We start from the raw sequence: 110,824 nt of genomic DNA, 5'->3' as shown, positions 1-110,824 counted from the left end.
CGTGCTTAAGGTCGGGCCGGTGAAAGCCAAGTTCACCGGTGACGTGCAACTTGACACTGCAGGCGCGCCGGATGCATTTTCGCTGACCGGGCAGGGCAATGGCGGCGCTGCCGGGCACGCCAAGGGGGGCGCGGATGTAACGCTGACAGCCGACGGGCCAAACACGACGATCCTGCGGTACCAGGCAAAGGCCGACATTGGTGGCAAACTGGCCCAGCTGGGCAGCAGGCTGATCCAAAGCACCGCAAAGAAACTTGCGGCCAAGTTCTTCAAGTCTTTCGCCGATGTGGTCAACGAAGAAGAAACCGCCTAGCGATCACACCTGCAAAAGGCACGCGGCAGACAGCATTTCAGTAAGGGTCGGGCATGCACATGCATCCCGTCCCTTTGTGTATAAAGAGCGAAACCGCGCCTTTATCCAAAGAGTGCTTTTCCAAGTAAGGAACTGACGCTCACGGTTATGACCAGCGCAATCAAATCCAGCGGTGCACCGGCACGCAGCATGTTTGCCCGTGTTACCGCCGGATTGGCAAAAACAATGGCATTGGGTGGCGTGGCCACGGGAAGCATGAAGCCGACAGAGGCGGCGAGTGCGATCGGGATCAGGAAAGCGATCGGGTCAACGCCGAAATTGGTCGCCACAACTCCGGCGATGGGCAGGAAGATTGCCGCCATCGCAGTGTTGCTTGCAAGCTCTCCCAGATACACAATGAACCCCGCAATTACGAGAAGGACAGCAAACTCGGGCCAGTGAGAGATCGCCTGCACGCTGCCACCGAGCAATTCTGCCAAACCGGAACTTTGAAGGATATCGGCAAGCGCCAGCCCGCCGCCAAACAGAATGAGCACATCCCAGCGCAACAACGCCGCAGTGTCCCAATCAAGCAAGCGTTTGCCTTTCCCGTCAGGAACAATAAACAGCGCAATCGCCGCAATCATTGCAATGCCTGCATCCGTAATTGCGATTTCGGGAAAGAGCCTGATGATCAAGGGACGCGACAGCCACGCGGCAGCTGTCAGGCTGGCAACAACCGCAACCCGGCGCTCTGCCGAATTGGCAGGGGTGTCCTGCGGATGATGGGACAAGACCAGTTCCCGGGCCTCCAATCCCGGGGTGACCCATGCGAGAAACAGCCAGGTCACCACCAACAGGATCAGCGCAACGGGAACCCCGACCATCGCCCATTGGGCAAAGCCGATGTCGACAGCATATGTCGTGCTGACATAGGATGCGAAAATTGCGTTTGGCGGCGTTCCAATCAGTGAGCCCATGCCGCCTATCGTCGCCGAGAATGCAACGCCGAGCATCAAGGCAGTGCCGAAGGACGGTTGATCGTCTTGTGAGGTAACAATAGCGGCAGCGATCGGCGCAACGACCATTGCCGATGCCGTGTTGCTGATCCAAAGGCTGAGAAATGCCGTGCAGAGCATCAGCGCCCCAAGAACACGGTGCGGGCTGGTTCCGGCGTGTCTTAACAGCGACCCTGCCAGTCGCCTGTGCAATCCGGATTTTTCAATCGCCTTTGCGATCAGAAATCCACCCAGAAACAGAACAACCAGCGGATCAGAATAGGATCGAGCCGTATCATCCAGATCGGTGAGGCCCATGATCGGAGCGACCGCCAGTGGCAACAGCGCAGTCGCTGCCAGTGGAAGTGCCTCTGTAAGCCACCAGAGAGCCATGGTTACAGCAAGACCCGATGCGTGCCAGGACAGGTCTGACATGCCCGCCGGTGCGGGAAAGGCAACCGGAGCAAGAAGCACGGCAAGTCCGGCGCCGATAGTTAAAGGTTTCAGTTGCATCGCTTTAGCCTAACAGCAACTCGGTTGGGCACACATGCGGCAAAAGGAATTTTTCTATGTGAGACGCCTCTGGGATCGAAAGCCGCCATGTCTGGCAATTCTGAAACCAGACAAAAGGCAATCAAGGGGCTTGAGTGACGCGCGGATAGCGGCGAAGGTTCCACCAAACATGGCAACCCGGAGGAACACTCATGGAATTTGGAAGCCTTTTCGCGATGCTTTTCATCGGCGCTCTTGCCGGCTGGCTATCAGGAAAAATCATGGAAGGCCGCGGCTTTGGTTTGCTGGGAAACATAATTGTCGGGATCGTCGGCGCGTTTGTCGCGGGCCTGATTTTTCCGGCTCTTGGGTTTTCCGTCGGAGGCGGGATTGTTGCATCAATTCTGCACGCTACGATTGGTGCAGTGATACTGCTGTTTCTGATTGGCCTGGTGAAGCGCGCGTAGTCAATTCGCGTTTTGCGTGTGATCGCTGACGCATTTGATCAGGATCAACGCATTTTCCGGTGATCGTTCTAGCCTTGGATCAACTTTGTTGAAAGCAGGTCAGACGTGAAGCAATTCTTTCTTTTTATCCCGTTTCTTATCTTTGGTTCTTCGCTGGAGGCCGCAGATGCGGGCGAGGTTCTGTATTTGGAAAACTGCGTGTCCTGCCATGGCGTTTCAGGACAAGGCGACGGCCCCAACGCAAGCGAACTGGGCACACCACCTGCAGATCTGACAAAAATTGCCGCGCGTCGCGATGGGGTTTGGCCCATGCTTGAAATCATGGCGATTATTGACGGCTATTCCCGAAACACGCTCCCGCGCGAAGATATGCCGGTTTTCGAGAATTTTCTGGATAACGAGATGGTCGAGTTCGATACCGGAAACGGAGTGACGACCTTGGTGCCGGGCAAGCTGATCGAAATAGTGAACTATCTGGAAACGCTGCAAAATCCCGCACCGACCCGATATGTGCCCTGATCATTTCAGCGGCGTATTGCAGTGTGCCTGCGGCGCGGCGGGTTCGGAAAATCACCCCTCTGCCGGTGGCACGGCGCGCTGATAAAGATGCCATGTGGTGTGGCCAAGGATCGGCAGGGTAAAGATCAGGCCCAGAAACGCTGGAACCAGCGATGCCACCATGGTGACAGAGATAATCGCCGCCCAGATCAGCATGACCACCGGGTTTTCCCTGACGACGCGAATAGACGTTAACATTGCGGAAACAAAATCGGTTTCCCGATCCAGCAGCATGGGCATGGCAATGACGGTCACCGAAAACAGGACAGCCGACAGAAATGCGCCCACACAGGTGCCGATCGCAAGAAAGGTCCAGCCCTCCGGTGTGGTGAACACGATGTTCAGGAACCCGTCAAAATCCGAAAAAGAGGCATCCTGCAGGATGATCGCCAGCCACAGACGGGCCTGATACATCCATACCCAGAAAACGAACAGGGTGACAAAGGCCATCCAGCCCATTTCGCGTTTGCGTTGATTGGCCATCACGGTCAGGATTTCGGACCAGCCGAAACTCTCGCCCTTTTGCAAACGCCGGGACATTTCATAAAGCCCGGCGGCGGCGAAGGGGGCAACCAGCGGAAAGCCCACAACGGCGGGAATGATCATCCAGATCTTGCCCAACCAGATCAGACACCAGACAAGCAGAATTCCGAAAACCGCATAGAACAGACCGAAAAAGCCGCTCATGACAGGGCGCGCCAGAAAGTCGGAAAACCCGGCTTTCAGCGATGCGGTGATATCACCCGCTGTCACCTTGTTGACTTTGGGCATGGCTCGCTGCTGCGGCGTCGGGTTGTGCGGCGGTTCGGACCCTGCGGTTTTGGATGTCATGACACATTCCTCTCAAGGAATGGCGCGCCTGTTTGACAAAAAGCCCAGCGGCGAAACGGACATTCCTCCTGCGCACAGGAGTTTGCATCAGCTGAGGCATAAGGGCAAGGTGGGAGTATGACCGGTAAACCAGCGCCGCGGAGTTCGGACGGATGCCGCGGGGCAGATGCGAAATTGCATGCCGAGTTCGAAAGCAGCCATTCACGAACGCGTCAAAAAGCGCTGCTATAGTTGATAGGGCTTCCAAGCTTGTTGCGTGACCAGATTTGGTGCAAAATTTATGACCAAGAGCTTGAAGATAGAACGAATAATGGACCCAAGAAGGCAAGGAACGGGGTCATGCACAACACGATAGAAAAATTGCTGCTCACGACAGTCATCTCCAGTGTACCTGTCTTAGCAATGGCGCACGACCCTATTGCATTTGAAGCCACCGGTGGCGAGATTGTGCACGGGAACACCTATGGACCGGCGGTTACATACGAAAATATTGTCATCTGCGGAGCACAGGTTTTTCATGGATGCCGTGAGGAATTGGTCTCGGCTGACGTGCTGATTACCGACAAAAAGATCGCGGCGATTGCGCCTGATCTCGGCGCGCCAGAAGGTGCATTCGAGATTAGGGCTGACGGTTATACCATGATCCCGGGCCTGATCGATGCGCATTGGCACGGCGTTTATGCCGAAGCGACCATTCCCCAAATCCTGACAACTGGTGAAGGCTACTGGAACCTCGTCGCGGCACGTGTACAAGAGAACGCGCTGTATCGCGGTTTTACAACTGTGTGCGAGGCAGCCGGGCCAATGTTTGACATCGCCCGCGCAACCGATAAGGGCCTGATCGTCGGCCCGCGGATATTCCCATCCGGCCCGGCGATCTCGCAAACATCCGGGCACATGGATTTCCGGTTTACCTATGACGTGCCCGCAACACCCGACAATCCGCACAGCCTCGAAAGAAACAACGGTTTCTATATTGCTGACGGCGTACCTGAAGTGACCAAACGTGTACGCGAAAATCTGATGCAGGGCGCCACGCAAATCAAATTGATGGCTGGCGGTGGTGTCACATCGTCATATGACCCGATCCATACGATCCAGTTCAGCAAAGCGGAATTGGAAGCGGCTGTGGAAGCGGCGGAAAACTGGGGAAAGTATGTGCTTACCCACGCGATCAATAACGAAGCTGTTATCCACTCTCTCGACGCAGGGGTGAAGAGTATCGAACACGGCCATATGGCCACGCGCGAAACGCTTGAGCGTATGCGGGATGAGGGCGTATGGCTCAGTATGCAGCCGTTTCTGGACGACGAGGATGCGCCAACATTGAACATTGTGCAGAGTGCCAAATACAAGTTCGTGACCGACGGTACAGATTTTGTTTACCGTACGGCCAAGGCACTTGGCGTTAAAATCGCCTTTGGTACCGACACGTTGTTCAGCCCCGACCTTGCAAAGCGGCAAGGCGCTCAATTAGCCAAATTGCAAAAGTGGTTCACGCCTTTTGAGACGCTGAAGATGGCGACCTGCGACAACGCCGAGTTGCTCAAACTGTCGGGTCCGCTGACGCCTTATCCTGATGGACCTTTGGGCGTGATTGAAGAAGGCGCATATGCGGATCTGATCCTCGTGGATGGCAATCCGCTGGAAGATATTGATCTTGTGGGCAACCCCGAAGGCAATTTCGACCTGATCATGAAAGACGGCGTGATCTATAAAAACGTATTACAAAACTAGGTTTCTGTTTTCAGTCCATAGGGTGCTGCTTCGATCATGTCGCATAACTCCGCGAGCAAGGGGTCGTCTAGCGAGACTGCTGCATCGGCGTGTATTCGAAGCCGCCGTGGCTTCTTGAAGTAGATGACAGACAGTCAGGCAAAAACCCTGTCATAGAGTGCTGCCAGCCAAATAATCCCTGCAAGCACAGATGCCATTACAACTGCAAGAGATCCCAAGTCTATTGCAATGCGGGATAATTCGTGGCGCTCCGGACCGATCCTGTCAACGACCGCTTCCACAGCCGTGTTCAGTACTTCAACGATCAAGATCAGAAGAACCACTCCGCATAGAATGGCTGCGTTGAAAACTGTTTCTCCCAACCAATACGCAAATGGCACGCTCGCAATCAACGCCGCAGCCTCGATGCGAAACGCTTCCTCGGTTTTCCAAACATCTCTCAACCCGTTCAGAGAGTTAAACCAGGCGGCTTTGAGATGGGGAAACCCCGTCAATCGCACTTTTTCCATTTCCTTTGGCCATTTCCTGTTTATCTATTTGCACCTGTCGCGCCGTATTCCGTGTTCAACTGGAAACCCGGGGCAGCGCCATCGACGTGTAAAGGCATCCAAAGCCTGTGCACTAAGCGTACGAGCCTCGCTGCCTTGGAACTTCGCGTGTTTGGATGGTCCGGACTGAGTGTTCGGGATTGTTGATCCTGCCGGGACGGTCGCATCGGCGGCCATTTCATCAGCTCCAAAGTTCCGTTGCAGCGTTCGACGACCGCCGTGTGATGTCCGCCTGCTCGCGGGCACCGGTCCAGGAACCGCAATTTGCAAAAACATGCGCACCGCGTGAGGATACCGCAGCCACATGGCTGTGACCGCAGACAATGCCGTCCACGCCGCCCCGCACAGCCTCACGCAACGCGGTATCGGTAAAGCTCCAGATCAGCGACTTGGCGTTGGTTGCAATTGCCTTGCCCAGCGACCACCGCGAGCCATTGCCGTTTCCGTCGAGATCTGATGGTTTCGATCTTGCCCAGGAAATTTTGTCCAACCGAGACCATAAACCGTCAGCGCGCTTGGATGCGCCTCTCAACAGAGGACCATCAAACTGATCTCCATGCATTACAATCAGGCGGCGTCCGTCATTGGTGCGGTGGATCACCCGTTTATCCAGACGGATTCCAAACTGTCTCAACAGGATCGGACGATAATGACAAGCTGCCGGTTGTCGCAGTTTTTCATCGTGGTTTGGCGGCCGGGGATCCGGGAACATATCGAGATCGAACTTGATGCTCTCTTTGCCATGCTAAAGAAAAACGATGCCTACTTTTTGCCAGCGCGTTTCCCGGACACAGGCTTAGAACGCAATCACAAAGCATTCTTCGAAAGAGTGGTCGCCACAAACGGCAAGTGCTTCGAAAATTGAGTGGTTTGCGGAAAGACAGTTCAGCCTTGAGAATAGAATTATCTCTCCTGTGCTAATCAAATAGTCGCACAGGTGTTGGGGGCTAATGCGAAATTACATGCTGAGATCGAAAGCAGCCATGCAAACCAAACTCGGAGAACGGCTGGTTCGAGCCCAGAGAGGCCTTTGGAAATCGCTTGCCCAGATGCACATCGCAATACAGAAATGTGTATCGCAAGCCAATTTCAATAATTTCAAGAAACGGAAGCCCAGAGCGACCCAAAGGTTCGACCTGCGTCACCGAATGAGACGTTTACAAGCAATATGCTTTCATTTCTTCAAGAACCTGTGCAATACTTGGGACAAATTACCCGGAAGGAAAAATAGATATGTCTCGCTTAGGCTTTCTCACTTATTCGACCGCACTCGCATTGTTCGTTAGCGGCGTTGCTGTGTCACAAGAATATCAGGCAAATGAAGATCAACTCGCCGATGTTTTTCCTATAGATACTCCCTACTCACCCTATGTGGATCGTAATTTCCCTGAACGGCCATTGTGGGGTGACAACCATTTACACACTGGTCTTTCAATGGATGCAGGAGGTTTCGGGAACCGTCTGGGGCTGCGTGAAGCGTATCGCGTTGCACGTGGTGAACAGGTTACAGCATCTTCCGGTCAGGATATCAGACTTAGCAGGCCTTTGGATTGGCTTGCCATTACCGATCACTCCGACGGCATGGGAATGATAACAGACATTCTTGCAAAGTCCCCAATTGTCACACAGTACGAACAAGGTGCGCGGTGGGCGGAAGGCTTCGGAGCCGGCGGTCAGGATGCCGTTAATGCGACCCTTGATCTGATTACAACATTTTCTCAGGGTGAAATGGACCCGGAAATGTTTGCGAATTACTCACCGGGCGCGCGTCGGTATGCCACGATTTGGGATGATGTCATAAACGCTGCTGAAGAGTTCAACGACCCGGGCACTTTTACAGCTTTCATCGGTTTCGAATGGACCTCACTTGAAGCGGGTGCCAACTTGCACCGCAATGTCATTTTCCGCGATGGTCCCGATCGTGCAAGGCAGGTTGTACCCTACACAACACTAGCGCCGGTTGGCAGCAATGATCCTCTGGATCTGTACAAATATCTTGAGGACTACGAAGCTAGGACAAATGGCGCAACAATGGCCTTTGCGCACAATGGCAATCTTTCGAATGGGATAATGTTCCCGATGGACGCGCAGTTCACTGGCAAGGCAATAGACCAGTTTTACGTCGAACAGCGGGCCAAATGGGAACGCATGTATGAGGTCACGCAAATCAAAGGTGACGGAGAAACCCATCCGTACCTGTCACCAGATGATGAGTTTGCGGATTACGGGACTTGGGACGTTGGCAACCTTGATCTGAGCGAAGCCAAAACCGACGATATGCTCGCAGGTGAGTATGCCCGCGAAGCTTTGAAGAATGGTATGTTGCTTGAAGAGAAATTCGGTACCAACCCATATAAGTTCGGCATGGCAGGTGCGACGGACTCTCATACATCCTTACCCGCAATTGAGGAGAACAATTTCTTCGGAAAGCACACTGGATATGAGCCTTCTGCTGAACGCTTAACGCATCCATTTATGAGCAACGAAAATGGCGAGCTTTTCAGTTGGCAACAGGTTGCGTCCGGTTTGACGGCCGTCTGGGCACAGGAAAACACTCGTGCATCGCTCTTTGATGCAATGGACCGCAAGGAGGTCTACGGCACAACCGGGCCACGTATGGCAGTGCGGTTCTTTGGCGGCTACGATTTCACTGAAACTGATCTCATCCGCCGTGAGATCTCTGAAGTCGGTTACACCAAAGGTGTTCCGATGGGGTCCGATTTGACTGCCCCGCCGGAAGACGGTGCAGCCCCGACTTTCCTGCTGGCTGCCTTACGCGATCCTATCGGCGCTAATCTTGACCGCATTCAGATCATCAAGGGTTGGATCGATGCGGATGGTAACACGCAGGAAAAAGTGTACGATGTTGTCTGGTCTGGCGATCGCGTCATAGGCGACAACGGTAAGCTGCCAGCCGTCGGCAGCACGGTCGACCCTGCAACGGCAACATGGTCAAATACAATCGGAGCGTCGGAGCTCGTCACTGTTTGGGCCGACCCGGATTTCGATGCGAATGAACGGGCGTTTTACTATGCGCGCGTTCTCGAAATCCCGACGCCACCGTGGTATCTCTATGACGTTGTGAGATACGGGCTTGAGGCTCCAGAAGGGGCACCTTTGGAACAACAGGAACGGGCTTACACATCTCCCATCTGGTACACGCCGAAACCTTGAATGGACCACAAAACAGGAGCTGACAGTAATGTCGGCTCCGTGCGCTAAGCAGCCATCGGGGCAGTCTGCGGCGAATGACCGGTCCGAGCAACTGAGACATTCGTTGTTCCCGCAGCGAACGTCCGGTCCTGTTGAAAGCCGACGTTCGGACTGAAATCTCGAAAGTTTGAGTTTACGATAGCGACTTTGGGCCGGAAGTACCCTTGCACTAGTCCACAGGGACAGCCATTCAATTCGTTCCACTTGACGCCAGTATAGGTATGAAATAGTGGATGAATCCACTGGGCGGGCGTTGTGTAGTGGTAAGACCTTAGCCTTCCAAGCAGGTGTCCTACGTATCACTCTGTTGCTTATTGCCGTTAACCATATCATTTTATTGACTTCTGTATCGCATACTGCATGCTGTTGATACCTATAGTATGATACTGTTTCCGACAAAAAGCCGACAAAATGCCAAAGCTGACAGAAACCTACGCAAAGAAGCTTTCGTTCTCGCCCGAGGGGACGCAGAAGTACTGGGACACCGAGATAAAGGGGCTTGTGCTCTTTGTGGGGAAAAGGTCGAAGACCTGGTATTTTCAGAAAGACGTTGGAGGCCAGACCAAGCGTGTACTGATTGGTCGCCACCCAGTGATCTCCTCGCAGGCGGCCCGCCAGACCGCTATGGAACTTGCACTGGAAATGGGGCGTGGGGCAGGGAAGGCGGCCCAGATTGGCGCACCAACACTACAGACCGCGACGGAAGCCTATTTGGCCCGCCCAAAGCTAAGGTCAGATCAATACAAGCACGGTGTTCGAGCCTACATGGAAAACCAGCTCAAGGACTGGCTGAGACTGCCTCTGGACGAGATAACAAAGTCCATGGTTGTGCGGCGCCACCAGCAACTGGCTGACAACCCATCAACGGCGAACCATGCCCTGCGATATTTCAGGTCGATTTATAACCATGCACGGCGCACGCATGACCTGCCAGAGTGTCCGACTATGGCAATCGAATGGTATGAAGAGCAACCCGACGGTCGGACGATCGAGGATTTGTCAGAGTGGCGGCGCACCATTGATGGATTGCGCAATCCGATCCACACGGTGTTCTATGAGTTGTTGCTGTTCACGGGCCTGCGGAAAGGCGAGGCACTGAACCTTGAATGGAAAAACGTCTATGAGGATCGCATCCATCTTCCAATGACCAAGAATGGCCGCAGTTTCGATTTGCCGATCCTGCAAACACACCATGATATACTGGCACCGCTCAAACCGCTGAGCCGCAAGTGGGTGTTCCCTTCGCCGAAATCTGCGACCGGATACATCACTGGTCCACAGCGCATGAAGTGGAGCGCCCACGCGCATCGGCGGACTTTTGCAACTGTGGCGATGGAGGCGGGCGTGCTTGAAGAAGTGGTGGGACGGCTTCTAAATCACACGCCTTTGTCCATTACAGGTCAACGCTACACTCTGCCTTCACTGGATGCTCTGAGGCCGGCGATGGAGACGGTTTGCGCCGAACTGAAAGAGCGGCAGCAGTCCAGAGTTCAACCAGGCAGTCGCGCGTGAATCTCGATCGGGGCAATTAAGCCTGACTCTATGTTCTGAACCATATGACGAACTTTCAGCGCAGTATCATCGCCCATGATGAGATGCAGCCCCAGCGGCGGAGGACCGTCGGCATTGGCTTGCGCAGCAGCCAGATCAGCAAAGAACTGTTTGGCAAACGCCGTTCTGTCGATGCGCTCTCCGATTTCGAACCCAACGGACTTTAAAGCCGCCTCGTAGGTCTCAGGCGGTGCCAGCGCGCTTTGGTCGTCGGAAGATGCCCAAGGCGCAGGGTAGTCCATTTGCCCGCTGCCCACCTGCATCACATCGTAGATGGCGAAGATGCCGCCGGGTTTGAGAACTCGTGCCGCTTCTCGTGCGATCCCGGCTTTGTCGGCGATATTCATGCCCACATGGATCATATAGGCAGCGTCCATCGTGTCCTCTTCGAGCGGCAATTCGAGCACGCTGCCTTCAACAAGCTCGATCTGGTCTGCCAATCCAGTCCATTCGGTCAACGCACGCCCGGCCTCAACAAATTCGGGCGTCAGGTCGATGCCAGTCACATGAGCACCTGTCGTCGCGGCGACGAAGCGGGCAGGGCCTCCCAATCCGCAGCCAAGGTCCAGTACACAGCTTCCTTGTGAAAGCTGCAGCGACTTCACGAACGGTTCTGTCGCGCGTCGGCCACCAATGTGAAACTCGTCCACTGGCGCCAGGGCGCCATGAGCGATCGGCGGTGTCAGGTCCAGGGCAGTGCAGCCATCGGAGATACGTTTTAGCAGGTGTCCGGAATGGTAGTGCTGAGCCACATCTTGCAAATTGGTCATCGGAAAACCTCCTTTGTTGAATGCAAGCAGGATAGATCAGATGACTCTGCATGTCAGCTTTGCCGAATTTTTAGCATAACTATCGAAGGGGTTCTGATGAGCTGCAGAATTTCTTATGGGACTGACAATTCAAAAGCGGGCGCTCATGCAAAACGCAGCGAATGACTGCCCTGAGCCCGGAGCTGCCATTGGTTGAACCGTTGTATTTTCTGACCCAGTACAACTTTTACCGAAGAGTAGATGGCATGCTGGAGTTTAAGGTGCCGTTGCAATAATCTGCATCTCGGGAGATCAAATGGAAAAGCGCCGTCTCACAGTTATTCTGGCCATTGATGCTGTAGGGTATTCCCGCTTGATGGAGATTGCTGAGACGAGAACGCTTTCAACTCTCAAGTCCCATCGCGCCGAGCTAATCGATCCCAAGGCTTCTCAGTACGGTGGGCAAACCATCAAACTGATGGGCGACGGTGCCTTGATGGAGTTTGCAAGCGCTGTGGATGCAGTTCGGTTTGCGGTCGAGGTGCAGCTTGCGATGGCAAAAAGAAATTCTGCTCTTCCCGATGACGAAAGGATCGATTTCCGTATCGGGATCAATGTCGGTGATATAATTGACGATCGAGGTGACATACACGGAGACGGAGTAAATATCGCGGCAAGGATCGAAGGGCTCGCCAAAGCGGGCGGGATTGCTATGCACCGGAACGTGCATAGCCAGCTGCGCGGAAAATTGGACCTTGATTTCGAAGATCAGCGGGACGTTTCGGTAAAAAATATCCAACAACCGGTTCCAGTGTTCGACGTATCGCTTAATGAAAAGGCCGAAGCGCTGGCTACACCGGTGTTCAAGCACGACGAAAGCCAACGCCGGCAAGTTACGCGATTTACTGCTTTGGCAGTGGGCTTGTGCGCAGTGATTGTCTGCGTGGCGTTGGTTTGGTGGCAATTTAGTAGACCAGATTTCGCCCCGGTTGGGTCAGCGGAAATGGACATTCCACTTCCGACCAAACCATCCATTGCCGTGCTGGCGTTCAACGACTTGAGCCAAGGGGACGACAAGGATTACCTCAGCGATGCCATCAGTGAAGAAATCATCAGCAAGCTGTCGCGGTTTCCCGAGTTTTTCGTCATTGCCCGGAATTCCAGCTTCTACTACCGGGACAAGTCCGCAGACGTACGTGATATCGCCGGCGAGCTAGGCGTGCGATACGTACTGGAAGGCAGTCAGCAAAAGTCAGGTGACCGGATCCGGGTGATTGCCACTCTCATTGACGCAACTGTCGGGTACGCCATTTGGACGGAAACCTATGATCGGGAAATGGACGATATCTTCGCACTACAAGATGACATTGCACGCACCATTGTTGCAACGCTCGAGCAGAACATCGACATCGCTGAATACGATCGCCTGCTGCACCGACCGACAAAAAGCCAGGGTGCGTATGAGCTTGTATATTTGAGCCGGGCTGAACGGTTTAAGTTCACACCTGAGGGCAACGAAAACGCTAAGCAACTTGCGGAAAAAGCGCTCGAACTCGACCCAGATTACGCGATTGCCTATTTCAGCCTCGCTTGGGTACATATTAACTGCGATCGGTGGGGATGGTGCGCCGACCGGAAACAAGAGGAAGCGCTTGGCCTTGCATTGGAAGCTGCCCGAGAAGCTGTTGGGCTTGATCCAGACAGCTCCCTTGCGCATTGGGTTTTGGCACATGCATATATGCAAGCCAACTCGCTAGATCAGTCCGAAAAAGAGTACAATCGGGCTATCGAGCTTAACCCTAATTCGGCAGGAGTGTTAGCGGGCTCGGTAGAAACGCTAGTCTACCTCGGACGGGTCAATGAAGCGGTCGACAGGCTGACAACCGCCATGCGCCTCAATCCACATCACCCCGATTGGTATCTCTGGACCCTGGCCTGGGCCCGATACTTTGCAGGTCAGTATGAAGCTGGGCTCGAAGCTATAGATCAAATGACAAACATGCCCAATCTGGCGCGTCGCACCCAAGCGGCCTTGTACGTGCGAACTGGTCAAACGGAAAAAGCAAGGACATCCATTAGCGAGCTGCTTAAAAACCAACCTGACTACACCATCAAGGATCAGCTCAATAGCCTTGAGGGAAAGTTCAGGGATCACAACATCGCCGAACGCTTCATTGATGACCTGCGCACAGCCGGGCTGCCGGAAGGATAGTCAGAAACGTTCACGGCTTTCTTATGACGCGCACTAATGGGAGAAATGTGTCGCAAAAGTAGCTACCGTTAGCCGCTTCCAGAACTAAGGTCGGGTTGGGGCCGAAATCACCATTTGAACCAATCCGAGCAAAGGGCTGCAAAATCCGCAGTGCGGTCATTAGTAGACGATGTAGCGACCGGCCGCTCTGAGCCCATTCCTACGCGCTTGCTGCATCGCCGCGAAAGGCCGGTTCAGACCCAATGGACGGAACTTGGGCCCCGCACGATCCGCCTCGGTTCTCACTTTGGGAATGAGTTGTTCAACCAGGCGTGTACCAGATGGGTGACGTGTAGGCGCGTTCTTGCGTTTCCGTGGGCGCCTCTTCGGGCAGTTCTGCGCCCATTCGGAAGGCATCATAAACTGTCCAGCGCGGGGTCGGTATCTCTATAACCCGTGCGTAGTAGAAAGCCGACTGGGAAGGATCAAAGTCGGGATCGGTCCATACTGTACCCATCTCAGCCTGCCCGATCGAGTTTGTCCACGTCGCGCGCTCAACATCCACTGTCGAGCCAATTGCAGGTAGCTTGCCGTTGGCGTCGGGCTGTCTGTCACCGGCCCATACCACGTCATAGACTTGCTCTTGGGTTGCCCCATCGGAATCCAACCATCCTTTTACAATCTGAATGCGGTCCAAGTTTGCCCCAAGCGGGTCTTTGAGCGCATATACCATGAAGTTAGGTGCCTCGACGCCCTCGGGGCGCGCTGGGAGATCGCCGCCCATTGGCGCACCCTTGGCGTATCCCGGCGTCGCTGGCGTCCGCGATGTCAGGTCATCAATGGAATAATCCCAGCCGCCGAAGAACCTTACTCCCATACGTGATCCCGTAGTTGCGTAGACCTCCTTGCGTTCCATCGCGTCGAAGATTGCTTCGCGGGTGTTTTCAGTTGCCCAGACCGCCGCAAGACCTGAGGCCACCATCTCCCAACTGATAAGCTGCACATCGTCAAATTGGGCAACAACATGTTTTGGTCGCTGTGGGCTCGGCTCTGCACCAGAATGCTTACCGAAAAAATTGTCCTCCTGAGCGGTGGCGAGGGACGTATGGCTGTCGGTCGAGCCGACCATACCGAACTTGTAAGGATTGGTGCCCAGTGATGTTTCAAGCATCAGCCCAGTTTTTAGCGCCTCGCGGGCATATTCACCGGCCAACATGTCCTCGGTCTTTGCCTCGGACAAATTCAAGTTACCTGTGTCCCAAGTCTCGTAGTCGGCAAACTCATCGTTTGGGCTCAGGAAGGGGTGGGCCTCACCATCACCCTTGATTTGCGTGGCCTCATAGACAGGCTCCCAGAGCGCACGCGTCGCTGCGTAATCTGCATCCAGTTCACGACCATCAAATTGTGCAACCTCAGGGAACATGATGCCGTTGGACAGGTTGCCGTTGTGAGCAATGGCCAGAACGTCTCCGCGTGTGACCTCCTCATAATTCGCCATCCAGTTCCAAAGATCGCGCGGATTGATCGAACCGTTTGGCGCTTCAGTCGTGAACGGGTCCATCATTCCAGCTTTGTCGCCCCCGTCACGATACATCACCACGCGGTGCATGTTGGCGCCCTGTATGAGCGAAGTCCATTCGTATCCTATGAAGCTAGAGAATTGACCCGGTTCGTAAGCTTCTTCCGCTGCTTTGATTTGACGTTGCCAGACCGAGCGGAATAGTTTGGAGCCAGCCTCGACGGCTAGTGCTGGAGAAAGTACTTCGCCGCGCGAATAGGCATCGACCAGTTCTAGCGCCGCAGTGACACCCTCGTCGCCACCATTGGCGACCATGGTCGCAATACGGTTACCTTCGGGATCGGACATGATGCTGGGGTCTTGGTCGAAGATCATGTCGAACAAGCCCATGTTGTCCGAGTGGTCAGCGACAACTAGCCAGTCAAGTGGTCGGGACAGTCGCGCCATGAAACCCGTAGTGGACTGCACTTCCTCCCCCTTGGCGAAGCGGTATGCAGCGCGCGCGTCCAGCCGGTTGCCAAAGGCGCCTGCGTCAAATGATGTCGAGGTATGCAGGTGTGTATCGCCCCACAGCGGGCGGTCTGGAATGCCGCGCTGAGCGTAAGGGGAATAGGATTTTCCAGGATATGCTTTCTTGAGACTTTCAGCCTCCGGCGTTGGTTCGAAAGCAAGTGCCGTCGACCCCATTAAACACACAACTGTGGTTAGTGACAAAAACCGCTTCATACTTTTTTTCCCCATGCTTTTTCCCGATGTTTCAACTTATCTGTGCTCCCAAAAAAAATTGGAGCCAACCATCACGATTCACCCGCCGCTTGTGTGAGTATCATGGATCATCACTTAAGACTGTCATCTGCAGTCATTTGGAGGAAGAATTGGTGAAGAACGACAGTTATGTGGTGCCGATTCAATCGATCGCGAACCTTGAATCTTCGCAGTTGCGGCGAACGGCTGGAAGGTCCGCAACTCGGTCATAGACGAATTTTTGACGAGCGTCTGCTATCTCCGGAACCGGTCATTGACAGCAGAAAGTTCGGTTTTTCGCGACCGAACGACCGCTGAGCAGCGCTTAGCCGTCATCTGAGATAAACAATCGGATGACTGAGTCGAGCCCTTCTCAGACCTTGATCGCGTACGCAGCATTCGAAAAGATGGGTAGAGACACTCGACTGCGTTCGATGGAATAGCAAAATGGTGTTTTAAAGTTGTCAGACCACTTCGCTCAATGGAGAAACAAATGTGTCGATCGATCCTGATGCAGCTAATGGCAATGGGGATATTGGGCGGCCCCGCATCATCCCAACCGCTTTTGGAAGAATCCGAGGCCTTCAATCCCTACAGCGAGACGGCGATGGCAATTACCGGCCCAGTGATTTTGTCCACCAAACGAATGGTTTTCGAGACCGGCAGGTTTCTTGATCTCGAAGTTATTGACCCTCGGGCTGCTGGCAATTGGGGCGCGTCCGGCGATGTGCCTGTTGCTCAGGTATTCCGTGTATCAGGGGATGTCGGACCCTTGCGGCAGGGAAACACGCTTTGTGGAGACCAGCCAATAACCTATATGGCAGCCTGGGACGAGGAAGGCTCCGGTTTTAGCTATCTAGGCATCGCAATGTTCACCGGGATAGACGCGCCCACAAGCATTGCCGACCAGACTATGTGCGCGACCTATTTCTTCTCGATGAATGTTGCGGACTAGTTCAGAAGTTGTTCTAGCATATTCGACTGAGCAGGCCATTCATTGCCTGGCGCAAGCATGTGGTTCAGCGGTAAGGAATGCTGAAGAACGAGAAGCTGTTGGTCTGGGTGATTACAGGCGCTTCCGTTTCCGCCATTAGGCTCGCCATCGCTGCGCTGCCCGTCGGGCAGGCCACAAGATCGGCAGCATCGTCGAGGAAATCGACCGTGAACGCCGTTTCGCCGACAAGCTGGCACTCGTCTGCAACGCTTCGGTATCCGCGGACAAAGTTCAGTTCCGGGTCAGGTTCGCTGATCGCGACTTCGGGAGCAGTTTCGACGCATCCCGATGCGGCCAGCACCAGAGCGCAGATGCCGATTGCAGTCATACACCTTTCGAGGCGTTGTTTCATTGGTTCTACTCCCACTCTGCCCCCGTGCTCCGCCAGATTTTCTCATCCACATCCCAAACACTAGCAACAACGCAGGGTGTTGGATTGATCCCGTCACATTGCGAGCCATGCACATCTGCCAAAAGCACCCGGAATGGACCGATGTTGGCCATGTCCCAACCCTGATTGAGAAGCGAGAACATATGATCCCCGATCAGGAAGTGAGACATGCAATCGCCTGTGCCGCAATAGAGCGACACAGCGGTGGAGCAGGCGAACCCGGACTCGTCCAGAATCCAGTCCCGTTGGATGTCACCATCGAGATCAATACGGTGAACGGCTCCTAATTCGAGGGCGAACTGTCCGTTCTCGAATTCTGAACATGCCTGCCGTGCGACCTCGACTTTTTCCAGCAACTGAAAAGGCAGTTCGGACAAATCTTGCGCGTTTGCCGAAGCAGTACAAAGAGCTGCAAACATCGCATAAAGAGCGACCGTCCATCGTCGAACAGCAATTCCTTTGCCCGTTCCGGCTAGCTGGTGTCCCATCTCTGTCTCTCCAGCCTTCCCATGTGTTTCAATTGCATTGCTCGTAGTTGTAATCGCCGAATTCGATCCAGTTCCGCCCCCCGTCGCTGAAGACAAGGAACTCTGACCGATCTTCGCCCAATAGAGCGAGCTGGAAGCCCGCTGGTGGTTGGGAGTTTCCGAAGAAGCTGTATGAAGTCATCGCGCGTACGGTCTCACCATTGACGGTCACGATGGCATCCCACTGGTCACCTGGTTGACCCACCATCGCGTATTCGATGACCCTCTGAACGGCACCACCTCCACAATAGACAATACCTTCGGGCGCCTCCAAGGTTTGAGAGACAGATGCACCGGAATTGCAGGCCGCTCGTAGCGATTTGATAGCTGCGGATGATCCTTTGAGTGTGAAGATACCGTACGTGATATCCTGCTCGACCATCGAAAGGTTCAGTACTGCGTTTTGCGCGATCTGATCCAAAACGAAATTATAGTCGCTTTGCTCGAAGAAACGGATTTCGACAGGATAGTTGTCGGCGATCGAGATATCCGCATTCGCCGATCCCGTCTGGAATGCGCCAACCTCGGTCGAGCCATCCTTCATGAAGCGGAATGACAGGCCTTGCTTGGCAACAATATCCTTTGCGTCTTCATAACCCGCCGGCGCGAAACGGACCAGGTCGCATTGCAGCTCCAGCGTCATGTTGTCAGTCTGGATGAAGGCGTTGGCATTGGGCGGTCCGCTAAAATTCCACTCAGCCGTAGCGGGGGATGACATCAATATTGAGAGGACCGTGCCGGTGATCAGATGTCTCTTCATAGGTAACCTTCTTAGTAGTTTACTAGTGTTGCGTTAGGGCGCTGAAAAATCCCTGACTACGGCCCACCATCGTCTTACGCCGCAGGTGGGCCGTAGTCATTCGCACCTTCCTGTGACGGTCGGCTTAGCCACCAGATCATCAGTACTGAGAGTATGAGCTGAAGTACCCCAACAACCATCAAGCCGGTTGCGCCTAGAAGGGCTGCTGGGCCTCTCAACGCATCAGGGTCGTCCGCACCTTGTTCGAGAACTGAGAACGCGGCGACGCCGCTGAAAAGCATAAACATGGTTGCGATGCTGAGCGCTGCGGGCAAAAGCAGGTACCAGCCTGGTCTTCCAGTGTCGTGCAAACGACGCCATCCAGCAGCAAGCATAGGTATAACAACTGCAAGTTGGAAAATTGGTGTGATGACTTGGTTACTCTCTCCAGTTTCAGGGTTCATGCCGAATAGAGAGGCGTCGATAATTGCCAAGACAATGCTGACGATGACGACAAACAACACAAACCACCAGTACTCGGACCGCAACGCGCGCCCCGAGAAAACGAAGTATTTTGCAAGGCATGTCTTTATTGCGTCAACGAAACCCATGTTTGCGTTCTCCCTGAATACGTTGCCAGGTACTTTCTGACACGAGGAGACATCTTGCAAGCTTTGGTCAACCTACTCAGATGCTGCACCTGAAACGGGCTGCTTCGTCCAGCATGGCGGACCTAGCTATTTGTTTCAGTTAGGTCCGCTATCCAACCCGAAGCGGTTGTAGTACAATGACAAACGGCTAGCCTGTTCGTATTTCGCGAATGACGCCGCTTCTTTTTTCGGTGGTGTCGCCAGCGAAACGACCCTGCATATGTCGGGTCTTTATTGCTTGCGGGGATTGCCGCAAGCTCCAAAGTGAATGAGGTCGGATTGCACAATTCGCATCAGTAAAGAGGGAGAAACATTTGAAGACACTTTGTTCTGGCTTAGCAACCATTGCCGGTCTCTTCTTCGCTCACGCCGCCGAAGCGCAGACGGTGCTTGCAGTTCAACGCGGGGAGACAATAGTTCAGACGTATTGCTCACAGTGTCATGCCGTTGGAAAGACCGGCTCCAGCCCTTTGTCTGCCGCTCCCCCGTTAAGAGACCTCCATAAGCGTTATCCTGTCGAACATCTTGAAGAAGCGTTCGCTGAAGGCATTTACACCGGACACCCGGAGATGCCGCGGTTCGAATTTGAGCCGGATCAAATCGATGACTTGATCGCATACCTAAAGTCTTTGGAATAGCGTTATCGTCAGGCAAGCTAGGTTTCTAAAATAAGGAGAACTTAGATGGTAACAATTCGAGCAATGATCTTTACACTCGCGGCAGCGGGCGCCGCCTCAGCACAAGAAATAAATGTTGAGGACGGCAAAACCCTTTTCCTTAACTCTTGCTGGCAGTGCCATGGACTGGATGCGAAAGGGTTTGGTCCGATGGCCGAGATGCTCGCGATCGAAACACCTGATCTGACTGAGCTTTCGAAACGAAATGGTGGTGTGTTTCCAACAGAGGCTGTGGCCATGCAAATTGACGGCCGATCTCCTGTGCTGGCCCACGGTGGAGAAATGCCGATCTTCGGACAATCACTCGAGTCCGACAAAAACGTGGCACTGCGCATGAACAGTGGTCAACAAATGATGGCCGGTTTGCCGTTGGCAAATGTGATCGTTTATCTGGAGTCCCTCCAGACAGAATAGTTTGGCAATTGACAGTGCGAAAGACTGAACGTCCTTTGCGGTCGTCAGGTGACAATCCATTTCTTCGCATCTTCGAGGTCTTCAACATCAAACACCATGACTTCTGTTGGCATCAGGCTGCCAAACAGTTTCGTACTTTTTCTTATCCAGTCGATGTCGGTTACCAGTGCCAACTTGGAGAATGTCGTCAGGTGCGAAAACCCGAACCGCACGTCGTCCCACATGGCGCCCGCGGAGTATCCGTCAAAATACTGATCAAGTACGCATAACAGTTTGAGCTTGTCGTGGTTTTTCGCTGCCCCTTCAATCAAGGGCACGAGGCTGTCCGTATAGTCTTTCGATGTAATCAAACCGGAAAAGCGCAGCGCGATGACGTCGCCTGGAAAACCTTCCATCGCGGTGATCGCACCGGGATGATCTTCTTCCATTGCGGCCCAGTTCAGCGCATCGTCCAAAGCGTCGGTTTTGAAACGCCTTATCTTTGCACCGGTGAACACGTCAGCCAAAGGATGCGCAAGGGAAAGCAGGACACTTTCCGTGACAAAGGCGACCTTTGGTACGATTTTCTGACGCTCATGAATAAACGAAATATGGGACTTCAGCGCATCGAAGCTTTCCCACATCGGGGCGCTTTCAGTCACAACAACGAGGCTCGGCACGCGATCACGCTCGTTGATATAGCTGTTCATCTTTCCAACGAGACCCTCGATGTCATCCTTGGATATTTTGCCTTCCGGTGAAATGACGAAAAGGTTTTCTTTTTCTTTGATCTCGATTTTCATCTGGGCCAACTCCTTTTTAAAAATACTCCCAATGGTCGTGGGCTAACTTGATTTGCGGCCTGTAACGACAAACTGCGGTGACACGACCAGGTAGCGTTCATTTGTCAGTGCCTCTTCGACCTTGGTAACAACTTCATCAATTGCAGTCTGTTCAAGGGTTCCGCTCTTCGCTGCGTATTTTGCCATATTGCGCACCATTCCAAGAAGCCGGCCGCTGGTATCAACGTTGGCAATCACAGATACCCGCAAGTCTTGGAAACCCGCATCCGAAAAATTAGCGAAAAGCTTTCTGCCCATGTCAGCGTTGCGACAGGCGTGCGCAGCAGCTTTGACGAAACTGCGCCACAGGTCATGCTCCACGGGTTCCGCAACCATCATGTACCAATCCCCGTCGATGGCATGCGCAAGACCGCCGGAATGCAGCACCCGATGAAATTCTCGCAATGTCGCAACCGGGTCATCGACATACATAATTGCGTTGCGCGCAGTGACCCGGTCCAGCGCGTTATCGGAAAAGGGCAGTGCCACACCATCGTTTTGATGGGTGGTCAATCGATCCGAGACACCTGCCTGCACCGCATTTTCGTTGGCGATCTCCAAGAAGCCCGCGTTGATGTCGATGGCATGGACATGCCCTGATGGGCCAATGCGCTTGGCGAGTTCCACTGCGACTTTGCCCGGGCCGCATCCGAAATCTGCAACTATCTGTCCTTCATACACGTCGGCTGCAGCATACAGGGCTTCAGCCGCGTCATCCCAGCTGAACCCGCCCTTGTAGGCCGCCATGCGATCGGGTTCGATGTCGCGCCAGTGTGCTTTGTAGAATGGCTCATCAGTCATGCTGCGACTCTGCGTCGTCGTGTTTAAACACAACTATCACAAATGGCGGACCGGGTCTGCGATGTCTTGAGCGGCTTTGCATCTTCCTAAGGGCAAATGTCACTGCTCATTTTTTTGAGCTGCATGATTGTGTTACACTGAAAGCCTGCAAATAAAGCTTGAGGGAGGAGGCCCATGAAGATCGCAACAGTAGCAACGGGCGGAATTGGCGGGTTCCTGGCTGTCAAACTGGGGCTGCGGGGGCATCAGGTCGCCACGATTGCGCGCGGAGCGCATCTCGAGGCTATTGCTCAAAATGGTCTAATCCTTGATGCGCCAAGTGGCAAATTCACTGTGCATCCCTGGATCGCGACGGATGATCCGAAAAATGTCGGCGAAGTCGATGCGGTCATTTTCGGGGTGAAGGGAGATGACCTAGAAGCAGCGGCTCAGGCGTGCTTGCCGCTTCTCGGAACAGAAACGGTTGTCGTGCCTTTTCTCAACGGGGTCGAGGCGGCCGATCGCCTAAGCAAGATCATCCCGCACCAAAATGTTGCCAATGGTATGGCCCAGGTCTCAACAACAATCTCTTCACCCGGTGTGATCACTCAAACGGGTGAGTTCAACCAATTCGTTTTTGCAGAACGGGACAGTCAACCGTCGGAGCGGATCGCGGCACTTCAGGAAGCGTTGACAGACGCAGGTGTGTCTGCTCCAGCGACCGACGATATTGAACACGATCTCTGGTCCAAATTTGCACTGTTTTCTGCGGTCTCCGGCGTAACGGCCGCAGGGCGCTGCACAATCGCCGATATTACGAGCACGCCTGAACTGGGCGCACTGTTTCGAAACGTGATGGGCGAAACGGCTGCTTTGGGTCGAGCCCGTGGCGTTGCGCTCGGTGACGACATAGAGACCAAGACCTGGGAGCGGGCGCAGACGCTTCCGCCTAACATGCGTGCCTCAACGGCAATCGATTTGGAAAATGGCAGACCGCTGGAGATCGAATGGGTGTCTGGTGCCGTGGCTCGACTGTCGGAGAAAGCAGGTTTGGACGTACCCATAAACAAAGTTATTTATGCGCTTTTGTTGCCCCACAAAGCGGGCAGTAAGAGACACTGACTTTCCCAGTTCACAAACCCAAAATGACATGCGCGTATTTGTGGCTATAGACCTTCCGGATGAAATCCGCGGTGAACTTGAAAGACTTCAGGAGTATCTGCCAGTCGGTCGGGCGGTGCCGTCGGACAATCTGCACCTGACATTGAGCTTTCTGGGTGATCAATCCGAAGTGGCATGCGAAGACGCGCATGAGGCTTTGTCTGATGTGCACGCAAAGCCGTTCGACTTGCGGCTCTCCGGGCTGGGCACCTTTGGGAAAAAAGCCCCGCAGGTGATTTATGCAGACGTTGAGCGATGCGAAGAATTGATCGAACTGGAGCGTAAAATCACGCGGAAACTGCGGAGTGCAGGTGTGCAGTTCCAAAAGCGCCGGTTTCGGCCACACGTCACAATCGCGCGTTTGTCCAAGATGTTTTCGACCGATGGCTTGGCTCAAGTTCAGAGTTTTCTCGCGACGCAAGCCGAGTTTCGAGGGTCACAGTTTCAGGTTCGAGAGTTTCACTTCTACTGCTCTACTTTGACGCCGGATCAGGCGCGCCACGAAGTTCTAGCAACCTACGACCTATCAAAACCTGAGATCGATCTGTTCTAGCGGCGTTTTTGTCATGCCATGCAAGGGCCAGGTGACTGTTGCTGCGAAGGTTTCCTTATGTAAAAACGATAAAACAGTATTGGGGATAACGCCCGCTGCTGGTGAACGCAGTCATTCAGAGCCTAGGGAGTTTTGTGGCAAGTGAACTTAAGTGCTTCGCCGGTATCCGGACGGTTTATAGATACCCGAAGTGCGTCGTTTTTTTTGATCGAGCCTCTCAGGAGGCCGGCCTTTACAGCCCATTCCTCCGCGCTACGAAATCAGCAAGATGGGGTACATAGTCCTCGGGTCCGTTGCCACCCGCGGCGAGCGCCATAGAAAAACTATTCTTTGCCGCATTGCCCGTTGGATTGGCGACTCCAGCGGCATCGGCCATACTCTCCAAGTAAGTGAGGTCCTTTAGCGCGTTGGTCAACGTGAACTTATGTGCTTCACGATTGCCCTCCAACGCATATCCCATAAAGGTTTGATAAAAGCCGCAATCCATTCGGCTACCGCGGATCACGCTGTCGAAGGTCTCGACAGAAATTCCAACTTTTTGTCCTAGTGCAAGCGCCTCGGAATAAAGTGCTGCATAGCCGAGTGACAGGAAGTTATTTAGAAGCTTCATACGATGACCATCACCTGGTTTGCCGATATGAACCAGAGTGCTGGCCCAAGCTTCGATCACTGGCATTACGCGCTCGAACGCCGCATCATCTGCCCCAACCATAGCCGACAATGTGCCTTCTTCAGCCTGAACCGGCGTGCCGCCCAAGGGAGCATCCACCAGATGTATGCCGCGCTCAGACAGATTTTGGGATAGCCGCGCAGTCGAAACCGGATCAGATGTCGAACAATCGACAATAATGGCGCCATCGGTCAATCCCACCGACAGTTTCTCAACCACCGCTTCGACCTGAGGCGAGCCGGGCAGGCAAAGAAAGACGATGTTGGAGGCTTCGGCAAGCGCTTGTACCGTTTCTACTTCGCTTGCGCCGCGCGATACCAGATCTTCGATCGGCTCGCGATTGCGATGCGCAAGCACTGTCAGGGAATAATCCTTAGCCAGGATATTTTTGGCCATGCCGTGACCCATATACCCTAAGCCGATGAAACCAATCGTTTCTCGCATTTCACTCTCCCCTATCTGTTGACCAGAAACCCAAACTGCCGTTACCGACAGAATGCACAGTATTATCAGACTTAATAAAATGTATAAATCGGGAACAATAGACATGCCCACTAACTTCGCAACTTATCCAAGCCTTGTAGAAAAAAACAGTATTCGTCAGCGGCGGCGCCTCAGGGATAGGGGCGGAGATCGTGACTGCATTTGCTGCACAGGGTTGCCGGGTCGGTTTTCTCGATCTCGATGGTGAAAAAAGCGCAACGCTCGCCACTAAAACACCAGGGGAAATTGCCTACGAGATTTGCGATTTGAGAGACGTTGACGCTTTGCGTGCCGCTTTCGAACTCTTGGCTTCACGACTTGGGCCAGCCTCGGTACTGGTCAACAACGCGGCGCGCGACGACCGGCACAACTGGACTGATGTGACCGCCGAATACTGGGACGAACGGATGCATACCAATCTGCGTCACATGTTCTTTGCAATCCAGTCCGTGGCGCCAGGTATGATCGAAGCAGGCGGTGGTTCGATCATCAACATGGGGTCGAATTCCTGGTGGGAGGCAGGCGGCGGGTTCTCCTCCTACGCCACTGCTAAGGCGGCGGTACATGGGTTGACCCGCACCATGGCCCGCGATCTGGGAGAACATCGCATACGGGTTAATACGGTAGTGCCCGGATGGATCATGACGGAAAGGCAAAAAGAACTGTGGGCGACGCCGGCGGCTTTGGAAAAACATCGTGCGCGGCAATGCCTGCCCGACCTGATTGATCCGGTTTATGTGGCACGCATGGTCGTGTTTCTGGCCTCTGACGACGCCGCCATGTGCACAGCGAACAATTATATGGTCGAGGCTGGATCAATCTGAGGCCGTTACAGGAACATGGCGCTCGAGCTTCGCTTGCGAAGGTCCGGTCGTGTTTGCCCCCGCGCCGAATGTGAATTTCGGATGCGGTGGTCTACAGGTTCTCGTTTAGCGGGACGGTACAGGCGCCTCTTGGTCAATCAGGCCTTTTGATTTTAACGTCGCCCAAAACTCCGTTGGAATTGGTGCTTTGAACCAGTCAATGATTTGCTCCAGTTCGCCCTTATCGCGTGGACCCGGTATCACACAACTGACGATATCATTCATCAGTGGGAACTGCAGCGCCGCGGCCGCCAGAGGAACAGAAAACGCGTCGGCGACGGCACCGAGCGCACGCGCCTTTTCTATGATTTCAGCGGGTGCCTTTGCGTAGTTCCACATGTCCCGACCCGCCAAAATGCCCGAATTGAAAGGGCCTCCGCAGATGATTGATGTCCCTACGGTACGACAGGCTGGGAAAAGCGTGTCGAGTGGCGTCTGCTCGAGCAATGTGTAACGTCCGGCCAATAGAAAAACGTCCCAGTTCCCTATATTTAAGGCATCCATGCAGGCTTCGTTCTCGTTCACACCCAGTCCAATTGCCTTGACGTCGCCTGCATTGCGCAACTCATCCATTGCGCGATAACCGCCTTGTTCCAAGTCTCGAAAGTGGCGCGCGTTTTCCTCTCCATGCTGAAAAGCGCCGATGTCGTGAGCAAAAAGGATATCAATCCTGTCGAGCCCGAGGCGCTGAAGATTGTCTTCGTAGGCGCGCATGATGCCATCATATCCGTAGTCATAAACAACATGGAACGGCAACGGATCAATCATGCCATAATCCATCGGGTTTGCGACCGCGCCAGGGTGGAGAAGTCTTCCGACTTTGTCAGAAAGTACATATTCCATGCCGCGCAGCATATCTCCCATGACACGCTCGGATCTTCCAAACCCATACCAAGGAGCGGTATCAAAATAGCCGATTCCAGCGTCTTTTGCAGCCTGTATCAAATCCGCGGCCTGCGCGTAATCAAGATCAACAAAATTACCTCCGAGTGGCGCGCCACCTAGTCCAAGCGTATCAATCGTAAGCCCTGTCTGACCTACCTGTCGTTTTTCCATTCTTGGCAACTCCCTGTTTAGTACCATTTGAAGCAGATATTTGACTATGCCACCAGTCGCCGCTTCGTTCTTCAGAGAAGTGGCTCACTCAAAGCGCTACGAACGGCGCTCAGCGAGAGCATTCCTCAAAGCGCGAAGGAAATAGATCAGAGGTCTAGGCTTGGAAATAGCCGCACTTGATCAGGATCAACGCGTTTGTTTCGCCATGGCTCTACCCTTGGTTAGGTTGTTGAAAGTAGGTCAAACGTGAAGCAACTAATGTTTCTTGTCCCATTTATTGCTCTGGGCTCTTCGCTGCACGCCGCCAGCACGGGGGAATCCCTATTTCAGGAAAACTGCATCTCCTGTCACGGCATCGCAGGGCAAGGTGATGGTCCAATTGCGAAGCAACTGAATACAGCTCCGACAGACCTGACCAAGATTTCTGCACGTCGTGACGGCGTGTGGCCGATGCTTGAGATGATGTCGATTATCGATGGCTATTCCCGAAACACAGTTCCGCGTGAAGAGATGCCGGTCTTCGAGAATTTTCTGGATAACGAGATGGTTGAATTCGACACAGGAAATGGTGAAGTCGTCCTTGCCCCAAGCAAGCTGATCGAAATTGTGGAATATCTAGAAACTCTACAGAATCCCGCGCCGACGCGCTATGTGCCCTGAGCGTCATATTTAACGTGTGCAACACGAACTTGCTTGCTCTCGAAACGACTTCAATGAAAGTCGTGACAAACAAAAGAGCTATTTTGTCCACGGCCCGCGCAATTGAAAATAGCGTCTACTGTTAAAAAGGTTAAATCCCTTCTTAGGCCTCTTGGTGCCGCTCTTCTAACGCTTGGCGGATGATCTGAAAGGATGACGACAGAAACAGACTTGCCATAATCGCCGCGACAATGAGATCTGGCCAACCCGAAGCAGTGGCCCAGACGCCCAAGGCCGCGATCATAACGGCAACATTACCAATCGCGTCATTTCGCGAACAAAGCCAGACCGAGCGCACGTTGGCGTCACCGTCCTTGTAGCTGACGAGAAGAAACACACTCGCCAGATTGGTAGCCAAGGCCAGCGCAGCGACGACGCCCATGATCTCAGCTTCTGGAACGCCTACGAAGAAGACTCGATAAACGGTTGATCCAAACACCCATGCTCCCATCAAAAAGAGGCTGATGCCCTTGGCCAAGGCTGCAGCCGTGCGAGCCCGGATCGACGCGCCGATGACAGCCAATGAAATGCCGTATGTCAGCGCGTCTCCGAAGAAATCCAGTGCGTCGGCTTGAAGCGCTTGCGACTTAGCCAGATGACCGGCCGTCATCTCGACCACAAACATCGATGCGTTCAACGCGATGACAATCCACAGCCGCCGTTTGTATTCGTCTGAAACGCCATCAAATTTATCATTATCTCCGCAACAGCCGGACATTGAATTTCCTCTTAGAAAGGGCGCCAGTTGAGCAACGGTAGTATGTCCTTGCGCCTAGGATTGCTCGCCGTCAAATTGTTCCCATGCATCAAGTGCTTGAGCCGCATACATCAAAGAAGGTCCACCTCCCATGTAGATTGTGACCGCCAGCATTTCTTCGAATTCCTGGCGTGAAGCACCCAGCTTTATCAAAGTTTTTGTATGAAATCCGATACAGCCGTCACATCTCAAGGCGATCGCAATGCCCATGGCAATGAGTTCTTTGGTTTTCTCTTCAAGGGCGCCAGCGGAACACGCGCCTTGCGCCATTTGTGAGAAACCTGTCATTGTTTCAGGGACTTCCTTGCGCAAAACAGCGATTTGTTTGGATATCCCGTTTGTCAGATCTGGATACGATGTAAGGCTCATTGTGCGTCCTCCAATTGTTTACCTAATGCTGGATGGCCTGACAGATTTGGCGTGTTTGTCCATGATTTCGGTCAAAGCACGAACTTTTCCCCGCGAATTTAGTGCGGTTGATCAGGTACGATGGGATTTGTGAGGTTCAAAATTGGCGGTATGAATTGGTTAGCTCAACCAGATGGGGGTATATATGGCATTTAAGTTGGCGTGTCTGGCATGCGGACAGGGTAATCGGGTTGCGGATGACAAGCTGGGCGCGGGCCCAAAGTGCGGCACTTGTGGTGCGAAACTTGTCAAAGGTGAACCCACAGAGATTTCTCTAGACACCTTGAAAAAAGCCCAGGCGCTCGACGAATTGCCGCTTGTCGTTGATCTTTGGGCAGCATGGTGCGGGCCGTGCCGGATGATGGCGCCGGAATTCGCAAAAGCGGCGAAAACTCTGGAGGGCAAAGCCCGGTTTGCCAAACTGGATACAGAAGCTTACCCACAAGCCAGCCAACGCTACGGGGTTCGTGGCATTCCGCTGTTGATCGCCTTCAGCGAAGGTCGCGAAACAAAACGACATTCTGGCGCGATTTCAGCCCCGCAAATCGTATCTTGGCTGTCCAATGCCGCAGGTGCTTAGACTTGTCCGAAAAAGGCAAAAACGATTATGAGGTTAAGCTGTTTGGTCATCCAATCGTGCCTCGGGGGCGTTTTTTTGCACTGATGCAATACCGTTATCGCGCGCCGCTTTACTGCTGTAGACTTCTGAGGTGCCGATGACCTGGCCATTGGATGCTTTGAGATTGAACATCGGCTTTCCGGATGTGGTGTCTTTTCGCTCAAAGCGGTCATCGATGGTCGCGTTTTTACGGACAGAGTCGACCCCATTCAGTGCGCTCGCTTTTTGCTTGTAGCCTTCGCTCGCCAAGATGATCTCGCCATTGCCAGCCTTCAGGCGAAAGCGATACTCTCCTGCCTTATCTTCGAAAAGTTCAAATTTACCAGCCATTTTTGTCTCCAGATATCCAACTTCATTAAGCGTTAATGTGTGTTGAAATTGCGTGTCATGGCAAGTCGCGGATGACAACCTTGGAAAACCTGCTCATTTACGGGCAGAAAGGGTAAGTTGACTTGAATGCCAGCTTATAAACAAAGGAGTAGCGTACATGAGTATCCTTTTTGAACACCTCGCGCTTGGTAAGTTGCAACTGAAAAACCGGATCGTCATCGCGCCGATGTGCGAGTACTCCGCGATCGATGGCAATGCACAAGATTGGCACATGATCCACCTCGGGAGCTTGGCTCTGTCCGGTGCTGGTCTTTTGATCCTTGAAGCAACAGCGGTATCACCCGAAGGGCGTATTTCGCCGGGTGATCTTGGCCTGTATTGCGACAACAATGAGCAGGCTCTTGGACGGGTTCTGGAGGCGATCCGCAAATACTCAAACATTCCTTTGGCGATTCAGCTCGGTCATGCAGGGCGTAAAGGATCGAGCCATGTCCCTTGGGATGGCGGTGCGCAGATTATGCCCGACGCACCGGGAGGTTGGAAAACATTAGCGCCCTCAGCAATGCCGCACGCAGAGGGAGAGGACGTTCCGAGGCAACTTGATGAAGGCGAACTGCTAAAGATCAAAAATGATTTTGTGCTGGCGGCGCAGCGTGCGGAGCGATTGGGCCTTGAGGGCATAGAGATTCACATGGCGCATGGTTATTTGCTGCACCAATTCCTGTCACCGCTCTCCAATATCCGCACTGACGCATTTGGTGGAAACCTTGAAAACCGCATGCGTTTCCCGATCGAGATCTTTGATGCGGTCAAATCCGCAGTTTCAGAAGACATGCCTGTCTGGGTGCGTGTATCTGCCACGGACTGGGTGCCGGGTGGATGGGATGTGGAGAGTACTGTGGCGCTCTCCAGGATATTGAAGGGACGTGGTTGTGCAGCGATCCATGTGAGCTCCGGAGGAGTTTCCCCAAAACAGGAAATCAAACTTGCACCGGGTTATCAGGTCTCCTTTGCGCAACGCCTCAAAACTGAAATTGGCCTCCCGACAATTGCCGTAGGCCTGATAACTGAAGCCGCTCAAGCTGAAGAGATACTGCAAAAGGGTCAGGCGGATGCTATCGCTCTGGCGCGAGGCATGCTCTACAATCCGCGATGGCCTTGGCATGCAGCGGCTGAACTTGGTGCGCAAGTCAACGTGCCTGAGCAATATTGGCGATGCCAGCCAAATGAATTCCGAAATCTGTTCAGGGGCATGAAAATTGGACATCGATGACTGGCCTGAAGAGTTGAAGTTGCCGCCAATTTCCACTCGGGATTTACCCTCGTACAATTGGCAAGCGCCATTTGTACGAAAGCATTGCGCAGGAGGGCGCCGATGAACGAAGTGTTATCTCCCCCCTTAACGTCGCATACCAATTGTTTGTCTTAGACACCTACACTTGCGAAGCAAAATATGTGAGCACTCTCGTTGTTGAATTGCTTTGCGATCATTTCAAATCCAAGCCCCTTGCCGGGAAACAGGTTGCGCGTTGACCCTTCGCCTCCTGCCATCGCCCGACCGACCGTCTGGTTTTATATCCGGGCAATCCGTCCACGCCGCCTACATCGTGGCCTTCAGCCACCAAGGTCTTTTGCATCGCCGCGATGTCAGAGCGGTACACGCTCTTCGCTCACACGACGCGCAGCCACACACCGGAAAGCCCCCGCTACCGTATCCACATCCTTCTGTCGTCAGCCTGCCACCGGGACCAGTACAATGCCCTGTCGCGGATCGTGGCCGAGAAGCTGGACCCTGATCTCAAGTGGACAGATAGGTTACCCGAAATTGTCGTTGCGACCATGTTTGAAACCAGATTGGCATTTTCAAAGCCTTCTGCTGCTTAGCGGAACAACATGAGGACATCCCGATCTCGATCCTGCGGTGGATTGGTGATCGCAGGTGACGGTGCTATCAACATTCACAGCTTGGATAGGACTGCCATGTCAATTCTTCAGATCGCATCACTCCTTATCGTGCTGGCAGGAGCCTTCGGAGCAATAAACTATCTGTTCCTGAAGCTGCCATCAGCGATCGGAATCCTTGTTGTGGCGCTGGTCGCTTCTTTCGCAGTCATTGCCACGGATGCGCTCTTTCCAATTCTGACAGTTGAGGAGCAAATCCGCGCTCAGGTGCTCGAACTCGAGTTCTCAGAGGCGCTGTTGGAAGGCATGCTGGGCCTCCTGCTGTTTGCTGGTGCTTTGCACGTCAAACTGTCCGATTTGCGCAAGGCTTGGCTGGTCATTTTTCTGATGGCGACGATCGGCGTGGGGGTTTCAACGGCTATTGTTGGTTTTGGCTTTAGCTGGATCACAGGGATGCCTTTAATGGTCGCACTGGTCTTTGGTGCACTGATCTCGCCGACCGATCCGGTTGCGGTGCTTGGTGTGCTTAGGGAAGCCGATCTGCCGAAGTCGCTTGAAACCAAAATTGCCGGGGAAAGCCTCTTTAACGATGGGGTCGGCTATGTCGTCTTCCTCGTGCTTGTTGGATTTGCCTTTCCGACTGGGGGCGGCCATGGGTCCAGCCTTACCGATGCCGGGGTATTGTTTCTTCAAGAAGCGTTGGGCGGGGCGATCCTTGGATTGGTCCTCGGCTGGCTGACCTTTAGGGTCATGCGACGGATCGATGATTATTCGTTGGAAGTGCTGATCACCCTCGGCCTTGCCTTTGGAGGCTATGAGTTGGCTGTGTGGCTTCATGTCTCTGCACCGATCATGGCAGTCTGCGCGGGGCTTCTCATTGGCGACATTGGGTCCAAACATGGCATGTCTGAAGAAACCCGACAGTACGTTGAAGCCTTCTGGAAGTTGGTAGATGAAATCCTGAACGCTGTATTGTTCCTTATGATTGGATTTGAGGTCTTCGCGATTGCGTTTGAAATGGACCTCCTCATCGCGGGATTCATGGCCATTGGGCTTGCACTCGTCGCGCGGCTTGCCGCAGTTGCCGTCCCGGTGCTGATCCTGAAGCCCTTTCGTACCTTCAGTAGGGGCGTTATCCCGATTATGACGTGGGGTGGGCTTAAGGGCGGCATTTCCGTCGCACTGGCGTTGTCTTTGCCGGACAGCGAGTGGAAGCCACTCATCCTGACCGTCACTTACATCGTGGTGATCTTCTCAATCATTGTGCAGGGACTTACCGTAACACGCCTTGCAGAACGGGTCGGGCGGGCGCCAGAGTTGCCCGGAAACTGACGAATGTTTATGAAATGTGGTTTTCGCGGTGCTCGTTGGTTGTGTTACCAACCAGGAGCGAAAAATAACTTGGTTTGCAACGTTCAGATATTTGAGGAATTGAAGCGATGATTCATACAGGCGGCGACTTCATTTTTCTTTCAGACGAAGTGCTGGAGAAACTGAACATCTCTCCGACAGAAGTCGCCGACGCAATTGAGGCGGCTCTGGTAGCAAAGGCAGAGGGTCGCCTTCATACCTCGCCTAAAACCGCTATCCTGCCAGGCCGTGCACGCTACATGATGTCGACGCTGGCGGTTGGAGATGATGGTTTCATCGTCGTCAAGCAGGTCAGTCTTTGCCCTGAAAATCCGGAACGCAACCTTCCGGCCATTAATGGTGCGATCATGGTGCTGGACGCTGAAACGGGTCTGCTGCGGGCCGTTGTTGGCGCGAACTGGATTACCGCGGTACGTACAGCGGCCTTATCGGCTGTAGCAGCCCGTCGTCTCGCAGATCCAGCTTCAGGGACACTGGCGTTCGTTGGGGCTGGCGTGCAGGCTCATTCGCACCTTGCCGCTTTTGCCGAGTTGTTCCCTTTAAAGCGTATTTGTGTCTCGGGGCGCGGGCAGGCGAATATCGAAAAGCTTTGTCAGAAAGCCAGGGGTATGGGACTGCATGCCGAGGCCAGCGCCAGCCCGCAGGCCGCTTTGCGCGATGCAGATGTTGTCGTGACATCGATCAATCTGGACTTTTCCATCAAGCCATTTCTGGATGCGCGATGGCTGAAGAAGAACGCTTTTGCCGCAATAACCGACGCCTGCATTCCTTGGATCCCGGAAGGGATGGAAGCTTTCACCACTGTGGTTGTCGATGATCTCACGCAGGAATCCGAAAGCGAGAATCCGATGCTGCCTTACGAGCAAATAACCGATGATTTGACAGGATTGGTTGCTGGCAAGGTTTCTGAACAAAGCTTCGGAACGCCGTCAGCATTTGCCTTTCGAGGGATAGCCCTAGGAGACTACGCGGCCGCGGTTTTAGCGGTACAACGGGCAGAATCCGCAGGGGTCGGACAACGCATCACGCCGTGAAGTGAGAGATTTTGGAGAAAAAATGAGCAAGAATGACGATAAAATAGAAGGCCGCTTGCATGGGGAGCAGTTCGAGCCTGAGCAGCCTGACAATATGCTCTTACGGCTTGTTTACATGCTGATTATTGCCGTCATGATCTCGCTTGCGCAAACGGTGCTTGGCGTTGCAACGATCATTCAATTTGTAATTATGCTGGTGAACAACCAGCAGCCAAACGAACGCCTGACGGACTTTGGTACGGATCTAGGAATTTGGGTGGCAAAGGCGGCAAGGTACCAAACAGCTGCAAGCAATGTGAAGCCTTGGCCGTGGACCGAACTGGACTGATTTATTCACTAGTCTGGTAAGAGAATGAGACGCCATGTTTGCTTTCTACGATTTTGAAACCACCGGAACCTCGCCTGCGTTTGACCAGCCGATCCAGTTTGCAGCAATTCTGACTGATGATGATTTCGATCAGATTGAACGGGTGAACATCCGATGCAGGTTGTCGCCGCACATTCTACCAGCGCCCTGGGCGATGGCAGTGACCGGTGTGACACCAGAGGAATTGGAAGACCCCGGCTTGCCTTCCTGGTTTGACTTCTCACACCAGATTAGCGCGCTGATTAAACGGTGGGCGCCAGCGACCTGGACCGGGTACAACAGCATCGCCTTTGATGAAGAGTTCCTCCGGCAGTCATTTTACCAAAACCTGCACCCAAACATTTACCAGACCCAGTTCAATCACAATGACCGGCTGGACCTGATGAAGGTGATCTATGCCGTCTGGGATAGGGCCCAAAGTGCGCTCGAATGGCCGCTAGATGACAATGGACGGATTAGCTTCAAGCTGGATCGCCTTGCCCCGGCGAACGGGTTTACGGCGCACAACGCGCATGACGCACTTGGTGATGTCGAAGCCACCATCTACGTGACGACCCTCATTCGCGATCGTGCTCCCGCGGTCTGGGCCAGGTGTCTCCGGAACAGGGACAAGCATGCAGTCGCTGACACTCTGCAAAGCGGGCACCCAGTGCAGCTGGTCGAGCGGTTTGGGGCAGCGCCGCCGCGGCCTTTTGTTGGCGTTTACGCAGGGACAAACACGCAAAATAAAAACGCGATGGGATTCCTGGATCTGGATGCCACCAATGTGTCTGAGATCGTTGACGCGGATGATGACGCATTGAGGAACGCCGTTTCTAGCACTCCGAAGCTGATACGTTCTGTTTCCATCAACAAGGCGCCTAATGTCTTTCCAATTACAAACCCGGAGGTTGAGCATATCGCAGCCGCCAAATTGGTTGCCGCGCGCCCGGATTTTCTTGAACGCGTGGGTCAGGCGCTCGCGGACCGATTTGCCGATCGGGAAGAACCGGTGGATGTCGAAAAACAGATTTACGGCGGCTTCTACAGCGCGGCTGACAAACACATTCTCCTAGAGTTTGAACATGTCGGCTGGCGTCACCGTAGTGAACTGTTCGCGAAACTTGAAGATCACCGGCTCCGCCAGCTTGGTCAGCGATTGATATATTGGAATGCGCCTGCGCTCGTGTCTGAGCACTACGCCGCGGCAGCACAGGAGGCGATCCGGGACCGCTGGCTCAGCAATGATCCTGATGTGTTTTGGATGACTAAAGCAGAGGTGGAAAAGCAGCTTAGCGAAATTTCCGCTTCAAAAATCATGACCCAGGTAGAGTTGGATAGGCTCAACCAGTATTATTCTGACAAGATTTCTTCATTGGGTTGAGACGCAATAATGTGGACCATTAGGCAACACTTCCCCGCATTTTAAACGGAAATTGTTAAATTACATCACGTTAGCTTTGAAATCTCGCGCAGGTTGTGAGTTACTATCCTTTGGGGGCGGCACAACGGGACAGAAACGTGGAAGACGGCGGACGCCCAGAAGCTTCAAGCGCGGAGGCACTCATCAAAAGATGCGTGTCTGTTGATCTTGAGGTGGATCCGAAGACGAATAGGATCCAAAGCTTTGCGGGCGTGCGCAGCGGCTTTGATCGTGCATTTGTGTACACTCGTGGCGACCTTAGTCAGGCTCTGGACTCGTTGGACGCGTTTGCCGAGACCGCTGAGTTTGTTCTTGCACACAACCTGATCGCCTTCGACGCCAAGCAGCTCGAGGCCGCAAAGCCTGATCTCCAGCTTCTCAAAAAGCCGATGATCGACACGCTTTGGCTCAACCCTCTTGCCTTCCCTCGGAACCCATATGCGGGTCGCGACCGCAGCATTCGGTGGGTAGGATGAGGGTCCGCAAAGGGCCGTCAACGGCCCAAATCTCAAATCGGCGGGGCTGCGCGCTCGGTGATCAGAGCCTTCGCGGTGACCCTTTCACGGTGTATCATGTAGAGGCCCGCGCCAATGATAATAACAATCCCAATCAAGCTGAGGACGTTGGGGAAATCGCCAAAGACCAAATACCCAAAGAAGGTTGCGACCGGTAATTCAAAATACTGAAGTGGGGCCAAGGTAGCAGATGGTGCAAGCGACAAAGCGTAAGTCATCATCATGTGGCTTAAGGTTGCGAAAAAGCCGACACCCAATAGCCATAGCCAGACGATACCGGACGGCCAAACCGGATCAAGCAAGGGAGAACCACCACCTTGCGCGAGCACCATAACCGGCAGGCAAAACAGACTTGCTATCAAGCCAGTATAGAATTGCAATGTCACGGGATGAGCCTTGCGAGATAACCCACGGGTCACGAGGATATAGAATGCGAAGGCAACCGCGGTGCCAACCGGAAACAAGGCCACAGCACCAAATGCTGCAAAGCTGGGTTGGATCACGAATAGGACGCCTACAAACCCTACCAAGGCCGCTGCAACACGACGCGGACCGACGTCTTCACCCAGATAGAATTTACCCGCCAGCAGCACGATAAATGGCGCAACGAAAACAATGGCGAGTGCATCGGCAAGTGGCATGATGCGGATAGCGGCAATGAAACAGAAAGTCGCGACGAGCAGGAACGCCGCACGGGAAAACACCGCGAGCCACAGCCCGCGTGGCAAACGCAAGGAGAGGTTTAGCATCCAAATGAAGGGTGCCATCAGTATGCACTGAACGACGAACCGCACTGTTGTGATTTGCCCGACAGGAATGCTGGCTGAAGCAAGTTTGGCGGCCACATCGAGCAAGGGCGCAGTCAAGCAAAACCCAAGCATCAGCGCCACGCCCGGAAGGACGCGGTCTGTTGCAGATCGGGAAGGTGCGAGTGTGCTCATCGCGATACATAAGTACATGAATGAACTCCCGTCTATACTCCGTGCGCCGCCGAATGTCGGATTTCATGGCTGAACAGCCTTTGGTCCAAAACCAGATTTTATATTCCAATTGGAATGAGGACTGCGAAATTCCGCGTTGTGTGGATCTCATCGGGTCAAGATTGTGCTGTCGTAGCGAATGTTTGCTGTTCGGGCGGTACCGCAGTCAATCGCAGTTGGCCGGCTTTTCGCCGAGAGACGCATTTATCTAGGACACTTGATGCACTCTTCGAGTTGTTGCACTTGACGCTTACACAGCTATGAAATACTACCTAAATCCGTTGAGCGGGCGTTGTGTAGTGGTAAGACCTTAGCCTTCCAAGCTAATGACGCGGGTTCGATTCCCGCCGCCCGCTCCAGAAATCCATTTCCTACAAAATACCTGCAAAGTTTTGTGATCGTTTCCGACAAGCTACCTACAAAATTATATTTTTTCTGATTTGAACGTTTGTCTTCCAAGCTAATGACGCGGGTTCGATTCCCGCCGCCCGCTCCAGGCTTTCTCAAGGCATACTTTACCGAGAACCAGACACGGGGATCAACTGCTTTTCAGTGCGAAAACGTGGTTGCGAATTGCATCTTTCGGGTGCCGGTTTTGGCCGTGATGCCGGAACAGCGGCTTTGATCGATCTTCGATTGTGGCAACTGGCCGCTTGACCCGACCTGTGTTGCCCGCCAATAGGAATGCGCAAAAGCATGAGGATGCAAATGGCAACCCAACAGGCCCCAATACGCGCCACCCGTTCGGCCAAGGAAGACCGGGAGAAATCCAAGAAAGTCGGGGCGCTGGCTGCGTTGTGGCCCTTTGTTGCGCCTTATCGGGTTCTGATGGTCATGGCCGGTCTTGCCCTGATGCTGACGGCGATGGTGTCTTTGACACTGCCTTTGGCGGTGCGTCGGGTGGTGGACAATTTCAATACAAAAGACGGCGCATTGCTGGATCTGTATTTTGTCGCGGCCATCGTGATTGCCGGGCTTTTGGCAGTTGGCACCGGCTTGCGCTATGCGTTGGTCACGCGTCTGGGGGAACGCGTGGTCGTGGATATCCGCAAGGCCGTGTTTGATCGCGTCATCGGCATGAGCCCCGCGTTTTACGAAAAGATCATGACCGGAGAAGTGCTGAGCCGTATCACCACCGATACGACATTGATCCAGTCTGTCATCGGGTCTTCCATTTCGATTGCGCTGCGCAACGTCCTGATCTTTCTGGGTGGTCTGGCGCTAATGTTGCTGACCTCCGCCAAGCTGACCATGCTGGTGTTGTTGATCGTGCCGGCAGTGGTGGTGCCGATCCTTGTTCTGGGGCGCCGTCTTCGGGTGCTCAGCCGCGAAAACCAGGACTGGATTGCCGCATCAAGCGGCAACGCGTCCGAAGCGCTGACAGCGGTTCAGACGGTGCAGGCCTTTACCCACGAAGACGTCAGCCGCCGCGAATTTTCGGACGTGACCGAAAAAAGCTTTGATGCGGCCCGACGCCGTATCTGGGTGCGGGCGGTGATGACCGTTATCGTGATCTTTCTGGTGTTCACGGGCGTTGTCGGGGTTCTGTGGATCGGCGCGATAGACGTGCGCAACGATGCGATGAGTGCGGGTGCGCTGGTGCAATTCGTGATCTATTCGGTGATGGTGGCTGGCGCGGTCGCGGCCCTGTCCGAAATCTGGGGCGAATTGCAGCGCGCTGCGGGCGCGACCGAGCGGTTGATTGAACTGCTTCAGACGGTTGATGCGGTTCAGGACCCGGAAACACCTGCCACGCTGGCCCGGCCGGTGCGCGGTGAAATCGTTTTTGATAATGTAACCTTCCGCTATCCCGCGCGGCCCGCGATTGCGGCGCTGGATGATGTCAGCCTGACAATTGCGCCCGGTGAAACCGTGGCCTTTGTCGGGCCGTCCGGCGCGGGCAAAACCACCATTATCCAGATGATCCTGCGCTTTTACGATCCCGACTCGGGTGAGGTGCGTCTTGACGGTGTGCCGCTTCACACCATGGCGCGCGATGTCTTTCGCCAGTCGATCGCCACGGTGCCGCAGGATCCCGTGATTTTTGCCGCCTCGGCGCGGGATAACATTCGGTTCGGGCGTCCGGGGGCCAGTGACGCGGATGTCGAACGCGCGGCCAGGGCCGCCGCCGCGCACGAATTCATCAGCGCCCTTCCGGATGGCTATGACAGCTATGTCGGAGAGCGTGGCGTGATGCTGTCGGGCGGGCAGAAGCAACGGGTTGCGATTGCACGGGCGATTTTGCGCGACGCGCCTGTGCTGCTGCTGGACGAGGCCACCAGCGCGCTGGACGCCGAAAGCGAACGCGCAGTGCAGCACGCTGTTGATGCACTCAGCCAGGGGCGTACCACGCTGATTGTGGCACACCGGCTGGCCACGGTGAAAAAAGCCGACCGGATCGTGGTGCTGGAAGAAGGCCGTATTGTCGCGATGGGCGCGCATGATGAACTGGTCGCGGATGGCGGGCTTTATGCGCGACTGGCGCGGTTGCAGTTCACCGATGGGGTCGCTGCCGAATAACTCCGCCCGCGACAATGTCAGGGCGATGATGATCAGCCAGTTATCCGGCGCGCGCGGTTGTGCCGCTCAACCCCTGTGCTAGCCTGCGGCAAAGAACAAAGGAAACAGGGTATGCGAAGAAAAGCTGTAGTTACAGGCGCCGCCGGTGGATTGGGGCAGGCCATTTCCGCGCGGCTGGTCGCGGACGGGTTTCATGTGACGGGGTTGGACAAGGATGCCGCCGGTCTTGCGCAGGTCGCGGCGGATCTGGGGGCCAGTTTCCAGCCGCTCACGCTTGATCTGACCGACGCTGCGGCCATTGCCGACGCTTTTGCAGAAATCGGCGGGATCGATGCGCTGGTGAACAATGCCGGCACCTGCTTCATGTCGGATTTCCCCGACATTCCAGCGGCTGAGTTTGATGCGCAGATGGCAATCAATTTTTCATCCGCGTTCCACTGTTGCCAGCAGGCAATTAAGGCGATGCAGGGGCGCACAGGCGTGCGCAAGATCGTCAATATTTCGTCCAACGGGGCGTATAATTTCGATGTGTTCGATCCGCCCCATTACCGCGCCAGCAAGGCGGCGATGGACACGCTGACCAAGGACCTGGCGCGCCGTTACGCCAGTGACAGGATCGCGGTCAATTCCATCGCGCCCGCAATGACGCAAACGCCGCTGTTCGGCGTCCTGTCGCAAGAGGTTCTGGACAAGGCGATTGCAGCGATGCCGCATGGCCGCGCAATGCAGCCCAGCGAAATCGCCGACTGGGTCGGATTTCTGATTTCACCGATGGGCGACATCTGCTCGGGGAATGTGATTATTCTTAATCAGGGACGCGATGTGCGTTAGGTATAGGCCTCGGGCGCTTTTTTCAGACTTGGCCATTGTTCGGGGGAATGTCCGAAAATGATCATGGCGCCGCGATCCACAGCCAGGTCCATCAAACGTGCGCCGTGGTGTCTGGCCAGACTTTCGTTCCACGACCCGGCAAATTTTTCGTCGATTTCTTCGGCGCGTGATATGGCATCCGATGTCAGCAGCACAGCACCTGTATCTGGCAGATTGATCAGCATGGCCAGTTGCCCCGGTGCATGGCCCGGCACGTGCAGAACCTGAAACCCGGGGCCTATCCTGCTGTCATCCGTGATCAGGTGATAGGTGCGGTCCGGCCAGTCGATCGGGCGCACATCCCCCCAGTAAAGCGGCTTTTCAAGGTCGCGCTCGGCCTCAGACATCAGAATGGGGACATCGGGAAAATCATGCAGCCCGCCGACATGATCGATATGGGTGTGGGTTTGGATCATCAGGCTGATCTGATCCGGGCTGACACCGGCGCGCGCCAGTTGCGCTCTGGGCAGATTGTCCGGGCCACATTCCAGAACCTCGCCGAAACTGCCCAAACCGTCTTCAGCGGTCGCGGCGGCCGCATCCTGCGCGTATTTGGCCGGAAAACCGGTGTCGATCAGCACGTATTCATCTTCGCTGGTGCGGATCAGAAAGCCGCAGATGCCGATCACGCGGCCATTGGCATGTACCTTGAACAACCCGTAATCAAGAACATGCAATGAAACCGGGTGTCCCCGCAGTAAATTGGCGTTAGTCATGGACACATCCTTTTGCGGCATTCCAAGGTGCAGTAACAATGAAAGTCAAGATACACACACTGTTCCAGTACCTGCTGGAAACCACAACCGGTGATCCCGAAGCCATTGTGGGGCTGTCGCTTTCGCGTTCGCCACGTCTGGGCGATTTTCTGGATGATCTGGATCCCGACCTGTCGCTGGACTGGAACCAGAAATCGTTTCGCGGCCTGCCGGCTTTGCGCGAACGGGTGTTGGGGCAGGCGGGTCTTGCCGCTGATCTAACCCCCGATGATGTCCTGATCACCGCAGGCACGGCCGAGGCGAATTATCTTGCATTCATGCAATTGGTGCAGCCCGGCGACGAGGTGGTCGTGGAACAACCCGGATGGCCACAGGCCGAGGTGTTGGCCAAGGCGGTTGGTGCGCGGATCGTGCCGGTTGTGCGGCGCGAAGAAGACGGCTGGCAATTGCCGCTGGACAGGCTGGAACAGGCGGTGAGTGCGAAAACCCGGCTGATTTTCCTGACCAACCCCAACAACCCGACGGGCCAGTTGATGGACGCCCCGACGCTGGACCAGATTGTGCGCATCGCCGACCGTGTCGGCGCGTGGCTGCTGGTGGACGAAGTCTATGCCGGTCTGGAATGGCAGGGCGCGCGGGCGCCGTCTGTTGCGGGGCTTTATCCGCGTGGCATCACCACAGGCAGCGTATCCAAGGCGCTGGGCCTTCAGGGGTTGCGCACAGGGTGGCTGATCTGTCCTGATCCTGATCTGGTGATGGACGCGATTATCCTGCGCGAAAACAGCAGCGAGATCATGAACGTTCTGGGCGAACATATCGCGGAGATTGCGTTGCGCCCAGATCGTTACGATGCCGCGATTGCCACCGCGCGCCGCGAGGGGTGTGAAAATCTGGCGCGGGTAAATGTATTCGTCGCGCAACAACCGCGGCTCAGCTGGCACCCGCCCGAAGCGGGGTTGATCGGGCTGGCCCGTTTTACCGATGGAACGGATTGTGATGCCTTTGCCAAATCGTTGCTGGACGCGCCCTACCGCACCTTTCTGTTGCCCGGCAGCAGCTATGGTTTGCCCCATCATATCCGCCTGGGCGTCGGCGGCGGTGCCGAGGTGAACCTTGATCTGGGTCTGGAACGTTTGGCCCAACTGCTTGCGGCAGAATTGTAACGTGGCGTCCAAGCCTCGTGTAACGCTTGCTTTGGGGGGCAAACGCAATCATTTTAACGCGAAGTGAACAAAACAGCCTGAAATCGGGCATCTGGGAGGATTACATATGGCATTTGCAGGGTTTGCAGATCGCGACGCGCTTGAAAACGAAATGCCATGGGAAAAGCGGGACGTCGCAGTCACGCTTTACGGCATGCTAAGCGGGACAGCACAGAAGTTTCCTGACAACAATGCTGTCAGTTATCAAATTCTGTCCGGCCCCACGGACAAGGCCGAAACCCTGACATGGCGCGACCTGCACACCAAGGTGACGCAGGCGGCCAACATGTTCCGCGCGATGGGTATCGGGCCGAACGACGTGATCGCCTATATCCTGCCCAATTGCCACGAAACCACGATCACGCTGCTGGGCGGTGCGACAGCCGGCATCGTCAACCCGATCAACCCGTTGCTGGAACCCGAACAGATTTCGGCGATCCTGCGTGAAACCAAGGCCAAGGTCGTGGTCACGCTGAAACCGTTTCCCAAAACCGATGTGGCGCAGAAAACCCGCGAGGCGGTCGAACACGCGCCCAATGTCAAAACGGTACTGGAAGTCGATCTGAACCGGTACCTGACCCCGCCCAAAAGCTGGATCGTGCCGCTGATCCGGCCCAAGCATCAGGGGAACACCCACGCAGATTACAAGAACTTTCTGGCGGAACTCTCCAAACACAACACGACGCTGGATTTCGAAGATGTGCAACAGGACAGGGTGGCCTGCTATTTTCACACCGGTGGCACCACCGGCATGCCCAAAGTGGCGCAGCACAAGTATTCCGGCCTGATCTATAACGGCTGGCTTGGCCATACGCTGCTGTTTTCCGAACAGGATAACATCATGTGCCCGCTGCCGTTGTTCCACGTTTTTGCCTGCCACGTCATCCTGATGGCAGCGGTGTCCAGCGGTGCGCACGTGGTATTCCCGACACCCCAGGGCTATCGCGGCGAAGGCGTGTTCGATAACTTCTGGAAACTTGTCGAACGCTGGAAAATCACTTTTATCATCACGGTGCCCACCGCGATTTCCGCCAAAATGCAGCGCCCGGTGAATGCGGATGTCAGCACGGTTAAAACCGCGTTTTCCGGATCGGCGCCTTTGCCGCTGGAACTGTTCCGCCGCTTCGAAGAAGCGACCGGCGTCACCATCGTCGAAGGCTATGGCCTGACCGAAGCAACCTGTCTTGTGTCTTGCAATCCGACCGATGGATTGAAGAAAGTCGGATCGATCGGGATCCCGCTGCCCTACACGGACGTGAAGATCATCAAAGGCACGCCCAACGGGCTGCTTGAGGCCGATGTCGATGAAATCGGCGAGATCTGCATTTCCAACCCCGGAGTTTTTGCAGGACATACATATACCGAGGCGGAAAAGAACATTGATCTGTTTTACGGTGACAAATATCTGCGCACAGGCGATCTGGGGCGGGTGGACGAAGACGGTTATCTTTGGATAACCGGGCGCGCCAAGGATCTGATCATTCGCGGCGGCCACAACATTGATCCGGCCGAGATCGAAGAGGCCCTGTTGGGCCATTCTGCGGTCGCCTTTGCCGGTGCCATCGGACAACCAGATGCCCATTCCGGCGAATTGCCTTGTGCCTTTGTCGAACTGGTTGGCGGCGCCAGCGTGACCCCGGAAGAGTTGATGCAGCATTGCAAAGTGCATGTTCACGAACGCGCGGCACAGCCAAAACACATCACCATTCTGGATGAATTGCCCAAAACCGCCGTTGGCAAGGTGTTCAAGCCGGACCTGCGCAAGAACGCGATCACCCGTATCTACAACGAAGCGTTGGAAAAGGCCGGTGTTTCGGCGCGTGTCGTGTCAGTCATTGACGACAAGAAACGCGGACTGGTTGCACAGATCGACAAATCCGCCAGCGCGGAAGAAGCCGAGATTAACACCGTTCTGGGGGCATTTACGCGACCCTGGGAATGGGCAGCCTGATCCACGCAAAGGGCGGGCGGTTATGCGCCCGCCACCGATTGTGTTATTTCAGAAACGGTTTGGCCTTCATGGTGTCGGGCACAGGTGCGCCCAGCCGCCGAAGAATCGTGGGGGCCAGCTGCAACTGATCGATAACAGTACTTTTGTTTGGCCCTTCGGCATCGCCAAAATAGTAAAGAGCCGATTCCTGCTGTAGCGCGGATCGCCCGCCATGGTGGCCACGTTCGTCCTGACCATGATCGGCGGTCACGATCACTTCATATCCTGCATCACGCCATTTCGGAATGAACGGCGCCAGCATTTCATCCATCATAAAACACGCATGATCCATTTCATCGCATTCGTGATGAAACCGGTGCCCCATGGAATCCAGCGTGCAGGTGTGCAGCATGCCATAGGTCAGATCAAACCGCTGGCACAGATTGGTCAGGCTGGCAAAAAGGTCCAGATCGCAGGGGGTCATCTGGTTGTCATGGCCATAGCCCGTCATGGTGTGGAACCGCCCGTGATTGATGGTTGCACTGTCCGGTTCGTCATATTCCACGTCGCGCACGTGATCGAACGGGTGGCGGTTGAAGAACTCGGACCAGAACGAATGTGCGACAGCGCCGGTTGTGCCGCCAGCGGCGCGCACCTGACTGAAAATATCGGGCTGTTTCAGGCGGAACACGTTGCCATTGCCTGTACACCCATGCACTTGCGGGGATACGCCGGTGTGGATCGACGCATAGCAACTGGCCGATGTGGATGGTAAAACGGCGCGATGCGTCCACACGCGGGCATCGCCGCTGTCGACCCAGCCTTCCAGATTGCCAAACAGACGCCGCCAGTTGCGATAGGGCACTCCGTCGATGATGATCAGCAATAGTTTTGTGGTCATGGCGCTCTCCGGTCTGGTGTTGCGCCGGACCCTGCCGCATCTTTACAAGCTTGCCAATGTAAAAAGGCGGGCGGGATCGCCCGCCCTGTAACCCCTAGTTTCCCGCGCTTTCCATCTTGCGATGTTCGATCACTTCTTCCAGCCAGCCCAGTTTCATTTCGGGGACCGATGTGAGCAAAAGATCAGTGTAATCGTCAAACGGCGGTGACAGCACCTTGGATTTGGTTCCGTAGCGCTGCACATGCCCTTGATACATCACGGCAATCGAATCCGCGATGGCGCGGACAGTGGCCAGATCATGGGTGATGAACAGATAGGCCACATCTTCGATCTTTTGCAGGTTCAGCAGCAATTTCAGAATGCCGTCCGCCACCAGCGGATCCAGCGCCGATGTCACCTCGTCACAGATGATCAGTTTGGGTTTGGCCGCCAGCGCGCGCGCGATGCACACCCGTTGCTTTTGCCCGCCGGACAATTCTGCGGGATAGCGATCCTGAAATCCTTGCCCCAGTTCAATTTCGTCCAGCAATTCCTGTATGCGCTTCTGCTTTTCCGCGCCTTTCAGCCCAAAGTAGAACTCCAGCGGACGCCCGATGATCGTTCCGACCGTCTGGCGCGGGTTCATCGCCGTGTCCGCCATCTGATAGATCATCTGCAATTCGCGCAGGTCTTCCTTGGTGCGACTGCGCAGATCAGGGCTTAGCGTTCGGCCGGAAAACTCAATGGTGCCTTCGCGGGGCGGCAGCAGGCCGGTGATCACACGGGCAAGGGTGGATTTGCCCGATCCGCTTTCGCCGACAACGGCCAGGGTCTGGCCGGGATCAAGATCAACCGTGACGTTGTGCAGAACATCAAAGGGCGTTCCGCGATAGCGCGCGGTGATCCCGGTCACGCTCAACACCGGATCGCCACTGGGTTTCTTTTCCTCGTGTTCGATCGAACGCACCGATACCAGCGCTTTGGTATAGTCTTCTTTCGGCGCGTTGATGATCTGGTCGGTGGTGCCGTATTCCACCATATCGCCCATTTGCAGCACCATGATATGGTCGCTGACCTGCGCCACGACGGCCAGATCGTGGGTGATGTACAGCGCGGCAACGCCGGTGTCCTTGATCGCCTCTTTGATGGCTTTCAGAACGTCGATCTGGGTGGTCACATCCAGCGCGGTGGTGGGTTCGTCAAACACCACCAGATCGGGTTCGGGGCACAGCGCCAGCGCTGTCATGCAGCGCTGCAACTGCCCGCCGGAAACCTGATGCGGATAGCGGTTGCCGATGTGTTCGGGATCCGGCAGACCCAGCTTGCGAAACAGTTCGACAGCGCGTTCCTCGGCTTCTTTCTTGCCGAACTTGCCCTGACTGATCGCGGCCTCTGTGACCTGTTCCATGATCTGCTTGGCCGGATTGAACGACGCGGCGGCAGATTGCGAAACATAGGTCACTTCCGACCCGCGCAGTTTGCGCACATCGCGAATGCCGGATTTCAGGATATCGCGCCCGTTCACGAACACTTCGCCACCGGTGATTTCCACACCACCCCGCCCATAGGCCATCGTGGCCAGACCGATGGTGGATTTGCCGGCACCGGATTCGCCGATTAGCCCCAGAACCTTGCCCGCTTCCAGATCGAAATCGACGCCATGCACGATTTCGATGTCACGCGGTTTTTCCCCTGGGGGAAAGATCGTGGCGCCGATTTTCAGGCCTCGGACTTTTACGAGTGGCTCGGTCATCCGCGGCCCCCTTTCAGGCTGGTGGTCCGGTTCAGAATCCAGTCGGCCACAAGGTTGACCGAGATGGCCAGCGTGGCAATCGCAACCGCAGGATAAAGCGCCGCGCCAATGCCAAAGTTGATCCCTTCCTTGTTCTCTTTCACGATACCGCCCCAATCGGCCGCAGGGGGTTGCACCCCGATGCCCAAGAACGACAGTGTCGAGATGAACAGTACCATAAAGATGAACCGCAGCCCCATTTCCGCCACCAGCGGTGACAGGGCATTGGGCAGGATTTCACGAAAGATGATCCACATCAGTTTTTCGCCACGCAGGCGCGCGGCCTCGACATAATCCATAACGGTGATATCCACGGCGACAGCGCGCGCCAGCCGGAACACCCGAGTGGAATCCAGAAGCCCCATGATCAGGATCAGTACCAGCAAGGTGGTGTCGATGACCGACAGCACCACAAGGGCAAAGATCAGCGACGGAATGGACATGATCAGATCGACAAAGCGCGACAGCACCTGATCGATCCAGCCGCCGTTCACCGCCGCGATAAAGCCCAGTACCGATCCTGTGACAAAGCTAAGGATAGTGGCCATCGTGGCGATCCAGATGGTTGTGCGCCCGCCATAGATCATACGGCTTAGCAGATCGCGGCCGATCTGGTCGGTGCCCAGCAAATGTTCGGCCGAAGACGGCTCCCAGACATCGCCGACAACTTCGGCAAGGCCATAGGGCGCGATCAGCGGCGCGAAAATCGCCATGAGGAAGTAAAGACCGGTGAAAAACAGACCGATGATAGCGGCAAGAGGTATATTCTTCATTTCGGATGCCTCAGACGTGGATTGGCAAGGATCGAAACGATATCGGCAATCATGTTCAGCCCGATATAGACCGCGGCAAAGATCAACCCGCCGGCCTGCACAACAGGCACGTCGCGTTTGGAAACGTGATCCACCAGATACTGCCCCATGCCTGGATAGGCGAACACCACCTCGACCACGACAACGCCGACAACCAGATAGGCAAGGTTGATCATCACCACGTTGACAATGGGGGCGACAGCATTGGGAAACGCATGGCGGCGGATCACTTCAAAGGCCGACAGACCTTTGAGTTCGGCGGTTTCGATATAGGCCGACTGCATCACGTTCAGGATGGCGGCGCGGGTCATGCGCATCATGTGTGCCAGCACCACCAGCGTCAGCGTGGCAATGGGCAGGGAAATGGCATGAAGTTTTTCAAGCAGGCCCATACTGTCCGATATCAGCGCGACAGACGGCGCCCAGCCCAGTTTCACGCCGATAAAAAAGGCTAGGATATAGCCGATCATGAATTCGGGTATGGAAATGGATGTCAGCGTAATGCTGGAAATCAACTTGTCTGGCCAGCGGTCCTTGTAGCGGACCGCGATCAGGCCCAGCAAAATCGCCAGTGGCACCGCGATAATGGCGGCCCAGAATGCCAGAAACAATGTCTTGCTCAGCCGTTCACCCATGGCGGTGGCGATATCAAGACCATTGGTCAGGGCCGTTCCCAGATCGCCCTGCAACACCCCGCCCAGCCAAGCAAAATAACGGGTCAATGGCGGGTCGTTCAGGCCCAGTTCTTCGCGCAGGTTGGCAAGGCTCTCAGGGGTTGCCGACTGACCAAGGATTTGTTGCGCCACATCGCCGGGTAGAATGGTTGTTCCGGCAAATATCAGAACCGATGCGGCAAGTAATAGGAGGACGCTCAGCGCAAGGCGCTGAGCTACCAGTTTCAAGATGGGATGCATCTATCGAAGCCCTTATGCTTTCCAGGTCTTCTTGCACCCGTACCAGTTCATCATCGGGCCGTTGGGATCGGGTTCCCAGCCCTGAACGTCGTTGGACACCGCGTCGATGAAGTCGTTGAACATCGGCAGGATCAAACCGCCTTCTTCGTTCATCATGCGGCCCATTTTGGAATAGATTTCCTTGCGCTTGGCCTTGTCCAACTCGGCGCGTGCGGAAAGCAGCATCTCGTCGAACTCGGGCCGTTTCCAGCGCGTGTCATTCCAGTCTGCGGTCGACAGATAGGCCGTCGTGTACATCTGGTCCTGTACAGGGCGTCCGCCCCAGTAAGACGCACAGAACGGTTGCACGTTCCACACTTCGGACCAGTACCCATCATTGGGTTCGCGCTTGATTTCCAGCGGAATTCCTGCGGCTTGTGCAGATTGCTGGAACAACGCCGCGGCATCCACAGCGCCCGGAAACGCGCCATCTGCGGTGCGCAGGATGATCGGCGATCCGTCATGGCCCGATTTCTTGTAGTGCTCGGCCGCTTTCGCCAGATCGAATGCACGCTGCGGAATGGTTTCATCAAACAGCGGATAGGCTGCGTTGATCGGCATATCGTTCCCGATGCCGCCATAGCCCTGCAGGATCTTGTCGACCAGTTCCTGACGGTTGATCGCGTGTTTCAATGCAAGGCGCAGTTCGTTTTCATCAAACGGGGCCGTGTCGACATGCATGATGAACACATAGTGGCCGCGGCCGGAAACGTTGCGCACCGCCAGATTGGGCGCGCGATCCAGCAGTTTGGCAATCTTTGGTTCTACACGGTTGATCGCATCCACCTGACCCGATTGCAGCGCCGCGGTGCGGGCCGTTGCATCGTTCAGAACGATCACTTCGGCGGCTTCATAGTGCGCAACCGCATCGCCACCCCAATAATTCGGATTGCGCGAGAATGTCATGCGCACGCCGGGCTCGTCGGTTTCCAGATTGTAGGGGCCAGTACCAATTGCCGCTGTCGGATCGTCAAATCCGCCATCGGGCTGGATTTTCAGGTGATAGTCGGCCATCAGGTATGGCATGTCGGCGTTGCCGACACCCAGTGTCAGTTCGAACACATCGCCGTCAACGCGCATGGATTCGATGCCCTGTACGATACCCAGCGCACCGGATTTGGAATCTTCGTTTGTATGGCGCTCCATCGTGCGCATGACGTCTTCGGCGGTAACGGATTTCCCGTTCGAGAATTCGATGCCCTGACGCACCTTGAAGCGCCACGTTTTAGCGTCCGCGGATCCTTCAAAGCTTTCGGCGACCAGATTTTCGATTTCGCCATCCGGTCCAACCTCGACCAGAGTCTCGCCCCAGTGGTTGCCGCCGGCGATTGGCACATCGGATGCCCAAAGTGCCGGATCCTGGCTGTTGGTGGATTCGCCGCCCTGCACACCGATGCGGAATGTTCCGCCTTTGACAGGTCCGGCCGCTTTGACGGCATTTGCAAACATGGTGCTTGCTGCAACGGCGCTTACACCCATTGCGGCTGCTTTGCCCATAAATTCACGGCGTGACATGAGGCACTTTACGGTGCGCGTGGATAGATACTTTAGTTCGTCGTTCATGGAGTACTCCCGGTTGATAGGTCCGCCGTTTTTGGCGGTTTTTATTGAGTGATGAATCAAGTTTGCCGATTTTGTCGCATCCCGCAAGGTTTATTGGCAGGTTTCGATACAGCCTAAACTACATTTGATCGCGTGGAATCTGGTCTTCGATATCGCGTTCATAGATTTTTTCGTTGCCCTCAAAGGCAATCAGACGCGCGGTAAGGTAAAAATTCGATTCATCAGACCACATTTCAGAATAGGTTTCGGTGCGCAATTTTATGTCGCCGCGCTCCATTTCATCGCTCCAGTGCAGGCTGGCGCGGGCCGAAAGCGGATCACCGGGGTGAATCGTCCAGCGTTCGCGCGCGATCGATCCGGCGATCATGCCATGCTCGGCATCTTCGACCTTGCCAAAGTCATCTTCTACCACAAGATGCACTTCTCCGGTCTGGTGATCGATTTCGCTGCGCCGGATGTGGCTTTCATCGCGCAGGGTCCGGTATTGCCACGGGGCATCCGCATCTGCAGGGGGAAACCCCCATTCATCCTTGTCACCGGACGGGCGCAACGGCAGATCGATGTGCCCCTTGGACAGCGTTAAGGTGGCGGTTTGCGGCGATGGCCAGATCAGCGGCCAATAGGCCGACGACACCGCCACGCGGATGCGATGCCCGGCCGGCACGCGATAGGCGATATGATCCAGATCGAGTGCGATGGTGTAGGGCGTGCCCGGTTTCAACGCGGTCGGTTGTGCATGGCTTTCGCGATGGCTCAGGTTCAGCACACCATAGGTGATGCGGGTGCTGGCCCCGTCAGGATGGATGTGGTTCAGGCGGACCGCGATCTGTGCCTGCGGCCTGTCCGCATTTAACGTCAGGTGAACGCGCGGCGCACCGACAATGTCCTGATCCGCGCCAAGCGGGGCGGAGGTGAAACACGCCGACAGCGCATCGTCCGCGCGTTGATCCCCAGGCAGTTCGGGCCCCAGCCAGATCGCACAGTATTCCCCCGCCGATCCGCCGCAATGATGCGGTGAGGCCACAACGGCATTCAATGGGCCTTCGCTTTGGGACAGCCCGGTATCCGTCAGGTGATAGGCAGCCGTATTCAGATGCGATGTTGCACCCTTGTCTTCTGCAATCCAGTGTCCGGGGCGATGATCATACCATGTTTTCGGGCGCACCCCGTCCATCAGATAGGCGCGGTAATCAGGATCGTTCTGCACGTCGGTGTCGATGCCCTTAAGCCATTTATCCCACCAGCGCAGCGCCTCTTGCAGGAAGCCGATGCGCGGTTCGGGAACGGCGAAATGCGGATATTTGTGTACCCACGGCCCGACAATGCCCTTGATCGGCGCAGTCATGTTTTCGACCAGCAACGGCACCGTGTTCTTGTAACTGTCGCCCCAGCCGCCAATGGCCAGCGTCGCCGCCTTGATCGCGCTGAAATCCTCGCACACGGACCCGTGCTGCCAATAGGCATCGCGCCGTTGGTGGCGCAGCCAGACCGATGGCAGAAACGGTTCGTTTTCCAGCCGCTCCAGCCACATCTCGCGCCAGGCATCACCCACCAGCGCCGGATCGGGCGCGCGGCTGGAATAGGACCACATCGTTGCCCCCCAGCCCAGATTTTCATTCAACAGACAGCCGCCCTTGTAATGGATGTCGTCCGCGTAACGATCTGCCGTGGAACATAGCGTGATGATCGCCTTCAGCGGATCGGGGGCCAGCGCGCCGATCTGCAATCCGTTAAAGCCGCCCCAGCTGATCCCCATGATCCCGACGCTGCCGCTGCACCAGTCCTGCGCAGCCAGCCAGTTGATTACTTCGACACCATCGGCCAGTTCCTGCGGGGAATATTCATCTTCCATCAGGCCCTGGCTGTCACCGTTGCCGCGAATATCCACGCGGATGCAGGCATAACCGCGCCGCGCGAAATAGGGATGCGTCAGGGCATCCCGCGCGCAGGTACCATCGCGCTTGCGATAGGGCAGGTATTCCAGAATGGCAGGCACCGGATGGTCACCGGCATCCACAGGCCGCCAGACGCGGGCGGACAGGCGCGTGCCGTCAGACAGGGTAATACCAAGATCTGGCAGCTCTTCGATGTCGCGCAGCGCGTTCGGGGCGGGGGCAGGGGGTGTTCTGGTCATCCGCAGACGGTTGTGTGCCGTACAGATTCTGTCAAGCCCGCAACGCGACCAGCAGGTCCATCACGTTGGTGCCTGTCGGGCCGGTGCGCACCAGTGCGCCGCGCCGGTCCAGCCAGGTTCCGCTGTCGGCGCGTTCCAGCGCCTCATCCGCGCCCGGCCCCCATGTCGCGCCGTCGATAACTGCGCCGGCTGCATCGGTCGGGCCATCAGTTCCGTCAGTTCCGCCCACTAGGATCGTCAGCCCCTCGATCCCCTGAATCTCGCGTGCCAGCAACAGGGCCAGCGCCTGATTGCGCCCGCCTTGCCCTGCGGGGTCGGGCAGCACAACCGTCGGTTCGCCGCCGAAAACGGATATCCCTTTGGCAGATGCGATCAGGCGCGGGGCCAGCGCTGCTGCGATATCGTTGACATCGCCATATAGTATTTCGCTGTTTTCCACGCTCGGCAGGCCCAGTGCCGCAGCCTTATGCATCGCGGCATCGCGCGCAACACGGTTGCTGGCCACAACGGTCATGTCTGCGGCAAAGGGCGCGCCTTGCGGAACTGCCCCGATACCGGACCCGATCACCCCAATATCATCGCCCTGCACATCCGAAATGGCCAGAACCGTCACGGACCGTCCCGAAAACCCGGCCAACAATTGCCCGCCCTTGATCTGCGACAGCGTCTTGCGCCGCTGGTTCATCGCATGAATATCAAGGCCGGCGGCCAGCATTTCGCGGTTCGCGCGTGCCAGATCGTCAAGGTCCAATCCGTCGCGCGGCAATTCGGCCAGGGCTGATGCACCACCCGACACCAGAACCATAAGATGGCTGTCCGGGGCCATGGCGCCGACCGTATCTTTCAGCGCCTGGCCGCCCAGTATCGAATTCCGGTCCGGCACCGGATGTCCCGCTTCGATCAGGGTGACGTGATCCGGCAGGTCCGCTGCGTGTCCGTATTTCGTGACCACCAACGTTGGACAGCCGGTTTGGAAATGATCAATGGCCGCGCGCGCCATGGCACCTGCGGCCTTGCCCACGGCGATGATCTGGTCGGGCGCAGGCGCCGGGCAGGTGCGCAAAGCTGCCGCCACCGCCTGTTCGCCCCCCACCGCATCGACGCCGGCCTGCCAGACAGCCCGGACAGTGGCGCGCGCGCCATGGGGTTTCATAGGTGTTTCAGGCCCGTCATTTGCGCCGCTTCCCGAATGTGCCACCTAAACCTCCAACCACAACGTGACCGGCCCGTCATTGGTTAACGTGACGGCCATGTCCGCACCGAACGCGCCAGTGGCGACAGGTATGCCCAACTCCGCCATCTGATCACTGAATTTTTCATAGAGCGCCTGTCCCGTTTCAGGCGGTGCCGCGGACGAAAATCCGGGCCGGTTGCCGCGGGAAGTGTCCGCGGCCAGTGTGAACTGGCTGACGATCAATGCCGACCCGCCCACGTCCGACAGGGATTTGTTCATCTTTCCGGCATCATCGCGAAAAATCCGCAACTTGCTGATTTTCAAGGCAAGCCTGGCGCCGCTTTCTTCGGTATCGCCCTGCATGGCACAGACCAGCACCAGAAGCCCGTGTTTGATCTGGCCGATGATGGTGCCATCAACCTCTAAGCGGGCTTGGCTGACCCTTTGTATCAATGCTCGCACAAAACATCCTTTCGGGTTGCGGTTCGGGCGGATGGCACGGGCTTGATCATCCGTGCCAGCGCACGATGTCGGTGACATCCGCGCGCTCCGTGCGGAATGTGTTGGCGGGATGCCCGCTGTCCGGATAGCCGAACGAAATCGCGCACAGCACAAGCCGGTCATCGGCAATATCAAAATAATCATGCAGAAACCCGCCAAACGCAGCAACGGCGGCCTGCGGAATTGTGGCGATGCCCAGCGATTGCGCCGCCAGTGTGAACGCAGTGACAAAGCCGCCGCAATCCATGGCGCCATAAGCACCCAGTTCGGACGGGCTGTGCAGGATCGCCACATGTGGCGCATCGAACAGGGCGTAATTCTGCATCATTTGCCGCGCCGTTCCCGCCCTGTCCGATTTTTCGACCCCGACCGCATCATAAAGCTGATAGCCGCAGGCACGCCGGCGATCCTTGTACCGGCCCGAATATTGCGTTGGCCAATCCAGATCCGGTGCGGGCGGGTTATGCTCTGCGTGCGCGTAAAGTGCGGCGCGGAACCTGTCGGTTTCTGCGCCGCGGGTGATTTCCAGTTGCCAGGGTTGCGCATTGCACCATGACGGAACATGGCGCGCAGCCTCAACAATGCGGGAAATGTCCGCGCCGTCCACGGGATCGGGCAAAAACGCCCGGCAGGACCAGCGGGCCTGCAAGACCGACAGCAGCGTTTCATAAGGATCGGGCATTTCACGTTTCCTGGCAATAAAGTCGTGCCACTCTGTCCTGCCACACGCGGGCTTGCAAGCCGGTCCCGAACGCCGATTTGCGCCTGATCAAAATCAACACATGCGACTCGCGATATGCTTGGCCCGCAATCAGGAAAAGGAGAACAGTTCATGGTTGAGAAAACGGAACATGCCGGTTTGTGGCCCTCGCTTTACGATCCCTTCCGCGCGCTGGGATCGCGGGTGGCAGACTGGCTTAGCCCGGCCGCCGAAGCATCGGCAGGGGATGCCGCCTATACCATCAATATGGAATTGCCCGGCGTTGATGAAAAAGACGTGGACCTGAGCGTTGAAGACGGAGTTGTCACCGTGCGCGGCGAAAAAAAGACCAGCACGGAAAAAAGTGGCGACACATGGTTTTTCAGTGAACGCCAATACGGTGCCTTCCGGCGCTCGTTCCGGCTTCCGGCGGATGCCGATGAAAAGGCGGTGACGGCAGAAATGAAAGACGGTGTTCTGACGATCACGGCAAAAAAATCGGTGGCCGGCGATGCACCAAAGGCCAAACGCATTGAAATTTCGCGCGGGTAAAACCCAAATCGGGCGGCGGGCGGTGATCCGTCTGCCGCCATTTCTTACTGGTTTTGCGCCATCAGATAACCGATCGCACCCGCCACAACTGCGCCGACAACCACCGCAAATGCGATCTTGATCGCCGAATAGGGCCGTTCGCCCTGCACCCGTCCGGTGCGCCCGTTCACGACAAACCTGTAGGTCTTGCCACGGTACTTGTAAGCGGCAAGCCAGACCGGCAGCAGAATATGCTTGAACGTGACATCGCGCACTGCGGTTTCGATGGCGTGGATGCGCTGTCGATCGCCGCCGATATCGAATTTGACATCGCGCGCGATGATCGCGTCCATATAGGTGCGCGCCTGCTCAAAGCCGTCGGCCAGTTCAACGGAATAGGCCTCGGCGCGAAACCCGGCCAGAAATTCAGGGCGATAAGGTTCCAGCGCGCTGAGATCCCAGGGTTCCAGCGCGTCGGTAAAGGTTTTCGGCAGGCTGGTTGAGGCCAGCACTAGAACGTCGTCGAAAAACCGCGCAACCCGGCCCGATTTGGGCCGCCAGCGCACTTTGGCCACCTGTTGTTGCACGCGGCGGCCATCGCGCACGACCGTACGCGTCACATAATAGACGGTCCCCTGTTCCCCGCGATAAGAGGATCGGGTATCGGCATCAAACGTCCAGTAGGGCACGTAAATACCCTGCATCCGCCGCCCCTTGCGCGCGTATTGCTGCAATCCGCCCGGCGCGAACCACAGCCGCCCCAGCCAGTCTGTCATGGATTTGCGCGCGATGGTTTCGTCAAACCCGAACGGCAGCACACCGCGCGGTTTGATATGCCGGTTCAGCCCGGTGCCGCTGACCACCGGCGTGGCGCAGAACGGGCATTCCGTTGCGTGTTCATCTTCGCGGAATTCGACCTGTGCGGCGCAGTTCGGGCATTGGCTGACGCGGGTTTCCTCGATCTCGACATCGGGCAGGTTCTGATCAAGTGCGGCGCGAAAATCCAGTTCGCGAATGGCCGGTGCAATTGCGCCGGATTGCGCGATGGTACGCGTATCACCGCAGAAATCACAGATCAGCGTGTCTGTGCCCGGCGCATACCGGTAATCCGCGCCGCAGTTTTCGCAAGGAAACCTGTGGGACGCTTCGCTGGGTTGGGCGCTGCTGTCGCGGGGGTCAGGCATGATGCAGACGTTCGGATTTCCGTATTTTCAGCAAAAAGAACCGGTCAGATCTGTGGTGGCGGCGGCGGCAGGATAGTGAACAACTGGGCCAGTTCGCGCACGTCTTCCGCCCGCATCCAGCCGTCCTGCCCCGCGGTCCACACAAGGCTGTCGCGGGTCAGCGTGCCGTCCGTTGCCATGCGCCCCATCGACGCCTTGGAAAAGGGGCCTTTTGTCTGGCCGTTCTCGGCAATGTGCCAGACATGTTCCGCGGGCGGCGGGGGCGGGGCCGCAACCGGGCCCCAGGGGCCGGTTTGCTGCGCCATCTGCGCGCCCATCGCCATGCCCATTCCCGCGCCCAGCCCGGCAGAAAGACCATCCCCGCCGCCCGGTGTCTTGGCGGCATTGGTCATGGCTTCGGCGGCCGAATACTGGGTGAAACGGCCCAGATCACTCGCCAGCCCCATCGAGGTCCGCTTGTCCAGCGCGTCTTCGACAGCTGGCGGCAACGAGATGTTTTCAATGTAAAGCTCCGGGATCGACAGGCCGTATGCGGCGACGGGTGGCGCAATTTCGGCCGCGACCAGTTTGCCCAGATCGGCGGTGTTGGCGGCCATATCAAGCACCGGAATGCCCGAGGACGCGATCACCCGCGAAAACTCCTGAACGATGATGTTGCGGATCTGAAAGCTGATTTCATCCATAGTGAATTCGCCGTCGGTGCCGACGATTTCAACCAGAAAACGGGCCGGATCGGTGACCCGCACAGAATAGGTGCCAAAGGCGCGCAGGCGCACGGGGCCGAATTCGGGATCGCGGCACATGATCGGATTCTTGGTGCCCCATTTCAGATTGTTGAACCGTGTCGTGCTCACGAAATAGATTTCGGATTTGAACGGGGATTTGAAGCCGTGATCCCAGTGGTTCAGCGTGGTCAGGATCGGCATGTTGTTGGTTTCAAGCATATAAAGCCCGGGCGTGAACACATCCGCCAGCTGGCCTTCGTGCACGAACACGGCCGCCTGACCTTCGCGCACCGTCAGCTTGGCCCCGTATTTGATTTCGTGGCCTTCGCGTTCGAAACGCCACACCATCGTATCGCGGGTGTCGTCGACCCAGTGGATAACGTCGATGAATTCTCCGGTCAGAAAGTCGAAAATGCCCATGGCGTGCGGTCCTCTTTATGTGTCTGTGTTCGTCGCGGTTTCGTGTCAGTTATCACCCAGCAATTCGCCCGCGATCACGCGGACAACAGGCGCGGCCTCCTTTGCGCTCATGCCCTGGCTCAGGCGGGGATCATATAGCATTTTCAGCAGCAATTCGTCCTGGCTTGTCAGCAGGGCGAATTCGTCGTCATCATTGAAGATCGATGGCCGTGCCTGCGGGCTGTCATTGGCCAGCCCCAGCCCCTGGGCCAGTTCCTCGTGGATGCACGAGCGGCGCAGCAGATCGGGGTGTTCATCGCGCACCAGCGCGATGGCCGTGGTATAATTCTGGTCATTGCCGCTTTCGGAAAAGGCGGCGACCAGACAATGGATCGAACGCGGGATGTCGCGGAAGATGTCCACCGACTCCTCGGATATTCCGGGCACGATATCTCGGATCTGGTCCAGCGCATCGGGCCTGTCGTCTTCGTTCAGAAAGAACACGAAAAAATTGGCGTTGTTTGACGAATAGAAAATCGGATGGCCGGTGATCCGTGCCAGCCGCGCGGCATAGTTCTGCACTTCGGCCACATCGCGGTCCTGGCGGTCTTTTGAAACGGATTTGCCAAAAACGGCCTGCATAAGCACCGGCCCGCCCCAACGGCGCAGCGCACTTTGCGCGCCGCCCCCGCGGCTAAGGCCGGCCCCGCGCACATATTCGTCATAAAACGCGATACGCTCGAAATTCCGGGCCAGATCGTCCGCGCTGAACGGCGTGTCCGGCCCTCCGCCATCCTGGCGCAACAATCCGCGCACCAGCATGTCGTTCTGCACACGGGCATAATACCGCGTCAACGCAAGGCTTTCGTCCGACGGACCGCGCGCCACGCCGGTATCGGTGGGGGCCGACGGGCGCGGCGGGGGCGCCGTTGGTGCCGGCAATTGTGCAAGATCACAAGACGACATCGCCACCAGCGCCACCATGATGGCGCCGGTTCGCAAAACCCGCGAAAATCCGGGAATTCTTGCGCTCACATCCACTGGCCGTTTAACCCGGTACCGCAGTTCCGGCGGTATCACCCAAACCGTCGCGCCGCGCCTTGGCCGAGGCCAGAGTGTCGCGCAACTCGGCTTCCATTTTTTGCAGTTCGATTTCGGCGGCCGCGCGTCTGGCCTTGCCTTCGTCGGCAATCGCAAGGCTTTCATTGATCGTGCCCACCAGATCCGCATTGGCCTTTTTCACAGCCTCGATATCGAAAACGCCGCGTTCCATTTCCTGCCGGATGATCTTGTTGCTGTCGCGCAGGTTCTTGGCATTGGCGGTCAGCAATTCATTGGTCAGATCATTTGCGTCGCGTACGGCTGTGGCCGCTTCGGCGCTGCGCTGGATTGTAACGGCCTGCGCCAGTTGCGTTTCCCAAAGCGGCACAGTGTTGACCAGAGTGGAGTTGATTTTCGTGACCAGCGACTTGTCGTTTTCCTGAACAAGCCGGATTGATGGCAGCGATTGCATCGTCACCTGCCGGGTCAGTTTCAGATCATGAACGCGCCGTTCCAGATCGTCGCGCGCCGATCGCAGATCGCGCAATTCCTGCGCGGCCATCACCTGATCGGCCTCGGGTGTCTTTTCCACCTCGGATGCCTTGAGCGGGATCAGCGTGCCATCCAGTTCTTCCAGTTTTTCGGTTCCGGCGGCAATGTACAGCGCCAGTTCGTCGTAAAACTGAAGGGTCTTATCATAAAGGATATCCAGCGATTTGATATCCTTCAGCAGCTTGTGTTCGTGCCCCAGAAGATCGTCGGTGACCCTGTCGATCTGGCCCTGTACCTCTTCGAATTTCGCGGTGAACTTTGCAAAAGGGGCAGCGCGGCCCAGCAGTTTTTCCCACCAGGACCGGTCGCGGCGCACATCCAGTTCGCTGACCGAAAAGCCCCGGATCGTCGTGACGATATCGCGCAGGCTGTCGCCAGCAGGGCCGACATCCTTGTTGCGTACGTCCGCCAGCATGGATTGGCTGATTTCCTGCAATTCTGCCTGTGCGCCTGATCCGAAGGACACGATCGAATTGGTGTCTTCCATATCGATTTCGTCCATCCGTTTGCGGATTTCGGCGCTGACCGGTGCATCGGCTTTGGCCAGCGGAACGATTTCCTGACTGGGCTCGGGCAGGACAACGGCGGTCACTTCCTCGACAAGCTCGGCGGCGCTTTGGGCCTTTTGACGGACGGTATCGGACATGGGACACTTCCTTTGGTAAAACGGCGGGCGCTATTTCACGCGCACGCCTTCGCGTTTCAGACGATCCCGAAGGACCTCGATTTCAACAGTCATGTCGCTGCGGTCGTCCAGCAGCGATTTTCGGGTGCGGGCGGCAAAATTCTGATCCAGATCATCCAGCAGGGCAACATAATCCGCGCGCGCCTTGGGATCGCGGGTGCGACTGTAGACATCGGCAAACTTGATGGTCGCATCGCGCGCACCCTGAAGATACACCACCAAGTATTTGCGCGCTGCGGTCAGATCACGGGGGTCTTCCTCGACCGTGCGGATCAGATCGCGTGCGGTTTTCTGAAACGTTTCGACGCGCGCCTCGATCTTGCGGTCGCCTGCGCGCACAATCGCATCGGACATGGCGCGCAGATGTTTTTCGGCTTCGTCGACAACGCGTGCGACGCGGTCCTGCTGAAAGGTGTCGACCCCTTCCATGCCCTTGTTCTTAAGGGGATCGAACCCGAAACTGACGGAATGAAGAACCAGTGCGGCGATGCCATAAAGAAACGGTGCAATCAGACTGGGATCGGGCAGGCTGTGTTCGCCCTTGTAAGCGGCCAGCGTGACGCCGATCCCGGTAAGGACGCTTGCCGCCATCTTGCGCGGAAATGCAGGGCGGCGTGCCACTTTGCGGGCGTCATAGGCCGCCTGCGCGCGCAGGCCTTCGCGCAACAGCCACGCGGCCAGCGTCAGCACCGCAGCCGCGATCAGAGCGATTGATAATCCGATTGCGCCGTCATTCAGTGACAGAAAAACCAGCAACACGCCCGGTAGAAACAACAGGTTCGAGCGCGCGCCCGCCGGATCGACCCTTGCGCCATCAAACTGGCTGCGTGGCAACGGCTGGTCTGGTTCTGCAGCGTCGGGGCTGTACTTGCCACCAAACCGTTTAGCCATGGATCACAACCCCCCGAGCCAGCCGGTGGAAACGCCAAAAAGCAGCACAAGCAGTGCTGCATATGTGATTTTGCGGATGCCAGCCCCTGACATGTTGCGCCTCATCTGATCTGCAAAGATAGAAGTAAGCCAAGCGGCCCGCGCTTTCTAGGGGGAAGTACCGGTATAGATTGGCAAAAGCGGGATAACGCGCGCAATGGTGTTGGATTATGCCATTCAAACGGGCGTTTTGTGGCCCGGCTGGTCTTATCGCGTCTTGCGCGGTCTGTTTTTTTGCGGTGCACCGGTTCGGGTGCTTGCCCCTTCCGTTTCGGGTTTACCGGTGGCGCGCCTAGTGGAACTGTGACGCACGGCCTTCGGTTTTTTCTGCGCATTGCCGCTGTCATCCGCGTGATCCAGCCCCAACTGGTCGCGCACCACACGGCGGCGCAGTTCTTCCACGGCACCGGGTTTCAGTTGGCCCAACTGGAACGGACCATAAGATATGCGGATCAACCGGTTCACGCTTAATCCGACATCTTCCATAGCGCGCCGGATTTCGCGGTTCTTGCCTTCGCGCAGTCCGACAGTCAGCCATGCGTTCGCGCCTTGCTGGCGGTCGATCGTGACAGTCATCGGCAGAAACCTGTCCCCGTCCACATTCAAACCCTTGCGCAGCGGTTCCAGCGTGTCATCGGTTGGCCGCCCGTTGACCCGCACGCGATATTTGCGCAGCCAGCCGGTGCTGGGCAGTTCCAGTTGCCGTTTGACCGCGCCGTCATTGGTCAGCAACAGCAACCCTTCTGAATTGAGATCAAGCCGCCCGACGCTCATCACGCGGGGCAGGTCTTCGGGCAGATCATCATAAATCGTGGGGCGGCCCTGTTCGTCACGCGTGGTTGTGACCAGACCTGCAGGTTTGTGATAAAGCCAAAGGCGCGCCGGTTCAGGGGCATTCAGTGGTTTGCCATCAACGGTGATTTTGTCCGATTCCGTTACGTTCAGGGCGGCACGGTCAATTTTGGTGCCATTCACGCTGACACGACCTGCTTCGATCATACGCTCTGCTTCGCGACGCGAAGCAACGCCGGCGCGGGCCAGTACCTTGGCAATCCGGTCGCCCGGCGGGGAAGAGGAAGATTGTGTCATGAAACGGGCTTATCCGATCTGCCCCACTTGCGAAAGCGCCCATTGCGGGCCAGACAGGGGAATGGTGTTCAAATCACATATGGCGCTGGCCCTGAAGGAAGCACGTGCGGCCGCAGCGCGGGGCGAAGTGCCGGTGGGCGCGGTGATTGTCGATCCGCACGGGCAGGTTGTTGCCAGCGCAGGCAACCGAACACGCGAACTGAACGATCCGACGGCGCATGCCGAAATTCTGGTGCTGCGTGCGGCGTGCAAGGCGGCGGCCTCTGAACGGCTGGTCGGGCATGATCTGTATGTCACGCTGGAACCCTGCGCCATGTGCGCGGCCGCCATCAGCGTCGCCCGCATCGCGCGTCTGTATTACGGCGCCGCTGATCCAAAATCTGGGGGTTTGGCGCATGGTGCGCGGGTGTTTTCGCATGTGCAATGCCACCACGTGCCCGATGTTTACGACGGCATCGCTGCACCGGAATCGGAACAATTGCTGAAAGAGTTTTTCGCAAGGAAGCGGAACGGGTGATTAGCGGGCACCAGCCCTAGATCAGGAATTCCACGCTTTTGGAACACGCGATCACAACGATCGAAAACGCCGCAGTAGCGATCAGCACAGCCGGAACATCAATGAAAGGTGTTGGGCGATAGGGCACCGACAGGTCAATGTCGGCGTACGTCGCAAATGACGCTGGCTTGGACAAGGCTTTGCGACAAATGGCGAAGTACGCGGCTAACAAAGTCATACTCGAAGGCTTTCAAAACAAGAACGGGTTACAGACACAAACAACACGCGGGGAACTGGTAAACAAAATATCCAACGAGCATGGGTTATTTATAAAGGGTGGGTGAAAAGTGTCAATTAGTAGACTTAAAGGTGTACGTTTTTACACTAAGGTTGGACAATTTTGCTATAAATATTTGATATTAAATGATTAAAAAGAACTTTACCAAGATGTACCTGCCCTTCGAAAAAACCCAGAAACAGTCTTATTCCGACCAAGAACCTATTCAATACTGGGGATGTTAGTAACGAGTGAGTTGGATTTTCAAATGAATGAACTGCATCGAGACGGAGAGTATGATCCCTTTGCAATCCGCAAGAAGCATACCATGACCACGCGAGAGCGTTTTGGCGAAATTGCCGAAGCAACTGTAATTGCACTGGTCGTCTGCGCACTGGTGTATCACCTTTTCCTGGGGTGATACACCGCGCCGTCCGTTTGTGGGCCGGCGCACCTGAAACCAGATACCTGTGCCGGTTGGATCCGTTTGCTTTTTCTTACAGCGCGATGGGTTGCATCACCTGCGGCTTGATCACGTCGACGTCAGGCAAGCCGTCGATCAGGACCTGCGCGGACTGTTCCAGCAAGGGAAAGGTCCGATAGTGGCAGGGGATGACGGTTTTAAAGTTGAAATACCGTTTGGCCGCATAGGCGGCCCGTTTCATATCCATCGTAAAATGCCCTCCGGCACACAAGATGCCGATATCGGGGGCGTGAATGTCAGCCATCCATTCCATATCCGCCATGATATCCGTATCGCCGGTGACATAGATCGTGTGGCCCTCTGCCGAAATCATATAGCCCGCTTCGGATCCGGCATAGACCGGCCCTGCATCACTGCCGACTGACGAAGAATGAACCGCGTTGACCATCGTTACGGCCACATCGCCCAGTTGCACGGTGCCGCCTTTGTTGAAGCCAACGGTCTCAACCCCCTCTGACGCTTCCCAATGGCTCATCAGATCGTAAATCCCGGCAATCGGAATGCCCTTTTCGCGCGCGATGACCAGACAATCACCGGTGTGATCGCCGTGGCCATGCGTCAGCAAGATATGGGTGGCATCTTGGGTTGCGGCACCGGCGTCATGGCCTTCAAACATCGGGTTTCCGGTCATCCACGGATCAATCAGCAGAATCTGGTTGCCGATTTCCATTCGAAAGCTGCTGTGTCCAAGCCATGTGATTTTCATCGTTTCCTCCTGCGGGGTTGGTGCGAACCTGACAGAACAATGAAAAATGGAATACCATCGGGATGCAAGCCGCTTGTTCGCCCATTGGGGCGCGTGGACAGGCCGGATTGGCTTGCAGCGCGCCGGACAGGGCGGTAAACGGCGCTGAACCGACACAACACAGGGGCGTTCCATGTCCATCGACGAAAACACCGCCGCGCGCGTGGCGAAACTGGCCCGGATCAAAGTCGAGCCCGAGGCGTTGCCGGCACTGGCTTCGGAATTCAACACCATCCTCGGCTTTATCGAGCAACTGAACGAGGTTGATGTCGACGGGATAGAACCGATGGTGTCGGTCACGCCCATGCACGCCCCCCTGCGCGAGGACAAGGTGACAGACGGCAACCAGCAATCCGCGGTTCTGTCCAATGCGCCGGATGCGCGCGAAGGCTTTTTTGCTGTTCCCAAGGTGGTTGAATGATGTCTGATCTGAACAAAATGGGTCTGGCGGCCGCGCGCGATGCGCTGCGCGCCAAAGAGGTCACGTCGGTCGAACTGACGCAAAGCTGTCTTGATGCAATCGATGCCGCTGACGCGCTGAACGCCTTTGTCCACAAAACGCCCGATCTGGCGCTTGAACGTGCCCGCGCCGCCGATGCGCGACTGGCCGCAGGCGATGCACCGGACATGTGTGGTCTGCCCGTTGGGATCAAGGATCTGTTCTGCACCAAGGGCGTACCGTCGCAGGCGGGCAGCCGGATCTTGCAGGGCTTTTTGCCGGAATACGAATCCACTGTCAGCCAGAACCTTGCCGATGCGGGCGCGGTGATGCTGGGCAAGCTGAACATGGACGAATTCGCCATGGGATCGTCGAACGAAACCAGCACCTATGGCAACGCGGTCAGCCCGTGGCGGCGCGGCAATGATGACGCGGCGCTGACACCGGGCGGATCATCGGGCGGGTCTGCGGCGGCTGTCGCGGCCGATCTGTGCCTGGCGGCCACCGGCACCGACACCGGCGGTTCCATCCGCCAGCCGGCAGCCTTTACCGGAACGGTCGGTATCAAGCCGACCTACGGGCGCTGTTCGCGCTGGGGGATTGTGGCCTTTGCATCCTCGCTGGATCAGGCGGGCCCGATGACCAAATCGGTGCGCGATGCGGCCATCATGCTGGGCACCATGTGCGGCCACGACCCCAAAGACAGCACATCTGCCAACCTGCCGGTCCCGGATTTCGAAGCCGCGCTGACGGGCGATATCAGGGGCAAGAAAATCGGTATTCCGAAAGAATACCGGATGGATGGAATGCCCGAAGAAATTGAAACTCTCTGGGCCGAAGGCATCGCAATGATGCGCGATGCAGGGGCCGAGATCGTCGATATCACGCTGCCGCACACCAAATACGCCTTGCCCGCCTATTACGTGATCGCGCCCGCCGAAGCGTCCAGCAATCTGGCGCGCTATGACGGGGTGCGCTATGGCCACCGCGCGACGCTGGCACAGGGCGACGGCATCACCGAAATGTATGAAAAAACCCGCGCCGAAGGCTTTGGCCCCGAGGTGCAGCGCCGCGTCATGATCGGCACCTATGTGCTGTCGGCGGGGTTTTACGATGCCTATTACAACCGCGCCCGCCGCGTCCGCGCCTTGATCAAGCGCGATTTTGAAAACGTGTTTGCCGACGGGATCGACAGCATCCTGACACCGGCCACCCCGTCTGCGGCGTTTGGTCTGGGGGAAATGGTGGATGCCGATCCGGTCCAGATGTATCTGAACGACGTGTTTACCGTGACGGTCAACCTTGCCGGATTGCCGGGCATTGCGGTGCCAACGGGGCTGAACGCCCAAGGGTTGCCGCTGGGCCTGCAACTGATCGGGCGCCCCTGGGAAGAGGCTGATCTGCTCAATTCCGCGTATGCGCTGGAACAGGCGGCAGGCTTTGTGGCCAAACCTTCGAAATGGTGGTAAATCGGGCGTCAATCAGGTGAAAACGGGTATCAGCGGGGCAGTCGGAATGCGTTCAATTCTTGCGGTGATCGTCGCAGCCACAGTGGCTGCGTGCTCTCCTCCTGTGCCCGATAGCGGCCCGGCCTCGCGCGAGGAACAGCGCGCCCGTGATGCGGCGCTGGCCAACCCCGGCCTGCCATCGCCTTATGCAATTTCCGAAGAATCCATCGCGCCGACCCCACTTGCCAGCGCGCAAACCTCGCCCAATGCGGATATTGCCGCGGAAACCACCGCCGCCCTTGCCGCGACATCGGCCAATTCCGGTGTGCCTCCGCTTGAGGCAAGCCCGTCCAATCCGCCCCCCGCGATCCTGAGCAATCCGGGCATTTCCAGCGAAAACGATTTTGCAGCCGTCAGCGCCGAGCAGACGATTGAAAGCGATGCCGAGCGTCTGGCGCAGAACCGCGCGCAATACGAGGTGATCCAGCCGACCGAACTGCCATCGCGCAGCGCCAGCACCCAGCCCAATGTGGTGGCCTATGCGCTGCAAACCTCGAACCCCAAAGGCACGCGCGTCTATAACCGTGCCGGAGCGTCGCAATCCAAATTCCAGCGCAACTGCGCCAAATACGCCTCGCCCGATCTGGCGCAGGTCGATTTCCTGAATGCGGGCGGCCCGCAGCGCGACCGCAAGGGGCTGGACCCGGATGGCGATGGCTATGCCTGTGGATGGGATCCAGCGCCGTTTCGTGCAGCGGTTGGCAACTGATCCGCGCGCCCGGCACGATATGGCGCCCGTCGCCCAATTTCGGGCCGCGCCGCGACGGTTTGCAGCCTGACCTGATCGTTCTGCATTATACGGCGATGAACAGCGCGCAGGCCGCGCTGGACCGGCTGTGTAACCCCGATTGCGAAGTCTCGGCGCATTATCTGATCGGCGCGGATGGCAGCATCACCCAGATGGTCGAAGAATCCATGCGCGCCTGGCATGCCGGGGCCGGAGAATGGCAGGGGCGGGGGGACGTCAATTCGCGCTCCTTCGGGATCGAACTGGACAATGACGGGGCAACGCCCTTTGCCGCTGCGCAGATGGACGCGCTTGAACACTTGCTGCCCGTGCTTATGAAACGCTGGGCCATTCCGGCAGCCGGCGTTATCGGTCATTCGGATATGGCCCCGGGCCGCAAGGCAGACCCCGGCCCGAAATTCGACTGGCAGCGTCTGGCCCGTCAGGGGCTGGCCGCACAAGCGGGCATGCAGACCAGCGCGCCGGATGCAGAACAGTTTCGCAAGGCAGCGCAGCGGATCGGCTATACGTCCGATATCGCCGATGATCTGTTGCTTGAAACCGTCCGCTTGCGCTTTCGTCCGGGCGCGTCGGGGCCGCTGTGTTCAGACGACATGCGTGTTGTGTCAGTTGGAAACGCTTGACACGCGGTTGATTTATCGCCGCGCCGCACCAGTTTTCCGGTCAGTCAGAAACTCACAAGCCGGACGTATGAGATGAAAACTATAACAGGAGCAGTCATAGGCGCGCTGTTGGCCACACCGGTGGTTGCGGACGTGATCGTGCGCTTTGACGAAGGCGCGCCGACCGACAGATTCACATTTATGTCGACAGATCACTGCCTGAACGGCCCCATTGGGCTGACGGTCGATTTGTCCGGTTCGCTTGCGGGGTTGATTTTTGATGTCACCCCGGCAGGGGCCGGAGTCGACGTGTTCCAGCCTTTCGTTCTGGTCGCCGGACAAGACCTTGTGTCGTCCCTGCCCGAGGTGCGCGATGGCGACACCGTCCTGAACATCGGGTTAAAGAACATGATCGCGAACCAGCCCGTGGCGTTCACCATAGACGTGGACGACACAACCGGCGGACGCGAAATTACGGTCAGTGATGCGGAAATCAGCGGTGCCACTGTGACGCTGACACGCGATGGTATGGATTTTGCGGCGGTTTTTTCGGATCAGGCGACGGCCCTGATCGAAACACCGGCCTGCACTTCGTGATCGCCATGCACAGACCGGGGATTGACCGGACGCCCGCCACTGCCTAAGTGCGGTTCTGCGCGGAGGGCTGGATGGCCGCGGGCGGGGCAACCCGTCCGAGGAAAGTCCGGACTCCCTAAAGCAACGGTGCCGGGTAACACCCGGGCGGGGCAACCCGACGGACAGCGCCGCAGAAATGAAACCGCCTTTCCCCGGAAAGGTAAGGATGAAACGGTGGGGTAAGAGCCCACCGCACCGCTGGCAACAGGGGTGGCACGGCAAGCCCCACCGGGAGCAATGCCAAATAGGACCCTTGCGCGGGCTGGTCGGGCAACCGATACCGCCGCAGGCCGCTTTAGCCGGAAGGGTCGGGTTGGCAGCTAGAGGTGCCGTGGCAACACGGCATCAAGAGGAATGGTCATCCATCCGCGTTCGCGCGGGGGACAGAATCCGGCTTACAGGCTCTCCGCGCGTTTTTTTAAGGGGTTTGTGCGGTTATGCGCGCAGCCCATCACGTTTCAGGGTTGACTCGGACCCGCGCCTGCGTAAAACGCGGGCTTCATACGAATTTACCCGGTGGCAATGCCCCGGCGCAGGAGTGTTATCATGGCGAAGCCAACCACAATCAAAATCCGCCTGAATTCGACTGCGGGCACAGGCCATTTTTATGTGACCAAGAAAAACGCACGCACCATGACTGAAAAGATGGTTGTGCGCAAATATGACCCCGTGGTCCGCAAGCATGTCGAATACAAAGAAGGCAAAATCAAATAAGCCTTTCCGAAACCGGACAGTGTAGACAAGGCCATGCAGACATCCTGCGTGGCCTTTTTGTTTGTGCCTTGCGATTGTTTGGTGCGGTTTTGGCAGCCCCGACAGCCCCGTCAGCAGGGCCGCACCCTTATTGCGCGTTGATGATCGACGTTCTGTCCCAGGATTGCGCCGCATCTGAATAAATCGATTTATCCGGAGTGTATCTTGCCGGATCATCCAGCGAAGAGGCATGGACATAAATCCGGCCGCTTGCGCGTTCACTACGCCGGGTAAGCTGGGATCCGCACCTGGGGCAGAACCCGGTATAAGTCGACTGACCGGAACCACCACGCATTTCATAGGTTCTGTACTCTTCACTGACTGAAAACGAACCCAGATCAAGCTGCATCATCTCGGCATGTCCCGAACCTGTCAGCTGCTGGCAATCACGACAATGGCAGCGGAACATGGGCGCATCCGCTTGAACGCCCTCGTAGCGGACCAAACCGCATTTGCATCCACCGGTTACGCGTTCCGTCATTCCGCAATCTCCGTTTTCCGGAACCTAACACGGAACATCCGAAATGTCAGCTTGGCCTGCCGCGCAGCCGTGGCGGTATCACACGGCAAATGGCAGGCCATGGGCTGATTGCAGATTTTTTGCCTGTGATGTGCTACACTGGTTTATGAGGCAGTCATTCGGCAAGAGCCCAAGGAAAAGGGGCTTTGGCATGATCATGCGCATTTTTCAGGTTGTAACGAAACCTGGTAAAGAAAAAGAGTTCAGCTCTTTCTTTCACAACACGGCCATTCCTTTGATGCGCCAAACAGACGGGATTGTGCAGGTGCTGCCAGGTGCTCCGCATTCTGCCACACCAAGGGAATTCAGCTTCGTGATGGTGTGGAAAGATCTCGCGTCACTCAAAGCTTTCGTCGGCGAAGATTACCAAAATGCCCATGTAGATCCTGCGGAAGCTGAACTGGTCGAATCCAGATCAATCAAACATTACAATCTCGTGGAGTGAATCGAATGATACATAAAGAGCATTCGGGAAGCTGTGGTTGTGGGAAAGTGGCCTACAAAATGACAAGCAATCCGATGATTGTGCATTGCTGTCACTGTAAGGAATGCCAAAAGCAAACCGGGGCAGCATATGTATTGAACGCGATCATCGAAGCTGACCGCGTGATCTGCGAGGGCGCTACGACCGAACACACCCTCCCCACGCCAAGTGGCAAAGGGCAGGTCATTACCAGATGTGCAAGCTGCGGAACCGCTGTCTTCAGCAGCTATTTGGTCAGACTGGGCAAGTTGACGTATGTCCGTGTCGGCACTTTGGACGACCCGTCTAGGTGTCCACCGGATGTTCAAATCTTCACGTCGAGCAAACAGCCTTGGGTTCCATTGCACCCGGACATTCCCAGCTTTGATGAATTTTACAAGTTTGAGGACGTTTGGTCTGGATCGTCTCTCAAGCGGTGGAACAAAATCTTCGGTGGTTGAATTCGAAACCGGTCTTTGCTTCGCCCAGCACCCCCGTCCTCTGCGCAAATGGCAGCTTATGACGGGTCAGAGTCCACTGTACCGGATGCCGCAAGCCGCACCAAAGTCAGCAATGTCCGGTATCAATCGTCGCGTCCGGGTTCATCGGGATTATCGCAGAACAGTGCGATCTTGTTTCCATGCGGGTCGCGAAGATAGCCAACGTAAAAGTGCGGGCCGTACGAAGCACGGAAATCAGGCTGGCCTTCGTCAACTCCACCAGCGGCAAGTGCTGCGGCGTGAAGCTCACGCACTTTGACTTGGCCGGGTACTTCAAATGCCACCATAGACCCATTCCCGGATGAAGCAGGGGCACCGTTGAAGGGGGCTTTTACATAGAAATCGGGTGAAGTCGGCTTTTGACCCGGTTGTGCCGGTGGAATGTAACTCAAATCTCCTTGGTATTCTTCAAGGCTATAGCCGAGGGCGGGCAGGAAGGCAGAATAAAAGCGTTCCGCACTTGCCAAGTCATCTGCGCCAACGGTGACATAGGCAATCATAAAGCACATTCCTTCATTCAAGAGTTGGGCCAGTGCTCGGGAAATAGGTTAAGATTGCGCCTTTGTCATCCGTTCGCAAAACTGCCCTCTGCGAATATGACAGCCGGTGACCGGTCAGGAATCGGGACCCTTGTCAGGGGGGCGCTGATCAAAGTTGATTTTGGGGGCAATGGCCCCTTTCAGAAGGGCGACAATTGCGCCGGTCAAAGCGCCGATCTTCAATCCGGATTGCGCCGAAATCCCCAGAAAATAGCTTGCAATCAAACCCAAGACAGCACCGATGCAGACGCCGATTGCAAGCGACTTCAAGTCATTGATGAACTTTTCAAGGAAGCCTCGCTTGAGTATTGGCAATGCCTCCTCTGACTTGTCGTTTCGATCTTTCAATTGGCAATCTCCCGGTGAATGGCCGTTGGGTTCAAGAAACCTTGAAATAATGGCGTTTCCGAGGCGAAAAACGTTTCTGACACTGGTCCCCAAGGTCAGGGACTTCGACCGAAACCCGGAAGCCGCAAATGCCCGGCGCAGGATGTGTGGTGTTACAGAACGAAAAAGGGCCAGCGTTTCGGCTGGCCCTTGTCGTGTCGGATATCAGGTGACGTTATTCGCGGTTGCCGAACAACTGCAGCAGCATCATGAACATGTTGATAAAGTTCAGATACAGGCTCAGCGCGCCCATGATGGCGGCCTTGCCCAGCCATTCAGAATCGCCATGTGCGGCGTGGGCCACATATTCGGTTTTGATACGCTGCGTGTCATAGGCCGTAAGACCGGCAAAGATCAGAACACCGATGGCGGAAATCGCATACATCATCGGGCCCGACTGCAGGAACAGGTTCACGATCGACGCGATGATCAGACCGATCACGCCCATGATCAGGAATGTACCCCAACCGGAAAGGTCTTTCTTTGTGGTGTAGCCATACAGCGACAGGCCGGCAAAGGCGATCGACGTGATCAGAAAAATCTGCGCGATCGAATATCCGGTGAATACCAGAAAGATCGAGCTGATCGAAACGCCCATAACGGCAGCAAACGCGTAGAACGTGGTTTGCGCAGTCGCTGCGGACATTTTGTTGATCATTGCGCTAAGCCCAAAAACAAAGGCCAGCGGAGCGAACATCACAACCCATTTGAGCGGCGACAGGTACAGGGCGGCGCCCAGCGATGTCAGGTATTTGTCAGGGCCGATCTGTGCGGCGGCGGCGCTTGGGTCGGCGGTGACGGCCAGACCGGAAATCGCCCATGCCGCAGCGAAGGTGATCAGCATGCCTACGGACATCGTGCCGTAGACCTTGTTCATATGCGCGCGTAGACCCGCATCAATATCAGCGGCGACGGAACCGGCCGCTGTCCGGATTGTGTTCAGTTCAGCCATTTGGAACCTCCAAGTAAGACACATCAGCGGTGCCGGACACACTCCGACCGCATTGCTTGTCAGATATTGGGGGTCTGCACCGGCTTTTCAAGCGTTTTCGGGGCCAAACCTGCGCAAAATTGTCAGAAAAGACCCACAACCGTTGCGAGAATGGTGCATGACGGGGGATTTCCCCCGTCATGGGCCGAAATGGCAGATGATTCAGGCGCACCAGTTTTGTGGCGCGTCCCAGATCGGACGACGGGCTTCGGCCTGCGCCTGCTTGCGGCTGATGCCGATGTCGTTCAGGGCATCGATGTCCAGATCGCGCAGAACCTGACGCTGCCGCCATGTGTCGTACATACGGCGCAGGAAAGTCGCGCCAGACGCGCTGGAAGAGCGGGCAAATCCGGTGGGGCGGTGCAGAGCGTGTGAAAAGGTCATTTCCACTGTCCTTTCATTCATTCGGAATATTTCATCGGGGTTTCATCAAATTACTTGATCTATATGGCAAGCCGTGCTTCATTTTAAAAACGAATGTTTGTGACGACATTGATCAAGGATTGTGATGATGCGAAATCTGGATGTAACGACTCTGCGGTCTTTCGTGGCTGTGGCAGATACTGGCGGTGTTACGCGGGCTGCGGGGTTCCTGCATCTGACGCAATCTGCCGTGTCGATGCAGCTCAAGCGATTGGAAGACATGCTGGGGCTGGACCTGCTGGACAGATCGGGGCGCACCGTGGCGCTGACCGCATCGGGGGAACAGTTGCTGACCTATGCACGCCGCATGGTTTCCCTGAATGACGAGGTGATCACCCGCCTTACCGATCAGGCGTTCGAAGGCGCAATTACAATCGGCGTGCCGCAGGATATCGTCTATCCGGCCATTCCCCGCGTGCTGCAACAGTTCAATGTCGCGTTTCCGCGTGTGCGCGTGCAACTGGTCACCACGTTTACCCGCAGCCTGAAAGAAGAATTCGCCAAGGGTGAGCTTGACCTGATCCTGACCACCGAAAACGATGCAGTGGCCGAGGCAGAAACCATTGCCGAACGCCCCTTGCGCTGGATCGGCGCGCCGGGCGGGTCTGCATGGCGCCAGCGCCCGTTGCGCATCGCGTTCTGCCGGTACTGCACATTCCGCCCGCGGGTGATCGAGGCACTGGACGGGGCGGGTATCAACTGGGAAATGGCGGTCGATACGGAATCCGATCGCACCATCGAAGCAACAGTGACGGCCGATCTTGCCGTGCATTCCGTGATCGAAGGCACCGAACCCGGCCACCTCACGCAGATCGACCATGGCGGCGTGCTGCCGGACCTGCCTGTGCAAAAGATCAACCTTTACGGCGCGGATGAACGCAAGGGCGAAGTCATCAATGCGATGGCCGGCCTGTTGCGCCGCGCCTTTGCAAACAGCGAACCAAACGCAAAGCTGCGCGCAGTCTAGTCAGGTGCCGGTACAGGATCAGATGGTGATCACGACCTTGCCGGTCGATTTTCGCTTGCGAAAAAGCTCCATCCCGTCGGCCACCTGCGTCAGCGGCAGGGTGTGGCTGATATGCGGTTTGATCCTGCCCTGGCTGTGCCACGCCAGCAACTCGTTCAGAGACTCGATAATAACCTGCGGTTTGAACGACATGTAGCCGCCCCAGTAGAATCCCAGAACCGATATGTTTTTGACCAGCAGGTGATTGGCCGGAATTTTGGGAACGCCGCCGCTGGCGAACCCGATGGTCAGAATGCGCGCTTCCGGTTTGCACGCGCGGAATGCGGCATCAAACAGATCGCCGCCCACAGGATCATAGACCACATCCGCACCGCCAAGGGCCTTCACCTCGGCGCGCAGATCGGCGCTGCTGGTATCAATCAGGTGATCCGCCCCGGCTGCCTGCGCAATGGCAAGCTTGTCCGCGCCCCGCGCGCAGGCAATCACGGTGGCTCCCATCTGCTTGCCGATTTCAACCGCAGTCAGACCAACGCCGCCGGCCGCGCCCAGCACCAGAAGGGTTTCGCCCGGTTGCAGACGGGCGCGATACCCGAGGGCAACATGACTGGTGCCATAGGCGATCTGAAACGCCGCCGCTGTCTCAAAATCCATCGTGTCGGGCAGGGGCAACAGGCGCGATACATCGTAACACCCGTGTTCGGCCAACCCGCCCTGACCGCCAAAAACCGCCACCCGGTCGCCGATATGTGCGCCTTTGGTGTCTGGCCCCAACGCCGAAACAACGCCGGAAACCTCCATGCCCAAAGTGAACGGGGCAGGGGGCGTGTCCTGATACGTACCGCTTTGCATCAGCAGATCGGCAAAGTTCAGCCCACAGGCTTTTATGTCGATACGCACCTGTCCCGCCGCCGGTTCAGGGACCGCAATATCGGTCAGTTGCGGGCGATCTCCAATGGCGTTGATCGTGTAGGCGCGCATGGTTGAGTCCTTGATTTTTAGTGGTTTTCGGTGAATTTGGCGACGGATTGCCCTGTTTGAACAGGTCGTTTCTGCAAAAAGTTGCAGTGGTTAACAATGGCTAAACCAGTTGATTCGCACCATTATTCAGCCTCAGATTGAGTGTTTGCGCCATGCGTTCTCCTATATCGTGTGTCAAACATCTTGATATGAATTTTAAACAACGTAGAATAGAACCATGATGTGCGTAGGTGGGACGCCGTTTGTATTAAGTGTTCGTGGTTGGGACGACGAAACTCACACGCGTGAGGCCATCGCTTGTCAAGAAGTAGTGAGTAAATGAAAAGGGAGTAAATCAATGACACATCCAGTAGACGTTCACGTCGGAAAACGGGTGCGCCATCGCCGGTGGTTGGTGGGAATGACACAGCAACAACTTGCTGAACAGGTTGGGATCAAATTTCAGCAAATCCAGAAATACGAAACCGGGGCCAATCGCGTCAGCGCGTCGCGGCTTTGGGATATTGCCGATGCACTGGACGTACCGGTCAGTTTCTTTTTTGAAGGGCTGGATGCGGAACATACGGCCGCTGTCGAGGGACTGGGTTCTATGCCCGCAGACCTGATGGGTGACAAGGAAGCCCTGGATCTGGTGCGGTCGTATTACGCGATCCCCGAGAACCAGCGCCGCCGCCTGTTTGAACTGGCACGTGTTCTGAGTGACGTGGCCTGAGCACGCCGCCTTTCGGTACAATCAATCAAAATGATCCGCCCTTGCAATAATGCAGGGGCGGTGTCAGATCGTGCGCATGACGCATTGTGATAGCGAATTGCTGGACGTGGCTCTGGAACTGGCCGATGCCGCGCGCGCCGCGATCCTTCCGCATTTCCGGCGTCATGACCTGCAATCGGACAACAAAGACAGTGCAGGGTTCGATCCTGTCACCATTGCCGATCGCGAAAGCGAACAGGCGATGTGCGCCGTTCTGGCCCGCCTGCGACCGCAAGATGCCATTCTGGGCGAAGAATTCGGCGCGACGGCGGGCACCTCTGGTCTGACCTGGGTGCTTGATCCGATTGACGGCACACGTGGTTTCATCAGCGGTACGCCGACATGGGGCGTTCTGATCGCCGTGTCTGATGACAACGGCCCGCGTTTGGGTGTGATCGACCAGCCCTATATCCGCGAACGGTTTGTCGGTGGCGCGGGGCAGGCCTTTGTCGATGGTCCGGGCGGCCGTCACCCGATTTCCACACGCCCTTTTCGCCCTTTGAACAAGGCGACACTGTTCACCACCTTTCCCGAAGTCGGTTCCCGCCCCGAGCGCGACGGGTTCGAAGCTGTGGCGAGACAGGCCAATCTGGTGCGCTATGGCATGGATTGTTATGCCTACGCCCTGTTGGCCGCCGGCCAGATCGATCTGGTGATCGAGGCGGGTTTGAACGCCTATGATGTACAGGGGCCGATCGGTGTTATTCTTGCCGCCGGTGGCACGGTCACAGACTGGCAGGGCAAACCGGCGCATCATGGCGGGCGCATTCTGGCTGCGGCAAATCCGGAAATTCACCGGCAGGCACTGGATATTCTGTCGGCGTTCTAGACCGGGTTGAGCGTTCGGGAACGATCGGCTAGCATTTGCCCGCATCAAGTCCTTACGCCCGTCTTCTGTTGATGCAGCTTCACACTTCAAACCGAAGCGGGCCATACGAAGTGTGAAGGATTTTTTTTATGACCGACATCACCATCATCAATGCACAGTCCATTGTGACAATGGACGACACGCGCCGCGAATTGGCCGGATGCGATATCCGGATCAGCAACGGGGTGATCACCGAAATTGGACCAAACTTGCCGCGCAGTGGCACGGTTGTGAACGCCGAATACTGTGTCGTGACCCCTGGCTTGGTCAACACGCACCACCATTTGTACCAGACCCTGACGCGTGCAGTTCCCGGTGGTCAGGATGCGCTGTTGTTCGGCTGGCTGCAAACGCTCTATCCGATCTGGGCGCGGTTCGGGCCCGATGAAATGCGCGTGTCGGCGCAGGTCGGGCTGGCTGAACTGGCGCTCAGCGGCTGCACGCTCAGCTCCGATCACCTGTATCTTTATCCCAACGGCGCCCGCCTTGAGGATACGATAGACGCCGCGCGCAGCGTCGGGCTGCGGTTTCACCCGACCCGCGGCGCGATGAGCATCGGGGTCAGCGCGGGTGGTCTGCCCCCCGATGATCTGGTCGAGGCCGAAGCTGCTATTCTGAACGATTGCATCCGCGTGATCGATGCCTTTCACGACCCCGCCGAAGGGTCGATGTGCCGCGTCGGCATTGCCCCCTGTTCCCCGTTTTCCGTCAGCCGTGAATTGATGCGTGATGCCGCGCTGCTGGCGCGGGACAAGGGCGTGATGCTGCACACACATCTGGCCGAAAATGACGAAGATATTGCCTACAGCCTTGAGAAATTCGGCTGCCGCCCGGGCCAGTACGCACAGGATCTGGGCTGGACAGGGGATGACGTCTGGCACGCGCATTGCGTCAAGCTGGACATATCCGAGATTGATCTGTTCGCGCGCACCCGTACCGGCGTGGCCCATTGCCCCTGTTCCAACTGCCGCCTTGGGTCGGGTATCGCGCCGGTGCGCGCCATGCGTGATGCCGGTGTAACGGTGGGTCTGGGGGTAGACGGATCGGCCAGTAACGATGCCGGTAATCTGGTGTCTGAGGCGCGCCTTTCGATGTTGTTGCAGCGGGTCGCCAATGGGGCCGACGCGATGAGCGCGCGTGAGGCGCTGGAGATTGCAACACGCGGCGGTGCCGACGTGCTGGGCCGACCCGACTGCGGGCGCATCGCCGTAGGCAAGCGTGCGGATATTGCCATCTGGGATGTGTCGGGCATTGAAAGCGCGGGAAGTTGGGATCCGGCAGCGCTTTTGCTGGCGGGGCCGACACGCGTCAAACATTTGCTGGTGGACGGGCGCGCGGTTGTGACGGACGGGCAGATTGCGACGCTTGATCTGCCAGCACTGATCGCCGAACAAAACATGCTGTCAATGCAATTGATGGAGTGATGGATGAAGCTTGCGATTATCGCGGTGATGACCGTGCTATGGGCCGTGTCGGGGGCTGCGAACCCACAGGCACTGGACGCACTGAATACGTATCGCACCGATAACGGGCGCGCGCCGGTGGTCTCTTCGCAGGAATTGGAACGCGTGGCACGCGCGCACGGCATGGATATGGAAAGCAAAGGCTTCTTTTCCCACACCGGCAGCAACGGGTCCGGTCTGGGAGATCGTCTGCGCGCGGGCGGGTACAGCTATTGTTTTGCTGCCGAAAACATCGCCAAGGGGCAGACATCACTGGGCGCGGTAATGAACAGTTGGGCCAAATCCAAGGGGCATCGCAAAAACATGCTGCACCGCAAGGCAACCGAATTCGGCCTGTTTCGCGCGCAAGACAACATCTGGGTGATGGTTCTGGCCACGCCGGGGTGTTGACGGGGTCAGGCGATCTGTGCGCGTTTGCCACCGATCCAGACATCGGCAATTGATCTGTCATCGCCCATCATGATGGTCGGGAAAAGCGCCTCCCACAGGTCGTCGGCGCGGGCTGCGCGCTGGGCGATGGCGGGTGTGGCGTGCAGATCAAGTACGATGATATCCGCCTCGTTCCCGGCGACAAGGTTGCCGATCTGATGATCCATATGCAGCGCCGCAGCTGATCCGGCGGTGGCCAGCCAGATCAGTTGGCCTGCATGCAGCGGTGTGCCGCGCAACTGGCCGATTTCATAGGCGGCCGCCATGGTGCGCAACATCGAAAACGATGATCCGCCGCCGGTGTCCGTGGCCAGCCCGACACGCTGGCCGCCCGCCTTCAGCCCTGCCATATCGAACAGGCCCGATCCGATGAACGTGTTCGACGTCGGACAATGCACCAGCGCGCCACCTACCTCGCGCAGGCGGTCCTTTTCGCGCTGTTCCAGATGGATCGCATGCCCGTAGAGTCCCTTGCCCCCCAGCAAGCCATGGGCTTCATAGGTGTCCAGATAATCACGGGCCTGCGGATAAAGCTCTTTCACCCAGGCGATTTCATCCACCTGTTCGCTCAGGTGGGTTTGCATCAGGCAATCGGGATGTTCGGCCCACAGCGCGCCAACCGCATCCATCTGTTCGGGCGTGGATGTCGGCGAAAACCGCGGCGTGATCGCATAGGATAAACGCCCCATCCCATGCCATTTTTCCAGCAATGCCTTGCTGTCGTCATAAGCTGATTGTGGCGTATCGCGCAGCCCGTCCGGCGCGTTGCGATCCATACAGGTCTTGCCCGTAATCACCCGCTGTCCGCGCCGCAAAGCCTCTTCAAAAAACGCATCCACGCTGGTGGGATGGATCGTGCCGAAACTGCACATTGTCGTGGTGCCGTACGATGTGGTGATATCCAGATAGCGTGCCGCAATCTCGGCGGCATAATCCGCATCCGCAAACCGCATTTCTTCGGGAAAGGTATAGCTGTTCAGCCAGTCGATCAGGCGTTTGCCCCAACTGGCGATCATGGCCGTCTGGGGATAGTGCACATGCGCATCCACAAATCCTGCCAAAATCAGTTTGTCACCGTAATCGGTAACCGGCACTTGCGGGTTTTGTGCGCGCAGGGTTTCGCCATCGCCGACCTGCTCGATTTGCCCGTCGCGCAGCAAAACGCCGCCATCGGTGTTGATGCGCGCGGCTTGCGCAACCGGAACCGCAAAGGGATCGGCATCAAAGCTCAGGGTTTGCCCCAGCAAAAGTGCGGTTGTGGTCATCTGCGTCTGCCTTTCTGTGCCACGCCAGCCTTCAAGGGAATTTGCGCAACGTGACAAGGGTGCCATTGTAAGTCCAGCACGCCTTATCCTATTGTGCGGCTACACCGTCAAACAAAGAATTGCGGGGCGCGCGAATGTCGGACGAGATCCAAAACCCGGAAGCCGAGCGCGACGAAGCCGCGTATTCGTTGGGGCGCAAGGATGTTGCTGCGATTCTCTATGCCGTGGACATAGACGACCGCGAAACGCTGACCCGGTTGATGGAGCCGCTGCACGCCGCCGACATCGCCGACCTTCTGGAACAGATCAACTCTTATGACCGGGCGCGCCTGATCCGGCTTTATGACCGCGAATTCGACGGCGAAATTCTGACCGAGCTTGATGAAAGCATCCGCGAGGAAGTGATTGCGGTTCTTAACCCGCAGATTCTGGCGGACGCGGTGCGCGAGCTGGAAAGCGACGATGTTGTCGATCTGGTCGAAGATCTGGACGAGCCTCAGCAAGAAGCGATTCTGGGCGCGCTGGACGATGCCGACAGGGTCGCGGTGCAGCAGGCCCTGTCTTATCCGGAATATTCTGCCGGTCGTTTGATGCAGCGCGAAGTTGTCATGGCGCCCGAACATTGGACTGTTGGCGAAGCTATTGATTACATTCGCAGTTCTGAACATCTGCCGGAACAATTCTACCACATTGTATTGGTTGATCCACGCATGCATCCGGTAGGCAATGTCACGCTGGGCCGTCTGATGGGATCGGCCCGCAAAGTCAAATTGCGTGACATCATGGAAGACGTTTTCCAGATCATTCCGGTGGATCAGGACGAGGGCGATGTGGCCTATGCGTTCAACCAGTACCACCTGATTTCTGCCCCCGTGATTGATGAAAACGGCCGCCTTGTCGGGGTGATCACCATTGATGACGCGATGGCCGTGCTGGATGAGGAACACGAAGAAGACATTCTGCGTCTGGCCGGTGTCGGCGAAAGTTCGTTGTCTGACAGTATTTTCGAAACCACCCGCCAGCGTCTGCCGTGGCTTGTTGTCAATCTGGGCACCGCCATTCTGGCATCGATCGTGATTGCGCAGTTCGAAGGCACGTTGCAAAGCCTTGTGGCGCTGGCGATCCTGATGCCGATCGTGGCGTCGATGGGGGGCAATGCGGGCACGCAATCGCTGACGGTTGCGGTGCGCGCCATTGCCACCCGCGATTTGACCGGCTCCAACATCTGGCGCGTGATCCGGCGCGAAGCGGCGGTGGGCCTGATCAACGGATTGGTGTTTGCGGTGATGATGGGGGTTGTCAGCCTGATCTGGTTCGGTTCGCCTGCTTTGGGGATGGTGATTGCGCTGGCCATGATCATCAATCTTCTGGTGGCGGGGCTGGCCGGTATTGCGATACCGGTTGTCATGGAACGTGTCGGCATCGATCCGGCACTTGCCTCGGGGACCTTTGTCACAACGGTGACGGATGTGGTCGGCTTTGTGGCCTTTCTGGGTATGGCTTCGATGGTGCTGTTATGACCGATCTTTCCGTGATCAAGGCGGCGGCGCGCAAAGCCGCTTTTGCCCGCCGTCAAGTGGCGTTTGACGCCGCATATCCCGGTGCCGCAGGGCATTTAAGCCAGGTTCTGGCAGGTTATCGCGGGGTGCCGCTGGCCGGATACATGGCCATGCGCACCGAAATCGATCCAACCCCCGCCATGGAAGAGGCTGCAGCCCACGGGCCGGTGTGCGTACCGGTGATCATGGGGGCCGGTAAGCGCCTGAAATTCAGCCGCTGGACACCCGATATCGCCCTGCGCGACGGCCCCTTTGGCGCCAATGTGCCCGCCGTTGATGATTTTATCGAACCCGAAATTCTGATCGTGCCGCTGGTTGCCTTTGACCGCAAAGGCGGGCGGTTGGGCTATGGCGGCGGGTTTTACGATCGCACCTTGCAAGCCTTGCGCGCCAGTCGCCCGACGCTGGCCATCGGATTTGCCTTTGCCGCACAAGAGGCTGACGCATTACCGCTGGAACCCACCGATCAACCGCTGGACCTGATCGTAACGGAACGCGGCGTGATCACGCCCTGAACCGCAGTTATAGGCGACCGGTTTCCAACTTCCGGATGATTCAGATTGCAGCGCGCCCGGCCCATATCGGGGCCGTGGCGCAAATGCGTTGCACCATGTTTGAACCCATCCCGAAAGGAAACCCAATGACCTCCCGGATTTTCAAGACCATTGCACTGTCTGCCGCTCTTGCCCTTGGTGCGGGCGCAGTTTCTGCCTCGGGCCAAGGTGTTGTTCTGACACCCGAAACCGAAGCGAAAATTCGCGCAAATCTGACCGAACAAGGCTACGAAGTGGCCAAGATCAAGATCGAAGATGGCATGTACGAAGCCTATGCTCGCAAGGACGGCAAGAAATACGAGGTATTCCTGAATGCCGAGTTGGACATCGTCAAAACCGAAATGGACGATTGATCACGCCCGAAAAAAGCGCGCCGAAGCACGTTCGGCGCGCCAAACCTCTTTTGAACAAGGAACAGTCCATGACCCGTATTCGCGTCTGGGATCCGCTGGTGCGCGTGTTTCACTGGTCGCTGGCGGCCCTGTTTATAGCCAACGCTCTGTTTGTCGATGATGACGGAAAGCTGCATATCTGGATCGGATATGCGATTGTTGCATGGGTGGCGATCCGGCTGGTTTGGGGCTTTGTCGGTACACGATACGCCAGGTTTTCAAGTTTCCCGCCCAGTTCAGGCGCTGCCGTCGCGCAGCTGACCGATATCGCAACGGGTCGCAAACGCCAGCATCTGGGCCACACGCCGCTTGGGGCATTGATGATATACAACCTGTTGCTGGCTTTGCTGGTGATCGGCCTGTCGGGTCATCTGATGACCACCGATATGTTCTGGGGTCTGGAATGGCCCGAAGAATTGCACGAAGCTTCGGTTGCATGGGCTGAGGTTTCGGTTGTCCTGCACATCGCCGCGGTGATATTCGAAAGCCGCAGATTGGGCATCAACCTTCCCCGTTCGATGGTGACGGGGTACAAGGAATTGCCAACGGAATAGGCAGGTCTGGTTTTGACGCTGAATGCGCCTTTGAAAATTCCCTACGCGCTGCTGGCTCTGGTCGCGGTCCAAATTCTGTGCGCGGCCTTTTTTACCATCGATATCATCGAGGATTACCGCACCTATGCGCATCAGGGCGCATCGATGACGCATCTTTACATCGAAGCTGTCGCAACGGCTTCGCTGGTCGCTGCGATCGTGTTCGAAATGCGGTTTGTTCTGCATCTGTTGCGCCGAAAAGCCCATCTTGAGCGCAGCGTATCTGCCGCATCAATGGCCATGTACGATGTGGTCGAGGCGCATTTTGATCTCTGGGGGCTGACCCCTTCAGAGCGCGATGTGGCCACCTTTCTGGTCAAGGGCTTCGGCATATCGGAAATTGCGCAGTTGCGCGGAAGTGCCGAAGGCACGATCAAGTCGCACCTGAACGCGATTTACCGCAAGTCGGGCGCAGGCAACCGGGGCGAATTGCTGAGCCAGATCATCGACTCGGTCATGGGCGATGCAAAGGCCCCCGCCTGAACCGCTGTTAGAGGATGCAGCTTTCTATTGCTCTTGTCAGTCCCCCGCCCTAGGACGGGCGACATGAGATGTTTGTTTCTGGGTGACGTTATGGGCCGCGCCGGGCGCGCGGCAGTGTCGGAGCATTTGCCCCGCATACGGGATGAATGGCGGCTGGATTTCGTCGTGGTGAACGGTGAAAATGCCAGCAACGGCATGGGGCTAAGTGCCGATCATGCGCGGGTGCTGTTGGCGGCGGGGGCCGATTGCATCACTTTGGGCGATCATGCGTTCGATCAAAAGGACATGCTGCAGTTCATCGAAACCGAACCGCGCATCCTGCGCCCGCTGAATTTTGCCAAATCCGCACCGGGCAAGGGGTTCCGCCTGTTCACCGCGCGGGGCGGGCGCAAGGTTCTGGTGCTGCAGGTGCTGGGGCAGGTGTTCATGAAACGCCCGTTTGACGATCCGTTTTCCGCTGTCGAGCCGGTGCTGAAATCGCACCCGCTGGGCGGTATGGCCAGCGCCGTGATCGTCGATATGCATTGCGAGGCGACATCTGAAAAGATGGCGATGGGGCATTACTGCGATGGACGCGCAAGCCTGGTGGTCGGCACCCATACCCATGTGCCCACGGCCGATGCCCAGATTCTGAACGGCGGAACAGCCTATCAGACCGATGCCGGCATGTGCGGCGATTACAATTCGGTGATCGGCATGGACAAGGGCGAACCGATGCGCCGTTTTATCACCGGTATGCCCAAGGCACGGTTTACCCCCGCCGCGGGCGAGGCAACGCTTTCGGGGGTTTTTGTCGACAGCGACGATAAAACCGGCCTTGCGCGCGAGGTGCAGATGGTCCGGATTGGCGGACGGTTGCAACAGGCCGCCCCATGACAACGCACATGCGGCTGTTTTTCATCGCCATTCTGGTTCTTCTTGGGGTGGGATGGGGCGCAACCATCCCGATGATGAAACTGGCGGTCAGCACGGGCCACCAGCATTTCGGCCTTATTTTCTGGCAATTGGTGATCGGGGCGACCCTGATGGCGGGCCTGTCACGTTTGCGCGGGCGCGGATTGCCATTGGGGCGGGCGCAGATCAAAACCTATCTGGTGATTGCGCTGATCGGGACGGTCATTCCGAATTCAGCCAGCTATCAGGCCATCGCGCATCTGCCCGCCGGTGTCATGTCGATCCTGTTGTCCCTGATCCCGATGCTGGCCTTTCCCATGGCCCTTGCCCTTGGACAGGACCAGTTCAACACCCGCCGTTTTTGCGGGCTGCTGTTCGGGCTTGCCGGTGTGATGGTGCTGATCCTGCCCGAAGCGTCGCTGCCGGACCGCAGCGCGATCTGGTGGGTTATGATCGCTGTGGCAAGCAGCATCTGCTACGCGTTCGAAGGCAATTACGTCGCCCGGTGGGGCACCGCAGGGCTGGACCCGATCGAAGTGCTGTTTGGTGCATCCGTTGTGGGCGCGCTGATCGCGCTTCCTCTGGCATTGGGCAGCGGGCAGTGGATCAATCCGTTTATCCCCTACGGTGTCGCAGAATGGGCGCTGATCGGATCATCGCTGATCCATGTGCTTGTCTATGCCGGCTATGTCTGGCTGGTGGGCAAGGCCGGTCCCGTTTTTGCGGTGCAGGTCAGTTATCTGGTGACGGGTTTTGGTGTGATCTGGTCTTTGATCGTGCTGAACGAAAGCTATTCACCCTATATCTGGATGGCGCTTGCGCTGATGTTTGCGGGCCTTTTTCTGGTTCAGCCACGGCCCAAAGCAATCCTTGCTCCGGCCAAGCCGATGGGCGACAATGCGCTGTAAAGTGATGACGGACTTTTGAAAAAAGACGTTCCGGAGCAACGGGTTATCGATGCAGATTTTTGAACTTTCGCAAACCGCGAGTGCCATTGTTGCGCTATGTGTCGTCGGCATCATGTTTTTGTTGTTCCTGCGCGAGGCCCTGCCAACCGAGGTGGTGGCAATCGCCGGTGTCGCGCTGATGCTTGCATTGGGTGTTTTGCCCTATGATGCGGCCCTGACCGTTCTGTCAAACCCCGCGCCATGGACGATCGCGGCGATGTTCATCATCATGGGCGCGCTTGTTCGGACCGGCGCGCTGGACGCCTTTACATCGGTCGCCGACCGGACTGCCAAATCAAATCCGACGATGGCGATTGTGATGCTGATGGCATTTGTCGTTCTGTCTTCGGCCGTGGTGTCGAACACGCCTGTGGTCGTGGTGATGATACCGGTCTTCATCCAGTTGGCACGTACCCTGGGCATCAATGCATCAAAACTGCTGATCCCGTTAAGCTATGCGGCCATTCTGGGCGGCACGCTGACGCTGATCGGAACCTCGACAAACCTGCTGGTGGACGGGGTTGCACGCGCGCAGGGGTTAAAGCCTTTCACCATTTTCGAAGTGACACCCCTGGGATTTGCACTGGTGATCTGGGGCATGATCTATTTGCGGTTCATTGCGCCCATGCTGCTGCCCGACCGGGACAGTATCGGCAACCTGCTGTCTGATAAATCACAGATGAAGTTCTTTACCGAAGCGGTCATTCCGCCCGACAGCAACCTGATCGGGCGCGAGGTGCTGGGCGTGCAATTGTTCAAACGCGAAGGCGTGCGCCTGATCGACGTGATCCGGGGCGACGTTTCGCTGCGCCGCAATCTAAAGGACGTCACGCTGGAGGTGGGTGACCGTGTCGTCTTGCGCACGCAGATGACCGAATTGTTAAGCCTACAACGAGACAAATCCCTGAAGCGGGTCGATCAGGTTTCGGCGGTCGAAACCGCCACGGTCGAGGTGTTGCTGACGCCGGCCTGCAAGATGGCAGGGCGCAGTCTGGGATCCATGCGGTTGCGGCGGCGCTATGGTGTCTATCCACTGGCCGTGCACGGACGCAACCAGCGCTTTGGCCGCCAGCTGGATGATATCGTGGTCAAGGTCGGCGATACGCTTTTACTGGAAGGCGCGCCCGAAGATATCGCCCGCCTTGCTGCCGATATGGAACTGGCGGATGTCTCGCACCCCTCTGCGCGCGCATTCCGGCGCAGTCATGCGCCGATTGTCATCGCGTCGCTGTTCGGCATCGTCATTCTGGCGGCGTTCGGTGTGGCGCCGATTTTCTTCCTGTCCATTCTGGCGGTTGCGGTGGTGCTTGTCACCGGCTGTATCGACGCGGAAGAAGCGTTTTCTTTTGTTGAAGGGCGGCTTTTGGCGCTGATTTTTGCGATGCTTGCCATCGGGGCGTCGCTGGATGCATCCGGTGCCGTCGCCCTGATCGTCGACGTGATTGCGCCGGGGCTTGGCCTGTTGCCGCCCTTCCTGATTGTCTGGGCGATCTACCTGCTGACATCGGTGCTGACCGAATTGGTGTCCAACAACGCGGTCGCGGTGGTTGTTACCCCCATCGCCATCGGGTTGGCCAGCGCCATGGGTATTGATCCGCGCCCGCTGGTCGTAGCTGTCATGATCGCGGCCAGCGCGTCTTTTGCCACGCCGATCGGCTATCAGACCAACACGCTGGTCTATGGCCCGGGCGGCTACCGCTTTACGGATTTCATGAAGGTCGGTATCCCGCTGAACCTGAGCATCGGAATATTGGCATCCGTGCTTATTCCGTTCATCTGGCCGTTCTGACACAGCACAGGCCGGGCAAAAGTATTTTTGAAAAGATGAAGCGGGAACGTGGGGACCATGCGCGCCCCGGCCACCTGTCAGAGCGGCCAGAACACCAGTATCGCGGGGATGGATACGGTTACGACGATTACCTCGAGCGGCAGGCCGATCCGCCAGTAATCGCCGAAATGATAACCGCCGGGACCAAGGATCAGCGTGTTGTTCTTGTGGCCGATGGGGGTCAGGAAGGCGGAGGAGGCGGCAATGGCAACAGCCATCAGGAACGGATCGGGGGAAACGTTCAGGGAATGGGCCATCTGGATACCGACCGGCGCGGCAACGATCGTGGTGGCCGTATTGTTCAGCACATCCGACAATGTCATCGTGACCACCATCAGCACTGTCAGGATCATCCAGGCGGGCATGCCCAGGGTCAGATCGACAATCGCGCCGGCGATCAGTTCGGTACCGCCGGCGTTTTCCAGTGCAGCGCCCAGCGGGATCATTGACCCCAGCAGCACCACAACCGGCCATTCGATATGGGTATATAGTTCGGACAGCGGGACAATTCTGGCCAGCACATAGGCGATGACCACCAGCCCAAGCGCAATCGGCAGATAGATCAGGCCAAAGCTGGCGGCGGCGACGGCGGCGGCGAAGATGCCGATGGCCAGCCACACCTTGCTGTTTTCGGTGACGGCCAGACCACGATCTGCCAGCGGCAGGCATCCCAGCCAGTCGGTCACATCGCTTGCCGTGTCGCGCGGGGTCAGCAACAACAGGATATCGCCCGGCTTGATCACTGTTTTGCGCATTTCATTGGTGATGCGCGTGCCTTCACGCGAAATGCCCATAAGCACGGTGCGCTGGCGCCAGGACAATCCGATGGACTGCGCGGTCTTGCCCGCGATGCGCGCGCTTTCGGTCACGACGACCTCGACAATATCAAGCCCTTCGGCATCTGCGTTCAGCTGTTCCGAGCGTTTGGCATCGGCAAAGGCGAGGTTGAGCGCGGTGCGGAATTCATCCAGCGCATCCGGCGTTGCCTCGAGCACAAGGGAATCGCCGGCCTTGAGCACGGTATTGCGCGCCGTGCCGTAGCGCCGTTTACCATCACGGATCAGCCCGAGAATCGCCACATCGCTGCTATGGGCGACGTCTTCCAGTTCAGCCAGGCGCTGGCCAATGATCTTTGCCTCGTCCGGCACCACCAGTTCGGCGATATATTGTGCCAGATCGGCGGTTGATGCGCCGGCGTCTTCGCGGGCGGGGATCAGGCGCCAGCCGATCAGGGCAACAAAGATCAGCCCGGCGATGGCGGCAATCCCGCCCACGGGCGCAAAATCGAACATTTTGAACGGCGCGCCCAGCGCATCCTGACGAATGGCGGCAATGATGATGTTGGGCGGTGTGCCGATCAGAGTGACCATACCCCCCAGAATGGTCGCGAAACTAAGCGGCATCAGGGACAATCCGGGGCTGCGCCCCGCCTTGCGCGCGGTTTGAACATCGACCGGCATCAACAGCGCAAGGGCCGCCACATTGTTCATGAACGCCGACAACACGCCGCCGATACCGCCCATGATCGCGATATGGCTGCCCAGCGCGCGGCTGCTGTCAACCATGGTCCGGGTGATCAGAAACACCGCGCCCGAGCGCACAAGCCCCGCGGACACCACCAGGACAAGCGCCACAATGATGGTTGCGGGATGGCCAAAGCCCGAAAACGCATCGTTTACCGGCACAACCCCCAGAACCACACCCAGCATCAGCGCGGAAAACGCCACCAGATCATAGCGGAAGCGGCCCCATAGCAGCATGGCGAAAACGGCGATGAAGAGGGAAAACAGGATTATCTGATCAAGGGTCATGGGATTCAATTACCGCAAACGCGCCGTCCATGTAACCAGCAATAACAGAGAGCTATGCGGTTTTGTGCTGCCCGTGACGCGTGCAGGGGGATTGCCTCTCAGGCAGGCTCTGATTATGACACCGACACCCGCGCTGACACAGCAGAACACATCGGAGAGTACCATGGCCGGCCATTCCAAATGGGCAAACATCCAACACCGCAAGAACCGTCAGGATTCAGTTCGTTCCAAACTGTTTTCCAAGCTGAGCAAGGAAATCACCGTTGCGGCCAAAATGGGCGATCCCGATCCCGACAACAATCCGCGTTTGCGCATGGCGATCAAGGAGGGCAAAAGCCAGTCTTTGCCCAAGGACGTGATCGATCGCGCAATCAAGAAATCGCAGGCCGGTGAAGGCGATGATTATGAAGAAATCCGCTATGAAGGCTATGGCCCCAATGGCGTGGCGGTGATTGTCGAGGCGATGACAGACAACCGCAACCGCACCGCCAGCACCGTGCGCTCGACCTTTACCAAATGCGGCGGCAATCTGGGGGAAACCGGCAGCGTCGGGTTCATGTTCGACCGCAAGGGCGAAATCACCTATCCGGCCAGTGTGGGCGATGCCGATACCGTTCTGATGGCCGCGATCGAGGCCGGGGCCGAAGATGTGGAAAGCACCGAAGAGGGGCATGTGATCTGGTGCGAGGACACATCGCTGAACGAAGTGTCGACCGCGCTTGAGGCGGCACTGGGGGAAAGTGACTCGACCAAGCTGGTCTGGCGCCCCACAACCACCACCGAAATGGATCTGGACGGGATGCAAAAGCTGATGCGTCTGATCGATGCGCTGGAAGATGATGATGACGTCCAGCGCGTGACCACGAATTTCGAAGCCTCTGACGAGGTGATGGAACAGCTGTGATGCCGGTGCTGTTTTAATCCAGCACGGTCAGTATTTCGTCCAGCGGTTTCTTTATCTTGGCCACGCCGGGCACGGTTGCATCGGCTGCGGGATGGCCGACCGCGATGATCATCGTCGGTTTTTCAGAAGCAGGCCGCCCCAGCGCGCCGTTCAGGAACTTCATCGGGTTGGGTGTGTGCGTCAGACTGCACAATCCGGCATGGTGCAGCGCGGCCAGCAGAAACCCTGTCGCGATGTTCACACTTTCGGGCACATAGTAGTTTTTGTAGCGGGTGCCATCGTCAAATTCGCCCCAGCGCTGGGCAAAGACGATAATCAGCCACGGTGCGATGGTCAGATGCGGTTTGTCGGCTGTCGTGCCGATCGGCTCCAGTGCCTTGATCCATTCATCGCCCCCACCGCCTTCGTAAAAGCGGCGTTCTTCGTCTTCGGCTTCGGCGCGGATACGTTGCTTCATTGCCGGATTTGAAACGGCGACGAAGTGCCAGGGCTGGTGGTTGGCGCCGGACGGGGCCGAACCGGCGGTTCGGATACAGCTTTCGATCACGTCGCGCGCGACCGGGCGGTCGGAATAGTCGCGCACCGAATGGCGTTGGCGCATTTTGTCATAAAACGCCTGTGCCGCCGCGCGCATTTGCGCATCTGTCATCTCTGCACGGTCGGGCAGGGGGTGGGGCGCATAGGTCAGGGTGTCCTTGGCGAACATGTCGATGTCTCCTGTCGGTCGGGCACAGTGTGGCGGGGTGGCGAAGAAGGTGCAAGACGGCTTAGGGCTGGATCAGGGCAACCCGCGCCGCCTGCTTGATCGCAGCGCTGAGCGGGGCCAGTGCCGGGGCCATGATCCGGCTGACCTGCCAGTAAAGCGGCGTATCAAGCGGCAGATCGGGGGCCAGCGCAACCAGCGCGCCGCTTGCAATGTGGTGGCGTACCAGTGGTTCGGGGTTCATACCCCAGCCCAGACCCGCCAAAGCCCCGTCGACAAACGCGTGGGTAGACGGCAGCACATGTTTGGGCGGGTTGATCTTGCGCCCGGTCAGGGTTTTGATCCAGCGATGCTGCAACTGGTCCTTCTGGTCAAAGGTCATCATCGGGGCGCACGAAAACGCATCGGCTGTCAGGCCCTTGGTGAACCGCTGCGCTGCAAAGGTCGGGTTGGCCGTTGCAATATAGCGCAATGATCCCAAGGGGATACTGTCATGTCCGGTGACGGGGGCGGCGCGCGATGTGATCGCGGCATTCACGTCGCCCCGCCTTAACCAGTCCGCACTGTGATCCTGATCATCGATCACCAGATCGAACCCCAGATCGGGAACGGCGGCGAGCGCGGGGATCACCCATGTGCCCAGTGAATCTGCGGGCAGGGCAAAGCGCACGGTTGTCAGCCTGTCATTATGTTGCGGCGACAGATCACGCGCCAGCTGCGCTTCCAGCAGAGAAACATCTTCGGCATGTTTGGCCAGACGGCGGCCCAGCGGCGTCGCCTGTGCGGGCGGCCCGCGTTGCACCAGCGTGGCCCCCATCCGGTCTTCCAGCGCTTTCAGCCGTTGCGATACCGCAGAGGGCGTGACGCGCAGGTCGGCCGCCGCCTGATCAAAGCTGCCTGATCGCAGAATGGCACAAAGCGCGGCCAAATGGTTGGGATCGAACTGCATTAGAAACTCTAATCATACGTAAATGTCTTTAATTTGATTAATGGGGAAGCAGAACATAGTCAAACCCGGACCCCAAGAGGACCCGTTTCAAAATGTATGATACTTTTCTGCCCGGCTTTGCGCTGAGCCTGTCGTTGATTTTGGCCATTGGCGCGCAAAACGCCTTTGTGCTGCGTCAGGGGCTGCATCGCGCGCATGTGTTCTGGGTGTGCCTGACCTGCGCGGTGTCGGATGCGTTGTTGATCACGGCGGGCGTGGCGGGATTTGGCCTGCTGGCCCAAAAACTGCCGTGGTTCGAACCGTTGATGCGCTATGGCGGGGCAGCGTTTCTGATCTGGTACGGGGCGATGAATTTCCGGGCGGCCTGGCGGGGTGGGGTAGTTCTGGACAGCAAAGGCCGCGACGGACAATCCCTGCGCAAAGCCCTGCTGACGCTTCTTGCGCTGACATGGCTGAACCCGCATGTCTATCTGGACACTGTTGTCCTGCTTGGCTCGATCTCGGCACAATATGACAACCGACTGGCGTTTGGGGCCGGGGCAGTGACTGCCAGTTTCACGTTTTTCTTTGCACTTGGCTACGGCGCGCGCCTGTTGGCGCCGCTTTTTGCCAGACCGCGCACGTGGCAGGCGCTGGACGTGATCATCGGCCTGACCATGTGGGCCATTGCGGCCAAATTAATCTTGATGTGACATCTTGCAGTCGGTCCGTGAATGGGTGTTCATGCAGCCATGACACCACCCGCGCTTTCCCGGCCTGCACTGGGCGTATTCTGGATGCTCGTGACCGGCCTGTGTTTTGTGGCGGTCACGGCCCTGGTCAAGGTTCTGGGGCCACGTATACCCGCCCCCGAAGCGGCGTTTTTACGTTATCTGCTGGGGCTTGTGTTTCTTGTTCCGATGATCCGGCCGCTGTTGCGGGCGCGGGTCAGCCGCCGCCAGTGGACATTGTTCGGCGCGCGGGGCGCAGTGCATTCCATCGGCGTGATGCTGTGGTTCTTCGGCATGACCCAGATCCCGCTGGCCGAGGTGACGGCGATGAACTACCTATCGCCGGTTTACGTGACCATCGGCGCGGCCCTGTTTCTGGGCGAAAAACTGGCTTTGCGGCGCATTCTGGCGGTCGCGGCGGCGCTGTTGGGCGCGCTGATCATCCTGCGCCCCGGTTTCCGAGAAGTGAACATGGGCCACCTGGCGATGCTGTTTGCCGCCGTTGTGTTTGCGGCGTCCTACCTGCTGGCCAAAATCCTGACCGATGAATTGTCGCCCGTGGTTGTGGTTGCGATGCTGTCGGTCTGGGTGACAATCGGGCTGGCGCCATTCGCGGCGGCCGTTTGGGTCACACCGACACTGGGTGAGATCGCGCTGTTGTTTGCTGTCGCCTGTTTTGCCACGGCGGGGCACTACACGATGACACTGGCATTTCAGGCCGCGCCGATGACGGTGACACAGCCTGTTACGTTCCTGCAACTGGTCTGGGCGGTGACGCTGGGCGCGGTCGTGTTTGGTGAGCCCGCAGATGGATGGGTGGTGCTGGGCGGGTGCATCATCATGGGATCGATCAGCTTCCTGACATGGCGCGAAGCCATGCTTAAACGCCGCGTCGTCGCGCCGCCCGCACCTGCAACCAAGGTGTGAACCAAACCGACCGCGCGGCGTTTATCCGCGCGGATCCAGCAGTTTGGCCAGAATACCGTCCTTGGTGATCTGACCCAGTGTGCGGCCGGTTTCATCCTTTACCGCAATCGGCGCGGCGACCGAATTGATCTGTGCCATCACATCGCGAATATCGGCATCCGGCGCCACGGTTTGCTTGGCGGCGTCGGTCGCCGGTTCCATCACGTCGCGCGCGCACAGCACACCCAGAGGGTTCATGTGGGCCACGAAATCGGCCACATATTCGGTGGCCGGAGCTGAAAAAATCTCTTGCGGGGTGCCGCATTGCACGATGCGCCCGCCTTCCATGATGGCGATGCGGTTGCCAATCTTGAACGCTTCGTCCAGATCGTGGCTGACAAAAATGATCGTGCGCTTTAGTGCGCGCTGCAAATCCAGCAATTCGTCCTGCAACCGGGTCCGTATCAGCGGGTCCAGCGCGGAAAACGGTTCGTCCATCAGCAGGATTGGTGCATCGGTGACAAAGGCGCGCGCGAGGCCGACGCGCTGTTGCATCCCGCCCGACAATTCCCCGACCTTGCGATCGGCCCAGTCCGAAAGCCCGACCAGTTCAAGCTGCTGATCGGTTTTCTGGCGGCGTTCGGATTTGTCCATCCCGCCCAGTTCCAGACCCAGGCCGACATTTTCGCGCACCGTGCGCCATGGCAGCAACCCGAATTGCTGAAACACCATCGCCACGGAATTCAGCCGGATTTTGCGCAAAGTGTCCGCGTCTGCGTTGGTCACATCGACCAGCCCGTTTTCGCCGCGCACCTGCACCTGCCCGCGCACCACCGGGTTCAACCCGTTCACAGCGCGCAACAGCGTGGATTTGCCCGATCCCGAAAGGCCCATCAGCACCAGAATCTCGCCTTCTTCCACGGTCAGCGAACAATTGTGCACCCCCAGAACCTGACCTGTCTCGCTTTGAATCTCGCCACGTTCCTGCCCGGCATCCATCAGCGGCAGGGCGGTTTGCGGTTTGTCACCAAAGACGATGCAAACCTCCTGAAAATCGACGGCAACGGTCATTATTTCTGCTCCATGCGCAGCATCCGGTCCAGCATGATGGCCACAACCACAATGATGAACCCGCTTTCAAATCCAAGGGCCGTATTGACCTGATTGAGGGCGCGCACAACGGGCACGCCCAGCCCGTCCGCCCCGACCAGCGCGGCGATCACCACCATCGACAGGGACAGCATGATGGTTTGTGTCAGGCCGGTCATGATCTGTGGCAACGCATAAGGCAGTTCGACCTTCCACAAGGTCTGGCGCGGGGTGGCCCCGAACGCCTGCGCCGCCTCAAGCAGAGGCTGGGGTGTCGATGTCACCCCCAGATGGGTCAGCCGGATCGGTGCGGGCAGCACAAAGATCACCGTTGCGATCAGGCCCGGCACCATGCCGATGCCGAAAAACACAATCGCGGGGATCAGGTAAACAAAGGTTGGCAACGTCTGCATCAGGTCAAGGATCGGGCGCATCACCTGATACAGTTTGGGCCGGTGGGCGGCAGCAATGCCGATGGGCACACCCACACCCATACACACGACACAGGCCGACAAGACCAGCGTCAGGCTTTCGGTGGTTTCTTCGAAATAGCCCTGATTCAGGATGAACAGGAACCCCAGCGCGATCAGTACGGTCGGCTTCCAGCTGCGCTGCAACAGATAGGTCAGCGCGGCAAAGGCTGCGACGACAATCAGCGGATGCGGCGTTTGCAACACCCACAAAATGCCGTCAATCAACGCTTCCATCGCTTCGGACAGGCCGTCAAAGAACCATGCGCCGTGGGTTTGCAGCCAGTCGAACAGGCCAGCTGCCCACTTGCCAATCGGTATTTTCTGGTCAGTCAGCCATTCCATAGCGGGCCTTCATCGGTTTGGGGTGGGTGCGCGGGGCGCGCAGGTGGCAAAAACGAAGCGGCCCGCAGAATGTGCGGGCCGCCTGGAGGTTCTAGGATTTGCCCAGAACTGGTTTCACAGCGGCAAGACCGTCGCTGCCATCCTTGTGGGTTACGCCGGCCAGCCAGCCGTCCAGCACGCCCATGTTGTTTTCGATCCATGTGGCGGCGGCTTCTTCAGGGTTCATGCCGTCATCCAAGATCATCGCCATGATCTCGTTTTCCATCGCCAGCGTGAATTCCAGGTTGGTCAGCAATTTACCAACATTCGGGCAGGCATCGACATAGCCTGCAGTAGTGTTCGTATAAACGGTGGCGCCGCCCAGATTGGGGCCAAAGAAATCATCGCCGCCGGTCAGATAGGACATTTCGAAATTGGCGTTCATCGGGTGCGGTTCCCAGCCCAGAAACACAACCGGTTCATCCTTGCGGTCGGCCCGCGCGACCTGCGCCAGCATCCCCTGTTCTGAACTTTCGACAACTTCGAAACCGGACAGTCCAAAGGCATCGCCATCAATCATCGACTGGATCAGGCGGTTGCCGTCATTGCCCGCCTCGATGCCGTAGATCTTGCCTTCCAGCGCGTCCGACTGGCTGGCAATATCGGAAAAATCCGCGATGCCCAGATCGGCGGCAGCCTTGTTCACGGCCAGCGTGTATTTCGCGCCTTCCAGATTGGCGCGGACGGTATCAACGGTGCCGGCCTCGCGGTAGGGCGCGATATCGGCTTCCATCGTCGGCATCCAGTTGCCCAGAAACACATCAATGTCGCCTGCGGCCAAAGACGTGTATGTCACCGGCACGCTCAGCACTTTGATGTCAGTTTCATAACCCAGCGCATCCAGTACAACGCTGGTCGCGGCTGTGGTGGCGGTGATGTCGGTCCATCCGACATCGGCAAAGGTGACAGTGTCGCAATCGGCAAGTGCCGGCGTGGCAGCCAGAAGGGCCAGCACGGATAAGGTGGATTTGATGGTCATGGTGTTCTCCCGTTTGGTATTTATTTCATGCAGTGTAGTTTTTTATTGATTGACGCGTCAATTATATTTCCGTTAGCGTTCACCAGTCTTTTCGCACAGAACGGAGTCGTGAATGCCCAAGCTTGGGATGGAGCCTATCAGGCGTGACGCGCTGGTCAAAGCGACGATTGCAGAAATTGGCACGCTTGGAACACTGGATGTGACGGTGAACCAGATCGCCAAACGCGCCGGTATGTCCAGCGGGCTGGCCCATCATTATTTCGGCAGCAAGGACCAGATGCTGCTGGCCGCCATGCGCCATATCCTGAACCTTTACGGGGCCGAAGTGCGTGGCGCGATGAGCATGGCAAACAGCCCTTCGGAACGTATCGAGGCGATTGTGCGCGCCTCGTTCTCATCCAGCAATTTTCGCCCCGATATTGTCGCCGCATGGCTGAATTTCTATGTCCACGCCCACAAATCAAAAGAGGTGCGCCGCCTGCTGGGCATTTACCAGCGCCGGTTGCATTCCAACCTGATGGCCAGTTTGCGCAAGATGGTCGATGATCCCGAACCTGTCGCCGAAACCATCGGGGCGATGATCGATGGCGTTTATATCCGTCAGGCATTGCGCCAGCGCCCGATGCGCGCCGAAGACGCAATCAACCTGATCCTCGAAACTGTCCGCCAATGCTTGAAAGAACAGAAATGAGCGCGCCCAACATCCTGATTTTTATGGTTGACCAGTTGAACGGCACGCTGTTTCCCGACGGACCTGCCGATTGGCTTCATGCGCCGAACCTGAAAAAGCTGGCCGCCCGGTCCACAAGGTTTGCAAACACATATACCGCATCGCCACTTTGCGCACCGGGGCGGGCATCTTTCATGTCGGGGCAATTGCCATCCGCCACGCGCGTCTACGACAACGCCGCCGAATTCGCATCCAGTATCCCGACCTACGCGCACCATCTGCGCCGTGCGGGATATCAGACCTGCCTGTCAGGCAAGATGCATTTTGTCGGCCCTGACCAATTGCACGGCTTTGAAGAACGCCTGACCACCGATATCTACCCCGCCGATTTCGGCTGGACGCCTGATTACCGCAAACCGGGTGAACGTATAGAATGGTGGTATCACAACATGGGCTCTGTCACGGGTGCGGGCGTGGCCGAAATATCAAACCAGATGGAATATGACGACGAGGTCGCCTACAACGCCACGCGCAAGGTGTACGATCTGGCGCGCGGACACGATGATCGGCCATGGTGCCTGACGGTCAGCTTTACCCATCCGCATGACCCTTATGTCGCGCGCCGGAAGTACTGGGACATGTACGCCGATTGCGATCATCTGCTGCCCGAAATTGGCACGATGCCCTATGAAAAACAGGACAGCCATTCAAAACGCATTTTCGATGCCAATGACTGGCGCAGCTTTGACATTACGGCAGATGATATCCAGCGCGCGCGGCGCGCCTATTTCGCGAATATCAGCTATCTGGACGACAAGATCGGCGAGGTGATGGAAGCGCTGGAAACGACCGGACAAGAGGCGATCATCCTGTTTGTGTCAGATCACGGCGATATGCTGGGCGAGCGCGGATTGTGGTTCAAAATGTCGTTCTTCGAAGGGTCGTCGCGTGTTCCGCTGATGATCTGCGCGCCTGGTGTGATGAAACACGAACTGGTGGAAACGCCTGTCTCGACAATCGACGTGTGCCCGACCCTGTGTGATCTGGCAGGGGTCAGCATGGACGAGGTGATGCCATGGACAACCGGCGAAAGCCTTGTTCATCTGGGGCAGGGCGGGCAGCGCACCAGCCCTGTGGCGATGGAATACGCCGCCGAAGGATCCTACGCGCCGCTGGTGTCCCTGCGCTATGGAAAGTGGAAATACAACCGCTGTACGCTGGATCCCGACCAGCTGTTCGATCTGGATGCTGATCCGCATGAACTGACCAATCTGGCAGATCACCCCGACCATCAGGGCACAGTGCAAAGCCTGCGCGCCAAGGCCGACGCCAGATGGGATCTGGACCGGTTCGACAGCGAAGTCCGCGAAAGCCAGGCCCGCCGCTGGGTTGTATACGAAGCGTTGCGCCAGGGCGGGTATTATCCATGGGATTACCAACCGCTGCAAAAAGCATCGGAACGCTACATGCGCAACCACATGGATCTGAACGTGGTCGAGGAAAACCAGCGTTTTCCGCGCGGCGACTGATCGGATAGCAGCAGCGCCATGTTCCAGATATTCCTCAAACAACGATCCCGCATTGCGCACCGGAACGCGCGCCTGCGGGGCAGGGCAAACCAATGACACAGACCCCGGAACTGACCGTCTATGGGCGCGCCAATTCATCAAATGTGCAAGCCGTGATGTGGGGCCTGACCGAACTGGGCCTGTCCGCACAACGGCTGGATTACGGCCATGTGCACGGCGGCACCGGTACGCCCGAATTTCGCGCCATGTCGCCGCACGGGCGTGTGCCTGTCCTGCGCGACGGGGGTGTCGTGATCTGGGAAAGCTGTGCGATCCTGCGTTATCTGGCGTCGCGCTATGGCGATGGCGGTGCGTTCTGGCCTGCTGATCCGGCGGCGCGCGCGCAGGTCGATATGTGGGCCGAATGGTCCAAACTGTCCCTTGCATTGGGCTTTACCACGCCGATTTTCTGGCCCCGCGTCCGGTTTTCTGCCAACGACCGGGACGAGGCCGCACTGTCACAGGCCATTGTCGCGTTCGAAACTGAACTGGACAAGCTGGAGGATGTGTTTGTGACGCGCGATTTCGTTGCGGGGGATCAGTTCAGCCTTGCCGATGTGATCGCAGGCCATCTGATGCATCGCTATTATGACATTGATATTCCACGCAAACCCCTTGCGCGTGTCGCGGATTGGTATGCACGTTTGTCCGCGCGTCCGGCCTATCGCGAACATGTCATGATCAGCTACAGCGCGCTGGCCCATCCGGAGGCCGGATGATGGAGGCCGATTTTGTCATCGTCGGCGCCGGCAGCGCGGGATGTGCCATAGCCTATCGGCTGACCAAGGCAGGGGCTTCGGTTCTGGTGATCGAACACGGCGGTACCGATGCCGGTCCGTTCATCCAGATGCCTGCCGCCCTGTCCTATCCGATGAACATGAAGCGCTATGACTGGGGCTACAAATCCGAACCCGAGCCGCATCTGGGCGGGCGCCGCCTGGCCTGTCCGCGTGGCAAGGTGATCGGGGGGTCATCTTCGATCAACGGGATGGTCTATGTGCGCGGCCATGCAATGGATTTCGATCACTGGGCCGAAGCGGGCGCCGATGGCTGGGCCTATGCCGATGTGCTGCCCTATTACAAGCGGATGGAACACTGGCACGATGGCGGCCATGGCGGGGATACCGAATGGCGCGGCAAGGATGGCCCGCTGCACGTCACCCGCGGCCCGCGACAGAACCCGCTATACGAGGCCTTTGTCAAAAGTGGCCAGCAAGCGGGATACGAGGTGACCGGTGATTACAACGGGGAAAAGCAGGAAGGCTTTGGCCCGATGGAGCAGACTGTCTGGAACGGCCGGCGCTGGTCAGCGGCCAATGCCTATCTGCGTCCGGCGTTGAAGCATCCCAATTGCGATCTTGTGCGCGCCCTCGCGCGGCGTGTCGTGATCACTGACGGCAAGGCCACCGGTGTTGAAATCGAACGAGGCGGGCGCGTTGAAGTGATCCATGCCCGCCGTGAGGTGATTTTGGCCGCATCCTCGATCAATTCGCCCAAACTTCTGATGTTGTCGGGGATCGGGGCGGGCGCACATCTGGCCGAACACGGCATCGACGTTGTCGCCGACCGCCCCGGTGTCGGCGCCAACCTTCAGGACCATCTGGAACTTTATCTGCAAATGGCGGCCAGCCAGCCGATTACGCTCTATAAGCACTGGAACCTGATCAGCAAGGGTGTGATCGGCGCGCAATGGCTGTTCACCAAAACCGGTCTTGGTGCATCCAACCAGTTTGAAAGCGCGGCGTTCATCCGCAGCCGTGCGGGCGTGCCCTATCCGGACATTCAGTATCACTTCCTGCCGATGGCGGTGCGCTATGACGGGCAGGCGGCAGCAGAGGGGCACGGATTTCAGGCCCATACCGGCCCGATGCGGTCCGCGTCACGCGGGGCTGTCACGTTGCGCTCTGCCGATCCAAAAGACGATCCGCGCATTCTGTTCAACTACATGTCCGATCCGCAGGACTGGGAAGATTTTCGCACCTGTATCCGCCTGACCCGTGAAATTTTCGCCCAAGAGGCATTCAAACCCTTCGTCAAACACGAAATCCAGCCCGGCGCGGCGTTGCAATCAGATGATGAACTGAACGGGTTCATCCGTGAACACGTCGAAAGCGCCTATCACCCCTGTGGCACCTGCCGGATGGGGCGTGCCTCTGACAAAAACGCGGTGGTCAACCCGCAGGGCCAGGTAATCGGGGTGGACGGGTTGCGTGTGGCCGATAGCAGCATTTTCCCGCGCATCACCAATGGCAACCTGAATGCGCCGTCGATCATGGTGGGGGAAAAGATATCGGATCACATACTGGGGCTTGATCCGTTGCCGCGCGCCAATGACCGGCCTTGGATTCATCCCGATTGGAAAACATCGCAACGATAGGGCGTATCTGGCCTGCTTTTGGCTAAAAAAAAACGAGGCGGAAAATTATGGAGTTTCCCGCCTCGCCTTGAATCTGGTCCTATCAATCGGCTGTCAGTGCAGATCGACCTTGAAGCCCATGTTTTCGGCGTTGCTGTAGGAACAGCCTTTGCAAATGTCGAACTGTTTCAGATAGCCCTTTTTGCGCGCGGCTGCCGCTTCGTCTGAACGGTAGGCCGCGACAAAGCCGCCTTCGCCGACATTGGGCAATTCGATGACGCGGTCGTAATCGATACAGCACAGGCCCAGATCGCCGTTCCAGAACACCACCGACTGATAAAGCGGTACGGTGCAAAGCGAGCGGGCAACTTCGGTCGGGTGACGCAGCAATTCCTTGCTCTTGGGCAGAAAGTGGCTGAATTCGCGCTTCTGTTCTTCGCTTGTGTAGGATCCGATGCTGAAGGTCTTGAACCGGATGCGGTCAAATCCTGCCTCGCGCGCCCAGACTTCGATGTCTTTCATCTGGGTTTCGGAATAGCCGGTCAGCAACGTCTGCAATACGCATTTGGGGTGCTTGGTGCCCAACCGTTTGCGCGTGTTCAGGAACATTTCGATGTTGGCTTTGACCTCGTCGAAATCGGAATTGACGCGATAGGCTTCCTGCGCCTCTTTCGAAAATCCGTCCATGCACAGGTTTACCCGGTCCAGCCCGGCTAGGATCAGACGTTCCGACATTTCTTCGGTCAGTTTGGTGCAGTTCGTGCTGAGATAGGTTTCGTGTCCGTTTTCGTGGGCATAGGCCACAAATTCCGGCAGATCCTTGTTCATTGTCGGTTCGCCGGAAAAGCTGAAATACATGGCGGGCTTTTTGGCTTCGTTCTTAAAATCGTCCACAATGCCCTTGAACACGTCCAGCTTCATCATGCCGCGTTTGCGGGTCATGGCGAATGTAACGGGGCAGACAGGGCAGCGCAGATTGCAGCTGTTGGTGGCGTCGATGATGATGATTGTCGGCAGCCGTTTGAAATAGGACAGCGGCAGCATTTGCGCAAAGAACTGGGTGGCCCGCGTTTTCATTGACGGTTTGGAACCGTCAAAGATCGGCGGATTTACACCCGGTGCATCGACCCGCGCGACAGGTTTCGTGATTGTTTTCAGAAAAGACATGGTGGGCCTCGCTAAAGCGACATTTCATTTGTGTATTACCTGCCAGACCCCGCCCTGAATGGCAAGGCGATGGCGCCGCTGCAGGGCTGGAAATTCGCCGGCTACAGGCGAAATGGCAATTTGCAACAGAGTTTCGCCTGACCGTGACTTCGGCTTGTGGCGGCTCCGGGGCTGGCCCATATTAACACAATGTTAAGAATTTGTTTTGCCTTCGTTCTTGCGCTTTCAAGCATATCACTGGCCCCTGCGCTGGCTGATGTCACCGGAAGAGTGCACGTCATTGATGGTGACACATTCGATGTTGGCAAGACGCGGGTGCGCCTTTTCGGGATCGACGCGCCCGAAACGGATCAGGATTGTGCCGATGCGCAGAATGCCAACTGGCCCTGCGGCGAATGGGTCAGCGCCCAGGTGCGCGCGCTTTATCAGGGCAAAAAGGCGGCCTGCCAGCAGATTGATCGCGATCGCTATGGGCGCGTTGTCGCACGCTGTAGCGTGGACGGGGCCGATGTAGGGCGCACATTGGTGTCTGCCGGTCTTGCCTTTGCCTATCGCCGCTATTCGATGGATTATGATCTGGACGAAAAAGGCGCTGCCGTGAATGCGCGTGGCCTGCATGCCAGCCGCGTTCAGTCGCCCGAACAGTTTCGCGCCGCGCGCACAACCGGACGTGTCGCGCCGAATGACGACTGTGTCATCAAAGGCAATATATCGTCCAAAGGCACCCGCATCTATCACGTTCCGGGGCAGGTGGATTACGAAAAAACCGGCATAAACACCGCCAAGGGCGAACGCTGGTTCTGCACCGAGGCTGACGCGCGTAAGGCCGGGTGGCGGGCGGCAAAACGGTGATGCGCGCCACAAATGTCGGGCCGGACTTGATGCGTATCAAAGAACACGGGCATTCCAAAATGCTAGGGTGATGCGCAACACAATAAAACGGAGTATGTTGATGTCTCACACCCCCCACGAATTGCACGAAGAATTCCCTGACAAGGCGGAAGCCATCAGCACCCTGAAACAAACGGATGCACATTTTGCCAAACTCGCGGATGAATACCACGAAGTGAACCGCGCCGTGCACCGGGCCGAGACCAATGTCGAACCAATGGACAATCTGGCCGAGGTCGCATTGCGCAAGCAGCGCGCGGCCTTGAAAGACGAAATTTGGGGTTATCTTTCCAAATCCTGAGTGAAGCAGCGCGGCGTGTTGTTTTTAATTTACCTCGTAAGGCAACACGCCGCGCTCGTTCGGTTTGATCGTTAAACGCCGTTCAAGCGGCGGAACGGACCGTTGATGGCAGGTCTTGCGTTCGCAGATGCGACAGGAAATGCCGATGGGTTCGAATGCGCTGTCCTGTCCCAGATCAAGACTGTCCGCATAAACCAGCGATCGCGCGTGTTTCACCTCGCAGCCCAGGGCAATCGCATAGCGGCGCACGGGCGCTCCGAAAGATCCCCCCGATTTGGACACATCCCGCGCCAGCGAAATATAACGCACGCCATCCGGCGTTTCCGCCAGCTGGCGCAGAAACCGCCCCGGTGTTTCAAAGGCGCGGTGCACATTCCACAACGGACACGCCCCGCCAAATCGGGCAAATTGCAGCCGCGTTGCCGAATGGCGTTTGGTGATCGTGCCGGCTTGATCAACACGCACAAAGAAGAAGGGAATGCCCTTGGCCCCAGGTCGTTGCAGCGTGGACAGGCGGTGCGCCACCTGTTCAACAGACGCCCCGAACCGCGCCGCCAGAACCTCAAGATCGTGGCGGCATTCCTGGGCCGCGGCCAGAAAAAGCCCGTAGGGCATCAGCGATGCGCCCGCATAATAGTTGGCCAGCCCGATCTTTGCGATTGCGCGTGCTTCGTCCGACTGAAAGCGTGCGAAATCCAGCGTTGCTTCCAGCAGTTTGTCCTGGGTCAGCAGCGCCACCTGCAACAGCGCCTGAAACGTCTGGGTTTCCGGCGCGGCACGGGCCGACAGGCGCAAGATACCGACGTCCGGATCGTAGCTGCGCAAAGCCGCCTGTTGCACGAACTCGACCTTCACACCGCCCGCTTTCAGCTGCGCCAATGCAAGGACGCGGATGTCTTGGAATGGTTCCTGTCCGGTGGCAAACCGTTCCGCGGCGCGGTCCACCGCGTCAATGTAATTGTCGCAGTAATGAAAGAAATCGCGCACCTCGTCCCACGGGCTGGCCTGCATCCGCGCATCTTCGCGTCCCAATGCCTCGTCCAGCGATGCAAGCCGTTCGTGGGTTTGCCGGTAGGCGCGGTGCAATTCGATAAAGGCGCGTGCCAGCGCCGGCGCGTTCGAGGCGGTCAGGCGCAGATCGGCCAGCGGCGGCGCGGCTTCGGCAAAGACCGGATCGGCCAGCGCCTCGCGCATGTCGCTGACCAGCCGTTCACTGTCACCGGTGCTGAGTTCGGTCACATCCAGCCCGAATTCCTGCGCCAGCGCCAGAACCACCGTCGTGCTGACAGGGCGGTTGTTGTTTTCCATCTGGTTCAGATAGGGCAGCGACACGCCCAGCTTGGCGGCGAAATCCTTTTGCGTCAGCCCCATACGGGTGCGCATATCGCGCAGTTTCGCGCCTGCATAAAGTTTCTGGGTGGCCATGTCGCACCTTTGCAAATTTGCATCTGCCTGATGCTAACTTTGCAAAGACCTGGCTGCAATCGCTATTGCCGGGGCGCTAAAGGCCCAGTTGTTTTTCGCGGAACACGACATACCGGATGCAGACCACGGACAATGCCGACGTGATGAACATGATCCAGAGCAACGGCAGCGCGCCCGTTTCCGGTGCCAGCATCGCGCCCGCCAATGCGCTAAGCGCGGCACCGCCCCCGATCATGATCGCCCCGCCTAATCCGGATGCCGTACCGGCCAGATGCGGGCGGACCGACAACATTCCGGCGGTGGCGTTGGGGATGCACAAACCGTTGCCCAGCCCCACAAAGGTCATCAACCCGAAAAACACTAATGCGCTTCCCTGTCCGGCAAGGAAAATCAACAGCGACAGGCCAAGGCCAAAGCTGCACAGGCCGCAGCCCCACTGGATCATTGCGTTGATACCGAACCGCGTGGCGAACCGGCCGGTCAGGAAATTGCCGACGAAATATCCGATGGCGGGTGCGCCAAAGTAGATGCCAAGCGTGCTGGGCGACATGCCGAACACTTCGGAACCGACAAAGGGCGCGCCGCCCAGATAGGCAAAGAACGCCCCCGACGACAGGCCCGAGGACAGCGAATAGCCCCAGAACCGCGGAGCGCGCAGAAGTTCGGGATATTCGCGGTATTGCTGGCCCAGCGTACGCCCGCTTTTGGCGGCGGTTTCGCCCAGATCGGCATAGGTCAGCACCAGCGTCAGTGCGCCCATGCCGAACAGCGCCCAGAAACTGGCGCGCCATCCGAACGCTTCGTCCAGCACGCCGCCGATTGCCGGGCTGATCATCGGCACGATGGCCATGCCCATCGTGACATAGCCGATCATCGAAGCGGCGCGATCCTGCGGGTACATATCGCGCACCACGGCACGGCTAAGGACCATGGCAATGGCAACCACGGCCTGACACATGCGGAAGAACAAGAACACCTCGGCGCTGGGCGCATAGAGACAGCCCAGTGTGGCCAGCAGGAACAGGCCCAAGCCCCACAACAGGACAGGGCGCCGCCCGAACTTGTCCGAGATTGGCCCGACGATGATCTGCATCACCGCGTTGACCCCAAGATACACCGCCACCGAAAGCTGCATCAGCCGGTAATCGGTCTGGAAATAGTCGGTCATGTTGGGCAGGCTGGGCAGAAAGATGTTCATCGCCATCGCCGAGATACTGGCAAGCAGGATCAGCGTGGCAATATGCGGAGCGGTGGTGCGGTCCAGAAATCGAACAGCCGGCGCTTGCGCAGTCTGGGGTGACGCATCGGGCATGGCCCAGACCTATGCCCGAGCCGCGGGCTTGTCCAGACGAAATGAACTGATCAGTTCAAAGTGAGCGTATTTGCAAATTTGCATTATGCAGTAACGCTTTGGAAAATGATTTGCAAATTTGCCAAATTGGCCTTTGGCCGCAGCGCAGAAATGTTTAAGGTCACGCAACATTGCAAAAGGGTCCTGCCATGAAAGATATCCTGTCCCAACTTGAAGATCGCCGTGCCACCGCCAGACTGGGCGGCGGGCAAAAGCGGATCGACGCGCAACACGGACGCGGCAAGCTGACCGCGCGGGAACGGATAGATCTGCTGCTGGACGAGGGCAGTTTCGAAGAATTCGATATGTTTGTCACCCACCGCTGTACCGATTTTGGTATGGAAAAACAAAAGCCTGCGGGCGATGGCGTGGTGACGGGCTGGGGTACGGTCAATGGCCGTCTGGTCTATGTGTTCAGCCAGGATTTTACCGTTCTGGGCGGGTCCGTATCGGAAACCCATGCGCGCAAGATCTGCAAGATCATGGATATGGCCGTTGAAAATGGCGCGCCGGTCATCGGCATCAACGACAGCGGCGGCGCGCGCATTCAGGAAGGCGTGGATTCGCTTGCTGGCTACGGCGAGGTGTTTCAACGCAACATCATGGCCAGCGGCGTGGTGCCCCAGATCAGCATGATCATGGGGCCGTGCGCGGGCGGGGCGGTCTATTCGCCCGCGATGACCGATTTCATTCTGATGGTCAAAGACAGCTCTTACATGTTCGTCACCGGCCCCGACGTGGTGAAAACCGTGACCAACGAACAGGTCACTGCCGAAGAACTGGGCGGGGCCAGTACCCACACCAAAAAATCATCCGTCGCCGATGCTGCATTTGAAAACGATGTCGAGGCGCTGGCCGAAGCCCGCCGCCTGATCGACTTCCTGCCCGCCAGCAACCGTGAAAAACCACCCGTGCGGCCGTTTTTCGATGATCCAGACCGGATCGAACCTTCACTGGATACGCTGGTGCCGGAAAATCCCAACAGCCCCTATGACATGAAGGAACTGATCGTCAAACTGGCGGATGAGGGCGATTTTTACGAAATTCAGGAAGAATTCGCGCGCAACATCATTGTTGGCTTCATCCGGCTGGAAGGGCAGACAGTGGGCGTTGTCGCCAACCAGCCAATGGTGCTGGCGGGTTGTCTGGACATTGACAGCAGCCGCAAGGCCGCGCGGTTCGTGCGGTTCTGCGATGCCTTCGAAATCCCGATCCTGACGCTGGTCGACGTGCCCGGTTTCATGCCCGGCACCAGCCAGGAATATGGCGGCGTGATCAAACACGGCGCGAAACTGCTGTTCGCCTATGGCGAGGCGACAGTGCCCAAGGTCACGGTGATCACCCGCAAGGCCTATGGTGGCGCCTATGTGGTGATGTCATCCAAGCATCTGCAGGGCGATTTCAACTATGCATGGCCCACATCCGAAGTTGCGGTGATGGGGGCCAAGGGTGCAACCGAAATCATCCACCGCGCCGATCTGGGCGATCCTGAAAAGCTGGCCAAACACACCGCCGATTACGAGGCGCGGTTTGCCAACCCGTTTGTCGCCGCCGAACGCGGTTTCATCGACGAGGTGATCCAGCCGCGCAGCACCCGCAAACGTGTTGCCCGCGCCTTCGCGTCCTTGCGCAAGAAGCGCAAACAGATGCCGTGGAAGAAGCACGACAATATTCCGTTGTAAGCCTTTGTTGCGCCGCACCTGAAAGAAACTGAAATGACCCAACTCTTCAAAAATCAGGCCTTCACCATCGCCCATGCCGATGATGGCAAGTTTCAGGGCGCGGGGCTGCGGCCGTTCTTTGAATACCGTGATCTGGGCATCAGGGATGCGACCAAGGGCGCTTATGGCGCCCATGTGATCCGCGCCGTCCCGGGCATGGAAAGCCCTGCGGCGTGGCATTCTCATGATCTGGACTTTCAGATGGTCTATGTCACCCAAGGCTGGGTGGTGTTCGAATACGAGGGGCAGGGCGAACATATGCTGCGCGCGGGATCCTGCGTGTTGCAGCCCCCCGGTATCAAACACCGCGAGGTGCGCCATTCAGATGATATGGAGTTGATCGAGATCATATCGCCCGCCGATTTTCACACTCAGGATGAAGCCGCGCCGTGATCGCATCTGCGGCATATGAACAGACGCGCGGCACTGCCCTGCGTCACGCCCCCCCAGCGGGAGGAGCCCGGAAACGGGGTTGGGGGGGCGGTGTTGCCGCGTCCGTTCTTTGGGCGGCCTCGGCCGCACGGGCGCAGCAGGTTCCGTCAGGTCAGGCGGTGGAATTGCAAGAGGTGTTGCTGGACGAAACCGTCGGCGCGCCGGTGTTACGGTTCCGGTTTCTGGCCCCCGCGATCGCGCGCGATGGTGGCACGATCCGCTTTACCGACGCCGAGGCCGATATGGCCCATCTGTGTGAAACCGTGGCTCTGCCTTACATAGCCGAACAGGGGGTACATGTTGGCAGGGTTGTCATCTCGCTTGCCGACCGTGCGGTTGAATTCGGCACGCCCGATCCCGACGCCACCCAGTTTTTCGAGGCATTCACGCTGGAAAACGGCACCTGCATCTGGGAGGGTTTATGATGCAACCACAATATGTTGCGCCGCCTTTTGCAGGTCTGGCCGCTTCTGCGTCTTTGGAGTCACAGGGCGACAGCTTGCTGCGCGCCAGATATCTTTTGACCCGCGCTTACGCTAGATTGACCGGCGGTGCTGCCGTCATGGCAGGCACTGATATGTCGGGTGTTGTGCGGCAAGTTCACGCCGCATCCCCCCGACCCGAACGCAGGAGACGCAGATGTCAAACTACATCAAGCTACTTGCAGCATTCAGCTTTGTTGCTGTTGTTGCAGCCTGTGCGCAAGAGCCGGTCGAGGAACAATACGTTGTCGTCGAACCTGAGCCGATCAGCCAGGAACCGGCCTATACAGGCAAGTACAAGTAAGTATCGGGCAGGGCGGGCGGCAACGCTTGCCCTGATCCAACCCGCACTGGCCCCGACAGGGGCGACAGGGGGTGTTTCATGCTGAAACACCGCGGATTTCCCGGTCGTCTGCCGGGATCGGATTTCCAGTTCACCATCCGGCGGCCCAACCCCAAAGGCGTCACGCCGCTGACCCGGCGCGAACGCTATGCCGACCGCCGCCCGCCTGACCGGCGCGCCGATGCGGCATTCATGGCCGCGCTGTGGGAACATTTCGGCGACCAGCCATTCGAACGCGGCAATCTGGATGCCGGACGCCTGAGCTGGCTGTTCGGACGCGAGGTGGTGCCAGCTGAAGACCCGTTTGATCCTGCTGATTACGAGTCGCTTCTGAAGATCAACGAAGCGGCGGCGCGCGCGGCGTTTCCCGAAGTATTTGACGGAATTTGAGCACTATGTTGCTGAACGTTCATCATAATCGGCAGAATGCAGCCCAAAATTCACAGGTGGGTCCAATCCCATTGGCGTGCAGCGCATTGATTGCCAGTGTCGCAGGTGCAGCGCCTGTTTCCATCCGAACAGCGCGTAAGTTGCATCACTACCGTACCCCTTCCCTTGACGGTCGGCGGCCAGATTTTTCTGTTTCGCCGGCCGCCATTGGGCTGCGCGGGGCCGATTTTGCGCGACACTTGGCGCATTTGCCGCCCTTGGCGCAAAACTCCTTGCCTCTGGGCCAGGTTATGTCATCTGTGGAAAACGAGCAGTCAGGCAAAAAAGGAAAAATCCGATGCCAATCCTCAAATGGACATCCGCAATCGTTGTGTGCGCCGGGCTCGCAGCCTGTGGCGATACGACCGGTGAACAGGCGCTTGTCGGCGCCGGTGCCGGTGTCGGCGCAGCGCTGTTGCTGGACACCAACCCGTTTGCCACAGCGGCAGTCGGTGCCGCCGGTAGCGTCATCTATTGCGATCAAAACCCCGGCAAATGCTAATCCTCTGACCGTTGCGGGCCTCTGCCCGCCGCGTTCGGATCATCCTTGTCACGATCTGACTGCCGCGCACCTTCGGGCACGCGGCCGTTTGGCGTGCGACCACTCCATCACCAAAAGGGACAAAATATGTTCAGTAAGATCCTGATCGCAAATCGGGGCGAAATCGCCTGCCGTGTTATCAAGTCCGCCCGCAAGATGGGCATATCGACCGTTGCGATCTATTCGGACGCTGACAAACAGGCGTTGCACGTTCAGATGGCAGACGAAGCCGTGCACATCGGCCCGCCCCCCGCCAACCAGTCTTATATCGTGATCGACAAGGTGATGGAGGCGATCCGCGCCAGCGGCGCGCAGGCGGTGCATCCGGGATACGGGTTCCTGTCGGAAAACTCCAAATTCGCCGAAGCACTGGCCGCTGAAGGTGTTGCCTTTATCGGCCCGCCTGTCGGCGCCATCGAAAAGATGGGCGACAAGATCACGTCAAAGAAAATCGCCCAAGAGGCCGGGGTCAGCACCGTGCCCGGTTATATGGGGCTGATTTCGGATGCCGACGAGGCAGTGAACATCAGCAACGAAATCGGCTATCCGGTCATGCTCAAGGCGTCTGCCGGTGGCGGCGGCAAGGGCATGCGTATCGCGTGGAATGACTACGAAGCGCGCGAAGGCTTTCAAAGTTCCAAGAACGAGGCGGCAAGTTCGTTCGGGGATGACCGGATTTTTATCGAGAAATTCGTGACCCAGCCGCGCCACATCGAAATTCAGGTGCTGTGTGACAGTCACGGCAACGGCATCTATCTGGGAGAACGCGAATGCAGTATCCAGCGCCGCAACCAAAAAGTTGTCGAAGAAGCCCCCAGCCCGTTTCTGGACGAGGCAACGCGCCGCGCCATGGGCGAACAGGCCGTCGCTTTGGCGCAGGCGGTGGATTACACCAGCGCGGGCACGGTTGAATTCATCGTCGACGGAGACAAGAATTTCTATTTCCTGGAAATGAACACGCGCCTTCAGGTTGAACACCCGGTGACAGAACTGATCACCGGTGTTGATCTGGTAGAACAGATGATCCGTGTCGCCAACGGCGAAAAGCTGAGCATCACACAGGATGATGTCAAACTGAACGGATGGGCGATCGAAAACCGTCTGTATGCCGAAGACCCGTATCGCGGGTTCCTGCCATCCATTGGCCGCCTGTCGCGCTATCGCCCGCCCGCCGAGGTGGCCGAGGCCAGCCATGTCGTGCGCAACGATACCGGTGTCTACGAGGGCGGCGAGATCAGCATGTATTACGACCCCATGATCGCCAAGCTGTGCACATGGGCCCCGACCCGGGAAGATGCGATTGAACGGATGCGGGTGGCACTGGACAGCTTCGAAGTGGAAGGCATCGGCCACAACCTGCCGTTTCTGGCAGCGGTGATGGATCACCCGATCTTTGTGGCAGGTGACATGACCACCGCCTTTATCGAAGAACAGTTCCCCGACGGATTTCAAGGCGTCGAACTGGCCGAGGCCGATTTGCGCAAGATCGCAGCGTCCTGCGCCGCGATGCACCGGGTTGCCGAAATTCGCCGTGCGCGAGTCTCGGGCCGTATGGACAATCACGAGCGCAAGGTCGGACGCGACTGGAACGTCGCCGTGCAGGGCCAAAGCTATGACGTGACCATTGATGCGGACAAGGCTGGCGCAACCGTGGCTTTTGAAGATGGGACATCGCACCGCGTGACCAGCGATTGGACGCCGGGCGATCAGCTTGCGATGCTGACGGTGGATGACGCGCCGCTGGTGCTGAAAGTGGGCAAGGTCAGCGGCGGGTTCCGTATCCGCAGCCGGGGTGCCGATCTGAAAGTGCACGTGCGTACCCCG

Annotated in this window: 118 protein-coding genes, 1 tRNA gene, 1 other RNA gene and 1 pseudogene (2 of these 121 running past the window's edge); 68 read left to right on the top strand and 53 right to left on the bottom strand. The window is 57.2% G+C overall.

All coding sequences use genetic code 11. The features are described from left to right. On the top strand, window positions 1-313 hold the 3' portion of the coding sequence (locus tag OLX72_RS01490) for a CoxG family protein (RefSeq protein ID WP_114869208.1). 143 nt of this gene lie to the left of the window's left edge; the window shows 313 of its 456 coding nt (coding positions 144-456); the start codon falls outside the window, past its left edge; its stop codon occupies window positions 311-313. A gap of 101 nt (window positions 314-414) precedes the next feature. On the opposite strand, the gene OLX72_RS01485 is transcribed toward OLX72_RS01490, so the two are convergent. Further along, window positions 415-1,803, bottom strand: coding sequence for an SLC13 family permease (locus tag OLX72_RS01485; RefSeq protein WP_114869209.1), 1,389 nt, complete (start codon window positions 1,801-1,803; stop codon window positions 415-417). 191 nt (window positions 1,804-1,994) lie between these two features. On the opposite strand from OLX72_RS01485, the gene OLX72_RS01480 reads away from it, so the two are divergent. After that, window positions 1,995-2,249 (top strand): GlsB/YeaQ/YmgE family stress response membrane protein, encoded by a 255-nt coding sequence (locus OLX72_RS01480; protein WP_114869210.1) that lies wholly within the window; start codon window positions 1,995-1,997, stop codon window positions 2,247-2,249. 105 nt (window positions 2,250-2,354) lie between these two features. Beyond that, complete coding sequence (locus OLX72_RS01475; RefSeq protein ID WP_162797915.1) at window positions 2,355-2,768, top strand: c-type cytochrome; 414 nt, start codon at window positions 2,355-2,357, stop codon at window positions 2,766-2,768. A 51-nt stretch (window positions 2,769-2,819) separates the two neighbouring features. On the opposite strand, the gene OLX72_RS01470 is transcribed toward OLX72_RS01475, so the two are convergent. Beyond that, complete coding sequence (locus OLX72_RS01470; protein ID WP_114869212.1) at window positions 2,820-3,638, bottom strand: DUF2189 domain-containing protein; 819 nt, start codon at window positions 3,636-3,638, stop codon at window positions 2,820-2,822. Window positions 3,639-3,977: 339 nt separating this feature from the next. Here OLX72_RS01470 and OLX72_RS01465 point away from each other — a divergent pair, with 339 nt between their 5' ends. Continuing rightward, window positions 3,978-5,375 carry a metal-dependent hydrolase family protein gene (locus OLX72_RS01465; RefSeq protein WP_114869213.1) on the top strand — a complete coding sequence of 466 codons (1,398 nt, stop codon included), beginning with the start codon at window positions 3,978-3,980 and terminating at the stop codon, window positions 5,373-5,375. 134 nt (window positions 5,376-5,509) lie between these two features. Here the strand turns inward: OLX72_RS01465 and OLX72_RS01460 are convergent, their stop codons facing one another. Continuing rightward, the gene (locus tag OLX72_RS01460; RefSeq protein ID WP_114869214.1) at window positions 5,510-5,884 is read right to left on the bottom strand and encodes a diacylglycerol kinase; all 375 of its coding nucleotides are present in this window, start codon (window positions 5,882-5,884) and stop codon (window positions 5,510-5,512) included. A 220-nt stretch (window positions 5,885-6,104) separates the two neighbouring features. Next, window positions 6,105-6,413, bottom strand: coding sequence for a hypothetical protein (locus tag OLX72_RS01455; protein ID WP_114869215.1), 309 nt, complete (start codon window positions 6,411-6,413; stop codon window positions 6,105-6,107). Window positions 6,414-6,479: 66 nt separating this feature from the next. Here OLX72_RS01455 and OLX72_RS01450 point away from each other — a divergent pair, with 66 nt between their 5' ends. The 3 genes from OLX72_RS01450 (at window position 6,480) to OLX72_RS01440 (ending at window position 10,648) form a co-directional block, all read left to right on the top strand. Next, window positions 6,480-6,788, top strand: coding sequence for a hypothetical protein (locus tag OLX72_RS01450; protein WP_114869216.1), 309 nt, complete (start codon window positions 6,480-6,482; stop codon window positions 6,786-6,788). A gap of 368 nt (window positions 6,789-7,156) precedes the next feature. Beyond that, window positions 7,157-9,097, top strand: a complete 1,941-nt coding sequence (locus OLX72_RS01445) for a DUF3604 domain-containing protein (protein WP_114869217.1) — start codon at window positions 7,157-7,159, stop codon at window positions 9,095-9,097. 450 nt (window positions 9,098-9,547) lie between these two features. Continuing rightward, complete coding sequence (locus tag OLX72_RS01440; RefSeq protein ID WP_114869218.1) at window positions 9,548-10,648, top strand: tyrosine-type recombinase/integrase; 1,101 nt, start codon at window positions 9,548-9,550, stop codon at window positions 10,646-10,648. On the opposite strand, the gene OLX72_RS01435 is transcribed toward OLX72_RS01440, so the two are convergent. After that, a complete protein-coding gene (locus OLX72_RS01435; protein WP_114869219.1) occupies window positions 10,627-11,457 on the bottom strand; it encodes a class I SAM-dependent methyltransferase in 831 nt (276 codons plus the stop codon). The genes OLX72_RS01440 and OLX72_RS01435 overlap by 22 nt on opposite strands. A gap of 295 nt (window positions 11,458-11,752) precedes the next feature. On the opposite strand from OLX72_RS01435, the gene OLX72_RS01430 reads away from it, so the two are divergent. Next, window positions 11,753-13,648: an adenylate/guanylate cyclase domain-containing protein gene (locus OLX72_RS01430; protein ID WP_433989624.1), complete on the top strand. Its 1,896-nt coding sequence runs from the start codon at window positions 11,753-11,755 to the stop codon at window positions 13,646-13,648. 301 nt (window positions 13,649-13,949) lie between these two features. On the opposite strand, the gene OLX72_RS01425 is transcribed toward OLX72_RS01430, so the two are convergent. Further along, window positions 13,950-15,872: a DUF3604 domain-containing protein gene (locus tag OLX72_RS01425; protein WP_114872107.1), complete on the bottom strand. Its 1,923-nt coding sequence runs from the start codon at window positions 15,870-15,872 to the stop codon at window positions 13,950-13,952. A 499-nt stretch (window positions 15,873-16,371) separates the two neighbouring features. Between OLX72_RS01425 and OLX72_RS01420 the strand changes: the two genes are divergently transcribed. Beyond that, a complete protein-coding gene (locus OLX72_RS01420; RefSeq protein WP_114869221.1) occupies window positions 16,372-16,845 on the top strand; it encodes a hypothetical protein in 474 nt (157 codons plus the stop codon). A 64-nt stretch (window positions 16,846-16,909) separates the two neighbouring features. Here the strand turns inward: OLX72_RS01420 and OLX72_RS01415 are convergent, their stop codons facing one another. From OLX72_RS01415 to OLX72_RS01400, 4 genes are all read right to left on the bottom strand, one after another. Continuing rightward, window positions 16,910-17,236, bottom strand: coding sequence for a hypothetical protein (locus tag OLX72_RS01415; RefSeq protein WP_162797916.1), 327 nt, complete (start codon window positions 17,234-17,236; stop codon window positions 16,910-16,912). Between the two features lie 5 nt (window positions 17,237-17,241). Next, the gene (locus OLX72_RS01410) at window positions 17,242-17,763 is read right to left on the bottom strand and encodes a hypothetical protein (RefSeq protein WP_205389064.1); all 522 of its coding nucleotides are present in this window, start codon (window positions 17,761-17,763) and stop codon (window positions 17,242-17,244) included. Between the two features lie 28 nt (window positions 17,764-17,791). Next, window positions 17,792-18,562 (bottom strand): hypothetical protein, encoded by a 771-nt coding sequence (locus tag OLX72_RS01405; protein ID WP_114869223.1) that lies wholly within the window; start codon window positions 18,560-18,562, stop codon window positions 17,792-17,794. Window positions 18,563-18,636: 74 nt separating this feature from the next. Further along, a complete protein-coding gene (locus OLX72_RS01400; RefSeq protein ID WP_114869224.1) occupies window positions 18,637-19,152 on the bottom strand; it encodes a DUF805 domain-containing protein in 516 nt (171 codons plus the stop codon). A gap of 425 nt (window positions 19,153-19,577) precedes the next feature. Between OLX72_RS01400 and OLX72_RS01395 the strand changes: the two genes are divergently transcribed. Next, entirely contained in the window at window positions 19,578-19,829 is a 252-nt protein-coding gene (locus OLX72_RS01395; RefSeq protein ID WP_368073744.1) for a cytochrome c, read from the top strand. 45 nt (window positions 19,830-19,874) lie between these two features. After that, window positions 19,875-20,282: a c-type cytochrome gene (locus OLX72_RS01390; protein ID WP_114869226.1), complete on the top strand. Its 408-nt coding sequence runs from the start codon at window positions 19,875-19,877 to the stop codon at window positions 20,280-20,282. A gap of 44 nt (window positions 20,283-20,326) precedes the next feature. On the opposite strand, the gene OLX72_RS01385 is transcribed toward OLX72_RS01390, so the two are convergent. Together OLX72_RS01385 and OLX72_RS01380 are read right to left on the bottom strand one after the other, a co-directional pair. Next, entirely contained in the window at window positions 20,327-21,064 is a 738-nt protein-coding gene (locus OLX72_RS01385; RefSeq protein ID WP_114869227.1) for an STAS/SEC14 domain-containing protein, read from the bottom strand. Window positions 21,065-21,106: 42 nt separating this feature from the next. Next, window positions 21,107-21,904 carry a methyltransferase domain-containing protein gene (locus OLX72_RS01380; RefSeq protein WP_114869228.1) on the bottom strand — a complete coding sequence of 266 codons (798 nt, stop codon included), beginning with the start codon at window positions 21,902-21,904 and terminating at the stop codon, window positions 21,107-21,109. Window positions 21,905-22,078: 174 nt separating this feature from the next. Here OLX72_RS01380 and OLX72_RS01375 point away from each other — a divergent pair, with 174 nt between their 5' ends. After that, the gene (locus OLX72_RS01375) at window positions 22,079-23,005 is read left to right on the top strand and encodes a ketopantoate reductase family protein (protein ID WP_433989623.1); all 927 of its coding nucleotides are present in this window, start codon (window positions 22,079-22,081) and stop codon (window positions 23,003-23,005) included. Between the two features lie 28 nt (window positions 23,006-23,033). Next, complete coding sequence (thpR, locus tag OLX72_RS01370) at window positions 23,034-23,597, top strand: RNA 2',3'-cyclic phosphodiesterase (protein ID WP_433989622.1); 564 nt, start codon at window positions 23,034-23,036, stop codon at window positions 23,595-23,597. 232 nt (window positions 23,598-23,829) lie between these two features. Here the strand turns inward: thpR and OLX72_RS01365 are convergent, their stop codons facing one another. Beyond that, complete coding sequence (locus tag OLX72_RS01365; RefSeq protein WP_433989621.1) at window positions 23,830-24,816, bottom strand: NAD(P)-dependent oxidoreductase; 987 nt, start codon at window positions 24,814-24,816, stop codon at window positions 23,830-23,832. Window positions 24,817-24,902: 86 nt separating this feature from the next. Here OLX72_RS01365 and OLX72_RS01360 point away from each other — a divergent pair, with 86 nt between their 5' ends. Then, entirely contained in the window at window positions 24,903-25,574 is a 672-nt protein-coding gene (locus OLX72_RS01360; protein WP_433989620.1) for an SDR family NAD(P)-dependent oxidoreductase, read from the top strand. Between the two features lie 105 nt (window positions 25,575-25,679). On the opposite strand, the gene OLX72_RS01355 is transcribed toward OLX72_RS01360, so the two are convergent. After that, window positions 25,680-26,669: an aldo/keto reductase gene (locus tag OLX72_RS01355; protein WP_433989619.1), complete on the bottom strand. Its 990-nt coding sequence runs from the start codon at window positions 26,667-26,669 to the stop codon at window positions 25,680-25,682. Window positions 26,670-26,915: 246 nt separating this feature from the next. On the opposite strand from OLX72_RS01355, the gene OLX72_RS01350 reads away from it, so the two are divergent. Then, window positions 26,916-27,329, top strand: coding sequence for a c-type cytochrome (locus tag OLX72_RS01350; protein WP_433989618.1), 414 nt, complete (start codon window positions 26,916-26,918; stop codon window positions 27,327-27,329). Between the two features lie 142 nt (window positions 27,330-27,471). On the opposite strand, the gene OLX72_RS01345 is transcribed toward OLX72_RS01350, so the two are convergent. Then, a complete protein-coding gene (locus OLX72_RS01345; protein ID WP_433989617.1) occupies window positions 27,472-28,086 on the bottom strand; it encodes a cation transporter in 615 nt (204 codons plus the stop codon). A 54-nt stretch (window positions 28,087-28,140) separates the two neighbouring features. Beyond that, entirely contained in the window at window positions 28,141-28,494 is a 354-nt protein-coding gene (locus tag OLX72_RS01340) for a carboxymuconolactone decarboxylase family protein (RefSeq protein WP_433989616.1), read from the bottom strand. 184 nt (window positions 28,495-28,678) lie between these two features. Here OLX72_RS01340 and OLX72_RS01335 point away from each other — a divergent pair, with 184 nt between their 5' ends. After that, window positions 28,679-29,113 carry a thioredoxin family protein gene (locus OLX72_RS01335; RefSeq protein WP_368073733.1) on the top strand — a complete coding sequence of 145 codons (435 nt, stop codon included), beginning with the start codon at window positions 28,679-28,681 and terminating at the stop codon, window positions 29,111-29,113. Between the two features lie 33 nt (window positions 29,114-29,146). Here the strand turns inward: OLX72_RS01335 and OLX72_RS01330 are convergent, their stop codons facing one another. Beyond that, on the bottom strand, window positions 29,147-29,482 hold the full coding sequence (locus OLX72_RS01330; protein WP_114869232.1) for a YegP family protein: 336 nt from the start codon (window positions 29,480-29,482) through the stop codon (window positions 29,147-29,149). A gap of 157 nt (window positions 29,483-29,639) precedes the next feature. Here OLX72_RS01330 and OLX72_RS01325 point away from each other — a divergent pair, with 157 nt between their 5' ends. Next, window positions 29,640-30,755, top strand: a complete 1,116-nt coding sequence (locus OLX72_RS01325) for an NADH:flavin oxidoreductase/NADH oxidase (protein WP_114869233.1) — start codon at window positions 29,640-29,642, stop codon at window positions 30,753-30,755. A 214-nt stretch (window positions 30,756-30,969) separates the two neighbouring features. Here the strand turns inward: OLX72_RS01325 and OLX72_RS01320 are convergent. Then, window positions 30,970-31,143, bottom strand: a pseudogene (locus OLX72_RS01320) (peptidoglycan-binding protein); the annotation flags it as partial. A 319-nt stretch (window positions 31,144-31,462) separates the two neighbouring features. Between OLX72_RS01320 and OLX72_RS01315 the strand changes: the two are divergent. The 5 genes from OLX72_RS01315 to OLX72_RS01295 all read left to right on the top strand — a co-directional run bounded on the left by OLX72_RS01315 (window position 31,463) and on the right by OLX72_RS01295 (window position 36,034). Beyond that, window positions 31,463-32,716, top strand: coding sequence for a cation:proton antiporter (locus OLX72_RS01315; protein WP_433989615.1), 1,254 nt, complete (start codon window positions 31,463-31,465; stop codon window positions 32,714-32,716). A 107-nt stretch (window positions 32,717-32,823) separates the two neighbouring features. After that, window positions 32,824-33,789, top strand: a complete 966-nt coding sequence (locus OLX72_RS01310; RefSeq protein WP_433989614.1) for an ornithine cyclodeaminase family protein — start codon at window positions 32,824-32,826, stop codon at window positions 33,787-33,789. Between the two features lie 22 nt (window positions 33,790-33,811). After that, window positions 33,812-34,117, top strand: a complete 306-nt coding sequence (locus OLX72_RS01305; protein WP_433989613.1) for a DUF4389 domain-containing protein — start codon at window positions 33,812-33,814, stop codon at window positions 34,115-34,117. Between the two features lie 34 nt (window positions 34,118-34,151). Further along, entirely contained in the window at window positions 34,152-35,519 is a 1,368-nt protein-coding gene (locus tag OLX72_RS01300; RefSeq protein WP_433989612.1) for an exonuclease domain-containing protein, read from the top strand. A 137-nt stretch (window positions 35,520-35,656) separates the two neighbouring features. After that, a complete protein-coding gene (locus tag OLX72_RS01295; protein ID WP_433989611.1) occupies window positions 35,657-36,034 on the top strand; it encodes a hypothetical protein in 378 nt (125 codons plus the stop codon). Between the two features lie 32 nt (window positions 36,035-36,066). Here OLX72_RS01295 and OLX72_RS01290 read toward each other — a convergent pair whose 3' ends face one another. Then, entirely contained in the window at window positions 36,067-36,954 is an 888-nt protein-coding gene (locus tag OLX72_RS01290) for a DMT family transporter (protein ID WP_433990423.1), read from the bottom strand. Window positions 36,955-37,338: 384 nt separating this feature from the next. On the opposite strand from OLX72_RS01290, the gene OLX72_RS01285 reads away from it, so the two are divergent. The 3 genes from OLX72_RS01285 to OLX72_RS01275 all read left to right on the top strand — a co-directional run bounded on the left by OLX72_RS01285 (window position 37,339) and on the right by OLX72_RS01275 (window position 40,404). After that, a tRNA-Gly gene (locus OLX72_RS01285) sits at window positions 37,339-37,412 on the top strand. 349 nt (window positions 37,413-37,761) lie between these two features. Beyond that, on the top strand, window positions 37,762-39,573 hold the full coding sequence (locus tag OLX72_RS01280) for an ABC transporter transmembrane domain-containing protein (protein WP_433989610.1): 1,812 nt from the start codon (window positions 37,762-37,764) through the stop codon (window positions 39,571-39,573). A 111-nt stretch (window positions 39,574-39,684) separates the two neighbouring features. Continuing rightward, window positions 39,685-40,404: an SDR family NAD(P)-dependent oxidoreductase gene (locus OLX72_RS01275; protein ID WP_114869237.1), complete on the top strand. Its 720-nt coding sequence runs from the start codon at window positions 39,685-39,687 to the stop codon at window positions 40,402-40,404. Here OLX72_RS01275 and OLX72_RS01270 read toward each other — a convergent pair. Further along, entirely contained in the window at window positions 40,401-41,159 is a 759-nt protein-coding gene (locus OLX72_RS01270) for an N-acyl homoserine lactonase family protein (RefSeq protein WP_114872110.1), read from the bottom strand. The two genes, OLX72_RS01275 and OLX72_RS01270, sit on opposite strands and share 4 nt — an antisense overlap. A 38-nt stretch (window positions 41,160-41,197) precedes the next feature. On the opposite strand from OLX72_RS01270, the gene OLX72_RS01265 reads away from it, so the two are divergent. Together OLX72_RS01265 and OLX72_RS01260 are read left to right on the top strand one after the other, a co-directional pair. Then, window positions 41,198-42,322 carry a pyridoxal phosphate-dependent aminotransferase gene (locus tag OLX72_RS01265; protein WP_114869238.1) on the top strand — a complete coding sequence of 375 codons (1,125 nt, stop codon included), beginning with the start codon at window positions 41,198-41,200 and terminating at the stop codon, window positions 42,320-42,322. Window positions 42,323-42,428: 106 nt separating this feature from the next. Next, entirely contained in the window at window positions 42,429-44,312 is a 1,884-nt protein-coding gene (locus tag OLX72_RS01260) for an acyl-CoA synthetase (RefSeq protein WP_433989609.1), read from the top strand. 43 nt (window positions 44,313-44,355) lie between these two features. Here the strand turns inward: OLX72_RS01260 and OLX72_RS01255 are convergent, their stop codons facing one another. The 9 genes from OLX72_RS01255 to OLX72_RS01215 all read right to left on the bottom strand — a co-directional run bounded on the left by OLX72_RS01255 (window position 44,356) and on the right by OLX72_RS01215 (window position 54,782). Then, window positions 44,356-45,192 (bottom strand): alkaline phosphatase family protein, encoded by an 837-nt coding sequence (locus OLX72_RS01255; RefSeq protein ID WP_114869240.1) that lies wholly within the window; start codon window positions 45,190-45,192, stop codon window positions 44,356-44,358. 94 nt (window positions 45,193-45,286) lie between these two features. Continuing rightward, on the bottom strand, window positions 45,287-46,924 hold the full coding sequence (locus OLX72_RS01250; RefSeq protein WP_433989608.1) for an ABC transporter ATP-binding protein: 1,638 nt from the start codon (window positions 46,922-46,924) through the stop codon (window positions 45,287-45,289). Beyond that, window positions 46,921-47,736: an ABC transporter permease gene (locus OLX72_RS01245; protein ID WP_433989607.1), complete on the bottom strand. Its 816-nt coding sequence runs from the start codon at window positions 47,734-47,736 to the stop codon at window positions 46,921-46,923. The genes OLX72_RS01250 and OLX72_RS01245 overlap by 4 nt, the downstream gene beginning before the upstream one ends. Then, complete coding sequence (locus OLX72_RS01240; RefSeq protein ID WP_114869243.1) at window positions 47,733-48,689, bottom strand: ABC transporter permease; 957 nt, start codon at window positions 48,687-48,689, stop codon at window positions 47,733-47,735. Before OLX72_RS01240 ends, OLX72_RS01245 begins: the two co-directional genes overlap by 4 nt. A gap of 12 nt (window positions 48,690-48,701) precedes the next feature. Then, a complete protein-coding gene (locus OLX72_RS01235; RefSeq protein WP_433989606.1) occupies window positions 48,702-50,291 on the bottom strand; it encodes an ABC transporter substrate-binding protein in 1,590 nt (529 codons plus the stop codon). A 118-nt stretch (window positions 50,292-50,409) separates the two neighbouring features. Further along, window positions 50,410-52,425: a CocE/NonD family hydrolase gene (locus OLX72_RS01230; protein ID WP_114869245.1), complete on the bottom strand. Its 2,016-nt coding sequence runs from the start codon at window positions 52,423-52,425 to the stop codon at window positions 50,410-50,412. A 31-nt stretch (window positions 52,426-52,456) separates the two neighbouring features. Beyond that, complete coding sequence (locus OLX72_RS01225) at window positions 52,457-53,623, bottom strand: glycerate kinase type-2 family protein (RefSeq protein ID WP_254684702.1); 1,167 nt, start codon at window positions 53,621-53,623, stop codon at window positions 52,457-52,459. After that, the gene (gene dtd, locus OLX72_RS01220) at window positions 53,624-54,061 is read right to left on the bottom strand and encodes a D-aminoacyl-tRNA deacylase (RefSeq protein WP_433990422.1); all 438 of its coding nucleotides are present in this window, start codon (window positions 54,059-54,061) and stop codon (window positions 53,624-53,626) included. A gap of 46 nt (window positions 54,062-54,107) precedes the next feature. Further along, window positions 54,108-54,782, bottom strand: coding sequence for a nitroreductase (locus OLX72_RS01215; protein WP_114869247.1), 675 nt, complete (start codon window positions 54,780-54,782; stop codon window positions 54,108-54,110). Between the two features lie 150 nt (window positions 54,783-54,932). Between OLX72_RS01215 and OLX72_RS01210 the strand changes: the two genes are divergently transcribed. After that, window positions 54,933-55,352: an Hsp20/alpha crystallin family protein gene (locus OLX72_RS01210; protein WP_114872112.1), complete on the top strand. Its 420-nt coding sequence runs from the start codon at window positions 54,933-54,935 to the stop codon at window positions 55,350-55,352. Window positions 55,353-55,396: 44 nt separating this feature from the next. Here the strand turns inward: OLX72_RS01210 and OLX72_RS01205 are convergent, their stop codons facing one another. The 6 genes from OLX72_RS01205 to OLX72_RS01180 all read right to left on the bottom strand — a co-directional run bounded on the left by OLX72_RS01205 (window position 55,397) and on the right by OLX72_RS01180 (window position 61,936). Then, window positions 55,397-56,515 carry a primosomal protein N' (replication factor Y) - superfamily II helicase gene (locus OLX72_RS01205; RefSeq protein WP_114869248.1) on the bottom strand — a complete coding sequence of 373 codons (1,119 nt, stop codon included), beginning with the start codon at window positions 56,513-56,515 and terminating at the stop codon, window positions 55,397-55,399. Between the two features lie 44 nt (window positions 56,516-56,559). Next, on the bottom strand, window positions 56,560-57,660 hold the full coding sequence (locus OLX72_RS01200; protein ID WP_433989605.1) for an SPFH domain-containing protein: 1,101 nt from the start codon (window positions 57,658-57,660) through the stop codon (window positions 56,560-56,562). A 45-nt stretch (window positions 57,661-57,705) separates the two neighbouring features. Next, entirely contained in the window at window positions 57,706-58,674 is a 969-nt protein-coding gene (locus tag OLX72_RS01195) for a DUF2927 domain-containing protein (RefSeq protein WP_433989604.1), read from the bottom strand. A 13-nt stretch (window positions 58,675-58,687) separates the two neighbouring features. Continuing rightward, entirely contained in the window at window positions 58,688-59,878 is a 1,191-nt protein-coding gene (locus OLX72_RS01190) for a toxic anion resistance protein (RefSeq protein ID WP_114869250.1), read from the bottom strand. A 30-nt stretch (window positions 59,879-59,908) separates the two neighbouring features. Beyond that, the gene (locus tag OLX72_RS01185) at window positions 59,909-60,808 is read right to left on the bottom strand and encodes a 5-bromo-4-chloroindolyl phosphate hydrolysis family protein (RefSeq protein WP_114869251.1); all 900 of its coding nucleotides are present in this window, start codon (window positions 60,806-60,808) and stop codon (window positions 59,909-59,911) included. A 246-nt stretch (window positions 60,809-61,054) separates the two neighbouring features. After that, window positions 61,055-61,936, bottom strand: coding sequence for a pseudouridine synthase (locus OLX72_RS01180; protein ID WP_433989603.1), 882 nt, complete (start codon window positions 61,934-61,936; stop codon window positions 61,055-61,057). 61 nt (window positions 61,937-61,997) lie between these two features. Between OLX72_RS01180 and OLX72_RS01175 the strand changes: the two genes are divergently transcribed. Then, entirely contained in the window at window positions 61,998-62,453 is a 456-nt protein-coding gene (locus tag OLX72_RS01175) for a nucleoside deaminase (RefSeq protein WP_114869253.1), read from the top strand. Between the two features lie 16 nt (window positions 62,454-62,469). Here OLX72_RS01175 and OLX72_RS01170 read toward each other — a convergent pair whose 3' ends face one another. Then, window positions 62,470-62,670, bottom strand: a complete 201-nt coding sequence (locus OLX72_RS01170; RefSeq protein ID WP_433989602.1) for a hypothetical protein — start codon at window positions 62,668-62,670, stop codon at window positions 62,470-62,472. Window positions 62,671-62,977: 307 nt separating this feature from the next. Between OLX72_RS01170 and OLX72_RS01165 the strand changes: the two genes are divergently transcribed. Continuing rightward, window positions 62,978-63,130, top strand: coding sequence for a hypothetical protein (locus OLX72_RS01165; RefSeq protein ID WP_162797918.1), 153 nt, complete (start codon window positions 62,978-62,980; stop codon window positions 63,128-63,130). 76 nt (window positions 63,131-63,206) lie between these two features. Here the strand turns inward: OLX72_RS01165 and OLX72_RS01160 are convergent, their stop codons facing one another. After that, window positions 63,207-63,899, bottom strand: coding sequence for a metal-dependent hydrolase (locus tag OLX72_RS01160; RefSeq protein ID WP_114872114.1), 693 nt, complete (start codon window positions 63,897-63,899; stop codon window positions 63,207-63,209). Between the two features lie 172 nt (window positions 63,900-64,071). Here OLX72_RS01160 and gatC point away from each other — a divergent pair, with 172 nt between their 5' ends. The 7 genes from gatC to rpmG all read left to right on the top strand — a co-directional run bounded on the left by gatC (window position 64,072) and on the right by rpmG (window position 68,585). Beyond that, window positions 64,072-64,359, top strand: coding sequence for an Asp-tRNA(Asn)/Glu-tRNA(Gln) amidotransferase subunit GatC (gatC, locus tag OLX72_RS01155; RefSeq protein WP_114869254.1), 288 nt, complete (start codon window positions 64,072-64,074; stop codon window positions 64,357-64,359). Then, a complete protein-coding gene (gene gatA, locus OLX72_RS01150; RefSeq protein WP_433990421.1) occupies window positions 64,359-65,846 on the top strand; it encodes an Asp-tRNA(Asn)/Glu-tRNA(Gln) amidotransferase subunit GatA in 1,488 nt (495 codons plus the stop codon). The genes gatC and gatA overlap by 1 nt, the downstream gene beginning before the upstream one ends. 46 nt (window positions 65,847-65,892) lie before the next feature. Continuing rightward, the gene (locus OLX72_RS01145; protein ID WP_433989601.1) at window positions 65,893-66,594 is read left to right on the top strand and encodes a hypothetical protein; all 702 of its coding nucleotides are present in this window, start codon (window positions 65,893-65,895) and stop codon (window positions 66,592-66,594) included. Then, window positions 66,555-67,256: an N-acetylmuramoyl-L-alanine amidase gene (locus OLX72_RS01140; protein WP_114869256.1), complete on the top strand. Its 702-nt coding sequence runs from the start codon at window positions 66,555-66,557 to the stop codon at window positions 67,254-67,256. The genes OLX72_RS01145 and OLX72_RS01140 overlap by 40 nt, the downstream gene beginning before the upstream one ends. A gap of 72 nt (window positions 67,257-67,328) precedes the next feature. Continuing rightward, window positions 67,329-67,832 carry an aggregation factor core gene (locus tag OLX72_RS01135; protein ID WP_433989600.1) on the top strand — a complete coding sequence of 168 codons (504 nt, stop codon included), beginning with the start codon at window positions 67,329-67,331 and terminating at the stop codon, window positions 67,830-67,832. A 59-nt stretch (window positions 67,833-67,891) separates the two neighbouring features. Next, window positions 67,892-68,285, top strand: an RNA gene (gene rnpB, locus OLX72_RS01130) — RNase P RNA component class A. A 132-nt stretch (window positions 68,286-68,417) separates the two neighbouring features. Then, entirely contained in the window at window positions 68,418-68,585 is a 168-nt protein-coding gene (gene rpmG / locus OLX72_RS01125; RefSeq protein ID WP_007814563.1) for a 50S ribosomal protein L33, read from the top strand. 127 nt (window positions 68,586-68,712) lie between these two features. On the opposite strand, the gene OLX72_RS01120 is transcribed toward rpmG, so the two are convergent. Further along, on the bottom strand, window positions 68,713-69,105 hold the full coding sequence (locus tag OLX72_RS01120; RefSeq protein ID WP_114869258.1) for a GFA family protein: 393 nt from the start codon (window positions 69,103-69,105) through the stop codon (window positions 68,713-68,715). Window positions 69,106-69,295: 190 nt separating this feature from the next. Between OLX72_RS01120 and OLX72_RS01115 the strand changes: the two genes are divergently transcribed. Both OLX72_RS01115 and OLX72_RS01110 read left to right on the top strand, forming a co-directional pair. Then, on the top strand, window positions 69,296-69,589 hold the full coding sequence (locus tag OLX72_RS01115) for an antibiotic biosynthesis monooxygenase family protein (protein WP_114869259.1): 294 nt from the start codon (window positions 69,296-69,298) through the stop codon (window positions 69,587-69,589). Window positions 69,590-69,594: 5 nt separating this feature from the next. Then, entirely contained in the window at window positions 69,595-70,068 is a 474-nt protein-coding gene (locus tag OLX72_RS01110) for a GFA family protein (RefSeq protein ID WP_433989599.1), read from the top strand. A gap of 122 nt (window positions 70,069-70,190) precedes the next feature. On the opposite strand, the gene OLX72_RS01105 is transcribed toward OLX72_RS01110, so the two are convergent. The 4 genes from OLX72_RS01105 to OLX72_RS01090 all read right to left on the bottom strand — a co-directional run bounded on the left by OLX72_RS01105 (window position 70,191) and on the right by OLX72_RS01090 (window position 72,408). Further along, the gene (locus OLX72_RS01105; RefSeq protein ID WP_114872116.1) at window positions 70,191-70,607 is read right to left on the bottom strand and encodes a VOC family protein; all 417 of its coding nucleotides are present in this window, start codon (window positions 70,605-70,607) and stop codon (window positions 70,191-70,193) included. Between the two features lie 114 nt (window positions 70,608-70,721). Beyond that, a complete protein-coding gene (locus OLX72_RS01100; RefSeq protein WP_162797919.1) occupies window positions 70,722-71,087 on the bottom strand; it encodes a hypothetical protein in 366 nt (121 codons plus the stop codon). A gap of 121 nt (window positions 71,088-71,208) precedes the next feature. Continuing rightward, window positions 71,209-71,985: a Bax inhibitor-1/YccA family protein gene (locus OLX72_RS01095; protein WP_114869262.1), complete on the bottom strand. Its 777-nt coding sequence runs from the start codon at window positions 71,983-71,985 to the stop codon at window positions 71,209-71,211. 201 nt (window positions 71,986-72,186) lie between these two features. Beyond that, window positions 72,187-72,408 carry a DUF1127 domain-containing protein gene (locus OLX72_RS01090; protein ID WP_162797920.1) on the bottom strand — a complete coding sequence of 74 codons (222 nt, stop codon included), beginning with the start codon at window positions 72,406-72,408 and terminating at the stop codon, window positions 72,187-72,189. Between the two features lie 127 nt (window positions 72,409-72,535). Between OLX72_RS01090 and OLX72_RS01085 the strand changes: the two genes are divergently transcribed. Then, a complete protein-coding gene (locus OLX72_RS01085; RefSeq protein WP_114872118.1) occupies window positions 72,536-73,414 on the top strand; it encodes a LysR family transcriptional regulator in 879 nt (292 codons plus the stop codon). Window positions 73,415-73,432: 18 nt separating this feature from the next. On the opposite strand, the gene OLX72_RS01080 is transcribed toward OLX72_RS01085, so the two are convergent. Continuing rightward, window positions 73,433-74,392, bottom strand: a complete 960-nt coding sequence (locus OLX72_RS01080; protein WP_433989598.1) for an NADPH:quinone oxidoreductase family protein — start codon at window positions 74,390-74,392, stop codon at window positions 73,433-73,435. Window positions 74,393-74,729: 337 nt separating this feature from the next. Between OLX72_RS01080 and OLX72_RS01075 the strand changes: the two genes are divergently transcribed. From OLX72_RS01075 to OLX72_RS01060, 4 genes are all read left to right on the top strand, one after another. Further along, complete coding sequence (locus OLX72_RS01075; RefSeq protein ID WP_114869264.1) at window positions 74,730-75,104, top strand: helix-turn-helix domain-containing protein; 375 nt, start codon at window positions 74,730-74,732, stop codon at window positions 75,102-75,104. A gap of 76 nt (window positions 75,105-75,180) precedes the next feature. Next, on the top strand, window positions 75,181-75,972 hold the full coding sequence (gene hisN / locus OLX72_RS01070) for a histidinol-phosphatase (RefSeq protein WP_433989597.1): 792 nt from the start codon (window positions 75,181-75,183) through the stop codon (window positions 75,970-75,972). Between the two features lie 128 nt (window positions 75,973-76,100). Further along, window positions 76,101-77,435 (top strand): 8-oxoguanine deaminase, encoded by a 1,335-nt coding sequence (locus tag OLX72_RS01065; RefSeq protein WP_433989596.1) that lies wholly within the window; start codon window positions 76,101-76,103, stop codon window positions 77,433-77,435. A 3-nt stretch (window positions 77,436-77,438) separates the two neighbouring features. After that, window positions 77,439-77,864, top strand: a complete 426-nt coding sequence (locus tag OLX72_RS01060; RefSeq protein WP_433989595.1) for a CAP domain-containing protein — start codon at window positions 77,439-77,441, stop codon at window positions 77,862-77,864. A 5-nt stretch (window positions 77,865-77,869) separates the two neighbouring features. On the opposite strand, the gene guaD is transcribed toward OLX72_RS01060, so the two are convergent. After that, on the bottom strand, window positions 77,870-79,168 hold the full coding sequence (gene guaD / locus OLX72_RS01055) for a guanine deaminase (protein ID WP_433989594.1): 1,299 nt from the start codon (window positions 79,166-79,168) through the stop codon (window positions 77,870-77,872). A gap of 134 nt (window positions 79,169-79,302) precedes the next feature. Between guaD and mgtE the strand changes: the two genes are divergently transcribed. The 8 genes from mgtE (at window position 79,303) to OLX72_RS01015 (ending at window position 86,379) form a co-directional block, all read left to right on the top strand. Further along, window positions 79,303-80,688 (top strand): magnesium transporter, encoded by a 1,386-nt coding sequence (mgtE, locus tag OLX72_RS01050; RefSeq protein ID WP_433989593.1) that lies wholly within the window; start codon window positions 79,303-79,305, stop codon window positions 80,686-80,688. Further along, window positions 80,685-81,242 carry a 5-formyltetrahydrofolate cyclo-ligase gene (locus OLX72_RS01045; protein WP_433989592.1) on the top strand — a complete coding sequence of 186 codons (558 nt, stop codon included), beginning with the start codon at window positions 80,685-80,687 and terminating at the stop codon, window positions 81,240-81,242. The genes mgtE and OLX72_RS01045 overlap by 4 nt, the downstream gene beginning before the upstream one ends. 125 nt (window positions 81,243-81,367) lie before the next feature. Then, entirely contained in the window at window positions 81,368-81,634 is a 267-nt protein-coding gene (locus OLX72_RS01040) for a PepSY domain-containing protein (RefSeq protein WP_433989591.1), read from the top strand. A gap of 68 nt (window positions 81,635-81,702) precedes the next feature. Next, window positions 81,703-82,227: a cytochrome b/b6 domain-containing protein gene (locus tag OLX72_RS01035; protein ID WP_433989590.1), complete on the top strand. Its 525-nt coding sequence runs from the start codon at window positions 81,703-81,705 to the stop codon at window positions 82,225-82,227. A 12-nt stretch (window positions 82,228-82,239) separates the two neighbouring features. Continuing rightward, complete coding sequence (locus tag OLX72_RS01030; protein WP_433989589.1) at window positions 82,240-82,749, top strand: helix-turn-helix transcriptional regulator; 510 nt, start codon at window positions 82,240-82,242, stop codon at window positions 82,747-82,749. Window positions 82,750-82,812: 63 nt separating this feature from the next. Further along, window positions 82,813-83,625 (top strand): TIGR00282 family metallophosphoesterase, encoded by an 813-nt coding sequence (locus OLX72_RS01025; protein WP_433989588.1) that lies wholly within the window; start codon window positions 82,813-82,815, stop codon window positions 83,623-83,625. Next, a complete protein-coding gene (locus OLX72_RS01020) occupies window positions 83,622-84,551 on the top strand; it encodes a DMT family transporter (protein WP_433989587.1) in 930 nt (309 codons plus the stop codon). Before OLX72_RS01025 ends, OLX72_RS01020 begins: the two co-directional genes overlap by 4 nt. Window positions 84,552-84,600: 49 nt before the next feature. Then, window positions 84,601-86,379: an SLC13 family permease gene (locus OLX72_RS01015; protein ID WP_433989586.1), complete on the top strand. Its 1,779-nt coding sequence runs from the start codon at window positions 84,601-84,603 to the stop codon at window positions 86,377-86,379. A gap of 77 nt (window positions 86,380-86,456) precedes the next feature. Here OLX72_RS01015 and OLX72_RS01010 read toward each other — a convergent pair whose 3' ends face one another. After that, window positions 86,457-88,229 carry an SLC13 family permease gene (locus OLX72_RS01010; protein WP_433989585.1) on the bottom strand — a complete coding sequence of 591 codons (1,773 nt, stop codon included), beginning with the start codon at window positions 88,227-88,229 and terminating at the stop codon, window positions 86,457-86,459. Window positions 88,230-88,392: 163 nt separating this feature from the next. On the opposite strand from OLX72_RS01010, the gene OLX72_RS01005 reads away from it, so the two are divergent. Further along, window positions 88,393-89,133, top strand: a complete 741-nt coding sequence (locus OLX72_RS01005; protein WP_433990490.1) for a YebC/PmpR family DNA-binding transcriptional regulator — start codon at window positions 88,393-88,395, stop codon at window positions 89,131-89,133. Between the two features lie 13 nt (window positions 89,134-89,146). Here the strand turns inward: OLX72_RS01005 and OLX72_RS01000 are convergent, their stop codons facing one another. Both OLX72_RS01000 and OLX72_RS00995 read right to left on the bottom strand, forming a co-directional pair. Further along, window positions 89,147-89,839, bottom strand: a complete 693-nt coding sequence (locus OLX72_RS01000; RefSeq protein WP_433989584.1) for a nitroreductase family protein — start codon at window positions 89,837-89,839, stop codon at window positions 89,147-89,149. A gap of 61 nt (window positions 89,840-89,900) precedes the next feature. Then, a complete protein-coding gene (locus tag OLX72_RS00995; protein WP_433989583.1) occupies window positions 89,901-90,785 on the bottom strand; it encodes a LysR family transcriptional regulator ArgP in 885 nt (294 codons plus the stop codon). 92 nt (window positions 90,786-90,877) lie between these two features. On the opposite strand from OLX72_RS00995, the gene OLX72_RS00990 reads away from it, so the two are divergent. Beyond that, complete coding sequence (locus tag OLX72_RS00990) at window positions 90,878-91,477, top strand: LysE/ArgO family amino acid transporter (RefSeq protein WP_433989582.1); 600 nt, start codon at window positions 90,878-90,880, stop codon at window positions 91,475-91,477. A 39-nt stretch (window positions 91,478-91,516) separates the two neighbouring features. Continuing rightward, window positions 91,517-92,422 carry a DMT family transporter gene (locus OLX72_RS00985; protein ID WP_433989581.1) on the top strand — a complete coding sequence of 302 codons (906 nt, stop codon included), beginning with the start codon at window positions 91,517-91,519 and terminating at the stop codon, window positions 92,420-92,422. 21 nt (window positions 92,423-92,443) lie between these two features. Here OLX72_RS00985 and choV read toward each other — a convergent pair whose 3' ends face one another. The 3 genes from choV to choX all read right to left on the bottom strand — a co-directional run bounded on the left by choV (window position 92,444) and on the right by choX (window position 95,323). Next, window positions 92,444-93,472, bottom strand: coding sequence for a choline ABC transporter ATP-binding protein (choV, locus tag OLX72_RS00980; RefSeq protein ID WP_433989580.1), 1,029 nt, complete (start codon window positions 93,470-93,472; stop codon window positions 92,444-92,446). Further along, on the bottom strand, window positions 93,472-94,305 hold the full coding sequence (gene choW, locus OLX72_RS00975) for a choline ABC transporter permease subunit (RefSeq protein WP_114869280.1): 834 nt from the start codon (window positions 94,303-94,305) through the stop codon (window positions 93,472-93,474). The genes choV and choW overlap by 1 nt, the downstream gene beginning before the upstream one ends. A 91-nt stretch (window positions 94,306-94,396) precedes the next feature. Beyond that, window positions 94,397-95,323 (bottom strand): choline ABC transporter substrate-binding protein, encoded by a 927-nt coding sequence (choX, locus tag OLX72_RS00970; protein ID WP_114869281.1) that lies wholly within the window; start codon window positions 95,321-95,323, stop codon window positions 94,397-94,399. A gap of 112 nt (window positions 95,324-95,435) precedes the next feature. Between choX and betI the strand changes: the two genes are divergently transcribed. From betI to betA, 4 genes are all read left to right on the top strand, one after another. After that, a complete protein-coding gene (betI, locus tag OLX72_RS00965; RefSeq protein ID WP_114869282.1) occupies window positions 95,436-96,014 on the top strand; it encodes a choline-binding transcriptional repressor BetI in 579 nt (192 codons plus the stop codon). After that, on the top strand, window positions 96,011-97,522 hold the full coding sequence (gene betC, locus OLX72_RS00960) for a choline-sulfatase (RefSeq protein ID WP_114869283.1): 1,512 nt from the start codon (window positions 96,011-96,013) through the stop codon (window positions 97,520-97,522). Before betI ends, betC begins: the two co-directional genes overlap by 4 nt. A gap of 92 nt (window positions 97,523-97,614) precedes the next feature. Next, entirely contained in the window at window positions 97,615-98,280 is a 666-nt protein-coding gene (locus tag OLX72_RS00955) for a glutathione S-transferase family protein (protein WP_433989579.1), read from the top strand. Continuing rightward, complete coding sequence (gene betA / locus OLX72_RS00950) at window positions 98,280-99,938, top strand: choline dehydrogenase (protein WP_114869285.1); 1,659 nt, start codon at window positions 98,280-98,282, stop codon at window positions 99,936-99,938. The genes OLX72_RS00955 and betA overlap by 1 nt, the downstream gene beginning before the upstream one ends. 93 nt (window positions 99,939-100,031) lie before the next feature. On the opposite strand, the gene OLX72_RS00945 is transcribed toward betA, so the two are convergent. Then, the gene (locus OLX72_RS00945; protein WP_254684705.1) at window positions 100,032-101,084 is read right to left on the bottom strand and encodes a radical SAM/SPASM domain-containing protein; all 1,053 of its coding nucleotides are present in this window, start codon (window positions 101,082-101,084) and stop codon (window positions 100,032-100,034) included. Between the two features lie 189 nt (window positions 101,085-101,273). On the opposite strand from OLX72_RS00945, the gene OLX72_RS00940 reads away from it, so the two are divergent. Both OLX72_RS00940 and OLX72_RS00935 read left to right on the top strand, forming a co-directional pair. Next, window positions 101,274-101,936, top strand: coding sequence for a thermonuclease family protein (locus OLX72_RS00940; protein ID WP_114869286.1), 663 nt, complete (start codon window positions 101,274-101,276; stop codon window positions 101,934-101,936). 100 nt (window positions 101,937-102,036) lie between these two features. Next, window positions 102,037-102,276, top strand: a complete 240-nt coding sequence (locus OLX72_RS00935) for a YdcH family protein (RefSeq protein WP_114872124.1) — start codon at window positions 102,037-102,039, stop codon at window positions 102,274-102,276. A 24-nt stretch (window positions 102,277-102,300) separates the two neighbouring features. Here OLX72_RS00935 and OLX72_RS00930 read toward each other — a convergent pair whose 3' ends face one another. Together OLX72_RS00930 and OLX72_RS00925 are read right to left on the bottom strand one after the other, a co-directional pair. Further along, window positions 102,301-103,701, bottom strand: a complete 1,401-nt coding sequence (locus tag OLX72_RS00930; protein ID WP_433989578.1) for a helix-turn-helix domain-containing protein — start codon at window positions 103,699-103,701, stop codon at window positions 102,301-102,303. A gap of 76 nt (window positions 103,702-103,777) precedes the next feature. After that, the gene (locus OLX72_RS00925) at window positions 103,778-105,013 is read right to left on the bottom strand and encodes a multidrug effflux MFS transporter (protein WP_114869288.1); all 1,236 of its coding nucleotides are present in this window, start codon (window positions 105,011-105,013) and stop codon (window positions 103,778-103,780) included. A 188-nt stretch (window positions 105,014-105,201) separates the two neighbouring features. Between OLX72_RS00925 and OLX72_RS00920 the strand changes: the two genes are divergently transcribed. The 7 genes from OLX72_RS00920 to OLX72_RS00890 form a co-directional block, all read left to right on the top strand. After that, complete coding sequence (locus OLX72_RS00920; RefSeq protein ID WP_114869289.1) at window positions 105,202-106,734, top strand: acyl-CoA carboxylase subunit beta; 1,533 nt, start codon at window positions 105,202-105,204, stop codon at window positions 106,732-106,734. A 33-nt stretch (window positions 106,735-106,767) separates the two neighbouring features. Continuing rightward, window positions 106,768-107,166, top strand: a complete 399-nt coding sequence (locus tag OLX72_RS00915; protein WP_433989577.1) for a cupin domain-containing protein — start codon at window positions 106,768-106,770, stop codon at window positions 107,164-107,166. Beyond that, a complete protein-coding gene (locus tag OLX72_RS00910) occupies window positions 107,163-107,630 on the top strand; it encodes a DUF6497 family protein (protein WP_114869291.1) in 468 nt (155 codons plus the stop codon). The genes OLX72_RS00915 and OLX72_RS00910 overlap by 4 nt, the downstream gene beginning before the upstream one ends. A 214-nt stretch (window positions 107,631-107,844) precedes the next feature. Then, window positions 107,845-107,991, top strand: a complete 147-nt coding sequence (locus tag OLX72_RS00905; RefSeq protein ID WP_205389072.1) for a hypothetical protein — start codon at window positions 107,845-107,847, stop codon at window positions 107,989-107,991. Between the two features lie 78 nt (window positions 107,992-108,069). Further along, entirely contained in the window at window positions 108,070-108,420 is a 351-nt protein-coding gene (locus OLX72_RS00900; RefSeq protein WP_433989576.1) for a hypothetical protein, read from the top strand. Window positions 108,421-108,757: 337 nt separating this feature from the next. Next, entirely contained in the window at window positions 108,758-108,961 is a 204-nt protein-coding gene (locus tag OLX72_RS00895) for a hypothetical protein (RefSeq protein WP_114869293.1), read from the top strand. A 126-nt stretch (window positions 108,962-109,087) separates the two neighbouring features. Then, window positions 109,088-110,824: the 5' portion of an acetyl-CoA carboxylase biotin carboxylase subunit gene (locus OLX72_RS00890; RefSeq protein WP_433989575.1), read on the top strand. Its footprint extends 264 nt past the window's final position; the window shows 1,737 of its 2,001 coding nt (coding positions 1-1,737); it begins with the start codon at window positions 109,088-109,090; its stop codon lies beyond the right edge, outside the window.

Origin of the sequence: Sulfitobacter sp. TBRI5 (assembly GCF_051013555.1) — a bacterium.
GTDB lineage: Bacteria > Pseudomonadota > Alphaproteobacteria > Rhodobacterales > Rhodobacteraceae > JL08.
Note: the sequence above shows the minus strand (reverse complement) of the source record. Positions and strands in the feature narration are given on the sequence as shown.

What these genes read in the sequence shown, in the direction of transcription:
- OLX72_RS01485 (WP_114869209.1), bottom strand. Translation starts at nt 1,803, where the DNA reads ATGCAACTGAAACCTTTAACTATCGGCGCCGGACTTGCCGTGCTTCTT.
- OLX72_RS01480 (WP_114869210.1), top strand. Translation starts at nt 1,995, where the DNA reads ATGGAATTTGGAAGCCTTTTCGCGATGCTTTTCATCGGCGCTCTTGCC.
- OLX72_RS01470 (WP_114869212.1), bottom strand. Translation starts at nt 3,638, where the DNA reads ATGACATCCAAAACCGCAGGGTCCGAACCGCCGCACAACCCGACGCCG.
- OLX72_RS01465 (WP_114869213.1), top strand. Translation starts at nt 3,978, where the DNA reads ATGCACAACACGATAGAAAAATTGCTGCTCACGACAGTCATCTCCAGT.
- OLX72_RS01460 (WP_114869214.1), bottom strand. Translation starts at nt 5,884, where the DNA reads ATGGAAAAAGTGCGATTGACGGGGTTTCCCCATCTCAAAGCCGCCTGG.
- OLX72_RS01450 (WP_114869216.1), top strand. Translation starts at nt 6,480, where the DNA reads ATGCATTACAATCAGGCGGCGTCCGTCATTGGTGCGGTGGATCACCCG.
- OLX72_RS01445 (WP_114869217.1), top strand. Translation starts at nt 7,157, where the DNA reads ATGTCTCGCTTAGGCTTTCTCACTTATTCGACCGCACTCGCATTGTTC.
- OLX72_RS01440 (WP_114869218.1), top strand. Translation starts at nt 9,548, where the DNA reads ATGCCAAAGCTGACAGAAACCTACGCAAAGAAGCTTTCGTTCTCGCCC.
- OLX72_RS01435 (WP_114869219.1), bottom strand. Translation starts at nt 11,457, where the DNA reads ATGACCAATTTGCAAGATGTGGCTCAGCACTACCATTCCGGACACCTG.
- OLX72_RS01430 (WP_433989624.1), top strand. Translation starts at nt 11,753, where the DNA reads ATGGAAAAGCGCCGTCTCACAGTTATTCTGGCCATTGATGCTGTAGGG.
- OLX72_RS01425 (WP_114872107.1), bottom strand. Translation starts at nt 15,872, where the DNA reads ATGAAGCGGTTTTTGTCACTAACCACAGTTGTGTGTTTAATGGGGTCG.
- OLX72_RS01420 (WP_114869221.1), top strand. Translation starts at nt 16,372, where the DNA reads ATGGAGAAACAAATGTGTCGATCGATCCTGATGCAGCTAATGGCAATG.
- OLX72_RS01415 (WP_162797916.1), bottom strand. Translation starts at nt 17,236, where the DNA reads ATGAAACAACGCCTCGAAAGGTGTATGACTGCAATCGGCATCTGCGCT.
- OLX72_RS01410 (WP_205389064.1), bottom strand. Translation starts at nt 17,763, where the DNA reads ATGGGACACCAGCTAGCCGGAACGGGCAAAGGAATTGCTGTTCGACGA.
- OLX72_RS01405 (WP_114869223.1), bottom strand. Translation starts at nt 18,562, where the DNA reads ATGAAGAGACATCTGATCACCGGCACGGTCCTCTCAATATTGATGTCA.
- OLX72_RS01400 (WP_114869224.1), bottom strand. Translation starts at nt 19,152, where the DNA reads ATGGGTTTCGTTGACGCAATAAAGACATGCCTTGCAAAATACTTCGTT.
- OLX72_RS01390 (WP_114869226.1), top strand. Translation starts at nt 19,875, where the DNA reads ATGGTAACAATTCGAGCAATGATCTTTACACTCGCGGCAGCGGGCGCC.
- OLX72_RS01385 (WP_114869227.1), bottom strand. Translation starts at nt 21,064, where the DNA reads ATGAAAATCGAGATCAAAGAAAAAGAAAACCTTTTCGTCATTTCACCG.
- OLX72_RS01380 (WP_114869228.1), bottom strand. Translation starts at nt 21,904, where the DNA reads ATGACTGATGAGCCATTCTACAAAGCACACTGGCGCGACATCGAACCC.
- OLX72_RS01375 (WP_433989623.1), top strand. Translation starts at nt 22,079, where the DNA reads ATGAAGATCGCAACAGTAGCAACGGGCGGAATTGGCGGGTTCCTGGCT.
- thpR (WP_433989622.1), top strand. Translation starts at nt 23,034, where the DNA reads ATGCGCGTATTTGTGGCTATAGACCTTCCGGATGAAATCCGCGGTGAA.
- OLX72_RS01365 (WP_433989621.1), bottom strand. Translation starts at nt 24,816, where the DNA reads ATGTCTATTGTTCCCGATTTATACATTTTATTAAGTCTGATAATACTG.
- OLX72_RS01355 (WP_433989619.1), bottom strand. Translation starts at nt 26,669, where the DNA reads ATGGAAAAACGACAGGTAGGTCAGACAGGGCTTACGATTGATACGCTT.
- OLX72_RS01345 (WP_433989617.1), bottom strand. Translation starts at nt 28,086, where the DNA reads ATGTCCGGCTGTTGCGGAGATAATGATAAATTTGATGGCGTTTCAGAC.
- OLX72_RS01340 (WP_433989616.1), bottom strand. Translation starts at nt 28,494, where the DNA reads ATGAGCCTTACATCGTATCCAGATCTGACAAACGGGATATCCAAACAA.
- OLX72_RS01335 (WP_368073733.1), top strand. Translation starts at nt 28,679, where the DNA reads ATGGCATTTAAGTTGGCGTGTCTGGCATGCGGACAGGGTAATCGGGTT.
- OLX72_RS01330 (WP_114869232.1), bottom strand. Translation starts at nt 29,482, where the DNA reads ATGGCTGGTAAATTTGAACTTTTCGAAGATAAGGCAGGAGAGTATCGC.
- OLX72_RS01325 (WP_114869233.1), top strand. Translation starts at nt 29,640, where the DNA reads ATGAGTATCCTTTTTGAACACCTCGCGCTTGGTAAGTTGCAACTGAAA.
- OLX72_RS01315 (WP_433989615.1), top strand. Translation starts at nt 31,463, where the DNA reads ATGTCAATTCTTCAGATCGCATCACTCCTTATCGTGCTGGCAGGAGCC.
- OLX72_RS01310 (WP_433989614.1), top strand. Translation starts at nt 32,824, where the DNA reads ATGATTCATACAGGCGGCGACTTCATTTTTCTTTCAGACGAAGTGCTG.
- OLX72_RS01305 (WP_433989613.1), top strand. Translation starts at nt 33,812, where the DNA reads ATGAGCAAGAATGACGATAAAATAGAAGGCCGCTTGCATGGGGAGCAG.
- OLX72_RS01300 (WP_433989612.1), top strand. Translation starts at nt 34,152, where the DNA reads ATGTTTGCTTTCTACGATTTTGAAACCACCGGAACCTCGCCTGCGTTT.
- OLX72_RS01290 (WP_433990423.1), bottom strand. Translation starts at nt 36,954, where the DNA reads ATGCTTGGGTTTTGCTTGACTGCGCCCTTGCTCGATGTGGCCGCCAAA.
- OLX72_RS01280 (WP_433989610.1), top strand. Translation starts at nt 37,762, where the DNA reads ATGGCAACCCAACAGGCCCCAATACGCGCCACCCGTTCGGCCAAGGAA.
- OLX72_RS01275 (WP_114869237.1), top strand. Translation starts at nt 39,685, where the DNA reads ATGCGAAGAAAAGCTGTAGTTACAGGCGCCGCCGGTGGATTGGGGCAG.
- OLX72_RS01270 (WP_114872110.1), bottom strand. Translation starts at nt 41,159, where the DNA reads ATGACTAACGCCAATTTACTGCGGGGACACCCGGTTTCATTGCATGTT.
- OLX72_RS01265 (WP_114869238.1), top strand. Translation starts at nt 41,198, where the DNA reads ATGAAAGTCAAGATACACACACTGTTCCAGTACCTGCTGGAAACCACA.
- OLX72_RS01260 (WP_433989609.1), top strand. Translation starts at nt 42,429, where the DNA reads ATGGCATTTGCAGGGTTTGCAGATCGCGACGCGCTTGAAAACGAAATG.
- OLX72_RS01255 (WP_114869240.1), bottom strand. Translation starts at nt 45,192, where the DNA reads ATGACCACAAAACTATTGCTGATCATCATCGACGGAGTGCCCTATCGC.
- OLX72_RS01250 (WP_433989608.1), bottom strand. Translation starts at nt 46,924, where the DNA reads ATGACCGAGCCACTCGTAAAAGTCCGAGGCCTGAAAATCGGCGCCACG.
- OLX72_RS01245 (WP_433989607.1), bottom strand. Translation starts at nt 47,736, where the DNA reads ATGAAGAATATACCTCTTGCCGCTATCATCGGTCTGTTTTTCACCGGT.
- OLX72_RS01240 (WP_114869243.1), bottom strand. Translation starts at nt 48,689, where the DNA reads ATGCATCCCATCTTGAAACTGGTAGCTCAGCGCCTTGCGCTGAGCGTC.
- OLX72_RS01235 (WP_433989606.1), bottom strand. Translation starts at nt 50,291, where the DNA reads ATGAACGACGAACTAAAGTATCTATCCACGCGCACCGTAAAGTGCCTC.
- OLX72_RS01230 (WP_114869245.1), bottom strand. Translation starts at nt 52,425, where the DNA reads ATGACCAGAACACCCCCTGCCCCCGCCCCGAACGCGCTGCGCGACATC.
- OLX72_RS01215 (WP_114869247.1), bottom strand. Translation starts at nt 54,782, where the DNA reads ATGCCCGATCCTTATGAAACGCTGCTGTCGGTCTTGCAGGCCCGCTGG.
- OLX72_RS01210 (WP_114872112.1), top strand. Translation starts at nt 54,933, where the DNA reads ATGGTTGAGAAAACGGAACATGCCGGTTTGTGGCCCTCGCTTTACGAT.
- OLX72_RS01205 (WP_114869248.1), bottom strand. Translation starts at nt 56,515, where the DNA reads ATGCCTGACCCCCGCGACAGCAGCGCCCAACCCAGCGAAGCGTCCCAC.
- OLX72_RS01200 (WP_433989605.1), bottom strand. Translation starts at nt 57,660, where the DNA reads ATGGGCATTTTCGACTTTCTGACCGGAGAATTCATCGACGTTATCCAC.
- OLX72_RS01190 (WP_114869250.1), bottom strand. Translation starts at nt 59,878, where the DNA reads ATGTCCGATACCGTCCGTCAAAAGGCCCAAAGCGCCGCCGAGCTTGTC.
- OLX72_RS01185 (WP_114869251.1), bottom strand. Translation starts at nt 60,808, where the DNA reads ATGGCTAAACGGTTTGGTGGCAAGTACAGCCCCGACGCTGCAGAACCA.
- OLX72_RS01180 (WP_433989603.1), bottom strand. Translation starts at nt 61,936, where the DNA reads ATGACACAATCTTCCTCTTCCCCGCCGGGCGACCGGATTGCCAAGGTA.
- OLX72_RS01175 (WP_114869253.1), top strand. Translation starts at nt 61,998, where the DNA reads ATGGTGTTCAAATCACATATGGCGCTGGCCCTGAAGGAAGCACGTGCG.
- OLX72_RS01170 (WP_433989602.1), bottom strand. Translation starts at nt 62,670, where the DNA reads ATGACTTTGTTAGCCGCGTACTTCGCCATTTGTCGCAAAGCCTTGTCC.
- OLX72_RS01165 (WP_162797918.1), top strand. Translation starts at nt 62,978, where the DNA reads ATGAATGAACTGCATCGAGACGGAGAGTATGATCCCTTTGCAATCCGC.
- OLX72_RS01160 (WP_114872114.1), bottom strand. Translation starts at nt 63,899, where the DNA reads ATGAAAATCACATGGCTTGGACACAGCAGCTTTCGAATGGAAATCGGC.
- gatC (WP_114869254.1), top strand. Translation starts at nt 64,072, where the DNA reads ATGTCCATCGACGAAAACACCGCCGCGCGCGTGGCGAAACTGGCCCGG.
- gatA (WP_433990421.1), top strand. Translation starts at nt 64,359, where the DNA reads ATGTCTGATCTGAACAAAATGGGTCTGGCGGCCGCGCGCGATGCGCTG.
- OLX72_RS01145 (WP_433989601.1), top strand. Translation starts at nt 65,893, where the DNA reads ATGCGTTCAATTCTTGCGGTGATCGTCGCAGCCACAGTGGCTGCGTGC.
- OLX72_RS01140 (WP_114869256.1), top strand. Translation starts at nt 66,555, where the DNA reads ATGGGATCCAGCGCCGTTTCGTGCAGCGGTTGGCAACTGATCCGCGCG.
- OLX72_RS01135 (WP_433989600.1), top strand. Translation starts at nt 67,329, where the DNA reads ATGAAAACTATAACAGGAGCAGTCATAGGCGCGCTGTTGGCCACACCG.
- rpmG (WP_007814563.1), top strand. Translation starts at nt 68,418, where the DNA reads ATGGCGAAGCCAACCACAATCAAAATCCGCCTGAATTCGACTGCGGGC.
- OLX72_RS01120 (WP_114869258.1), bottom strand. Translation starts at nt 69,105, where the DNA reads ATGACGGAACGCGTAACCGGTGGATGCAAATGCGGTTTGGTCCGCTAC.
- OLX72_RS01115 (WP_114869259.1), top strand. Translation starts at nt 69,296, where the DNA reads ATGATCATGCGCATTTTTCAGGTTGTAACGAAACCTGGTAAAGAAAAA.
- OLX72_RS01110 (WP_433989599.1), top strand. Translation starts at nt 69,595, where the DNA reads ATGATACATAAAGAGCATTCGGGAAGCTGTGGTTGTGGGAAAGTGGCC.
- OLX72_RS01105 (WP_114872116.1), bottom strand. Translation starts at nt 70,607, where the DNA reads ATGATTGCCTATGTCACCGTTGGCGCAGATGACTTGGCAAGTGCGGAA.
- OLX72_RS01095 (WP_114869262.1), bottom strand. Translation starts at nt 71,985, where the DNA reads ATGGCTGAACTGAACACAATCCGGACAGCGGCCGGTTCCGTCGCCGCT.
- OLX72_RS01090 (WP_162797920.1), bottom strand. Translation starts at nt 72,408, where the DNA reads ATGACCTTTTCACACGCTCTGCACCGCCCCACCGGATTTGCCCGCTCT.
- OLX72_RS01085 (WP_114872118.1), top strand. Translation starts at nt 72,536, where the DNA reads ATGCGAAATCTGGATGTAACGACTCTGCGGTCTTTCGTGGCTGTGGCA.
- OLX72_RS01080 (WP_433989598.1), bottom strand. Translation starts at nt 74,392, where the DNA reads ATGCGCGCCTACACGATCAACGCCATTGGAGATCGCCCGCAACTGACC.
- OLX72_RS01075 (WP_114869264.1), top strand. Translation starts at nt 74,730, where the DNA reads ATGACACATCCAGTAGACGTTCACGTCGGAAAACGGGTGCGCCATCGC.
- hisN (WP_433989597.1), top strand. Translation starts at nt 75,181, where the DNA reads ATGACGCATTGTGATAGCGAATTGCTGGACGTGGCTCTGGAACTGGCC.
- OLX72_RS01065 (WP_433989596.1), top strand. Translation starts at nt 76,101, where the DNA reads ATGACCGACATCACCATCATCAATGCACAGTCCATTGTGACAATGGAC.
- OLX72_RS01060 (WP_433989595.1), top strand. Translation starts at nt 77,439, where the DNA reads ATGAAGCTTGCGATTATCGCGGTGATGACCGTGCTATGGGCCGTGTCG.
- guaD (WP_433989594.1), bottom strand. Translation starts at nt 79,168, where the DNA reads ATGACCACAACCGCACTTTTGCTGGGGCAAACCCTGAGCTTTGATGCC.
- mgtE (WP_433989593.1), top strand. Translation starts at nt 79,303, where the DNA reads ATGTCGGACGAGATCCAAAACCCGGAAGCCGAGCGCGACGAAGCCGCG.
- OLX72_RS01045 (WP_433989592.1), top strand. Translation starts at nt 80,685, where the DNA reads ATGACCGATCTTTCCGTGATCAAGGCGGCGGCGCGCAAAGCCGCTTTT.
- OLX72_RS01040 (WP_433989591.1), top strand. Translation starts at nt 81,368, where the DNA reads ATGACCTCCCGGATTTTCAAGACCATTGCACTGTCTGCCGCTCTTGCC.
- OLX72_RS01035 (WP_433989590.1), top strand. Translation starts at nt 81,703, where the DNA reads ATGACCCGTATTCGCGTCTGGGATCCGCTGGTGCGCGTGTTTCACTGG.
- OLX72_RS01025 (WP_433989588.1), top strand. Translation starts at nt 82,813, where the DNA reads ATGAGATGTTTGTTTCTGGGTGACGTTATGGGCCGCGCCGGGCGCGCG.
- OLX72_RS01020 (WP_433989587.1), top strand. Translation starts at nt 83,622, where the DNA reads ATGACAACGCACATGCGGCTGTTTTTCATCGCCATTCTGGTTCTTCTT.
- OLX72_RS01015 (WP_433989586.1), top strand. Translation starts at nt 84,601, where the DNA reads ATGCAGATTTTTGAACTTTCGCAAACCGCGAGTGCCATTGTTGCGCTA.
- OLX72_RS01010 (WP_433989585.1), bottom strand. Translation starts at nt 88,229, where the DNA reads ATGACCCTTGATCAGATAATCCTGTTTTCCCTCTTCATCGCCGTTTTC.
- OLX72_RS01005 (WP_433990490.1), top strand. Translation starts at nt 88,393, where the DNA reads ATGGCCGGCCATTCCAAATGGGCAAACATCCAACACCGCAAGAACCGT.
- OLX72_RS01000 (WP_433989584.1), bottom strand. Translation starts at nt 89,839, where the DNA reads ATGTTCGCCAAGGACACCCTGACCTATGCGCCCCACCCCCTGCCCGAC.
- OLX72_RS00995 (WP_433989583.1), bottom strand. Translation starts at nt 90,785, where the DNA reads ATGCAGTTCGATCCCAACCATTTGGCCGCGCTTTGTGCCATTCTGCGA.
- OLX72_RS00990 (WP_433989582.1), top strand. Translation starts at nt 90,878, where the DNA reads ATGTATGATACTTTTCTGCCCGGCTTTGCGCTGAGCCTGTCGTTGATT.
- OLX72_RS00985 (WP_433989581.1), top strand. Translation starts at nt 91,517, where the DNA reads ATGACACCACCCGCGCTTTCCCGGCCTGCACTGGGCGTATTCTGGATG.
- choV (WP_433989580.1), bottom strand. Translation starts at nt 93,472, where the DNA reads ATGACCGTTGCCGTCGATTTTCAGGAGGTTTGCATCGTCTTTGGTGAC.
- choW (WP_114869280.1), bottom strand. Translation starts at nt 94,305, where the DNA reads ATGGAATGGCTGACTGACCAGAAAATACCGATTGGCAAGTGGGCAGCT.
- choX (WP_114869281.1), bottom strand. Translation starts at nt 95,323, where the DNA reads ATGACCATCAAATCCACCTTATCCGTGCTGGCCCTTCTGGCTGCCACG.
- betI (WP_114869282.1), top strand. Translation starts at nt 95,436, where the DNA reads ATGCCCAAGCTTGGGATGGAGCCTATCAGGCGTGACGCGCTGGTCAAA.
- betC (WP_114869283.1), top strand. Translation starts at nt 96,011, where the DNA reads ATGAGCGCGCCCAACATCCTGATTTTTATGGTTGACCAGTTGAACGGC.
- OLX72_RS00955 (WP_433989579.1), top strand. Translation starts at nt 97,615, where the DNA reads ATGACACAGACCCCGGAACTGACCGTCTATGGGCGCGCCAATTCATCA.
- betA (WP_114869285.1), top strand. Translation starts at nt 98,280, where the DNA reads ATGGAGGCCGATTTTGTCATCGTCGGCGCCGGCAGCGCGGGATGTGCC.
- OLX72_RS00945 (WP_254684705.1), bottom strand. Translation starts at nt 101,084, where the DNA reads ATGTCTTTTCTGAAAACAATCACGAAACCTGTCGCGCGGGTCGATGCA.
- OLX72_RS00940 (WP_114869286.1), top strand. Translation starts at nt 101,274, where the DNA reads ATGTTAAGAATTTGTTTTGCCTTCGTTCTTGCGCTTTCAAGCATATCA.
- OLX72_RS00935 (WP_114872124.1), top strand. Translation starts at nt 102,037, where the DNA reads ATGTCTCACACCCCCCACGAATTGCACGAAGAATTCCCTGACAAGGCG.
- OLX72_RS00930 (WP_433989578.1), bottom strand. Translation starts at nt 103,701, where the DNA reads ATGGCCACCCAGAAACTTTATGCAGGCGCGAAACTGCGCGATATGCGC.
- OLX72_RS00925 (WP_114869288.1), bottom strand. Translation starts at nt 105,013, where the DNA reads ATGCCCGATGCGTCACCCCAGACTGCGCAAGCGCCGGCTGTTCGATTT.
- OLX72_RS00920 (WP_114869289.1), top strand. Translation starts at nt 105,202, where the DNA reads ATGAAAGATATCCTGTCCCAACTTGAAGATCGCCGTGCCACCGCCAGA.
- OLX72_RS00915 (WP_433989577.1), top strand. Translation starts at nt 106,768, where the DNA reads ATGACCCAACTCTTCAAAAATCAGGCCTTCACCATCGCCCATGCCGAT.
- OLX72_RS00905 (WP_205389072.1), top strand. Translation starts at nt 107,845, where the DNA reads ATGTCAAACTACATCAAGCTACTTGCAGCATTCAGCTTTGTTGCTGTT.
- OLX72_RS00900 (WP_433989576.1), top strand. Translation starts at nt 108,070, where the DNA reads ATGCTGAAACACCGCGGATTTCCCGGTCGTCTGCCGGGATCGGATTTC.
- OLX72_RS00895 (WP_114869293.1), top strand. Translation starts at nt 108,758, where the DNA reads ATGCCAATCCTCAAATGGACATCCGCAATCGTTGTGTGCGCCGGGCTC.